General features: G+C 44.8%; 83 protein-coding genes, 3 tRNA genes and 1 riboswitch (1 of these 87 running past the window's edge). Of the genes, 49 read left to right on the top strand and 37 right to left on the bottom strand.

From position 1 onward, the window contains the following. Window positions 1–169: 169 nt before the first annotated feature. Together F0231_RS06400 and rnt are read right to left on the bottom strand one after the other, a co-directional pair. Complete coding sequence (locus F0231_RS06400) at window positions 170–1,495, bottom strand: Na+/H+ antiporter family protein (protein ID WP_171758881.1); 1,326 nt, start codon at window positions 1,493–1,495, stop codon at window positions 170–172. Window positions 1,496–1,523: 28 nt separating this feature from the next. Then, complete coding sequence (rnt, locus tag F0231_RS06395; RefSeq protein ID WP_216612041.1) at window positions 1,524–2,183, bottom strand: ribonuclease T; 660 nt, start codon at window positions 2,181–2,183, stop codon at window positions 1,524–1,526. Between the two features lie 198 nt (window positions 2,184–2,381). Here rnt and F0231_RS06390 point away from each other — a divergent pair, with 198 nt between their 5' ends. Beyond that, window positions 2,382–3,263 (top strand): OmpA family protein, encoded by an 882-nt coding sequence (locus F0231_RS06390; protein ID WP_171758880.1) that lies wholly within the window; start codon window positions 2,382–2,384, stop codon window positions 3,261–3,263. A gap of 86 nt (window positions 3,264–3,349) precedes the next feature. Here F0231_RS06390 and F0231_RS06385 read toward each other — a convergent pair whose 3' ends face one another. From F0231_RS06385 to F0231_RS06340, 10 genes are all read right to left on the bottom strand, one after another. Then, window positions 3,350–3,787, bottom strand: coding sequence for a DUF2753 domain-containing protein (locus F0231_RS06385; protein WP_171758879.1), 438 nt, complete (start codon window positions 3,785–3,787; stop codon window positions 3,350–3,352). A gap of 115 nt (window positions 3,788–3,902) precedes the next feature. Further along, a complete protein-coding gene (gloA, locus tag F0231_RS06380; protein WP_171758878.1) occupies window positions 3,903–4,319 on the bottom strand; it encodes a lactoylglutathione lyase in 417 nt (138 codons plus the stop codon). Between the two features lie 12 nt (window positions 4,320–4,331). After that, window positions 4,332–4,973 carry an endonuclease III gene (gene nth / locus F0231_RS06375; protein ID WP_171758877.1) on the bottom strand — a complete coding sequence of 214 codons (642 nt, stop codon included), beginning with the start codon at window positions 4,971–4,973 and terminating at the stop codon, window positions 4,332–4,334. A 53-nt stretch (window positions 4,974–5,026) separates the two neighbouring features. Beyond that, entirely contained in the window at window positions 5,027–5,719 is a 693-nt protein-coding gene (locus tag F0231_RS06370; protein WP_171758876.1) for an electron transport complex subunit E, read from the bottom strand. After that, window positions 5,712–6,347 (bottom strand): electron transport complex subunit RsxG, encoded by a 636-nt coding sequence (gene rsxG, locus F0231_RS06365; protein WP_171758875.1) that lies wholly within the window; start codon window positions 6,345–6,347, stop codon window positions 5,712–5,714. The genes F0231_RS06370 and rsxG overlap by 8 nt, the downstream gene beginning before the upstream one ends. Window positions 6,348–6,356: 9 nt before the next feature. Further along, on the bottom strand, window positions 6,357–7,403 hold the full coding sequence (gene rsxD, locus F0231_RS06360; protein ID WP_171758874.1) for an electron transport complex subunit RsxD: 1,047 nt from the start codon (window positions 7,401–7,403) through the stop codon (window positions 6,357–6,359). Continuing rightward, window positions 7,403–10,204, bottom strand: coding sequence for an electron transport complex subunit RsxC (rsxC, locus tag F0231_RS06355; protein WP_171758873.1), 2,802 nt, complete (start codon window positions 10,202–10,204; stop codon window positions 7,403–7,405). Before rsxC ends, rsxD begins: the two co-directional genes overlap by 1 nt. A gap of 8 nt (window positions 10,205–10,212) precedes the next feature. Further along, window positions 10,213–10,797, bottom strand: coding sequence for an electron transport complex subunit RsxB (gene rsxB, locus F0231_RS06350; RefSeq protein WP_171758872.1), 585 nt, complete (start codon window positions 10,795–10,797; stop codon window positions 10,213–10,215). Next, window positions 10,797–11,378, bottom strand: coding sequence for an electron transport complex subunit RsxA (rsxA, locus tag F0231_RS06345; protein ID WP_171758871.1), 582 nt, complete (start codon window positions 11,376–11,378; stop codon window positions 10,797–10,799). Before rsxA ends, rsxB begins: the two co-directional genes overlap by 1 nt. A gap of 256 nt (window positions 11,379–11,634) precedes the next feature. Next, a tRNA-Asn gene (locus F0231_RS06340) sits at window positions 11,635–11,710 on the bottom strand. A gap of 549 nt (window positions 11,711–12,259) precedes the next feature. Between F0231_RS06340 and uvrB the strand changes: the two genes are divergently transcribed. The 3 genes from uvrB (at window position 12,260) to luxU (ending at window position 16,287) form a co-directional block, all read left to right on the top strand. Further along, on the top strand, window positions 12,260–14,290 hold the full coding sequence (gene uvrB / locus F0231_RS06335; protein WP_171758870.1) for an excinuclease ABC subunit UvrB: 2,031 nt from the start codon (window positions 12,260–12,262) through the stop codon (window positions 14,288–14,290). A 264-nt stretch (window positions 14,291–14,554) separates the two neighbouring features. After that, entirely contained in the window at window positions 14,555–15,949 is a 1,395-nt protein-coding gene (luxO, locus tag F0231_RS06330; protein WP_171758869.1) for a quorum-sensing sigma-54 dependent transcriptional regulator LuxO, read from the top strand. Then, window positions 15,949–16,287 (top strand): quorum-sensing phosphorelay protein LuxU, encoded by a 339-nt coding sequence (gene luxU / locus F0231_RS06325; protein ID WP_171758868.1) that lies wholly within the window; start codon window positions 15,949–15,951, stop codon window positions 16,285–16,287. The genes luxO and luxU overlap by 1 nt, the downstream gene beginning before the upstream one ends. Window positions 16,288–16,290: 3 nt before the next feature. Here luxU and yvcK read toward each other — a convergent pair whose 3' ends face one another. Further along, window positions 16,291–17,181, bottom strand: coding sequence for a uridine diphosphate-N-acetylglucosamine-binding protein YvcK (gene yvcK / locus F0231_RS06320; protein ID WP_171758867.1), 891 nt, complete (start codon window positions 17,179–17,181; stop codon window positions 16,291–16,293). A 169-nt stretch (window positions 17,182–17,350) separates the two neighbouring features. Continuing rightward, window positions 17,351–17,486, top strand: a riboswitch (molybdenum cofactor riboswitch). On the opposite strand from yvcK, the gene moaA reads away from it, so the two are divergent. From moaA to moaE, 5 genes are all read left to right on the top strand, one after another. Beyond that, window positions 17,475–18,464, top strand: a complete 990-nt coding sequence (moaA, locus tag F0231_RS06315) for a GTP 3',8-cyclase MoaA (protein ID WP_171758866.1) — start codon at window positions 17,475–17,477, stop codon at window positions 18,462–18,464. Its footprint overlaps the riboswitch before it by 12 nt. Window positions 18,465–18,540: 76 nt before the next feature. Then, a complete protein-coding gene (moaB, locus tag F0231_RS06310) occupies window positions 18,541–19,053 on the top strand; it encodes a molybdenum cofactor biosynthesis protein B (protein WP_171758865.1) in 513 nt (170 codons plus the stop codon). Window positions 19,054–19,068: 15 nt separating this feature from the next. After that, window positions 19,069–19,548, top strand: coding sequence for a cyclic pyranopterin monophosphate synthase MoaC (gene moaC / locus F0231_RS06305; RefSeq protein ID WP_005473427.1), 480 nt, complete (start codon window positions 19,069–19,071; stop codon window positions 19,546–19,548). After that, complete coding sequence (gene moaD, locus F0231_RS06300; RefSeq protein ID WP_171758864.1) at window positions 19,545–19,790, top strand: molybdopterin synthase sulfur carrier subunit; 246 nt, start codon at window positions 19,545–19,547, stop codon at window positions 19,788–19,790. Before moaC ends, moaD begins: the two co-directional genes overlap by 4 nt. Before the next feature lie 2 nt (window positions 19,791–19,792). Further along, on the top strand, window positions 19,793–20,251 hold the full coding sequence (moaE, locus tag F0231_RS06295; protein ID WP_171758891.1) for a molybdopterin synthase catalytic subunit MoaE: 459 nt from the start codon (window positions 19,793–19,795) through the stop codon (window positions 20,249–20,251). Between the two features lie 12 nt (window positions 20,252–20,263). Here moaE and F0231_RS06290 read toward each other — a convergent pair whose 3' ends face one another. Continuing rightward, on the bottom strand, window positions 20,264–21,259 hold the full coding sequence (locus F0231_RS06290) for a sensor domain-containing diguanylate cyclase (RefSeq protein ID WP_171758863.1): 996 nt from the start codon (window positions 21,257–21,259) through the stop codon (window positions 20,264–20,266). A 277-nt stretch (window positions 21,260–21,536) separates the two neighbouring features. On the opposite strand from F0231_RS06290, the gene F0231_RS06285 reads away from it, so the two are divergent. From F0231_RS06285 to udp, 4 genes are all read left to right on the top strand, one after another. Next, window positions 21,537–21,953 (top strand): CBS domain-containing protein, encoded by a 417-nt coding sequence (locus F0231_RS06285; RefSeq protein WP_171758862.1) that lies wholly within the window; start codon window positions 21,537–21,539, stop codon window positions 21,951–21,953. A gap of 81 nt (window positions 21,954–22,034) precedes the next feature. Then, a complete protein-coding gene (locus tag F0231_RS06280) occupies window positions 22,035–23,501 on the top strand; it encodes an MATE family efflux transporter (RefSeq protein ID WP_171758861.1) in 1,467 nt (488 codons plus the stop codon). Between the two features lie 57 nt (window positions 23,502–23,558). Further along, window positions 23,559–25,859, top strand: coding sequence for a zinc/cadmium/mercury/lead-transporting ATPase (locus F0231_RS06275; RefSeq protein ID WP_171758860.1), 2,301 nt, complete (start codon window positions 23,559–23,561; stop codon window positions 25,857–25,859). A 259-nt stretch (window positions 25,860–26,118) separates the two neighbouring features. Continuing rightward, the gene (udp, locus tag F0231_RS06270) at window positions 26,119–26,877 is read left to right on the top strand and encodes a uridine phosphorylase (protein ID WP_126575671.1); all 759 of its coding nucleotides are present in this window, start codon (window positions 26,119–26,121) and stop codon (window positions 26,875–26,877) included. Window positions 26,878–26,972: 95 nt separating this feature from the next. Here the strand turns inward: udp and F0231_RS06265 are convergent, their stop codons facing one another. The 3 genes from F0231_RS06265 to metG all read right to left on the bottom strand — a co-directional run bounded on the left by F0231_RS06265 (window position 26,973) and on the right by metG (window position 30,682). After that, entirely contained in the window at window positions 26,973–27,452 is a 480-nt protein-coding gene (locus F0231_RS06265) for a DUF1456 family protein (RefSeq protein ID WP_171758859.1), read from the bottom strand. A 138-nt stretch (window positions 27,453–27,590) separates the two neighbouring features. Then, on the bottom strand, window positions 27,591–28,403 hold the full coding sequence (locus tag F0231_RS06260) for a hypothetical protein (RefSeq protein WP_171758858.1): 813 nt from the start codon (window positions 28,401–28,403) through the stop codon (window positions 27,591–27,593). A 203-nt stretch (window positions 28,404–28,606) separates the two neighbouring features. Further along, window positions 28,607–30,682 (bottom strand): methionine--tRNA ligase, encoded by a 2,076-nt coding sequence (gene metG / locus F0231_RS06255; RefSeq protein WP_171758857.1) that lies wholly within the window; start codon window positions 30,680–30,682, stop codon window positions 28,607–28,609. Between the two features lie 157 nt (window positions 30,683–30,839). On the opposite strand from metG, the gene apbC reads away from it, so the two are divergent. From apbC to F0231_RS06240, 3 genes are all read left to right on the top strand, one after another. Then, window positions 30,840–31,913, top strand: coding sequence for an iron-sulfur cluster carrier protein ApbC (apbC, locus tag F0231_RS06250; RefSeq protein WP_171758856.1), 1,074 nt, complete (start codon window positions 30,840–30,842; stop codon window positions 31,911–31,913). 250 nt (window positions 31,914–32,163) lie between these two features. Then, window positions 32,164–32,805, top strand: a complete 642-nt coding sequence (udk, locus tag F0231_RS06245; RefSeq protein WP_171758855.1) for a uridine kinase — start codon at window positions 32,164–32,166, stop codon at window positions 32,803–32,805. Between the two features lie 157 nt (window positions 32,806–32,962). After that, window positions 32,963–35,110 (top strand): AsmA family protein, encoded by a 2,148-nt coding sequence (locus tag F0231_RS06240; RefSeq protein WP_171758854.1) that lies wholly within the window; start codon window positions 32,963–32,965, stop codon window positions 35,108–35,110. A gap of 83 nt (window positions 35,111–35,193) precedes the next feature. Here F0231_RS06240 and cobO read toward each other — a convergent pair whose 3' ends face one another. After that, window positions 35,194–35,799 carry a cob(I)yrinic acid a,c-diamide adenosyltransferase gene (gene cobO / locus F0231_RS06235; RefSeq protein ID WP_171758853.1) on the bottom strand — a complete coding sequence of 202 codons (606 nt, stop codon included), beginning with the start codon at window positions 35,797–35,799 and terminating at the stop codon, window positions 35,194–35,196. 105 nt (window positions 35,800–35,904) lie between these two features. On the opposite strand from cobO, the gene F0231_RS06230 reads away from it, so the two are divergent. Continuing rightward, window positions 35,905–36,357, top strand: a complete 453-nt coding sequence (locus F0231_RS06230; protein WP_171758852.1) for a low molecular weight protein-tyrosine-phosphatase — start codon at window positions 35,905–35,907, stop codon at window positions 36,355–36,357. Window positions 36,358–36,363: 6 nt separating this feature from the next. On the opposite strand, the gene F0231_RS06225 is transcribed toward F0231_RS06230, so the two are convergent. The 3 genes from F0231_RS06225 to F0231_RS06215 form a co-directional block, all read right to left on the bottom strand. Then, window positions 36,364–37,026 carry an SDR family oxidoreductase gene (locus F0231_RS06225; protein WP_171758890.1) on the bottom strand — a complete coding sequence of 221 codons (663 nt, stop codon included), beginning with the start codon at window positions 37,024–37,026 and terminating at the stop codon, window positions 36,364–36,366. Between the two features lie 257 nt (window positions 37,027–37,283). Continuing rightward, window positions 37,284–38,414, bottom strand: coding sequence for a hypothetical protein (locus F0231_RS06220; protein ID WP_171758851.1), 1,131 nt, complete (start codon window positions 38,412–38,414; stop codon window positions 37,284–37,286). A 40-nt stretch (window positions 38,415–38,454) separates the two neighbouring features. Further along, entirely contained in the window at window positions 38,455–39,669 is a 1,215-nt protein-coding gene (locus F0231_RS06215) for a hypothetical protein (protein WP_171758850.1), read from the bottom strand. A gap of 387 nt (window positions 39,670–40,056) precedes the next feature. Between F0231_RS06215 and F0231_RS06210 the strand changes: the two genes are divergently transcribed. The 10 genes from F0231_RS06210 (at window position 40,057) to F0231_RS06165 (ending at window position 49,130) form a co-directional block, all read left to right on the top strand. After that, on the top strand, window positions 40,057–40,674 hold the full coding sequence (locus F0231_RS06210; RefSeq protein WP_171758849.1) for a type II secretion system protein: 618 nt from the start codon (window positions 40,057–40,059) through the stop codon (window positions 40,672–40,674). 255 nt (window positions 40,675–40,929) lie between these two features. Beyond that, window positions 40,930–42,282, top strand: a complete 1,353-nt coding sequence (locus tag F0231_RS06205; protein ID WP_171758848.1) for a hypothetical protein — start codon at window positions 40,930–40,932, stop codon at window positions 42,280–42,282. An 8-nt stretch (window positions 42,283–42,290) separates the two neighbouring features. After that, window positions 42,291–42,890, top strand: a complete 600-nt coding sequence (locus F0231_RS06200) for a TcpQ domain-containing protein (RefSeq protein WP_171758847.1) — start codon at window positions 42,291–42,293, stop codon at window positions 42,888–42,890. Beyond that, entirely contained in the window at window positions 42,868–43,197 is a 330-nt protein-coding gene (locus F0231_RS21230; RefSeq protein ID WP_171758846.1) for a prepilin peptidase, read from the top strand. The genes F0231_RS06200 and F0231_RS21230 overlap by 23 nt, the downstream gene beginning before the upstream one ends. Further along, on the top strand, window positions 43,158–43,694 hold the full coding sequence (locus F0231_RS06190) for a hypothetical protein (RefSeq protein ID WP_171758845.1): 537 nt from the start codon (window positions 43,158–43,160) through the stop codon (window positions 43,692–43,694). The genes F0231_RS21230 and F0231_RS06190 overlap by 40 nt, the downstream gene beginning before the upstream one ends. Further along, a complete protein-coding gene (locus F0231_RS06185; RefSeq protein ID WP_171758844.1) occupies window positions 43,684–44,316 on the top strand; it encodes a hypothetical protein in 633 nt (210 codons plus the stop codon). The genes F0231_RS06190 and F0231_RS06185 overlap by 11 nt, the downstream gene beginning before the upstream one ends. Further along, window positions 44,316–45,203, top strand: coding sequence for a hypothetical protein (locus F0231_RS06180; protein ID WP_171758843.1), 888 nt, complete (start codon window positions 44,316–44,318; stop codon window positions 45,201–45,203). Before F0231_RS06185 ends, F0231_RS06180 begins: the two co-directional genes overlap by 1 nt. 6 nt (window positions 45,204–45,209) lie before the next feature. Continuing rightward, window positions 45,210–46,463 carry a type II secretion system protein gene (locus F0231_RS06175; RefSeq protein WP_171758842.1) on the top strand — a complete coding sequence of 418 codons (1,254 nt, stop codon included), beginning with the start codon at window positions 45,210–45,212 and terminating at the stop codon, window positions 46,461–46,463. Window positions 46,464–46,477: 14 nt separating this feature from the next. Continuing rightward, a complete protein-coding gene (locus F0231_RS06170) occupies window positions 46,478–48,082 on the top strand; it encodes a GspE/PulE family protein (RefSeq protein WP_171758841.1) in 1,605 nt (534 codons plus the stop codon). A gap of 7 nt (window positions 48,083–48,089) precedes the next feature. Further along, complete coding sequence (locus tag F0231_RS06165) at window positions 48,090–49,130, top strand: type II secretion system F family protein (RefSeq protein ID WP_367613463.1); 1,041 nt, start codon at window positions 48,090–48,092, stop codon at window positions 49,128–49,130. Here the strand turns inward: F0231_RS06165 and F0231_RS06160 are convergent. Further along, window positions 49,127–49,630: a VC2046/SO_2500 family protein gene (locus tag F0231_RS06160; protein ID WP_171758839.1), complete on the bottom strand. Its 504-nt coding sequence runs from the start codon at window positions 49,628–49,630 to the stop codon at window positions 49,127–49,129. The genes F0231_RS06165 and F0231_RS06160 overlap by 4 nt on opposite strands. 132 nt (window positions 49,631–49,762) lie before the next feature. Next, complete coding sequence (gene sodB / locus F0231_RS06155; RefSeq protein WP_126575682.1) at window positions 49,763–50,347, bottom strand: superoxide dismutase [Fe]; 585 nt, start codon at window positions 50,345–50,347, stop codon at window positions 49,763–49,765. A 273-nt stretch (window positions 50,348–50,620) separates the two neighbouring features. Between sodB and F0231_RS06150 the strand changes: the two genes are divergently transcribed. From F0231_RS06150 to F0231_RS06130, 5 genes are all read left to right on the top strand, one after another. Next, entirely contained in the window at window positions 50,621–50,956 is a 336-nt protein-coding gene (locus F0231_RS06150; protein WP_171758838.1) for a Grx4 family monothiol glutaredoxin, read from the top strand. 100 nt (window positions 50,957–51,056) lie between these two features. Beyond that, window positions 51,057–52,997: a DNA topoisomerase III gene (locus F0231_RS06145; protein ID WP_171758889.1), complete on the top strand. Its 1,941-nt coding sequence runs from the start codon at window positions 51,057–51,059 to the stop codon at window positions 52,995–52,997. 114 nt (window positions 52,998–53,111) lie between these two features. Next, window positions 53,112–54,404, top strand: a complete 1,293-nt coding sequence (locus F0231_RS06140) for an arylsulfotransferase family protein (protein ID WP_171758837.1) — start codon at window positions 53,112–53,114, stop codon at window positions 54,402–54,404. Window positions 54,405–54,462: 58 nt separating this feature from the next. Beyond that, a complete protein-coding gene (locus tag F0231_RS06135; protein ID WP_216612035.1) occupies window positions 54,463–54,696 on the top strand; it encodes a hypothetical protein in 234 nt (77 codons plus the stop codon). After that, window positions 54,683–56,203: a sulfotransferase gene (locus F0231_RS06130; RefSeq protein ID WP_171758836.1), complete on the top strand. Its 1,521-nt coding sequence runs from the start codon at window positions 54,683–54,685 to the stop codon at window positions 56,201–56,203. Before F0231_RS06135 ends, F0231_RS06130 begins: the two co-directional genes overlap by 14 nt. Here F0231_RS06130 and F0231_RS06125 read toward each other — a convergent pair. Both F0231_RS06125 and F0231_RS06120 read right to left on the bottom strand, forming a co-directional pair. Next, window positions 56,169–57,152 (bottom strand): DUF3080 domain-containing protein, encoded by a 984-nt coding sequence (locus F0231_RS06125; RefSeq protein ID WP_171758835.1) that lies wholly within the window; start codon window positions 57,150–57,152, stop codon window positions 56,169–56,171. The genes F0231_RS06130 and F0231_RS06125 overlap by 35 nt on opposite strands. A gap of 46 nt (window positions 57,153–57,198) precedes the next feature. Beyond that, window positions 57,199–57,879: an SDR family oxidoreductase gene (locus F0231_RS06120; RefSeq protein WP_171758834.1), complete on the bottom strand. Its 681-nt coding sequence runs from the start codon at window positions 57,877–57,879 to the stop codon at window positions 57,199–57,201. Window positions 57,880–58,178: 299 nt separating this feature from the next. Here F0231_RS06120 and F0231_RS06115 point away from each other — a divergent pair, with 299 nt between their 5' ends. Both F0231_RS06115 and F0231_RS06110 read left to right on the top strand, forming a co-directional pair. Continuing rightward, window positions 58,179–59,102, top strand: a complete 924-nt coding sequence (locus tag F0231_RS06115; RefSeq protein ID WP_171758833.1) for a histone deacetylase — start codon at window positions 58,179–58,181, stop codon at window positions 59,100–59,102. A 9-nt stretch (window positions 59,103–59,111) separates the two neighbouring features. Further along, window positions 59,112–59,594, top strand: a complete 483-nt coding sequence (locus tag F0231_RS06110; RefSeq protein WP_171758832.1) for an NUDIX domain-containing protein — start codon at window positions 59,112–59,114, stop codon at window positions 59,592–59,594. 168 nt (window positions 59,595–59,762) lie between these two features. Here F0231_RS06110 and F0231_RS06105 read toward each other — a convergent pair. From F0231_RS06105 to F0231_RS06095, 3 genes are all read right to left on the bottom strand, one after another. Then, a tRNA-Ser gene (locus tag F0231_RS06105) sits at window positions 59,763–59,853 on the bottom strand. Between the two features lie 214 nt (window positions 59,854–60,067). Next, complete coding sequence (locus F0231_RS06100) at window positions 60,068–61,873, bottom strand: DUF3413 domain-containing protein (protein ID WP_171758831.1); 1,806 nt, start codon at window positions 61,871–61,873, stop codon at window positions 60,068–60,070. A 29-nt stretch (window positions 61,874–61,902) separates the two neighbouring features. Continuing rightward, complete coding sequence (locus F0231_RS06095; protein ID WP_171758830.1) at window positions 61,903–62,127, bottom strand: YejL family protein; 225 nt, start codon at window positions 62,125–62,127, stop codon at window positions 61,903–61,905. Window positions 62,128–62,211: 84 nt separating this feature from the next. On the opposite strand from F0231_RS06095, the gene yejK reads away from it, so the two are divergent. From yejK to F0231_RS06080, 3 genes are all read left to right on the top strand, one after another. Further along, entirely contained in the window at window positions 62,212–63,213 is a 1,002-nt protein-coding gene (yejK, locus tag F0231_RS06090) for a nucleoid-associated protein YejK (RefSeq protein ID WP_171758829.1), read from the top strand. Window positions 63,214–63,323: 110 nt separating this feature from the next. Then, complete coding sequence (locus F0231_RS06085) at window positions 63,324–64,565, top strand: Hpt domain-containing protein (RefSeq protein WP_171758828.1); 1,242 nt, start codon at window positions 63,324–63,326, stop codon at window positions 64,563–64,565. A gap of 60 nt (window positions 64,566–64,625) precedes the next feature. Further along, a complete protein-coding gene (locus F0231_RS06080; protein ID WP_171758827.1) occupies window positions 64,626–65,777 on the top strand; it encodes a chemotaxis protein in 1,152 nt (383 codons plus the stop codon). A gap of 50 nt (window positions 65,778–65,827) precedes the next feature. On the opposite strand, the gene nhaC is transcribed toward F0231_RS06080, so the two are convergent. Beyond that, window positions 65,828–67,264, bottom strand: a complete 1,437-nt coding sequence (gene nhaC / locus F0231_RS06075) for a Na+/H+ antiporter NhaC (RefSeq protein ID WP_171758826.1) — start codon at window positions 67,262–67,264, stop codon at window positions 65,828–65,830. A gap of 450 nt (window positions 67,265–67,714) precedes the next feature. Between nhaC and asd the strand changes: the two genes are divergently transcribed. The 3 genes from asd to F0231_RS06060 all read left to right on the top strand — a co-directional run bounded on the left by asd (window position 67,715) and on the right by F0231_RS06060 (window position 70,642). Then, the gene (asd, locus tag F0231_RS06070) at window positions 67,715–68,827 is read left to right on the top strand and encodes an aspartate-semialdehyde dehydrogenase (RefSeq protein ID WP_171758825.1); all 1,113 of its coding nucleotides are present in this window, start codon (window positions 67,715–67,717) and stop codon (window positions 68,825–68,827) included. A gap of 127 nt (window positions 68,828–68,954) precedes the next feature. Further along, complete coding sequence (locus F0231_RS06065; protein WP_171758824.1) at window positions 68,955–69,512, top strand: LemA family protein; 558 nt, start codon at window positions 68,955–68,957, stop codon at window positions 69,510–69,512. A 5-nt stretch (window positions 69,513–69,517) separates the two neighbouring features. Beyond that, entirely contained in the window at window positions 69,518–70,642 is a 1,125-nt protein-coding gene (locus F0231_RS06060) for a DUF3137 domain-containing protein (RefSeq protein WP_171758823.1), read from the top strand. A 25-nt stretch (window positions 70,643–70,667) separates the two neighbouring features. On the opposite strand, the gene F0231_RS06055 is transcribed toward F0231_RS06060, so the two are convergent. Then, window positions 70,668–71,510 (bottom strand): ion transporter, encoded by an 843-nt coding sequence (locus tag F0231_RS06055; protein ID WP_171758822.1) that lies wholly within the window; start codon window positions 71,508–71,510, stop codon window positions 70,668–70,670. A 50-nt stretch (window positions 71,511–71,560) separates the two neighbouring features. Beyond that, entirely contained in the window at window positions 71,561–72,199 is a 639-nt protein-coding gene (locus F0231_RS06050; protein WP_171758821.1) for a YchE family NAAT transporter, read from the bottom strand. 608 nt (window positions 72,200–72,807) lie between these two features. On the opposite strand from F0231_RS06050, the gene adhE reads away from it, so the two are divergent. After that, complete coding sequence (gene adhE, locus F0231_RS06045) at window positions 72,808–75,510, top strand: bifunctional acetaldehyde-CoA/alcohol dehydrogenase (protein ID WP_171758820.1); 2,703 nt, start codon at window positions 72,808–72,810, stop codon at window positions 75,508–75,510. A 267-nt stretch (window positions 75,511–75,777) separates the two neighbouring features. Here the strand turns inward: adhE and minE are convergent, their stop codons facing one another. The 3 genes from minE to minC are packed head-to-tail and all read right to left on the bottom strand — an operon-like array spanning window position 75,778 to window position 77,542. Further along, entirely contained in the window at window positions 75,778–76,041 is a 264-nt protein-coding gene (gene minE / locus F0231_RS06040) for a cell division topological specificity factor MinE (RefSeq protein WP_171758819.1), read from the bottom strand. Between the two features lie 6 nt (window positions 76,042–76,047). Beyond that, window positions 76,048–76,860 carry a septum site-determining protein MinD gene (gene minD, locus F0231_RS06035; protein WP_171758818.1) on the bottom strand — a complete coding sequence of 271 codons (813 nt, stop codon included), beginning with the start codon at window positions 76,858–76,860 and terminating at the stop codon, window positions 76,048–76,050. Window positions 76,861–76,879: 19 nt separating this feature from the next. Further along, window positions 76,880–77,542: a septum site-determining protein MinC gene (gene minC / locus F0231_RS06030; protein ID WP_171758817.1), complete on the bottom strand. Its 663-nt coding sequence runs from the start codon at window positions 77,540–77,542 to the stop codon at window positions 76,880–76,882. Window positions 77,543–77,703: 161 nt separating this feature from the next. Between minC and F0231_RS06025 the strand changes: the two genes are divergently transcribed. The 4 genes from F0231_RS06025 to F0231_RS06010 all read left to right on the top strand — a co-directional run bounded on the left by F0231_RS06025 (window position 77,704) and on the right by F0231_RS06010 (window position 81,454). Beyond that, on the top strand, window positions 77,704–78,000 hold the full coding sequence (locus F0231_RS06025; RefSeq protein ID WP_171758816.1) for a YcgL domain-containing protein: 297 nt from the start codon (window positions 77,704–77,706) through the stop codon (window positions 77,998–78,000). Window positions 78,001–78,054: 54 nt separating this feature from the next. Continuing rightward, a complete protein-coding gene (locus tag F0231_RS06020) occupies window positions 78,055–79,020 on the top strand; it encodes a lytic transglycosylase domain-containing protein (RefSeq protein ID WP_171758815.1) in 966 nt (321 codons plus the stop codon). 63 nt (window positions 79,021–79,083) lie between these two features. Beyond that, a complete protein-coding gene (locus F0231_RS06015) occupies window positions 79,084–80,025 on the top strand; it encodes a LysR family transcriptional regulator (protein WP_171758814.1) in 942 nt (313 codons plus the stop codon). A 229-nt stretch (window positions 80,026–80,254) separates the two neighbouring features. Further along, window positions 80,255–81,454, top strand: coding sequence for a NupC/NupG family nucleoside CNT transporter (locus F0231_RS06010; protein ID WP_171758813.1), 1,200 nt, complete (start codon window positions 80,255–80,257; stop codon window positions 81,452–81,454). 204 nt (window positions 81,455–81,658) lie between these two features. Here F0231_RS06010 and folD read toward each other — a convergent pair whose 3' ends face one another. Next, window positions 81,659–82,519: a bifunctional methylenetetrahydrofolate dehydrogenase/methenyltetrahydrofolate cyclohydrolase FolD gene (folD, locus tag F0231_RS06005; RefSeq protein WP_171758812.1), complete on the bottom strand. Its 861-nt coding sequence runs from the start codon at window positions 82,517–82,519 to the stop codon at window positions 81,659–81,661. A 200-nt stretch (window positions 82,520–82,719) separates the two neighbouring features. Between folD and F0231_RS06000 the strand changes: the two genes are divergently transcribed. Beyond that, window positions 82,720–82,796 (top strand) — tRNA-Arg (locus F0231_RS06000). 138 nt (window positions 82,797–82,934) lie between these two features. On the opposite strand, the gene F0231_RS05995 is transcribed toward F0231_RS06000, so the two are convergent. Beyond that, window positions 82,935–84,704, bottom strand: a complete 1,770-nt coding sequence (locus F0231_RS05995; protein WP_171758811.1) for a choice-of-anchor I family protein — start codon at window positions 84,702–84,704, stop codon at window positions 82,935–82,937. Window positions 84,705–84,974: 270 nt separating this feature from the next. On the opposite strand from F0231_RS05995, the gene F0231_RS05990 reads away from it, so the two are divergent. Beyond that, entirely contained in the window at window positions 84,975–85,586 is a 612-nt protein-coding gene (locus F0231_RS05990) for a DUF2913 family protein (RefSeq protein ID WP_171758810.1), read from the top strand. 215 nt (window positions 85,587–85,801) lie between these two features. Here F0231_RS05990 and F0231_RS05985 read toward each other — a convergent pair whose 3' ends face one another. After that, window positions 85,802–87,742: a methyl-accepting chemotaxis protein gene (locus F0231_RS05985; RefSeq protein WP_171758809.1), complete on the bottom strand. Its 1,941-nt coding sequence runs from the start codon at window positions 87,740–87,742 to the stop codon at window positions 85,802–85,804. 457 nt (window positions 87,743–88,199) lie between these two features. On the opposite strand from F0231_RS05985, the gene F0231_RS05980 reads away from it, so the two are divergent. Continuing rightward, window positions 88,200–89,660: a protein adenylyltransferase SelO gene (locus tag F0231_RS05980; RefSeq protein ID WP_171758808.1), complete on the top strand. Its 1,461-nt coding sequence runs from the start codon at window positions 88,200–88,202 to the stop codon at window positions 89,658–89,660. Window positions 89,661–89,810: 150 nt separating this feature from the next. Next, on the top strand, window positions 89,811–89,834 hold the 5' end (the start) of the coding sequence (locus F0231_RS05975) for a response regulator (RefSeq protein ID WP_171758807.1). Its footprint extends 699 nt past the window's final position; only the first 24 of its 723 coding nucleotides appear in the window; it begins with the start codon at window positions 89,811–89,813; its stop codon lies beyond the right edge, outside the window.

The raw sequence follows: 89,834 nt of genomic DNA, 5'->3' as shown, positions 1-89,834 counted from the left end.
AAGGCGGGATAGAAGTTATCCACGAGCGGTAAAAAGAAGGCCCAGTCGCTACGCGACTAGGCCTTCAAAAAGGTATTAAATGCTTCTTAACTTACAAGCATTAGACACTTGGGTGTCAGCTTTTTTTATGCTTGAAGCCAGCGAATGAAGCGCTGACTAACTTGGATAGTTACAGCACCATTGCCGCAACCCAACCAAAGGCGATCAGAGGGATGTTGTAGTGAATAAAGGTCGGTACGACAGTTTCCCAAATATGCTCATGTTGGCCATCGGCATTCAAGCCAGATGTTGGACCCAAAGTTGAATCCGACGCTGGTGAGCCTGCATCACCCAACGCAGCAGCTGTACCTACAAGGGCAATCGTTGCCATTGGTGAGAAGCCAAATGCCGCGGCTAGAGGAACGTAAATCGTTGCAAGGATAGGAATCGTCGAGAATGAAGAACCGATACCCATTGTCACAAGAAGACCAACAATCAGCATAAGTAGTGCTGCAAGCGGTTTGTTGTCACCAATACTGGTTGATAGCGCTTCAACCAGTGATTCAACACCGCCAGTCTGCTTCATTACCGCTGCAAAACCTGCCGCTGCAATCATGATGAAGCCAATCATTGCCATCATGTGAACGCCTTTAGTGAAGACATCATGTGTCTCTTTCCAAGCGATCACACCACCGAATGTGAACACCATAAAGCCTGCTAGACCACCAATGATCATGGAACCAGTCGCAAGCTGAACGCTCAGAGCTGCCACGATACCAACTGCCGCAACAAGAACGTTCTTCTTATTGATTTCAGTCGGGCCGTTATCAACGGACGTTAGAGCTGTCTCTTTGTATTGGCGAGGCTTACGGTAACTAAAGAAAATCGCGGTAAGTAGACCAAAAATCATACCCGCAGCAGGCAGTAGCATTGCCATTGGTACTTGGCTCGCAACCACATTCTCTAGACCGTTATCGTGCAGATTTTTCAGCAGGATATTGTTTAAGAAAATGCCACCAAAACCGATTGGTAAAACCATGTAAGGTGTCACTAGACCAAATGTTAGAACACAAGCGATCATGCGACGGTCTAAATTTAGTTTTGCGAATACGCCTAATAGAGGTGGAATAAGAATTGGAATAAAGGCGATGTGGACTGGAATGACGTTTTGTGAAGACATAGTCACTAAGACCAATGCAACAAGAACAGCGTATTTAAGGCCAGTCGATGCTGAAGCGTTCTCTTTACCATGAATGCGTTTGATTACGCTATTGGCTAGCAGGTCAGTAATACCTGAGCGAGAAATCGCTACGGCAAACGTACCTAACATGGCGTAACTTAGCGCGATAGTGGCGCCGCCGCCTAGTCCGCTTTCAAATGCGGAGATAGCTTCATTGAGTTCCATGCCGGAAACCAGACCACCAACGACCGCGCTGAATGTCAGTGCAACGACGACATTCACACGCATCAGTGCTAAGGCAAGCATGATACATACAGAAATGACAACAGGGTTCATAATTTACTCGTGTGTTGTGTTTACGTTTTTATTTTGATTGTTCGGAATCTTGCTCAACAACCGGCCAGCCACCTAGAGCTTTCCACTTGTTGACGATCCCGCAAAAGAGCTCTGCCGTTTTTTGAGTATCGTATAAGGCAGAGTGGGCCTCTTTATTGTCAAACTCCATCCCTGCGGTTCGACATGCTTTCGCTAGTACAGTTTGACCATAAGCCAAACCACTTAATGTAGCGGTATCAAAGGTTGCAAAAGGATGGAATGGGACTCGTTTAAGCTTGCTGCGTTCACTCGCTTCCATGACGAAGCTGTGATCGAATGTAGCATTGTGTGCGACCATAATGGCACGGCTACAATCAGCGGCTTTTTGTTCTTTTCTGACTAGCTTGTAGATCTCTTTAAGCGCTTCAGATTCTGGAATCGCGCCACGTAAAGGGCTAAACGGGTCACGGATGCCGTTAAACTCTAGAGCTTCTTTTTCTAGGTTTGCCCCTTCAAAAGGTTCCACATGAAAATGAATCGTTGACGCAGGAACAAGATCGCCGTTTTCATCCATTTTTAAGGTCACAGCGCAGATTTCAAGTAGGGCATCAGTCTTGGCATTAAAGCCTGCTGTTTCGACGTCAATAACGACAGGAAAGTAGCCACGAAATCGTTTTTTTAGCGTCAATGCTTCGTTTTCTATAGTCATGTGTACTTCATATAATGTGACAGGGGTGGCATTATTGCAGATTCTAGACGGAAGAAAAACCGTAAATGCTGATTGAAAAAGAAACAGTGGTGATTTGTACTATACAAATGTTCTGGCTAGCTTTTTGCATTAACAATATCGAGAGTTTTTAAGTGGCAAGTCGGTACGGATTTAGCCCAATAAAGAGAAGAAGTTTGTATGAAGAAGTTGTTTGCAACCAGCCTAGCTATGTCTTTGATAACCTTAGCACCGTCAGCGCTAGCGTTAGATAAGCACTATGTTGCAACGCCTCAACAGTCGACGTGGCAAATGGTTGCCAATACACCATTGGAGTGTCGTTTAGTCCACCCTATCCCTAACTTTGGCGATGCGGTTTTTTCGTCTTATGCGAGTAAGAAAATTAATCTTGATTTAGAGCTAAAGATGAAACGACCAATGGGCCAAACCCGAGATGTGAGTCTAACGTCGATGCCGCCAGTTTGGAGACCAGGCGAGGGGGCAGATCGTATTACCAACTTGCGTTTTTTCCAACAATTTGATGGCTATGTCGGTGGGCAAACCGCTTGGAGCATACTTAGCGAGTTAGAGAAAGGGCGTTACCCGACGTTTAGTTACCAAGAGTGGCAAAGCCGTGACCAGCGTGTTGAAGTGGCACTTTCGTCGGTTCTATTCCAACAATCTTATAATGTTTTCAGTGACTGTATCGCCAACCTTCTTCCGTACAGCTTTGAAGATATCGCCTTTACCATCCTGCATTACGATCGCACCAGTGTTGAGCTTAACAAGCAATCACAAAAGCGTTTGGCGCAGATTGCTGAGTACATTAGACATAACCAAGATATTGACCTTGTTTTAGTTTCGACCTACACCGATGCCGAAGATAGTAAGAGTGCGAGTCAAAGTTTGTCTGAACGAAGAGCCGAAGTGTTGCAAGAGTACTTTAAATCGTTAGGGTTACCGAGTGATCGTATTCGGGTACAAGGTTACGGTAAGCGCCGTCCGGTTGATGATAATGCTTCGCCAATCGGTAAAGACAGAAACCGTCGTGTGGTGATTTCGCTAGGACGTACCCAAGTTTAGTTGAACTTGAAGTAATAGAAATAGAGAAAGGCCAGTTTGACTGGCCTTTTTAGTTTCCGTTTGGTGCGTGCTGAAGATTTTAGTCTCTAGTTTAAACGGAATTTAGCAATCAGATTACAGTTAGTGGCTGTGTCGATGTCTTGCACTAACTGAGCAATTTTGGGGTTAGGGTGTCTTTTCATAAACTCAATCAGTGCTTTTTTACAACACCCCATCGAATCAATAAAGGCATCACACTCACTGTTAGGGCACTGAGGGACAAGAGTCAGGACTTTTTCTGAGGCAAGCTGAAGGTATTTTAGTTCGTATTTTATGTCGCCAATATTACGCCAGAACATGGCCATGTTGTGGCAGGAGATAACGGAAATCATCAGTCGGTCTTCAACGTCGACTTCGTTTTCATCCCCAATTCTTTCACTCAGCGTTAAGGCTTGTTGGTAATGTAAGATACCACGTAGATGATCGTCATCTTTCATTGCCATATCAGCGAGTAGAGTATGTTTCTCCCATTCAGCGATTCCCATTGTTCCGTTCTCCTAACTGCGAATAGTTGAAGATTAAATGATAATTATTATCAAGTAAAGTCAAAAAAATAGGACAACGTGATGTTGTCCTATTTTTGCAATGAATCAAGAAGGTTTAGCCTTCTAAACCTGCAGAAGCTTGTTTATTTTGAATTAGTTCAACCATATAGCCGTCAGGGTCTTTAACGAATGCAATATGAGTTGAGCCACCTTTTACTGGGCCTGGCTCGCGAGTCACATTGCCACCAGCAGCTTTGATCGCATCACAGGTAGAGTAAATATCGTCAACGCCAATGGCAATATGACCAAAGGCCGTACCCATATCGTACTCAGATTTGCCCCAGTTGTAGGTCAGTTCGATAACGGCACCTTGAGACTCGTCACCATAACCAAGAAAGGCAAGCGTGTACTCATACTCTTTGTTTTCGTTGGTACGCAGTAGCTGCATGCCCATTACATCAGTATAGAATTTGATAGATTTGTCTAAGTCACCTACGCGCAGCATAGTGTGAAGAATACGTCCGTTTGACATTGTCTCTTTCCCCTAATCTTCTGGATAAACTTTTTCTTTAAATTCGCAAAGGTCTTCGATGATGCAGCTACCACAACGAGGCTTACGGGCAACACAGGTGTAACGACCGTGGAGAATCAACCAGTGGTGGACATCAAGCTTAAACTCTTTTGGAACGACTTTAAGCAACTTTTCTTCGACCTGATCAACGTTCTTACCCATCGCAAATTTGGTGCGATTAGATACACGATAAATGTGCGTATCGACGGCAATCGTCGGCCAACCAAAAGCCGTATTGAGCACGACATTCGCTGTTTTTCGCCCAACACCAGGTAAGGCTTCTAGCGCTTCGCGATTTTCTGGCACTTCACCGTTGTGTTGTTCTAATAAAATCTTACAGGTCTTAATGACGTTTTCGGCTTTAGAGTTAAAAAGACCAATTGTCTTGATATACTCTTTGACGCCATCAACGCCCAAGTCAAACAAGCCTTGAGGTGTGTTAGCGACAGGGTAAAGTTTATCGGTGGCCTTGTTCACGCTAACGTCGGTCGCTTGAGCGGAAAGAAGTACAGCAATCAAGAGTTCGAAAGGTGTATTCCAGTTAAGCTCAGTTTGAGGGTTTGGATTGTCATCCCTCAAGCGTTCCAATATTAATTTTCGCTTATCTTTGTTCATTTGATGCTGCTTTCCAGTGTTTTACAACCAGTGCATCGAGTGCCTGATCTTTATTATTGATTTGTTACGCGTGCACGCTCAATGGCCTGCTTTTCTTGTTTTGGCTGGCGTGCTTCAAGCTGCTTATCGATGACGTTCTTAAACGCAATCAGCAGTCCTACGCCGATAAATGCCCCTGGTGGTAGCAAGGCGAGTAAGAAACTGTTATCGAATTGGAATACCTCGATTCGTAATGACGTCGCCCATTCACCAAGCAGTAGATCAGCACCATCAAACAGGGTGCCATTGCCGATTAACTCACGCATTGCACCGAGTACAACGAGCACGCTTGTCATACCGAGTCCCATCCAAAAGCCATCTTGAGCTGAAGGAAGGAGATCATTCTTTGAAGCAAACGCCTCAGCGCGACCGATGATGATACAGTTGGTCACGATAAGAGGAATAAAGATACCTAGTGACAGGTAAAGACCATAAGCGTAGGCATTCATTAGCAACTGAACACAGGTTACCAATGCCGCAATGATCATAACGAAGACAGGGATACGAACTTCTTTAGGCACGTAATCACGAACTAAAGATACCGTCACATTAGAACCGACAAGCACCAGCAATGTTGCAATACCTAAGCCTAACGCATTCGTTACCGTCGATGAGACAGCGAGAAGAGGGCACAGACCTAATAGTTGCACTAACGCTGGGTTGTTATCCCATAGGCCATTTTTAATTAGTGTTTTATGATCACTCATGATTGCCTCCACAGTTTAGTGGTTGAGCCAAGATCTGGTCGCGGTTTTCGTTAACAAATGTCACGGTGTTCTTAACTGCTTTTACTACCGCCCTTGGAGTAATGGTTGCACCAGTAAACTGATCAAATTGACCACCATCTTTGCGTACTCGCCAATCACCTTGGTTAGTCTCGGTAAGCGATTTTCCATTGAAGCTTAGGATCCAATCGGTGATTCGCAAATCAATCTTGTCGCCTAACCCAGGGGTTTCCTGATGGCTGAGAATACGTGTACCAGAAACAGTGCCATCTTGCTCGATACCCACAATAATCTTAATCGCGCCGTTATAGCCGTCCGGTGCAATTGCCTCAATCGCCATTGCGGAAGGCTTGCCGTTGATCGTTGCCATATAGACTGGCATGGTCTGATCGGCACCTAGTCGTGGGTCCGACACTAAAGTACACGCTTGGTACAGGTCATTATCATGCAGCTCATGAGGAATGACTTGGTTTAGTACGGACAATAGCTGTTTCTGTTCTTGTTGCTGAATACGGTCTTGGGTTAGGTAGTTAGTCAGGGCAACGACACCGGTCGACGCACAGGCAAACAGAGCCAGCACAGCACCATTTTTTCGAATAGCGTTTAACATAGTTTTACCTTAGTGACCGTATGTTCTTGGTTTGGTGTAGTAATCAATGAGTGGCACGCACATATTGCCAAGCAGAACAGCGAATGCGACACCATCTGGGAAACCGCCCCAGCTACGAATGATAAACACCATGACACCTAAAAATGCACCAAAGATCACTCTTCCTTTAACGGTAGTCGACGCTGAAACAGGGTCTGTAGCGATAAAGAATGCACCAATCATCGTTGCCCCAGAGAGTAGGTGAACCAGTGGTGATGCCGTTGTACCAGGGGCAACAAGCATAAATAGGCTACTGATCACTGTCAGTGCGACAAGGAAACTTACTGGTATGTACCATTGAATCACACGCATTTTGATAAGGACGAGGCCGCCAGCTAGGTAAGCTAAGTTGACCCACTCCCAACCGATACCCGCTAAGCCGCCAAATTGTGGCTGTGCGAGAGCCTCGCTTGCGGTGCTTCCTGTTGTTAATGCGGTTTTAAAGGCATCGAGAGGGGTCGCCATGGTGATCCCATCGATACCCGTGCGAATTTGCTGTAGCGATAAGCCTTCAAGGTTAAACCCTGTAAAGATCAAAGAGAATGCATCGCCACTCGACACTGTTGTCGTTTGCAACTCTTGTGGAGAGATCCAACTTGTCATCTGCACAGGGAAAGAGATAAGCAAAACAACGTAAGCAACCATTGCTGGGTTAAATAAGTTTTGCCCGATGCCACCATATAAATGCTTAGCAATGACAATGGCAAAAATAAGACCAATAGTGATCACCCACCACGGAGAAAGTGGTGGAATGGCAACTGCAAGCAACCAAGCTGTAACGAGAGCACTGTTATCGCGCAGTGCTGACATTGGATGACGTTTTCTCGCAAGCATGACTAAAGCTTCAAGGCTAAGCCCGATAACAAGCGCCAATACGAGCTGGATGATTGTTCCCCAGCCAAAGAAGTAGGTTTGAGCTGCCAATCCTGGCAACGCACACAGCGCTACCCATTTCATTAGGTCAGGAGTGCTTTTGCGGCTATGCGCATGGGGTGAGCTGGCAATAAAGAAGGCCACTACTCTTTCTCCTCAAATTGTTTTTGTTGTTCTTGCTTTGCTTTTCTTGCTTTCGCACGTGCGATAGCAGCGGCAACAGCGGCTTTCTTCGGATCTTCAGCCGTTTGCTGGTCTACAGTCTTTTCGTCTGCCGATTTATCAACTGGATTCGCTTTGGCTTCTTGCTCAGCTTTGCGAGCTTTAGCGCGGGCAATAGCTGCTGCGACTGCGGCTTTCTTCGGATCTTCAGCCAGTTGCTGCTCCACAGGCTCTTGGTCTGTCGATTCGTCAACTGGATTCGCTTTGGCTTCTTGCTCAGCTTTGCGAGCTTTAGCGCGGGCGATAGCAGCGGCGACTGCGGCTTTCTTCGGATCTTCAGCCGGTTGCTGCTCTACAGGCTTTTCGTCTGTCGATTGATCAACTGGATTCGCTTTGGCTTCTTGCTCCGCTTTACGAGCTTTAGCGCGGGCGATAGCTGCTGCTACTGCAGCTTTCTTCGGATCTTCAACCGGCTGCTGCGCTACAGGTTCTTGGTCTGTCGATTCGTCAACTGGATTCGCTTTGGTTTCTTGTTCAGCTTTACGAGCTTTAGCGCGGGCGATAGCTGCTGCAACTGCAGCTTTCTTCGGATCTTCAGCCGGTTGCTGATCTACAGTCTCTTCGTCTATTGATTCATCAACTGGATTCGCTTTGCCTTCTTGTTTAGCTTTACGAGCTTTAGCGCGTGCAATAGCAGCGGCAACTGCAGCTTTCTTCGGATCTTCAGCCGGTTGCTGTTCTACAGTCTCTTCGTCTATCGATTCATCAACTTGATTCGCCTTGGCTTCTTGCGCAGCTTTGCGAGCTTTTGCACGTTCAATAGCAGCACTAACAGCGGCTTTTTTGGAATCTGATTCAGAAATTTGGGCGTCTAGCGTGCCTTCATTAGATTGCTCCGCTTTCTTGGCTTTTGCGCGAGCAATGGCAGCGGCAACTGCGGCTTTTTTGTCAGTCGCTGGAGAGCTCTCTTGCGCGTTTTCGGCTTGCTGAGCTTTTTTCGCTTTCGCACGAGCAATCGCTGCAGCAACGGCATCTTTCTTACTGCCAGTTGATGAGTCTTGTTCAACGCTTTGTGTTTTCTCAGCCTTACGCTCACGAGCTTGGCGTTTACGCTCTTCGCGTAGCTTCGCCATTTCGGTGTTGTCTGGCTCAGATTGCCCACTTTGCATCGCAGCAGCTTGCTTAGCTTTTGCTTTAGCAATGGCTGCAGCAACCGCAGGTTTCACAGTAGGCTCTTCAGATTTCTCTTGTGCTTTTTGTGCTTTTACTCGAGCAATAGCAGCGGCAATCGCATCATCGCCACCAGACTTCTTCATATCTTTACGACGATCGTCTGCGGCTTTTTTGAAGCGATTTTCTCGAGCTGCTTTATCTCTTTCGAGACGGGCCTTTTTCTCTTCAAAACGAAGCTTCGCGCGTTCTGCGGCTTCCGCTTCTTCTTTGCGAGTTCGAATTTCGGCCTTAGCTTGGCGATAATACTGAACCAGAGGGATTTCACTCGGGCAGACATACGCACAAGCGCCACACTCTATACAATCTTTGATATTGAGCTCTTCACATTTATCCAACTCTTCAGCTTTAGAGTGCCAAAAAAGCTGTTGAGGTAGTAAAGATGCAGGGCAGGCTTCGGCACATTGGCCACATCGAATACATGCCATTTCGTATTTATTTGGTGAAATCTCTTTACGAGTCGGAGCCAAAATACAGTTAGAGGTCTTAGTGATCGGCACTGCAGAGTGGGGAAGGGTGAACCCCATCATCGGGCCACCCATAATTAGGCGCGGCACTTTTTTATCTGCTTTGTAGCCAAACTCATCCAATAAGGCTTGAACGGGCGTACCTAATAACGCCCACACATTACGCGGCTGCTTAAATGTGTCACCTGTTAAAGTGACCACTCGATCGACTAAGGCTTCGCCGTCAACCACTGCACGTTTGATGGCGTGTAGTGAACCAACGTTCTGTACCAGAATGCCAATGTCGGCCGGAATACCACCGTTAGGGACTTCTTTATTGGTTAGAATCTTGATGAGCTGCTTTTCGCCGCCCGACGGATATTTAGTCGGAATCACGCGAATGACAATGTCTTTATGTTCAGCGGCTTGCTGAAGTGCTTTGACTGCTTCAGGTTTGTTATCTTCAATACCAATAACGGTCAGCTTGGGTTTGAGGATGTGTTCAACAATCTCGATCCCTTTGATGATCTCATTTGCATGCTCACGCATTAACGTATCATCAGCGGTAATATACGGTTCGCATTCGGCTGCGTTGATAATAAGGATCTCTGTACGAGCCAAACCGGATTGAATCTTTTTAGCTGTTGGGAATCCCGCACCACCCATACCTGACACGCCCGCTTGGCGGATTTTTTCGATCAATTCATCAGGAGTACGTAGGGTAAAATCAGCCCAAGCGTCACGCTCAATCCAAGTATCGGCATGGTCTGGTTCAATTACGATGCAGAGTTCGCTTAATCCAGACGGGTGTGCGGTGGTTCTTGGTTCAATAGCGGTAATACGGCCAGATGTTGGTGCATGTACCGGCAGCATAAAACTTGTGTCGTACTTAGTTAATGCCTGTCCTTTTAAGACATGGTCACCGATCTCGACAGTAAGCATTCCTGGCTTACCAATGTGTTGTTTTACTGGCAGGATGATTTCAGCGGGTATTTGGGCACGGCTCAATGTATTTTTGACAGACTGAGTTTTGTTCTCCGCAGGGTGAACGCCCCCTGGGAAAGTCCAAAGTGAACCAGATTTAATTTGTTCGATTAATGACAACATACCAGTCCTTAACTCCCGCTTTTCTGCGCAACAGCAGCGTCGGTAACATCAACAACAGGAATGGCGTCCATTTTCCATTTCCAACTCGCTGTAGTCGTTTCTACAGGGATCATTTCAATACAATCCGTCGGGCAAGGAGCGACACATAAGTCGCAACCAGTACATTCGTCCTTAATGACGGTGTGGAGAGCTTTCGTTCCGCCAACAATGGCATCAACAGGGCATGCTTGAATACACTTTGTACAGCCGATACACATATCTTCATGGATAAACGCGACCGTTTTAACTGCATTATCAAGGTCGTGTGCCGAGTCTGTTGCTTCGACTCCCATCAGGTCAGCTAACTTCTCGATTGTCGCTTGGCCACCAGGAGGACACTTGTTGATTTCATCTCCGTTGGCAATCGCTTCAGCGTAAGGGCGACAACCAGGGTAACCACATTGGCCACATTGAGTCTGCGGAAGAATGCTATCGATTTGCTCAACGATCGGGTCACCTTCGACTTTAAAACGAATCGAAGCGAAGCCAAGAACGGCACCAAAAATCGCAGCAAGTACGGCGATAGCGATAATTGCGATTACTATTGAACTCATTACAACTTCACCAAACCAGTAAAGCCCATAAAGGCAAGAGACATTAGTCCTGCGGTGATCATGGCAATAGACGCCCCTTTAAAAGGCGAAGGAACATCAGCAGCCGCAATTCGTTCACGCATTGATGCGAACAGAATAAGCACCAATGAGAAACCGACAGCAGCCCCGAAACCATAGATGATGGATTCGATGAAATTGTGGTTTTCATTAATGTTCAGTAAGGCGACACCGAGTACCGCACAGTTGGTAGTGATAAGCGGCAGGAAAATACCAAGCAGTCGGTAGAGTGTCGGGCTCGTTTTGTGAACGACCATCTCAGTAAACTGAACCACCACAGCGATCACCAAAATAAAGCTCATGGTACGCAGATATTGGAGATTAAGTGGGTCAAGAATATAGCTTTCAACGAGGTACGCGCACACGGAAGCTAGAGTCAAAACGAACGTCGTCGCTAACCCCATTCCAATTGCAGTTTCTAGTTTCTTAGAAACCCCCATAAATGGACATAAGCCCAAGAACTTCACCAGTACAAAGTTGTTGACCAGCACAGTGCCGACCAACAACAAAAAATATTCGGTCATAGTTATTTATTTAAGAAATTCCGATCCCGCCATTATCCTGCTTTGCTTGTTCAATAACAACCAAGGAAAGATAAGGTTTTATATTGTTGAATAAAAATTATACGAGATTGTCTCAAAAAAGTTGAATAAATACGGTGAGATGAAGGAATTCGATGAGCTATCGTTCGCGAGCTGAATAGTTGGCCATTGGTTTGGTGTAAACCAGAAACAGCAGATACGAAAAAGCCGCGTCTGATGACACGGCTTTTTCTGAATTTGGCTCCTCCTGCTGGGCTCGAACCAGCGACCTGCGGATTAACAGTCCGTCGCTCTACCAACTGAGCTAAGGAGGAATTGCATGAAAGCGAGTCGGATATTATCGACGGCCTACAATTCTGTCAACAGCCAACAAGCGAAAATAGCTAAGTTTTTTCTAGAATTTTGTCTTTACTTTTCTGTATCCCTTGTCTGGTAAGGGCTATATTTACTTATCCACCAAAATTGTGGATAACTGTGTGTGTTAAATTTGAGTAAGTCAGAATTATGTAAACTTAGCTTAAAAAATAAGCGTGGTCTATTGAGCGGAAATGATGATGTTTTACTTATATATCAAGGAACAAAAGAGGTTTTACTGCATTCTTAAATGGTTGGCGATTTTAGTCTAGGCTGTGGATTAATAACTTTATTTACAAAGAAATGTGAATAAGTTGTGTGTGGAATTTTTGATTTTTTGGTGAGGTACACCGACGGGGCGAAGAATAATATCAGGTTCGTTTGCAATGATCCAGAGACTAAACAAGTGTTTCTGAAAAACAGCGATTAATTTCTCAGCTTACTCTTGTGTCTGTATATATATACAGACACAATAGCATTCATTCTTCACCATCAAATAGAGATGACACATGAGCAAAGTCTTCGATTTGGTCTCTGACTATAAGCCATCAGGCGATCAACCTACCGCGATTAATCAATTACTGGAAGGCTTGGATTCAGGCCTCGCTCATCAAACTCTACTTGGTGTGACTGGATCGGGTAAAACCTTCACCTTAGCCAACGTCATTGCCAGTGCTCAACGTCCAGCGATTTTATTAGCGCCGAACAAAACGCTAGCGGCTCAGCTGTATGGTGAGATGAAATCATTCTTCCCGAACAATGCTGTCGAGTACTTCGTTTCCTACTATGACTATTACCAACCTGAAGCGTATGTACCGACAACCGATACATTCATCGAGAAAGATGCATCGGTCAATGCCCACATTGAACAGATGCGCCTGTCAGCAACCAAGGCACTACTAGAACGTAAAGATGCCATTATCGTTGCCTCTGTGTCTGCTATTTATGGTCTGGGTGACCCAGAGTCTTATTTGCAAATGATGCTGCACATTCGTCGTGGTGATGTTATGGATCAGCGCGATATTCTGCGTCGCCTTGCTGAGCTGCAGTATAGCCGTAATGACGTCGCGTTCGAACGTGGTCAGTTCCGTGTTCGAGGTGAAGTGATTGATATCTTCCCTGCGGAATCTGAGCAAGATGCGGTTCGTATCGAGATGTTTGATGATGAGATTGACTGCATTAGCATATTCGATCCTCTCACAGGTGTGGTGAAGCAGCGTGATTTAGCCCGTTACACTGTTTACCCAAAAACGCACTATGTCACGCCTCGCGATCGAATTCTTGATGCGATTGAAAAGATCAAAGTCGAGCTAGAGGGGCGCAAGAAGTACCTTCTCGATAATAATAAGTTGCTTGAAGAGCAGCGAATTTCTCAACGGACCCAATTTGATATTGAGATGATGACCGAACTTGGTTTTTGTTCGGGGATCGAAAACTACTCGCGTTACCTCAGTGGGCGCAGCGAGGGTGAGCCGCCTCCAACTCTGTTTGATTACCTTCCTCGCGATGGTCTGCTGATCATAGATGAGTCCCACGTTACTGTGCCGCAAATTGGCGCGATGTATAAAGGTGACCGTTCACGTAAAGAGACTCTAGTGGAATTTGGCTTTCGCTTGCCATCAGCTCTAGACAACCGTCCGATGAAGTTTGAGGAATTTGAGTCGATCGCCCCTCAAACCATTTTCGTTTCGGCGACACCGGGCAATTACGAGATAGAAAAATCCGATGGGGAGATCGCAGACCAAGTCGTTCGCCCAACAGGTTTGCTTGATCCAGAACTCGAAGTACGTCCTGTTGCGACTCAAGTTGATGACCTGTTATCTGAAATTCGCATTCGCTCGGTGAAGGATGAACGTGTGCTTGTGACAACATTGACCAAACGCATGGCTGAAGATCTAACTGAATATTTGACCGAGCATGATGTCAAAGTACGTTATTTACACTCGGATATTGATACGGTTGAGCGTGTCGAAATTATCCGTGACTTACGACTAGGTGAGTTTGATGTGCTAGTCGGCATCAACTTGTTGCGAGAAGGCTTAGACATGCCAGAAGTCTCGTTGGTGGCGATTCTTGATGCGGACAAAGAGGGTTTCTTACGTTCAGAGCGTTCACTGATTCAGACTATTGGTCGTGCAGCGCGTAATATCCAAGGTAAGGCTATTCTTTACGCAGATCGAATCACCAAATCGATGGAAAAAGCGATGGGAGAAACCAACCGTCGCCGCGAAAAGCAGCAAGAGTATAATGCCAAGATGGGGATCGAGCCTCAGGCGCTGAAACGTAATATTAAAGATATTATGGAGCTTGGTGATATTACTAAGAGCAAGAAACAGCGTACTAGCAAAGCAGTACCATTATCTAAGGTTGCTGAACCATCTCAAGAGTATGATGTAATGACGCCTCAACAGCTTGAGAAAGAGATCAGTAAGTTGGAAGCTCAAATGTATCAGCATGCTCAAGATCTTGAGTTTGAACTGGCGGCGGAAAAACGCGATCAAATTGACAAGTTACGTCAGCGGTTTATCGCCAACAGTTAGATAGGTGATTTTTAGGCAAAAAAATAGCCAATAGAAAGAGTGTTCTATTGGCTGTTATTTGTGAATACTAAGTTCACTAACAACGTCAGTTGGCTAGGTGACCCATGAGGGTCATAAAGGATATAGCAGATAGCGTGCCAAATTATTGATGGTGAAAATGAGTCTATGATCACCATATTGACGGTCTTATGCGCTTTTAATTTGCATAATGCAAAGCGCAATGCAATCATTTATACAAAATGCAAAGAAGACCTTGGCTAGGCTATGCAACAAAATACGCAAACACAAAACTCAAAATACCTTCTGATGGTAGAAGACACAGCATCGGTTGCGGCGCTGTATCGTTCTTACCTGACGCCTCTGCAAATCGACATCAATATCGTCGGAACCGGGCGAGATGCGATTGACAGTCTTAACTTTCGAACCCCTGATCTCATCCTGCTCGATTTACGTCTACCCGATATGACGGGCATGGATGTGCTTTATGCGGTTAAAGAGAAAAATCCTGATGTCCCTGTAATCTTTATGACTGCGCATGGTTCGATTGATACCGCCGTCGAAGCGATGCGTCATGGAGCTCAAGACTTTTTAATCAAACCTTGTGAAGCGGATCGACTGCGTGTCACGGTGAATAATGCGCTGCGCAAAGCCACTAAGCTCAAGAATGATGGCGGTAGTTCAGGCAGTCATGGTTACCAAGGGTTTATTGGCAGTAGTCAGACGATGCAAGCCGTCTATCGAACCATTGACTCAGCAGCAGCCAGTAAAGCGAGTATCTTCATTACCGGAGAGAGTGGTACCGGTAAAGAAGTGTGTGCGGAAGCGATTCACGCCACCAGCAAACGAGGTGATAAACCTTTCATTGCGATTAACTGTGCCGCTATTCCAAAAGATTTGATTGAAAGTGAACTGTTTGGGCATGTAAAAGGCGCATTTACTGGCGCAGCAACCGATCGACAAGGTGCTGCAGAGTTGGCCGATGGCGGAACACTATTTCTCGATGAACTGTGCGAAATGGATCTAGAATTGCAAACGAAGTTATTGCGATTCATTCAAACAGGTACGTTCCAGAAGGTTGGTTCGTCAAAAATGAAGAACGTTGACGTGCGTTTTGTGTGTGCAACCAACCGAGATCCTTGGAAAGAGGTTGAGGAAGGACGCTTTAGGGAAGACCTATACTATCGTCTGTACGTGATCCCATTGCATCTTCCGCCACTGAGAGAACGCGGTGACGACATTATAGAGATTGCATACTCCTTGCTTGGTTACATGTCGAAAGAAGAAGGCAAAGATTTTGTCCGCTTGGCTCCAGAAGTCGTTGAGCGCTTCTCTCGTTATGAGTGGCCAGGTAATGTTCGCCAATTGCAAAACGTGCTCAGAAATGTGGTGGTGTTGAATAACGGGCGTGAGATTGATTTACCTATGCTACCTCCGCCACTCAACCAGCCAACGAAGAATGAGATTCGCGTCGTTTTACCACAAACCGATTCTGTCTCCGTTCAGGATATTTTCCCGTTGTGGCTGACAGAAAAAAATGCCATCGAGCAGGCAATTAAGGCGTGTGACGGAAACATACCAAAAGCGGCGGGCTATCTAGATGTCAGTCCATCGACAATTTATCGCAAACTACAAGCATGGAACGCAAAGGAAGCGCAATAGTGGACATTTTAAACCAGAATAAAATCGACAGGCTTTCTCAAGAGATTGGTGCTGAAAACGTACCGGTCTTACTGGGGATTTTTTTAGGTGAACTGGACACGTACATTGGGCAACTTAATCACTTGCAGGGTGACGAGCTAGACAGTTATTTACGAGAGATTTGTCATGCTCTGAAAAGCAGTGCGGCGAGCTTTGGCGCCGAGGCTCTGTGTGCACACTCTATTGACGTCGACTCAATGGCCAAGTTAGGCACACAGTTCGTGGTAGCGGAAGAAGTCGCCAAGATGGTATCTCTACTCGAACAAACTCATCAGAGATACCAAGCATTAGTCGGGTAGTGTTTAAGCGTCTTTAAGTAACGACTCTACCGCTTGTTGAAGTTTAGAACGGTCGTGACGCCAGTCGCGATTGGGCGATGCAAGCGGTACCGTGACGCAATTCCAATCTGAAAGCTCTGGGTGAGGCTCTTCCCCAAGCACCACATCTATTTTTCTTCCACGACAAGAACGTTCACACCACTCAAGCTTTTCTTTCAGTGTCATCTTGCCTGCAGGCCCATACTCAGGCGACAAGTTCTCAACAAAGATCAATTTTGCTTTTATGTTGCTTGCAATGGCGCGCCCCACTTCTGGTAACAACAATGGCGGCATAATACTGGTCAAGAAACTGCCTGGACCAAGAATAATGACGTCTGCTTGTTCTAGCGCCATAACGCCTTCTTTGGTTGCTGGTACTTCTGGTTCAAGATCTAACCTAAGTAAGGTATCGGGCATTTCATCGACACTGGTTTCTCCGGTTACCCAGCGACCATCAGAGGCAAGTGCTTTTAAATCTGAAGGGTGTTCAGACATCGGGATGATGTTTACTTCAACCTTGAGCATATTGCGGATTAGGTTGGTCGCCTCCAGAGGGCGGACTGAGAGGTTGTCTAATGCGGTTAGCATCAAATTGCCTAGGTTATGCCCATCCAGTTCGCCAGCGCCTTTAAAACGATATTCAAACATCATTGAGCTGATAGAAGGGTCGGTAATTAACTGATTGATACAGTTACGGGTATCCCCCCATGCGATACCGCCTTGGCAGTGTCTAATGCGTCCCGTTGAACCACCGTTGTCTGTTGTGGCAACAATGCCTGTTGCATTGGATCCAAAATCTTTTAGGGCAGCAAGCATTCGGCCAAGGCCATGACCACCACCAACCGCGACGATCTTATTGTTAGCGTAAATTGTCATGCTAATTTTCTATTCTATTTATAACCAACTACAATTTAGAGTATTGCATTAATATTCCATACTCAAGAATAGGTAAAGTGAGCTCTAAGCAGGATTTTTTCGTTCTTAGGGTAGAAACACACACAAATATTAAGTATTTTATAGGCTAGCTACTACCGCATAAATTTGGTAGTTGCCATAACTCCGAGCTCTGCAAGCTAAGTTCAAATGAATAGGCGTGTAGAGCCAGTGACATGTTGTCACAAGGGCTTAATTGGAAATGATTATGCCTCCCGTGTTTGGAAAGGTGTTCCGTGGCGCAACAATTCGAAGATAGATTCCATCGCAAGTTTTATTACTTGCGTCTCTCTGTTACAGATGTCTGTAACTTCAAGTGTACATATTGTCTGCCTGATGGCTATAAGCCTTCGGGGCATAAAAACTCGTCTTTTTTATCTCTGCCAGAGATCAAGCGTGTGGTTCGCGCGTTTGCAGATTGTGGTACTTCCAAAGTTCGCATCACTGGTGGTGAGCCGAGTTTACGTAAAGACTTCAATGATATTATCCATACTGTGGCTGAAACCGACGGTATTCGTAAAGTGGCGACGACCACCAACGGCTACCGAATGGAGAAGCAAGTGGCGGATTGGAAAGAGGCTGGTCTGACGCATATCAATGTGAGTGTCGATAGTCTTGACCCAAGAATGTTCCACCAGATCACGGGTGAAAATAAATTCACTCAAGTGATGGGGGGCATTGATCGTGCATTTGAAGTTGGTTATGAGCAAGTTAAGGTTAACGTCGTACTGATGAAAGACCTCAATGCTCATGAGTTACCTGCCTTTCTAAATTGGATTAAAGACCGTCCTATTCAGTTACGTTTCATTGAATTGATGCAAACGGGCGAAATGGATGAGCTGTTTAAACGTCATCATGTTTCAGGCGTTGCGATTCGTAACCAGCTAATTGCTAACGGTTGGCTACTAAAAGTTCGTGATAAGAATGATGGTCCAGCGCAAGTCTTTGTCCACCCTGATTACCAAGGCGAAATCGGTCTTATCATGCCTTATGAGAAAGACTTTTGTGAGAGCTGCAACCGACTTCGTGTGTCTGCGAAGGGTAAGTTGCACCTTTGCTTGTTTGGTGATCACGGCGTTGAGTTACGCGATTTGCTTCAAGAAGATTCGCAAGAGACCGCGCTAATAGAACGTATTCAAGAACAGCTGCAAACTAAATCGGTCAGCCATTTCCTCCATGATGGGAATTCAGGTATGACGCCGCATTTAGCATCGATCGGCGGCTAGTCTTTTCAACCAATCAATTTTCGGCAGCTAAGCGATTGTCTTAGCACCATACTACTTTGAGAAAATAGGTGAACAAATGGGTCACGCAGAAAGCAAATTCCAACCAGCTAACATTGCAGTTCTAACCGTTTCAGATACTCGTACAGAAGAAAACGATACATCAGGTGGCTACCTAGCAGAGCATGCTAAAGAAGCGGGTCACAACGTAGTTGATAAACAGATCGTTATTGATGATATGTACAAAATTCGTGCGATTGTTTCACAGTGGATTGCGGATGAAAATGTTCAAGCAATCATGATCACGGGTGGTACAGGTTTCACGTCTCGTGACAGTACGCCAGAAGCACTAAAACCGCTATTCGACAAAGAAGTGGAAGGTTTTGGTGAGCTGTTCCGCATGGTTTCTTACGAAGAGATTGGTACATCAACCATTCAATCTCGAGCGATTGCAGGCTTTGCAAACCACACAGTTATCTTTGCAATGCCAGGCTCTACGGGCGCTTGTCGCACGGGTTGGACTAAGATCATCAAGCAGCAGCTAGATGCAAGTCACCGCCCATGTAACTTTATGCCTCACCTTTCAGTCTAATCTCGGGAGTTTTCGATGAGCGAATTCACTCATATTAACGCTTCCGGTGAAGCAAACATGGTTGATGTGTCTGCAAAAGCAGAGACGGTACGTGAAGCGCGTGCGGAAGCATTTGTTCACATGGCGCCAGAAACTTTGCAATTGATCGTTTCAGGTTCTCACCACAAAGGTGATGTCTTCGCAACAGCACGTATTGCAGGTATTCAAGCAGCTAAGAAAACTTGGGATTTAATCCCGCTGTGTCATCCATTATTGCTATCAAAAGTGGAAGTTCAGCTAGAAGCGATTGAAGCGGAAAACATGGTTCGTATCGAATCTGTGTGCAAACTAGCGGGCAAGACGGGCGTCGAGATGGAAGCGCTCACGGCGGCGTCTGTCGCTGCACTTACGATTTACGATATGTGTAAAGCGGTACAAAAAGATATGGTCATTGGCCAAGTGCGTCTTCTTGAAAAAACAGGTGGCAAATCCGGTCACTTTAAGGTGGATGCATGATTAAAGTTCTCTTTTTTGCTCAAACTCGTGAGCTAGTCGGTGTGGACGAACTTCAGCTAGATGGCGAATTTGACACGGTTGAAGCGGTTCGTTGCCATCTTGTCGCTCAAGAAGGTAAGTGGGATTTGGCTCTTGAAGAAGGGAAGTTATTGGCTGCAGTGAATCAGTCTATCGTTCCTCTTGAACATCCGATTCAATCTGGTGATGAGGTAGCCTTTTTCCCACCAGTTACGGGAGGCTAATGATGGACTCTCGTGTAGCTGTTCAGTTTGAAGATTTCTCTGTTGGCGCTGAGTATGACGCTCTTGCTGAAGGGACCTCGGCAGGCGCTGTGGTAACGTTTGTTGGTAAAGTTCGTGATATGAACTTAGGCGATAACGTAACAGGCTTGTCACTTGAGCATTACCCAGGCATGACAGAAAAAGCGCTAGGTGAGATTTGCGATGAAGCAGAGCAGCGTTGGCCTTTGCTGAAAATTCGCGTGATTCACCGAGTGGGTGACCTTGATATTGGCGATCAAATCGTATTCGTTGGCGTTTCAAGCGCACATCGTGGTGCTGCATTTGAAGCGTGTGAATTTGTGATGGATTACCTCAAAACCAAGGCTCCATTCTGGAAAAAAGAGCGAACAACCGATTCAACTCGCTGGGTTGATTCAAGGGACTCTGACGCTAAAGCAGCGCAGCGCTGGCAGCAGAAGTAACCCAGTCAATATTTAATCTAAACGCCCAAATGACAGGGCGTTTTTTTCGCCTTCAGTAAGCTGGTGGATTGAGCCTCTTTGTTGGCTTTTGGCGTAGAACAACGCTTTATCTGCAATGGATATAAACCTCTCTGCATTCAGTGAGTCAGGTACGAGTTCATAGTGTTGAAGTCCAATTGTTATTGAAAAATGCGCTCCTACCGTCGATGAAGCATGAGGAATAGAGAGCGCTCTGACATCCTTCTGTAGCTGCATTGCGCGGCGGATACTCTCTTCTCGGTTCACATCGGGAACATAGATTAAGAACTCGTCCCCGCCGTATCGAAAGCAGAGATCTTTCGTCCTTGCCCATTCACGAATGGTCATCCCTAGTGCCTTTAAAACGTGATCACCTTGAATGTGACCGTAGGTATCGTTGTACTGTTTAAAGCAATCAATATCGATCATCATAATGGCAGAACCAATCAACTTTAGCTTCGACAGTTCAATAGCATCAGGAAGCAGTGCATCCAAAGCAAAGCGGTTATAAACTTGAGTCAAATGATCCATATAAGTCAGCTTTTCAAGTTTGAGTTGCTGCTTTGCTAAGGTATCTAAATTGCGTTTGTATTCGGTGATGTTTCTCACTGTCCAAAGCACCATTGAAGTGTCAGGCAGTGGAATGACTAAAGCACTGAAATACTGCTCTTCTGTTGGCCCCTCTATGCCGTCAAAACATGATAGCTCTTTAGGATCTAGGCTATATTCTATTTCGGTTGCGTTGCCACTCTCGATCACATCGACAATCAACTGGCTAAACCAAATGGCCTTGTCGGCAGGCAGCACTTGGTATTGATTGAGTCCAACTAAACTCGCAGGGTTATGGTGACGTTTAGTATCGCGCCCACCCCAAGCCTCCACATAGGTACCGGTTCTATCAATGAGGAATGTGGGCTCAGGCAACGCCTCAAATACGACATGCATCATATCTGGATTATTCGCAATCTGTGCTGAAAGCGTTGATTTCACGTCATGGATCTCCTGAGAAAGTGATGCGTTTAATATTAGTTTAGTCAGTGCTTTTAGATTATAGCTGCCGTCAGATCTCAAAATGTGGCTATTCATGCGAAAAAGCGGTGTATTTGCGTTTAAAAGTTGAGAATTTCAATCGATCGATTTGCCTTAGTGGCAACGTGTTTGAACAGTGATAGGGCGCACCTATTGCAAAAATTGTTGATTTCCATTTAGTAAAATCAAGAAATTAGACAACAATTACTATATAGGTAGCGTGGCTAAGGAGACGCCAATGGAATCATTAAAAGTAAAAGACTACATGACACTGCAGGCAGTAACCTTCACTCCAGATATGTCGCTGAGTGCGGCGCTCGATAAAGTGATGAACTCAAAGTATCTCGGCGGTCCGGTAATCAATGAGCAAAAGCAGGTCATTGGATTTTTGTCTGGTCAGGATCTGCTCGATAAGCTGATTAAGGTGAGTTATTACTGTCAAGACACTCACATTGTTTCAGATTGTATGCATCCAGAGGTGCTCTCAGTGACATCCGAAACCTCTATCATTGAGCTGGCAGAGATGATGCAAGTAGGAAAGCCCAAGGTCTATCCTGTGATTGATGCCGGTAAGTTGGTTGGTATCATTACCCGTCGTGATGTTTTACGTGCGATTGGTAAAAATATCGAAGACTGCTTTAAACATCCGGTGTAAAGTAAACAATAATTATTCAATAAGAGGTGCATAGGCACCTCTTATTTTTTGTCTCTATTTATCTTCCGGATGGAGTGAATTATGTCCGACCAAAGTGCTAAGTTCGTTCAAGGTTCGACGATGCGCCATATTTTGGTGATGTCTGGAGCGGGCTCGGTTGGCCTAATGGCTCTGTTCGTCGTTGACCTTATCGACATGCTCTTTATCAGTATGCTTGGACAGGTTGAGCTTGCGGCAGCGGTCGGTTTTGCTGGAACTTTGGTCTTCTTCTCTACGTCTATATCAATCGGCACATCCATTGCTATGGGCGCTTTGGTATCGAAAGCCATAGGAGCTCAGCAGGAGGATTACGCGAGGCAGCTGAGTACCAGCATTATGGTTACTGCGGTCGCCATCAGTATTGTGGTCTCCGGGGTTATGTTTGCGTACATTCCAGAGTTACTACAGGCTATAGGTGCACAAGGCGTTGCCGCTGAAAGAGCAGAGGCGTATTTAAGGATCATTTTACCGAGTGCTCCTGTGATTGCTGTGGCAATGGCCGCAGGGGCAGGGCTTAGGGCTGCAGGCGATGCGAAGCGTTCAATGTGGGCAACGTTAGCGGGTGGTATCGTTAACGCCATTTTAGATCCCATCTTTATATTCGGTTTCGGTTGGAATGTGGAAGGGGCGGCCCTTGCATCTGTATTCGCACGATTTACCGTGCTGTTCTTTTCTCTTTACCCTTTGATTACAGTTCATAACTTGGCTGCGCGTTTTAACTATGCCGTGTGGCGCACTAACCTTAAAATTATTCTCGCGATTGCGATTCCAGCGATCATTACTAACATCGCTACGCCCATCGGGAATGCGATTGTCACCTCTTCGATTGCACAATTTGGTGAAAACTACGTTGCGGGCTTTGCGGTCATCGGGCGACTTACCCCGGTCTGTTTTGCCGTGATTTTTGCATTGTCTGGCGCAGTGGGTCCTATCATTGGCCAAAACTATGGTGCAGAAAGGCTCGACCGCGTGAAAGAGACGTTGAACAACTCGCTGATTGTGACCACCGTCTACACTTTAGTCGTCTGCTTAATTCTCTACTTCGCTCAAGATTTGATCATCAATATGTTTAGTCTAGAAGGCGATGCGCAAATTATTGTCGCGGCATTTTGTACCTACGTGGCGATAAGCTTTATCTTTAACGGCGCTCAGTTTGTCGCGAATACCTCGTTTAATAACCTTGGTAAACCTCTTTATTCCACAGCGCTTAATTTAGGTAAAGCGACATTAGGTACGCTACCTTTTGTTCACTTCGGTGCGTTATGGTTTGGCGCTTTGGGCGTGTTGTATGGTCAAGCTGTTGGTACGGTGGTGTTTGGCTTGATAGCGACTTTCGTGCTGCGCAAACACATCACGGACTTGATGAAAGGCACCTGCCGAGAAGAGCTTGAGTCAGACCCGTCGATCACTAGTGTTAATAGTCAGCCATTTTGTAGCCACGATGCGGTTTTAATTGATGATGTGTCATCGACAACGAAAATATCACGGGAAAGGGCAGAAAAAGTTTGACCTTGGAGTAGACTCTAAGGTTTAGACTTGTAGTGTACAGTGAATGGAGATAAACATATGTGCACTAAACATAAAGCATGTCGCTCTGACAAAGTAGCGGTAAACCCTTCTCAAACAGGCTCATGCTCTAGCCCAAAGATTTCGACCATCAAAATGGCGAGTGTGGCGTCTACCGATTCTGACTGCTGTAGCTCTAACAGTTGCAGTAGTGGCGCTGATCCCGCCGATGAGGAAGGTGACTCCGGGCTCTCAACGGCTCGTTTTACTCAAAGTTGGAAAATTCATGGGATGGATTGCCCATCTTGTGCAAAAAAAATCGAAACTGCTGTCAATCGCGTTGATGGCGTTGTTGAAGCGAAAGTCCTATTTGCGACTGAAAAGCTGGTTGTAAAAACAGATGGCTCAGGTGCAGCAGTGCTGGTTGAGCAAACCATTCTTGATACTGGCTTTACCTTTGCGAGTCCTAACTCATCTCAAAAACCTGCTCAGAAAGGCTGGAAGTCTGTTCTAAAACAGAATGCTCAAGTGATCGCGATTGCGTCTGCGATGGCCGTAGCCGCCGTAATCAAACCGACGTTGCCAGTCGTTAGTGAGTGGATGTTTATCATTACTTGTCTTGCAGGCCTTTATCCTATTGGCAAAAAAGCCATCAGTTTAGCGCGTTCTGGTACCCCATTTGCGATTGAGACGTTGATGAGCGTTGCTGCGTTAGGGGCGCTCTATTTGGGCGAAACGGTTGAAGCTGCGATGGTACTGCTTCTGTTCCTTATTGGTGAACAGTTGGAAGCGTTTGCGGCCTCACGTGCGCGCAGTGGTGTACAAGCATTGATGGAATTGGTGCCTGAAACCGCGACGAAGATTGTCAACGGGGAACGTGTCGAGGTCTCGGCAAATGAATTGCAACCTGGTGATGTGATTGAGGTGTCTCCTGGGGCTCGTCTACCTTCCGATGGTAAATTAACCGATGCACTTGCGAGCTTTGATGAAAGCGCGTTATCGGGCGAATCTATTCCCGTTGAGCGCTACGAGGGTGAGTCTGTGATGGCGGGGGCCGTCGCGGTGGATAAAGTGGTTCGCTTTACCATTACTTCAAAACAGGGTGAGAATGCGATTGATAGGATTCTCCATCTGATTGAAGAGGCTGAATCCCGTAAAGCGCCTTTAGAACGATTCTTGGATAAGTTTAGTCGTTGGTATACGCCTCTAATGATGCTGGTTTCTCTGCTGGTTATCATTACGCCTCCACTCTTGTTCGCTCAACCTTGGGAAACCTGGGTTTACCGTGGCTTGGCTCTACTGCTCATCGCGTGTCCTTGTGCGTTGGTGATCTCCACACCGGCGGCAATTACTTCTGGGCTGGCGGCAGCTGCGAGGCGAGGCGCATTGATTAAAGGCGGTGCTGCACTTGAACAGCTCGGTAAAGTCGAAACGATCGCCTTCGATAAAACCGGCACTTTGACCAAAGGCAAGCCAGAAGTAACTGATTTATTGCCAATCGATGATTGGGACGAACAGTCTTTACTAGAGAAAGTGGCTGCTATCGAGGTAGGTTCAAGTCACCCGTTAGCGGTTTCCGTTGTTAACAAAGCAAAGCAAGTTGGCTTAACGATTGTTGAAGCTCAAGACAAACAGGCTTTGGTCGGAAGTGGCGTGCGCGGTGTCATTAATGATGTCGAATATCGTGTGTGTGCACCAAGTAAAGCACCTATTGATCTAGACGTTAATCTTGCTAAACAGATTGAAGATCTAGAAGAGCAAGGCAAAACAGTCGTGGTGGTGATTGAAGCTCTGCGCAACGTGATTGGCATCATTGCTTGGCAAGATACCTTGCGTGCAGACTCTGCTCAAGCGGTAGAGGCGTTGAAAGCATTAGGTATTCACTCAATCATGCTAACGGGAGATAACCTTCGCAGTGCCAAAGCGATCAGTGAAGAGATTGGTATAGATTACAAAGCGCAGCTACTACCGCAAGATAAAGTGACTTACGTTGAGCAGCTGTCAGCAAATGGCAATGTTGCGATGGTCGGTGATGGCATCAATGACGCCCCTGCGATGAAAGCGTCTAGTATTGGTATTGCAATGGGAGGGGGCACAGACGTAGCGCTTGAAACAGCGGATGCTGCCATTACTCACAACCGTCTGTTAGAGCTAGCGGGAATGATTGAACTATCACGTGCGACGCTCAATAACATTCGTCAAAACATTGCGTTGGCACTCGGACTTAAAGGTGTGTTCCTCGTAACGAGTCTATTGGGTATCACCGGCCTTTGGGTCGCGGTACTAGCGGATAGTGGTGCAACAGCGATAGTGACACTAAACGCTCTAAGGTTACTTAAATTTAAGCCGAAACAAAATTAGGTTTAATTAACAAAGTAAACAGCTCTCCATCTATGATGTGAGAGCTGTTTTTTTATGCAACCACGTATCTCTTTTGCTTAAAAAATGTGATGTAAACCGATTTTATGTGCAATGTAAGAACTTGTTGCGATCTTTATTGTGATCATGATCGCTACATTTAATGGGTGGGTTAGTTAGAGTATCTCCTGTACCCGATAAATTTTATAGAGCGAGCAGAACGCCCCGATAGATTCTGACTCTGCCAACCAAGGAGCTCACTATGTCTCAAGCTGTTTTCCATTTAGGTGTTACTCAAGAAGATCTTGCAGGTGCAACTCTAGCGATCATTCCAGGTGATCCTGCGCGTGTTCAAAAGATTGCCGAAGAGATGGAGAATCCAGTTTTTCTAGCAAGTCACCGCGAGTACACGCTTTACCGCGCAGAACTTGATGGTAAACCTGTTGTTGTTTGTTCTACTGGTATTGGCGGTCCTTCTACGTCTATCGCAGTTGAAGAGCTAGCTCAGTTAGGTGTACGTACTTTCCTACGCGTTGGTACGACTGGTGCAATCCAGCCTCACGTTAATGTGGGTGATATGATCGTATCAACTGGCTCTGTTCGCCTAGATGGTGCGAGTCTGCACTTCGCTCCAATGGAATTCCCTGCGGTTGCTGACTTTGAAGTAGCAACAGCGATGAAAGCTGCGGTAGAAGAGTCTGGCGCAACTGTTCACATGGGTGTAACGGCTTCAAGTGATACCTTCTACCCAGGTCAAGAGCGTTACGATACGTTCTCTGGTCGCGTTGTTAAGCGTTTCCAAGGTTCTATGCAAGAGTGGCAAGACATGGGCGTGCTTAACTTTGAGATGGAATCAGCAACGCTACTTACTATGTGTGCAAGCTCTGGCCTAAAAGCGGGTTGTGTTGCGGGCGTTATCATCAACCGTACACAGAAAGAGATCCCAGATCACTCAACACTAAAAGAGACAGAAGCGCGCTCTATCAAAGTGGTTGTAGAAGCAGCACGTAAAATGCTTTAAGGGTTAGTGCTCTAGTTAGCGCAACTTAAATAGAAAAAACCTCAATCTTGGCTGACCAGATTGAGGTTTTTGTATTTTAAGGGGTGAAAATAACGTTAAGCCACAAACTCTTCTGAATCTGGGCGGTTAGTGAACTGAACGCCATTTAAGAAGTCACATAGCAACTGATCTTCACACTCTTTGTAGTTCTTGTTGTTTGGTTTACGAAAGTAAGCACCAAGCTCATACTTGCTTAGGCTGATGCCCATGAGTTCAAGCACATCGAGTACATCTTCTGCTTTCATGTTTAGTGCGATACGCAGCTTCATGAAAATCATGTTGTTGGTCAGTGTTGTTTCAGGTTTAGGCTGTTCACCTTCTTTCTTACCACGTTTGAGGTTGATAAAACCATTTAGGAAGGTAGCTAACTCTTTGTCTTTCATTTTGGAAAACGATTTTTCGTTCTCACCTTTTAGCCAGTTGCCAACCTGATCGTGTGTAACGGAGACATCGGCTTGCTCAAAAGCTTTCATGATTTGAGCGTTTTTAAGGTTGAGTGCGTGCTGAATACGACGCAAGATTTCATTGTTAGTCACAGGTTGTGCTCTTTAGTGGAGAGTAGGTGATGATGCACGCGACTTTAGCAGAGATAGGGGCGATGGGATAGGACTATTCATTCCGTCCATAATGAAGAGAGCACGCTAAGGTGCCCTCTAATGCAGTTGCAAGTACGCCTAAGCATAAGCCACTTTGGGTAGAGGAAGATATAAGCTTTCCGCCATATCCGACAACATCTGATCATAGACCTGAGCAATCACCGCTGAGATGTCGCTAGTAATTCGATATAACTCCTCGTCACTGATGCTCAGTGTGTCTGAAGACGATAATTCTGCCAATTCATGAATGGCATCGATACTCGCGGGTGACGCAACAGAAAGCGGGCTGATAATAGACAGCTGGTTGAGTTTGCGTCTGGTTTTATCGCAATAGTATTTTAAGCGTAGAAACCCCTCTTCGGAATGACTTTCAGGAATGCAGACTCTCAATTGAGTGAGCACTTCCATGCTGTCGAGCACTTGTTGCCAATTAAGGTGGTACTCATCATTCAAGTCTTCTCTTTCGGACTCAATTAACCATGCTATCGCCACTTCATCCATTAAGAACATACAGTGTCGAATTGTTTTGCCATGAACGATTTGGTTGCGACTGACATTTCTTTCGTGCCAATCATTGTGCATCGCTTTGAGTTTAAGCTGAAAGATCCGATACATTGGTCGATTATCAAAAGGTGCAATGGCAACCAATTGATCGGAACAGTGCATGATTTCATCATAGAGCGCATTCATTTCGCTCAGTTGGTCTTGGTTAATCGAGTTGCTTAGAGAGTAGTGTGTCAGCTTTCTATGCTCCCTACATAAGCGCAGTAGCTGTCTAAGCATGACTAACGTGTTGAATTTACGCTGTAAGATCGTTTGGCGCTTTTTAGAGTAATGAAATAGTGCGGCCAAAATAGCGCATGAAAAAATGATTGAGATTAAAACAAACATAGCCAACTCCTTTGTGCTTGTTACCTATAAAGGAGTAGGCGAATAGTGTGCCAAAATATAAGTCGTTTAAAATCAGTGTCTTATGGTCTTTTGGGTGATTAGTATGCTTTACCTTGGTGCAGAAGGTGTCCAAAGTAGTGATAAAAAAAGCCCCTAACGCATTGCTGCGGTAGGGGCTTAAATCTATTTTGACTAGGCAGTCATTACATTACACGCATACCAGGCTGAGCACCTTCGTGCGGCTCAAGGATCCATAGGTCACTGCCACCAGGGCCCGCTGCTAGGATCATGCCTTCAGACATACCAAACTTCATCTTACGAGGTTTAAGGTTTGCCACCATTACAGTTAGCTTGCCTTCTAGCTCTTCAGGTTTGTATGCTGACTTAATGCCAGAGAATACCTGACGAGTTTCACCACCGATGTCCAGTTGGAACTTAAGCAGTTTGTTTGCTTTTGGCACTTCTTCACAAGAGATGATGCGAGCGATACGCATGTCTACTGCTGCAAAAGCGTCAAATTCAATCTCATCTGCGATTGGATCTTTATCTAGCTCAGTTTGGCTCGCTTTGTTCTTTTCTGCTTCAGCTTTCTCTTTTGCTGCAACTTCAGCTGCTGCGTCTTCTTTAGAAGCTTCAATCATCGCTTCAACTTTCTTAGGATCAATACGGTTGAATAGCGCTTTGAACTTAGTGATCTCGTGATCAGTTAGCGGTGCTGTAATACCTTCCCAAGTTAGCTCTTCGTTTAGGAACGCTTCAGTACGTGCAGCAAGCTCTGGCATTACCGGTTTCAGGTAAGTCATCAGAACGCGGAATAGGTTAATACCAACAGAACAGATGTCTTGTAGCTCTTGGTCTTTACCTTCTTCTTTCGCAACAACCCACGGTGCTTTCTCATCAACGTACTGGTTTGCTTTGTCTGCTAGTGCTGTGATTTCACGGATTGCACGGCCAAATTCGCGAGTCTCGTAAAGCTCTGCGATGCGGTCAGCCGCTTCAGCGAACTCTTTGTAAAGCTCAGGCTCTGCGAAGTTAGCTGATAGCTTGCCTTCAAAGCGCTTAGAGATGAAGCCAGCGTTACGAGATGCTAGGTTAACAATCTTGTTTACTACGTCAGCGTTAACGCGCTGAGTGAAGTCTTCAAGGTTAAGGTCTAGGTCATCGATACGGCTATTTAGCTTAGCTGCGTAGTAGTAACGCAGACATTCTGGATCTAGGTGATCTAGGTATGTCGCTGCTTTGATGAATGTGCCTTTCGACTTAGACATCTTCGCGCCGTTTACTGTTACGTAGCCGTGTACGAATACATTGTTTGGCTTACGGAAACCGCTACCTTCTAGCATTGCAGGCCAGAATAGAGAGTGGAAGTAGACAATGTCTTTACCGATAAAGTGGTAAAGCTCAGTTGTGCTGTCTTTTTTCCAGTACTCGTCGAAGTCTAGACCTTCAGTTTTGTTACATAGGTTCTTGAATGAAGCCATGTAACCAACAGGTGCGTCTAGCCATACGTAGAAGAACTTGTCTTTTTCGCCTGGGATTTCGAAGCCGAAGTAAGGTGCGTCGCGTGAGATATCCCACTGTTGCAGACCAGACTCAAACCACTCTTGCATCTTGTTTGCAGTTTCAGACTGAAGCGAGCCAGAGCGAGTCCACTCTTGAAGCATGCTTTCGAACTGAGGTAGGTCGAAGAAGAAGTGTTCAGAGTCTTTCATTACTGGCGTTGCGCCAGATACTGCTGATTTAGGGTCAATCAGTTCAGTTGGGCTGTACGTCTCACCACAGTTGTCACAGTTGTCACCGTATTGGTCTTCTGACTTACACTTCGGGCATGTACCTTTTACGAAACGGTCCGGTAGGAACATCTCTTTCTCAGGGTCAAATAGCTGAGAAATAGTACGGCTAGAGATAAAACCGTTCTTTTTAAGCTCAAGGTAGATGTGTGAAGCCAGCTCACGGTTCTCTTCTGAGTGTGTGCTGTGGTAGTTATCAAAGCTAATATCGAAGCCAGCGAAGTCTTTTTGGTGCTCTTCACTTACTGCAGCGATCATCTCTTCTGGCGTAATTCCCATCTGCTGTGCTTTTAGCATGATTGGCGTGCCGTGAGCATCGTCAGCACAGATGAAGTTTACAGTGTTGCCACGTAGGCGTTGGTAGCGAACCCAGATGTCAGCTTGGATGTGCTCAAGCATATGACCTAGGTGAATCGAACCGTTAGCGTACGGAAGGGCACAAGTTACCAGTAGTTTTCTCGAGTCAAGAGCGCGTGGATCGTTTGCCATACTTAATATTCGCTTTTTAAGGAGTATAGAAAAATAGAGCGTAATACTACCTCATCACACCAGTGACTCCAAGGTGTGAGCGACTGGATTACCTTAGTTTTTTCAGGGTTCAGTATCGGTTGATGGAGTGTTACGATTAGATGCATAAGGAGGACCTATGCGTCAGTTCACTTCAAAGCAAGATTTTTGTGATTGGTTAAACCAATTTGAACACCCAGCACTCGCAACCGAATGGGCAGCAACAGGGGCATTTGTTTCAGTAAAGCCTGAAGGGTTTACTATCGAAATCCCGTTTGCAGCCAATCGCTTAAAAGCGGACTTGGCCGAGTGGATCTCGAACCAACAAGCAAGCGGTGACGTTGGTCAGTTTGACTACGCAATTCACATCGCGCCTAAACCTTTAGAGACACATGTGGCTCATGATATCAAAGGCGTAAAGAACGTCATTGCTGTGACCTCTGCTAAAGGTGGAGTGGGCAAGTCAACAACGTCGGTTAACTTGGCGCTGGCGTTAGCAGAATCTGGCGCCAAAGTTGGGTTATTGGATGCAGATATTTACGGGCCTTCTGTGCCTCTTATGATTGGTCAGCCTGATGCAAGACCAGAAGTAAGAGACAACAAATGGATGCAACCAATCAGTGCTCATGGCATTCACACTCATTCGATTGGTTATTTGGTGTCTAAGGATGAAGCGGCGATATGGCGAGGTCCTATGGCGGCAAAAGCTCTGTCTCAATTACTGAATGAAACGGAATGGCCTGAACTGGACTACCTTGTGATTGATATGCCACCAGGTACGGGTGATATTCAGCTAACGCTTTCTCAGCAAGTGCCAGTGACTGGCGCTGTTATCGTCACTACGCCACAAGACTTGGCACTGGCGGATGCGCGTAAAGGGGCAGCGATGTTCAATAAGGTCGATGTACCAGTCGTCGGAGTGGTTGAGAACATGAGTTACCACATTTGCAGTCATTGTGGTGAGAAAGAACACATCTTCGGCGCTGGTGGTGCTGAACAGATGGCGGCTGAGTATGGGTTAGACCTGCTTGCCCAAGTTCCGCTTCATATTCAAATGCGTGAAGATATTGACAACGGTAAACCAACGGTTGCTGCTCGTCCAGAGTCTGAACATGCACAGCAATATATGGCGTTGGCAGAAGCGGTCAGTTCACGTTTGTACTGGAGAGGGAAGACCAAACCAGAAAACATCATGTTTACCATGGTCGAATAGCCTCACTTGACTGGATAAAAAGGGCGTTTTTTCGACGCTCTTTTTTATTGATATGCCGTGTAATCGATTGCGTGATGGCCTTTTATTCTATTTGTTTATTTCTTCTAAATCCTCACTGGCAACAGCGCCTTGAACTCCTTATAATCAGGCGGTTTATCTAAATTTGTCCTAATACCTCAGAGTCACTCCAAGCTGGCACTGCTAGTATTAGCATATATGACACCAATCAAAAACATCGGGTGCAAGAATAATGTCTGATAATAATCAATGCGTCATCGTCGGTATTGCTGGCGCGTCTGCTTCTGGAAAAAGTTTAATCGCAAGCACTATCTACAATGAGTTACGTGAGAAAGTGGGCGATCATCAAATTGGTGTGATTACGGAAGATTGCTACTACAACGATCAAAGTGATCTAAGCATGGAAGAGCGTGTAAAGACTAACTACGACCACCCGAGCGCGTTAGACCACGACTTGTTGTGTGAACACCTAGAGCAACTGGTTAAAGGTGAAGCGGTCGAAGTGCCAGAGTACAGCTATTCAGAGCATACTCGTACAGAGACAACAACAACGATGACACCTAAAAAAGTGATCATCCTTGAAGGTATCCTTCTACTTACCGACCCACGCCTACGTGACCTAATGCATGCAACGGTATTTATGGACACGCCACTAGATATCTGTCTATTGCGTCGTGTTAAGCGTGATGTAGAAGAGCGCGGCCGTACAATGGAATCGGTATTGAAGCAGTACCAAGAGACGGTTCGCCCGATGTTCATGCAATTTATCGAACCTTCTAAGCAGTACGCAGACATCATTGTCCCTCGCGGCGGTAAAAACCGTATTGCAATCGACGTGTTGAAGGCACACATTGCAAAACTTCTGAAAGCTTAGCGCTAATTTGCACGTATAAGACTTTATTTTTTATGAGATAAGTGGCACTTTTAGTGCCACTTTCTTTTTATGGTCTGAAAAGTCGAAAACGACCATTTATACTTGGGGTTGGTCAAGTAAGAACAACTTACCGATTCGCAAAGCAAGGATAATGCTAATGAAGAAACTGTTCCTGTTTATCGCAATTCCTCTGGTTGCGATTCTTGGTGTGCTCATCGCACTCGTCGTATTGGTTAATCCTAACCAATTTAAGCCTCTGATTATCGAACAAGCGAAAACACATACGGGTTTAGAGCTTGTGATTGATGGTGATATCAGCTGGCAATTTTTCCCATCGATTGGCTTTGAACTTGGCCAAACTGAATTACGTAACCCGCAAGGTTTTGAACAACTGAATATGTTCAAGGTGGACACGGTTGGTATCGATGTTTCAGTCATGCCACTGTTTAGCCAACAACTTGAAATCGGTAACATCACGTTAGATGGCGCGGCCTTTTCATTAGAAACTTTGAAAGATGGCGCAAAGAACATTGATGCGTTAACTCAGGCGCAAACTGCTCCAGCAAACGCGACTGAATCGGTGCCAGCAACCACTGCATCAGACACAGCGCCTGCGGATACAACTTCAACTGAACAAAGTGCAGCCTCTGCATGGACAATCAACCTTGCAGGTGTAACGGTGTCTAATGCATCCGTTGAAATTCAAGATAAACAGGCGGGCTCTTTTACTAAGTTATACGACGTGTCACTGAACCTTTCTGAATTCGCTGTCGATACGTGGACGAAAGTAGATTTCGCTGCCAAAGGGGAAGCGAATCAACAGAAGTTTGCAGCGCAAGGTGATGCTGAATTTAAGCTAGCGAAAGGCTTCAAAGAGTACGCGCTACGCAACATTAATTTAGATGCGAGCTTTAGCGATCCAGCGACTCAAATCGAAAGCGCTAAGATCGGGCTAGAGACGTTTGAATTTGATAAAGCGAATGCACTGACATACTCAGTTGTCGGTAATGCTGCTGGCCTAGACATCGATATGAAGGGTGCTGCATCACTGAACGTCGATAAGGCAATCACTAAAGTGATGATGAATCAGCTGACGCTCGACGCGACTTTTAAAGGTGATACGTTGCCTCAGTCTCCTATGAAAGTGGACATGGCGTCGGATCTCTCTTTCGACCTTACAAAGAGTCACCTAAGCTTTGTTTTAGAGAAGCTTACCGCTAACGCATTGGCTTTCGATGGCAAAGCAGACATTACACTAGCAGACATTCCGAAAGTTCGATTCTCTCTTCATAGCCCAAACATCGATTTGGATGAGTTCTTGGGACTAGGCCAACCAGCAGCAAATGAAAAGCCTGCACAAACGGCAAGTACTAAAGAGCAATCAACGAAGACGGCGAATTCATCAGCGGCGAAGCCTGCCAAAGAAGTTGAACCAGATCTTTCTGCGCTGAAAACACTCGATGTGAAAGGCGATATCACGATTGATAAGTTCAAAGCCAACAATGCCAAAATGCAGAATGTGAAAACGGTATTCACGGTTAACAGAGGTGTTGCTGAGCTAAACTCATTTACATCAAACCTATACCAGGGCTCAATCAGTGCGACGGCGCGTTTAGATGCTCGCAAGTCACCAGCAACCTATACCGCTAAGAAACGTATTAAGGGTGTAAAGGTTCAGCCGATGCTGGTGGATGTTGCTAATAACGACATGCTTGAAGGTACAGGTAACATCGATGTCGACGTGAAAGGCAAAAGCTTAACGCCGACAGGTATCCAAAAGAACTTAGTCGGTACGGTAGTGGTTAACTTCGAAGATGGTGCCGTGAATGGAATTAACGTTGCAAACTTAATTCGTGAAAACTACGCCAAAATCAAAGGCGAAAAGTTTGATGAAAAAGAAGGCGTTCAAAAGACGGACTTCAGTGCAATGAAAGCAACGCTTAAGTTGAATAAAGGCAACGTTTCGACCAATGATTTGACCATGCAATCGCCGCTGCTGCGTATTCGTGGTAACGGTAGCGCAAACTACCTGAACGAGACAGTTGATTTTACCGTAAGCACTTCGATTGTAGGTACATTGGAAGGTCAAGGTGGTAAAGACATTGATGAACTTAAAGATGTCACCATTCCAATCAACGTATCGGGTTCTTGGGCACAGCCGCAGTTCAAGCTGGTATTTGATGATGTACTCAAACAGAAAGCGAAGAAAGAAATCGATCGTGGTGTAGAAAAGCTAACCGACAAGATTAAAGACGAAGAGACCAAGAAAGCGGTTGATGGTCTACTGAAAGGTTTGTTTAACTAATCTTAAGATACATTGAAATACAAAAAGCCCCTAGCGTGTCACTCGCGCTAGGGGCTTTATTCATTCTGGTGAGGTAGTAGTGATTACCAGTCAACGCCTTGCAGCGCTTTTACGCCTGACTCAAAAGCATGTTTCACATTCTTCACTTCAGAAACGGTATCAGCCATTTCGATTAGAGTGCGGTGAGCGCCACGGCCTGTGATGATGACTGATTGCATCTTAGGGCGATTGTTCAATGCTTCAACCACTTCATCAAGCTCGATATAACCGTAGCTCACCATGTAAGTCAGCTCATCAAACAGCACCACATCAATCGACTCATCAGTAAGTAGGCGCTTACATTCTTGCCATACTTTTTGTGCAGCTTCTGTATCGGCGTTCTTATTTTGTGTTTCCCAGGTAAAACCCGTCGCCATGACATGGAACTCTACGCCGAGCTTTTCGAGTAGGTTGCGTTCACCATTTGCCCAAGTACCTTTAATAAACTGAGCAACTGCCGCTTTTTTATCATGGCCAACAGCGCGAGCCACTGTCCCGAACCCAGAAGTCGATTTACCTTTTCCGTTACCAGTGATGATAAGAAGTAACCCTTTCTCCTCTTGTGCAGCCGCGACTTTGGCATCGACTTGCTCTTTCACTTTTTGCTGTCTTGCTTTGTGACGTGCTTCTTTATTGGTCTCGGAGGTCATGGGAAATCCTTTTTTATTTAACAATTCTGTGCCTATGATAGCGCAATCGATTATGGGCAAACACCTATGATTTACATGGGAAAGTATTGTTGAGGCTAGCGTTGAATGAGTAAAAAAATTCTAGTGGTTTGTATGGGGAACATCTGCCGCTCACCAACAGGAGAGGCAGTGCTTCGAATGAAGTCAAAGCAGTTGAATATTGATGCTGAGATAGACTCTGCTGGAACCATAGGTTATCACCAAGGAAATCCACCAGATTCTAGAGCTAAAGCCGCTGGAGAAAACCGTGGCTATTCATTCAAAGGGATCCGTTCACGCAAAGTGATAAGTAGTGACTTTGAAGATTTTGACCTAATTTTAGCTGCGGATTTCGACAACTTAGCAGACTTACAGTCACAGTGCCCTGAACATTTACAACATAAACTCAAGTTGTTCTTAGAATATAGCGACTCTGAATATCAAGAGATCCCTGATCCATATTATGGTGGCGACCAAGGGTTTGAGTTGGTACTGAATTTGATCGAAGAAGCTTCAGAGCGAGTATTACGCTCGCTCTAAATGAGGTTAGGCTGCCATAACGCGACCACTGAAATAGTCGTTGGAGACAATGTATTCAGTGTTGCGGATTAATTCATCTTGCACTTCAGCCCAGTGTGTATTGTCATGCTCCAGCGTTGGTACAACACCACCGACACGGATGTTAAATGGTGTAAGCTCTTTCGCCCAGCTTTGTGTGAAGCCAGCGACCATTGACGTTGCATTATCAAACCCAGAGAGATCCTGATAATCAGGGTGAGATATCACATTCACAATCACACCATTTTTCTGCTCATTACGCATTCTTTCTGCAGTCGCTTGACCGAAACTAAACATTGTGGCGGCCATCAAAGACAACCTCTGAGTAAACAGGTCACTACCTTGCTGGTCAAAGATGGTCGGCATAGCTTGCGCAGTCAATGTATTGATCAGCACGTCAGGGGAGCGTTTGACTGTGTGATCCATGAATGCAAAAAGATCTTGGATTGATTGCAAAGAGTGGTCTTGTATTGGGAACTGGTAAACACGGCTAGAGATTTCAGTACACAGCTGAAAGGCCTGTTGAAGTTGTGGACTCTTTTGATCGCAAAGAACTACCGTCGCACCTAGTGATGCAAAGTGATACGCAAGCGTACTGCCTACCTGTGAACCCGCAGAAGTGACTAATATTACAGCACTCTTTATATCCATCTGCTTACCCCCCATAAGCACAAAAGTTGTCCACATAGCATGGTCGATTAACTGTTATTCAGTTGTGAATAAGGTCAAATTCTATCGTCGAACAGGATGCTAAATTGTGAATCTTTGCTGTCTTTCACATTATGTGCGGAGATTGCTGAGTAAGTCTGAAAATTGAGACGTTGGAAATGTGATCTGAAAAGTATCGGTAAACAACAGCACTAGGGATAAAGCCTTCCCAAATCGGAAGGCTTAAAGCGTATTTTAGTTTATTGATTATTGTTTGTTTCCCACCATTTACTCGGGTGGTTCGGGTCTGATGCGCTTAGGGAGTTCGAGATAAGCCAAAAATCTGTCCAACTTGAGATCCCATCACTTGAGCCATCACAAATAGAGCCAGTATTGATAGGGTTGTTTCGATAAAACTGTTCAGTATCGGGTTTAGTCGTCGAGTCGAATGTGAATGCTTCGAAACAAAAGGACTTCCCTTTTTTGAATCTACCCGTTGTAATTGCCCAAACATGTTGGTTCTGTTCATCTATTTTGTAGCCTGAATCTGTATTGAATCTTGCTTCAGTGCCGTAATACCACTTAAATGTAACACTTGTTGGCTTGCCGGCGTCTTCCCATTCTGAGCGAGACATTTTTACGTAAAGTTTGGCTTCGCGTTTTGTCATTGCCTCGTAAATGCCTACGCTTGCGTAGATCCTTTCTGGTGTAGGGTCGATTGGCTCAGGTTCCGGCTCAGGTTCCGGATCGGGATCTGGTTTAGGAGTTGGGTCTGGTGTTGGATCCAATATAATCACTTTTCCATTGTCACTGTTTATCTCTCCAGGAGTGCCCGCGATGATGCGTCCATTTGAGTCAAAAGAGTAGGCAGCCATGAGTCCTACGATTTGTGTGTCGTCTGTGATTTCTTCTGGGACGGTAGCTCCGGCACGATAGGTTAGTTGAATTTCATCTTCGCTCACAAAACTATCGCCGGCTCCATTGTCAATAAACACTGGATAGAGGTTATTGCCTTCTAGCATACCTTTTGACTCTGCGTATCGCAGATTCTCTATATTCGGCAGCATCCACTGAGCATTATCAGGAATGTTGTAGTTATCTGAGACCATATCAGCTCGGTATTGTTCAGCACTGGTGTTCATCACCAACTTTACAAAGTCACCAAATGGTAGAGCTTCTTTACCATAAACATAACCAAACTGTTTGCAGTCTTCTGCTGGTACGTTTTCTTCCGAACAGCGAGAATATGGGTAGTTGTTTACATAGCCTTTATCCATTTCTCCACCACCTTGCCCACCAGACTGAAATTCACCTTGTACAGCGGAAAAGGACAAGGGAGCAACAGATAATGTGGCGCATAATAAGGCGAGTTGTGTTTTTCTAGTTTTCATGGTCGTTCGTTTTTTCATGTGGGGTACCTAAATGCGTTTATTACTTTTCTGAAAAGCACGTCACAGGCCAAGGGATCTTATTGGCATCTGGTGTGTTCAGTCCGTCACTGATTTTTCCGTAAGGGAAAGCATACATAGCAGGTTTACCGGCAAGTGTTTTCTTCGCGCCGGCATAGTAAATGGCCCCACTTTCTCTTCGTGGTGTGTGGTCAAAGCCTTCTCGTCTATATCGCCAGTGGTACTTATCGGGTAATTCGTAATCGACGTAGCTTGCTTTAATCGAACTGTTGACCTGACCTTGAGTGGGTAACTGCCAGTTTGTTCTTTCTAAGAAATTCATTTCGTTGAGCGTGTCACACACACGTTCGAGATCATTCCAAGCAAACAGCGCCGTTTCGCCATAGCCGGGATCGGTGATATAAGGAATTGAGTTGAGCCAGCGGTCTGCCCAATAAGAAGTTATGCCTTCGGTATGTAAACTGCCATCCAGTACTTGATTGACCTTTAAACATCCAGAAGCAGGGTTGCGTGGAGATTGATCATTCAATATTTCACCACACACTTGTCCGACAACTGCGCCTGGGGGGGGCTCTGGAGTTGGTGGTTCGGTCGGTGGGTGTGGGTCGAGAATGATGATCTCCCCGTTATCTGGGATGATTTCTCCAGGTGTTCCTGGCTCTCCAGGTATGCCCGGTTGTATGACGCCATTAGAATCGACTTGAAATGCTGCCATCAATCCAATGATGTCAGTATCGTTGTTGATGGTGTCAGGCAAATTTGCACCAGGTAAATGAGCGAGTTTTATTTCATGCTCATAGAGATGCTCATCGCGGTTTCCATCATCAATATAGACAGGGTACAAACTGTCTATCTTTAATATTCCTTGAACAGCGGCATAACGTAGGTTTTCAATACTGGGTAGCAGCCACTCAAAGTTATCAGGAATAAAATAGTTATCAGATACCATGCTTGCTCGATACTCTTCTAAGCTTGTATTCATCGCGAGCTGGGTAAACTGCTCAAACTTTATATACGTGTCGCCAAAAACGTATCCGAACTCTTTACAGTCCTCTGAGGGTATCCCTTCTTCAGAGCATCGAGAGTATGGGTAGTTGTTGACATACTCCTTGTCCATTATGTTGCCATTGGAACCGCCTGATTGAAATTCACCTTGTACTGCTGCTTGAACTATATTTACGCTGACAAGACTGCCAATAATCGATAGCTTCAAACTACTAACGATATAATTATTCATAAATAAAAAACTCAATTAATTGGAATGTTATTTTATATGCTACACGCGCTGCTCAAATAATATTCCATATCGATCACACAATTAATAAAAATAAACTTTTTATATGAAACTACCACTTTAGGGTTGATCGATTAATTTAAAAGGAATAGAGTACCTCCCGTTCAACAACGACGTCAGTTGCCTATATTTTATCTTACCATTTGCTTAGTTTGAGGACACTTTTACTGTATTTGTCTTATTTTTGACCTTTCAGTATAAATTGTCACCTTTTTAGGTCTTTGGATATTTGTTATTTATTTTAATAAAATAACAATAGGTAATGATATAAGCATATAAAAACAAAACTATTATTTCGCTAAAATAAATAAGCCTGAAAAGGAGAGCTTCATGCACCCTAACAAAAATAAAATTCGCAGCAATAAGAAAAAGAATCAAGGTATTGCTTTGATAGAAATGCTAATTGTAATTGGTATTATCGGCCTTGTTACTGCTGGTATTGTTGCATTATCAACATCTGTATTCCGTGGTATGGATGAGTCAGATGTAATGTCAAACTTGAGTACCGTTAAGGCGAAACTACAGAAAGGCTACAAAACTCAAGGCGACTACAATGGCGTAGATAACGATAGCCCGCTGTTAGACCGTACCGATGTACTTAACCCATTCGGTGCTGATTTTGTGGTTCAACCGGTATTAACCAGTGGCCAAGCTGACGGTGGTGTTGGTATTCGCGTTGGTGGTATTGGCCAAGAGTCTTGCCGTAACTTATTGACAACTATCGACAGCGCTGCATTTGACTTTCTAGCGATAGAGACGGGGGATGCGGGCGCAGCACCTGCTGCTTTCGAGGCAACTGATGATATAGCCAACGCAGTAGCTGGTACCGCGGTTGTCTATGTTCAAGGTGGTCAGGAAGTGACGGCACGCACAGTTGATGAAGTTGTCGATGACTGTGCAACATCTGCAGCGAATGACAACGCAATGTTAATTGTTGGCTTCTACTAATAATTATATTGGGTCAATACATTTGCGCTCCTTATAATTAAGGAGCGCAAACATTAATCATTAGAATGATAATTAATCATCGGGATAAAGATGAAAAGACTTTGTGCCTTGCTACTCCCCCTATTTTTTCTAGGGTGCTCTACTACAGAGTATGTCGACCTTCCTCAAAATTCAGAACAACAAAAAAGAATAGAATCTGAACTAACGAAAAGTAAAAAGAGAAGAACCCAATATCTTGAAGTCGTCGATCATTCAATGCTATTTGAATCTGGCGATGAATATCAAGTAAATAGTTATTATAAAGATGAAGAAATAAGCTTTAGCTTTACGGATAAAGCGACCGTTAAAATGATCATCGAAGAGATGAATGCGCTACTTCTTTATCAGGGTAACTACATCAATAACTGTTTAGTTGAAGATGAGAGTGTCGATAGTTCTGAAAGCCCAGATCTTACAAGTTCTATTGCAGGGCTACCGACAAGCCAAACAGCAGCACCAATGCCTAGCCAGTCAGAAGCTCTTAACGACGATTACAAAAAGTTTATTTATGACGGTAAGTTATCGGGATTATTCAAATCACTTGAAAATATCTATGACGTGTCAATTACATTCTATGATGATCAGTACGTGGTCTCACGTTGCAATATCGAGAATATTCCGCTGTCTGGTCTACTTTCTTCAATGGATGCGAGCTTAGAGACGGCTTCTAATGCATCGGGTGGTAGCAGTGGTTCGTTTAGCGGCTCGATGGATCTTTCTTATGACCTGAAAGCTTCTTTAGTCGAAGAGGTGGAAATGCTGCTGTCTGAAGAGGGCACAGTAAAGATTAATAACACCACAGGGTCTTTGTTGGTTGTGGAGCGTCCATCCTATTTACGCCAAGTAAAGCAGTTGGTCGATGACTACAACCAGGTGTTAGAAAAACAGATTCTATTGCTTGTGACAGTGCTACGTTATGGTGATCAGGACGTCAATCAACTTGGCTTGGACTGGGACTCGGTGATTACCGCAGGATCGACATCGATTATCCCAGGTTCATCTTTTAGTGACACTATCTCTGGTCTAGATATAGGAGTGAAAAAAGAGGATTCCTCGACAACGGATTTGATTCTACGCTCTTACTTTAAAAACAGTCACTCACTTCTTTCAACTAAGGCTGATCTACTGACTCAAAATGGTGTACCAACGCCTTTAAGTATCGCCAAAGCTCAGACTTACATTTCAACGGTGAGTACTGAGTATGATAAAGACTTAGACAGAGAGATACGAGAAGTCGGTACTGATGTAATCAATGAGGGCTTCAACATGATGTTTAAAGCGCTTGCGGTTGAAGACAAGATATCGGTGACTACACACATTACGCAAAATGAGTTAGTTGGGCTCACTGCCGATCAAGGCATTACGTTACCAACGATATTTAACCGTCAGTTTTTGCAGTCTTTTCGTGTAAATAGCGGCGACGTCATTCTTCTTGCTGGCTACGAGGAGACTGGGGGACGCACAAACGACAGTTCATCAGTACCAGGTACCATTATTATGGGTGGGGCGAACAGTCGCGATATGCAAAAAAGCAAAATCATCATCCTTATCGAACCAAGAGTGTTATAGGGAAAATCATGAAGCTATCAAATTTATGTCTTTTAATGTCAATGACATCTATGGCTTGTTACGCGCAGAGCAATCATGACTACCACACCGTAGTCGAAGGAGACACCGCTTCGGAATTGGCAATTGAGCATGATGTTACCTTAACGCAGTTGGTTGACGATAACCCTGACTGGGTGGAAAAAGTTGGTGGAGACATCAATCTTCTGCCTACGGGAACCAAATTAAAGGTTAAAGCTCAACCTGCCCCGATTGTTCCAGAAAAAAATCAATCACCAAATTTTAGGGATGTTCCTATTGTCCCGAGTAAAAAGGTCAATCCAAAGCCAACCAAAACAGCGGACGATCAGGACTCAAAGGGAAGCGTTGCGCCCCTGACTTTTATTCATAAAAAATCTTTCAAGGCTCAATTCCTGACTTGGTGTCGTAGTGAAGGAGTCACCTGTATTTGGGAATCGGAAACGGACTTTAAACTTGCGGCAAGTTTGACTTATCGCGGGAGCAATGTTCAGCAAATAGTTGAGCAAGTTGCCGAGGACCTTTACCTCAACCAGTCAAAGACACGAATACGTTATTACAGCAGAAACAATGTTTATCGAATTTATGATTGATGCCTATCGCTATGTCGTTTTGTTTTTATTGGGGGCGACATTATTTAGCTTTATACAATGTGTTGGAACAAGAGTACTCGTGGAAAAGTGGCCACTTAGACTAGCCTTACTAGGTCGCTCTCGATGTGACTACTGTGGGCAAGAGTTAACATTAAAAGAGTACTTTCCTCTTTTGTCTTCGATGTTCTTAAAAGGCAAAACCCGCTGCTGTCGAAAAAATCTGCACATTAAGTATTTCACCGGTGAATTCGTATCAGGAGTCACACTATGTACATTAGGATATTTATTACATTTTTCACTCTATTGATGGCACAAAACTCAATTGCAGGTGAAGCAAAAGAAGTCGTTGATAAGAAAGACACCATGCAAGTTCACGCGAATAAGATGGAGTCGAAAATTGATCAATATATTAAATACAACGAAGAGATTGAGAAAATCAGGAGTGAGAAAGCCAAGCTTCAGGAGTACTTATCTCTGGTTAAGTTGAAGATATCGGTCGCGGATGAAGAGCGTAAATTGAAAGAGAAAACGCAGCCCAAGCCTAAGCCCTTGCCTGTGAGTGAAGAACGCTCAAATACGCCAACAAGGCCTCTTGCTCCAAGACGCAAAGATACGGTACCTGAAGTCAATATTATGAGTTTTGCAGAAGTCGGTAATCGTATCAACGGCGTGGTAATGATGGATGGAGTGAAGTATTCGCTTAATAAGAAAATCACTCGAGCAGGCAAATACACATTTAAGTATGGCTCTGGGAAGTTAGTGGTATCAACAAAAGATGACACACGAGAAATCTATGTTGAGTAGCAAAATAAGCCTATTTAGAAAAACCAATAAGTCGAGTGTACAGTCGTATGAAACGTTTGATGATTGTCAAATAGAGTTCAACGCAAGAGTCTACACACTAAAAGAGAGCGAAGTCGTGAGCTTTTGTGAAGAGAACCAAATCAATCGTAAATTTCTTTATTATTTCAATCTCGACTCACATAAAGATTGGGAATATAACCAATATTTTACCTCGACAAAAGAGAGCCCATTACTAGCAGCTGTTGTGCCTCTTCTTACGGATGGTTCATTGTTTCAAGGGACGTATTTCTTTATTTGTCAGAACCCAGAAGATTCAAATTATTACATTTGGGGGGCATTTGATGGTGTGATTCTGACGATAGGGGAGGAGTTCCCTCTATCGTACAAAACATACTCTTTAGCCGTAGATAGTATCGAAGTCATCGCATCACTAAAAGGCATTAGTAAATACGAGATTATTGATGTTGAATCCAATCTTCTGGATGACCAGCAGCTCAGGCATTACCAATTTAAGCCTGTCACCAAAAGCTTTAAAGAGAAGGTTTTATTTACCTTGATTATCACTGGCTGCTTCTCTCTTTCAGTTTATCTCGGTTGGAATACTAGCTTCGGTTTGTACTAATGAATATTGAACTACCAGATAAGAAATTTTTAAAAATGGCGGGGATTATCCTGCTCACTTCTGTTGTACTCATAGGCATATCGAGCGCAGCGCGTTACTTCATTTATGAACGACCAAAGGTTATCGCCAAAGAGAAAGAAATCAAACGACAAGAGTTAATAAAAAGTTCGTTAAAGCATGAGGCCGATTTAAGTGTGGAGGAAGAAATTGAAGAGTTTTGCCATATTACGGATATGTCTAAAGCTGAATCACTAGTGACCTATTGGATCTACGGTCACTATGAGCAGTTTCCAGGCTGGAACGTGACAAATGTAAGCTGCTTCGAAGACAAATGTAGGGCTCAACTCAAAGTTTCATCGAATGTTCAAGATCACCGCTCTGCTGTTAACGCGATTAAGTTTCTTCTGGATAAGCTCAATGAAGTGAATACTGACGATAGTAAGTTTAGCTACTCATTTGAAAACAAATTTTCGACGTTGAATATCCGTGATTTCACGGTCGACTCGATAGTGGAAGAATTGGAAGACAAATCATGCAGCACTAGCCAACCTCAGAGTGAAGAAGTGCTTGATCTGGTTAACGAAATGAACGGCATCGTTAAGCTTTATAAAGACCAAGATGTTTATTTGGATATTAAACCGAAACGACCGATCTCATACCGTCATGAAAATATGGTTAAGTTTTCCGAATTGTCACATATTCGTTATGTCCAAGATGTGGATATTTACGCCTCTTCTAACTCAGAACTGTACAAGTTTGTGAACGCATTTGAGACGGTTTCCCCTTGGCACTGGAAAGTGAAAAGTTTTGAATATCCGCAGAAGAGTTCACATTTGCGCTCAAGCCTTGGATACAAACTTTCGCTGATGTTAATCGTAAAAGAGTAGAGCGGGATGAAGATAAGACAAGAAGGTTTTACCTTGCTCGAGCTACTGATAGTGATGGCGGTATTTGGTTTGGTTGCGGCCACTCAAATGACTGCCTATACCACAAAATATAACGACGCAATTAGCCGAGACTCAGGTGTTCGAATTGCTAATCTCGTTCTCGGTGTGCGAGCAAGAGCTCAAGATGTTGTTGTTCCGCTCGATGCTGGAGGATACAACAATTATACCGATTTCAAGTTTGATGAGTGTGAAGGCACAGGTATCAATGGTATTCCTATTGGAGATGAAGGCAGTCTTGATCCTGATCTGTATCCGGAAGGCACCTCATTCTTGCCCTGTCCATTTCGTCAGCGTTTCCAAACCGATGGGATTGAAGTGGTTGGAAATACTGATGATATACCAGCCGTCGTCGTAGATGGAGAGACTGTTCTTCCAGCCTTGCCAGAAGATGATGCTATGAGGCTTGATGGCGGACAATTTAGTATTCGATTGGACATTAGTAACTTCCTCCACGGAGGAAATGATAACCGAGTTCGTCAGATGACCAGCTTCATCGAAGGATTCGAAAGTACATTGTTATTGAATGGCATAGCGGTCCCTGACCAAGTTCAAATCGTGCCTTATAACCTACCTGAAATTGAAGCTTTTATTGATAATGATGATGACCGAGAAGATTTCTTAGCGATTACCATTGGCGTCCGTCGGGGGGAATTCTTGCGAACCGATGGTAGTGTCAATATTGATGCGAGAGCACCACTTTGTTGGACTGTGCTTAACGGAACTGATGCAGAAGAAGTGTGTATTACCGCAGCGATTGAGGGTGAACAAGTGACGTTGAACCTAGTTACCGATGGGGCGGGTGGAACGAGAGCGATCAACATCGCCAGCAACAGCCAAGGTCAATTTGTTAGCCAAGATGCACAAGGAATTGAGCGCACTTCAGCTACCGTGTTTTCTGTTAACAGTAACGATAGAGTGCCTGTCCCGATATGCCCACAAGGCTTAACCCCGAATATCGCAGCCAGCATATCAGGCTTTACCGAAGCTCAACTTGCGGATTTCCCTGACGATAACTGGGGGACGCCAAACGAATCTTCGCCTAGCTATGGAGCATCAAGTGAAGTTGGCTCCGTGGGTGTAGGTTGGACTCGAGAAGATGATGAGTGGGTTATTGAGTCCAATGTGGCTTCCATGAGGGTTACGGATGGGTCAGATACCACAGCCTCCCGTTTTAATGTGATTACCTGGTGTAGTGAGTAGGCGAAGGCAGACAAATGATTAAATATGAAACTATAAAGTCGGTGGACCAGCTCGGTTTCTATGAACGGATTGTTACTGAAGAGATATTCGGTGAGTTTAAGAACGTGATCCTAGTTATTGATCCAGAAGATTTGGTGTATGCCTTTGTGCGTAAGTCTAAGTTCGATCGACGTGAGTTGTTGGTTATTAATGACAGGTTAAGTTCCGCAGATTTACCCATAGTGACGACGGTTTATGAATGTGCCAACGAGTTCTTTAGCCTTGTTCAGGAAAATATTACTCAGTACCTGCGCAAGGACTTTAGCAACCAAGACAATGTACTGTTGATGAGCCAAGCGGAACTGAGAGTACGAGAGCTACTCTCAGGTGCGGTGCTTGAAGGTGCCTCCGATGTCCATATCATTCGTGAAAAAAACATCACCACAGTAAGTATGCGTAAGCTAGGAAGCGTAGTGCCTTACAGTCAGATTCACCCAAGTGACTGCGACATGATGATGAGTGTGCTTTATAACGTTAACGCCTCCGGTAAAGGGATTGCGTGGAACCGTCGTGAGCCACAAGACGCGGTGATCGCAATGGAGATCTCTGGCGTCAATTACACTTTCCGTTATGCACATATGCCCATTCACTCCCTCGATGGTGAGTCATACCACGTGGTTTTGCGTGTGCTTGGTGGCAAGAAGAAGCAAGCTGATCTCGATAAAGTAGGTAAGAGCTACTCTGACTCCATTCGGTCGTTAGGTTTTGATAAATACCAAATGGCGGCACTAAAGAAAATGTTCAGTAGGCCCAATGGATTGATTGTCGTGTGTGGTACGACAGGATCGGGTAAGTCAACCACAATCAAAGCCATGCTTGAGTGGCTGTACTACGAATTCCATGACAAAAAAATCTCTATGATCACAGTAGAGGACCCAGTGGAATATGATATTGGCGGTGCGATTCAAACCTCGGTTGTTCGAGCACTCAATGCCGATAAAAATGCCTTTATGCCAGCGATATATTCGGCAATGCGCCGCGACCCTGATGTGCTGCTGATAGGTGAAACACGCGACCCTCATACCGCAACGGCACTGGTCGACATTGTTGAAGGTGGTCACATTGCTGTCTCCACACTGCATGCGTCATCCGTTGTTGGTGCAGCTCAGCGTTTATCGAGCTTAGGTGTGAGTCTCAAAAAACAAGCCTCGGTCGACTTTTGGTCTGGTGTGATATGCCAAAAGTTAGTCAAAGTGTTGTGTTCAGAGTGTAGCCATACAATCGAGACGGCAAGAAATAAAGGGCTAGCTAACGAGACTCTTAATCGAATAGATGAATCAGCGACGCTCACTGATGAGGAGCGTTCGAACATCCGTTTTACCAACCCATCTGGGTGCAGCCAATGTGGCTCTACGGGAAACGTTGGACGACGAGTTGTGGCAGAAATGTTGGCAGTAGATGAACAAATTTTGGCTGCACTTGCGAAAGAGGACTCGTTAGATCTCTTCAATGCTTGGTCTAAATCTCATCAAGTTGATCCTGCTCTTGGTAAGTCGCTAAGGGACAAGGCCGGAGAGTTAGTGAGTAAGGGACTGCTGTGCCCGATAGAGTTTGAATCTAAATTCGGTTTTATAGAGTAAGCGTAGTATGTTCTCCACAATTAAAATAAAAAGCTCTCGCGCGATGTCTGTCGGAGAGCGAATAGCCTTTTATGAGAAGTGTTCGGCGATGCTTGAAGAAGGCATTTCTCTTTTCCTCGCTATTCAGCAGATGAAAAATATCGCCGACAAGCTGAAAAGCAAAAAGAAAGCTCAGCTCTACGGGCAATGGCTGCAAGAGTTTAAGAAAGGGAGCAAGTTGGAAAAAATATTTAAAGGCTATGTACCAGAGAGTGAATTGGTTGTATTGGCTGTTGCCGAGAAAACGGGTGAACTTGTCGTAGCGTTTAAAGCCCTGAGTGAGATGGCTACCTTGAAGCAGAAAATTAAAAATGAGGTGCTTTCAGCTACGGTCAAGCCGATGATAACAGTTTGTGTCGCTATCGGCGTTATCGTCTTTTTCGCAATAAGGGTATTTCCAGTTTTTGAACGAGCGATCCCTCTCGAGACTTGGCCTCAATTGTCAAAGACAGTCTACCAAGTGGGACAGTTTTTTGGCTCGTTTGAAAGTATTTTTGCGGCTGTAGCTGGCTTTTGCTTTGTGATGTTTTTACGTTTTTATTGTGTTCACTCTAAGTCTAAGTTTCGTATGCGATTGGATCCATTACCGCCATTTTGCACTCATAAAAGTATTTCATCGACTTACTTTCTTCAGTCTCTGGCTGTGTTGCTGTCATCTGGAGTCTCTTTAATTGATTCGATTAAAATTATTGAGAAAAACAGTAAAGGCTGGATTGAAGACAAAACAGAGAGGATGGCGAAAAATATTCGTCGAGGTCAAGCAGCCCATGACGTAGTGAATGTTGGTCTCTTTGATATAGAAACAATGGCTGACGTAGCTATTTTTTTAGAACGCGGCAATATGGGTAAAAACATTGCAAAAATCGCCCGCCGCAGTGAAGCAAGGTTAGATAAGCACTTCAAGCGACTTGCCAGTAATATTAACACTATGATCCTAGCGGTACTTGCTTTGTTAACTGGCTGTATTTATTACTCTATTTTTATGCTAACTCAGCTGATTGGCCATTAAGCCTGAGCTTGGATCTGGAATGTACGCTGAGCTTTTATGAGTTGATTGTAAAGATCGACAGGCATCAGCTCTTTTGGCTCTTTCTCACCCATTGCTCGGCGCTGGTGGCCAGATAGGTTGTGATAGACTTCTTCGGGAAGATCGTGAGTGTCTTCTGGTAAGTAGGTCAGAGCGTCTGGTTGCAGATAGTGACTGAGCTTGGCGCTCGGTAGGCCCGATGTGTGAAAGAGAGAGGCTTGTTGAGCTGAAATTTCATACGAACTTTGGTCTGAACGTAAAGGTTGAGGTAGCTGCAATTCAAACTTCTTACGTAGTGCTTGCTCGGTGGTATCGACTTCATCGATTTTTTCAATCGGTGTATTGTCACGCACATCATCAGAGAACATCGACAATATAAAGGCAAAGTCAGCACGACGCCCTTCGTGAACAGCATGGTTAATCCCCTTGCCGAACTGAAGTTCGTTGATAATGCTCGCTTTGTCTAAAGTATGAATTTGCATGATGTTCCTCGTTTGATGCTTTTATAGCGACATTGCAACGAGAAACTTTAGAAAAATCAGGGCAAGAAATGAAAAAAGCCAGCGAGTTGCTGGCTTTTTAATCGACTAAATTTTTAATCCCTAGGGGTAGGATTATTTAGCTAGGTTTTCTGCAACGAAGTCCCAGTTAACTAGAGCCCAGAAAGCATTCATGTAGTCTGGACGAACGTTACGGAAATCGATGTAGTAAGCGTGTTCCCATAGGTCAACTGTTAGAAGTGGAGTAGTACCTTCTTCAGTTAGAGGAGTTGCTGCGTTAGAAGTGTTAACGATCTCTAGAGAGCCGTCAGCCTTCTTAACAAGCCAAGTCCAAGAAGAACCGAAGTTGTTGATTGCTGAATCAGTGAACTTCGCTTTGAACTCTTCGAAAGAACCGAAAGCAGCGTTGATTGCGTCAGCAACTGCACCTGTTGGCTCACCGCCAGCGTTTGGCGCTAGACAGTGCCAGTAGAAAGTGTGGTTCCAGATTTGAGCTGCGTTGTTGAATACGCCACCAGTAGAAGTCTTGATGATCTCTTCTAGAGTTTTGCCTTCGAACTCAGTACCAGGAATAAGACCGTTTAGCTTAACAACGTAAGTGTTGTGGTGCTTACCGTGGTGGAAATCTAGAGTCTCTGCAGAGATGTGTGGTTCTAGTGCGTCTTTTGCGTAAGGAAGAGCTGGTAGTTCAAATGCCATTGCTCGATTCTCCGTATAATATGAAAGAGAGAAGACTCTTTCGATTGCTTCCAATGTATTTGTTATTCATGATCTAGACAAAAATAGATCACGGTCATTGTGCTGACTTGCGCTCTAGTTTAGCAATTTTTCGTCTTATTAAAAGCTTAGCTAGGTAATTTATATATGAAATTTCATTATGGCCTAAAACCCCATGTAGATTAGGCTTTTTATTCTCTACCAATGGTTTAGAATGGCGAGATAACTTGCAGTAACTCCATTAAAGAGGAAGCAATGGAAACTATCGACAAAATCAAACAGCAAATCGCAGAAAACTCAATCCTTCTTTACATGAAGGGTTCTCCAAAACTACCAAGCTGCGGTTTCTCATCTCAAGCATCTCAAGCACTTATGTCGTGTGGTGAGAAGTTTGCTTACGTAGATATCCTACAAAATCCAGATATCCGTGCAGAGCTACCAGCTTACGCACAGTGGCCGACTTTCCCACAACTATGGGTTGAAGGCGAGCTTATCGGTGGTTGTGACATCATCATCGAAATGTTCCAGAAAGGTGAACTTCAGCCTCTAATCAAAGAAGCTGCTGCTCGCGCTGGAACAAGCGAAGAGTAATCTACAGCAAGTAACTACTGTTTAAATTTACAGTTTTTCTTGATTTATAAGGGCCACATTCGATAATGTGGCCCTTATTGTATCTGTCTTCTTAATCTCTATGTCACGTCTCTTTATTGCCGAAAAGCCCAGCTTAGGTCGAGCCATTGCTGCTGCGTTACCTGGCCCGAAAAAAAATGATCAAGGTTTTATCCGCTGTGGAAATGGCGATGTTGTGACCTGGTGTATTGGTCACCTGTTAGAACAAGTTGAACCTGATGCCTACGACGACCGATATAAAAAATGGAATCTTTTGGATCTGCCTATCGTCCCTGAGCAGTGGCAGTTACGTCCTCGTAAGTCAGCGAGCAAACAGCTCACGGTAGTGCGAAAGCTACTCAAAGAGTCTAGCCATATCGTGCACGCAGGAGACCCAGATAGAGAAGGGCAACTTCTGGTTGATGAGGTACTTGATTACTGCAAAGTGAGCAAGACCAAAAAAGAGTCTACTCAGCGCCTTTTGATTAGTGATCTTAACTTGCCTGCAGTGAAGCGTGCGCTGAACCAACTGCGCAGCAACCGTGATTTTATCCCATTGTCTGTTTCCGCATTAGCTCGCTCGCGCGCGGACTGGCTTTACGGTATGAATATGTCTCGCGCCTATACGCTTCTTGGGCAAAAAGCCGGTTATCAGGGCGTGTTATCTGTCGGGCGAGTGCAAACTCCAGTTCTTGGGCTGGTGGTGCGTCGTGACGAAGAGATCGAAAACTTCGTACCTAAAGATTACTTCACCTTGCATGCACTGATTCCATATCAAGCGGAAGGGGGGCAGTTTGACATTCGTGCGCGTTGGAAGCCAAGTGATGCTTGTAAACCTTATCAAGATGAGGAAGGGCGAGTCCTCAATCGTAAACTGGTTGAGAATGTGGCCAGTCGCATCACAAATCAACCTGCGAAAGTCGTCGAGTCTGAACAGAAGCAAACTAAACATGCCGCACCTTTACCATACTCTTTATCGGCATTACAGATTGATGCTGCAAAGCGTTTTGGGATGAGTGCGCAACAAGTACTAGACACTTGTCAGGCTCTGTACGAAAAGCACAAGCTCATCACTTATCCTCGCTCTGATTGTCGTTATTTGCCAATGGAACACTACTCACAAGCAAGCAGTGTGGTTGATGCGATCAGCGGAAATGCCAAAGAGCTGTCGAGTGCGGTGTCAGGAGCAAATCTTAGCCTGAAATCTAAGGCGTGGAATGATAAAAAAGTGGATGCTCACCATGCCATTATTCCAACGCCCAAGAAAGCCTCGGTGAACGCTTTATCTGGTAATGAAATGAAGGTCTATCAGCAGATCGCGAGGCAATACTTGATGCAGTTCTATCCTGCGGCAGTTTATGCGGAAGCGAAGCTAGTGTTTGATATAGCTGGCGGCACTTTTATCGCTAAAGGTCGTCAACTTGTCTCTGCTGGTTGGAAAGAGCTGATGGGCAAAGTGGATGATGAAGATGCGAGTGTCGATACTGTTCCACCATTGGCTGAAGGCACCGTACTAACTTGCCGTGAAGGTGAGATTAAGGATCGCAAAACAGAACCACCAAAACACTTCACAGAAGCAACACTGCTGCAAGCGATGACAGGTATTGCACGCTTTGTTGCCGATAAAGAGCTGAAAAAAATACTAAAAGAGACCGATGGTTTGGGGACGGAAGCTACCCGTGCGGGTATTCTCGATACCCTGTTCAAGCGCCAGTTGTTAACTCGTCAAGGCAAGTCAATTTTGAGTAGCCCTGCTGGACGTGGTTTAGTCCATGCCTTGCCATCAGAATCAACGTATCCCGACATGACGGCTCATTGGGAGCACCAGCTTCAAGGTATGGCGGAGCGAAACCAAGCGTATCAACCTTTTATGCAAGCGTTAGAGCAGCGTATTGATGGCTTAATGTCTCAAGTTAAGTCAGGAGAAGTACCTGAGTCTTTGCGTCATTTACCAAAAGTGGAAAGGCCTGCGTTTAAGCGAAAGCGTGCCCGTCGCACGACTAAGTCTTCCAAGAAATCATAATCTACCGAGCGGCTATTTAGGTCAATTTAACCGCTGAATCATCCATGTTCGACTAAGCTAGATTATTAAGGCGTCACGTTTGTGTCGCCTAATCAACTGGTTAGGGAGAGCAGAGTGAAGACAAACCTAAGGATGTTATTGATAGCGCTCCAAGGTTTCTTGATTGGGGCGATCTTGATGGAGTTAAAACTCTTTCCCTATAACCTCATCCAAAATGCCAAACCCGCAGTGCTTGAAATCAAACGGATACTCACTGGCGAACTGCCTTGGTACTACCGACACAGTACGCGCTCAGAGCAAGTCGATGTCATTGACCGACAAGCGATCCAGCCGGGATTATCACTGATTACCGGTATTGGGCCAAACAATCATTCGCAAGCCTCGGTCATTGATGTGGATGGCAATGTTATCCACAACTGGCAGATCAATTGGTTTGAGCTTTGGCCTGATGCGACCCACATTCCTGAGAGTAAAGCGCCAACCAGAGAGCCTGAGGTTTTCACGCATGGTGTGGTATTGATGGACAACGGAGATTTGGTATTTAGCCTATCTGAGTCGGGTCTATTTCGTATGGATCTATGTGGCAACCTAGTTTGGAAGTTCCCACGTATGACTCATCACGCACTGGTTAAAGATGAGCAAGGCTATTTATGGACATTAGGGCAAGATTATCAGTTTGAGCCATTGGCCGACTTGCCTGGCTATATTCCTGATTTTGAAGATTTTAAGATCTTTAAAATGACGTCTGAGGGCAAGCTAGTTAGCGAGTGGCGCTTGTTTGATATTCTTAAAGACAACCATCTCGAAAGCTTGCTCTATATGTCGAATAACCGCCCCTTCTACGTTGATGTCACCGGCGACACATTACATATCAATGATATCGATATTTTTCCATCCACAATGGAGCCGGGAGCGTTTGAGACTGGTGACATAATGATCTCACTGCGAAACATCCACACAGTATTGGTTCTCGACCAAGACATGCAAGTGAAACATCAGTTTACCGGCAGTTTTATTAGACAACATGACCCTGACTTCATTGATGGGAATCGAATTCTGGTGTTTGATAATTACACCCACACTGCCTACTCGCCAATGCCGTATAGTCGAATTTTGGAATTAGAAGCGGGAGTCAATGAACCTATAATCCGTTATCAGGGCACTCAAGATGAACCATTCTTTACCGCCATTATGGGCAAACATCAAATCCTAGATAATGGCAACATATTGGTCACCGAAGCGGTAGAAGGACGGGCATTTGAGCTGCATGAAGGACGTATTGTGTGGCAATACTTCAATCTATTACCGAACGACTTAACGGGCTTTATTGATGAAGCCCAGCGTCTGCCAGCAAAGTTTGATCGCGCCTTTTTTGAGGAAAACCGTCAGAAGTGTATTAGGCTTTGAGTAAGGTTTGTATTGTTACTGACGAATAATCAAAGCCTTGAGTAAAAGGAGACTAGAGATGAAAAAATTCCAGTCTAGTTGGATAAGTTACTTAGCGTGTTTTTTGCTGTGCTTCCCACTGAGTGCTTCTGCCTATATAGGGCCGGGTGTTGGGCTCAGTGCGATTGGCTCATTGCTGGCGATTGTGCTGATTTTTGTCTTGGTATTTATTGGCTTTATCTGGTTCCCACTAAAACGTGTAATGAAAAAGCGCAAAGCAGCCAATCAGGTGAGTCAGGATGACAGCCAGTGATGTTTTTCACTGGCTTGCTGCATGTGCAGTAACCCTAGGTTCAATCGGTCTCTTTTTCCAATTTAAGTTATTGAACCGCATAATCAACTTAGCCAGCCATTTTCAGTTGGTGTTAATCACTCTCGCGGATGTTTCTCTTAGTGAGGATGAACAAGAGCACCAGATACAGTCAGCGGCGATACAATCGATTATCAAGTTCCTGATCATACTTGGCCTTATGGTTTCAGTGGTGCTGTTACCTTTGCTTATTCTGGGTATTCTCGACAGTCTGAACGTTGTCGATGCACAAGAGGTGGTATCGACAACCTTATCTCTGCCTTTCATTGCTGTGATGACAGTGGTTGGCCTTATCGTATGGCGACTATCTTCGAGTAAATCAAATAAAGACACCCTAGTTGGTCACGGCTTTAAAGTGCATTACAGCCGCTTAGAGAAAACGCTTCATTTACTGGCGTTTGCAAGCCGAGATATTCAGATCTTCTTGTCTAGGCTCGAAGATAAGTTTCTGTTTAAAGGGAAAAAGAGCGACGCTCACAATGCTGTCTTCATTGCCTCTTTGCCTCGCAGTGGAACAACATTGCTTATGGAGCTGTGTTTAGAGAGTGAGCGCTTTGTTACTCATACCTATCGAGATATGCCGTTCATCCACACGCCACTATTTTGGTCAAAGTTTTCTAGATTGTTCCGAAAGGAGAGCGTGCAAATGGAACGCGCGCACGGTGATGGCATGTCAGTCAGCGTGGATAGCCCCGAAGCGTTTGAAGAAGTTATTTGGCTTTCGTTTTGGCGTAGCCATTACCAGAAAACGTTTATTCGCTCGTGGGCCGCTAATGAGAAGAATAAAGAGTTCAATGAGTTCTTTTTACGTCATCAAGCCAAGTTGATTTCTCGGTGTTCAAGCCCCGAAGGTTTGAGTTATCTGTCGAAGAATAACCTTAATATTGCACGCACCGAGCTGATTTTAAATCAGTTTCCTATTAGCAAAATCTTGATTCCGTTTCGGCACCCTCACTCACATTGTCGATCAATGCATCATCAACATCTCAACTTCTTGGATATTCATCAACAAGAAGAGTTCGCTAAGCTGTATATGGCGGGCATCGGCCACTTTGATTTTGGTGAAAACCTCAAACCAGTCCAGTTCACCGCAGTTGATTGTCAAAGAGAGGCGTCTTTTGTCGAGCAAGCGAAAGAGAGAGAGTTCTGGTATCGATATTGGGCTGATTGCTTCTCCCACTTGTTAACGATTGAGTCTGACAGGGTGATGTTTGTGGATTACGATGCACTCTGCTCTGAGCCACAAGAGCATCTAACAAAGGTCGCCGAGTTTCTTTCCCTCGATGACATCGCGACGGCGAAACTGATCGCGCAAAGTGAACGCCTTAAACAGAGTGAAGCTCCTCAAGACGTCGAGCTACCAGAGGAGTTACGCCTGCGTGTAAGCGAGACTTATGAACGGCTGCGGACTCGGTCTAAGAGCGGCCAACTTGACGCCCACAGCGCTTAAATAGAGACTGCCAGTAGCTGACGTGCGCCCTTATTGCTTGGCGAAATTCATCGTGATGTTGCTTGATTGGAAAATGGTAATCGAGGCGATCTGGAGCCGGTTCAAAAAGGGTGAAATGTGGGCTGAGCTGTTGGTAGTAACTGTCGAGAGTCGCCATGTATGGTTGAATTTTGGCGACATATTGCTGCTCAAATACATTGTTGAGATGTCGAAACTTCGTATCGTCTCTCTGAGGCCCACAAATGATTCTTTCATCGTATTCCTTGAGCTGCGCAGTCACTGTTTCGAGCTGTTGGGCCGCATGGACTAAGGAATAGTCGAGATTGCCGACGATGGCGTTTTTCTCCAATACCTCTTGTACTTTGGTGACCTTTCCCTTTTCCAGTGGCTCAATGAAAGACATCGATAGAGTCGATAAAGCGTGGTCGATTTGCGTAACAGGTTCCGAGAGTCCTTTCCCTAGCCATCGACTACCACTGAGTTGCTGCTGCATAGCATCGCTGGCGTAAAGTAGATTCGATTGATGTAGAGTCAGTTGCTGATGCTTCTGGCTCTGTATTTCTAGTAACGTCTGCTTCAGGCTGGGATCAAGCTGATTGTTTTCAACACAAGTAGCCAGACCTTTGAGCAAGTCTCTTTGATAGTCATAATTGCGAAATTCGTCAGCGACCTTACCTAACACTGAATTCCGCTGCGCTATTAATTCAAAAAGACCACACTGCCTTAGTTGATAGCTATCGAGTAACCCTAAAGTAAGCGGAGGAATATCTACTCGTAACTCTCTTTTGCGAGGTAGTGCAGAATAGCTCACTGAGACTTCAGGGGAGTCACTTGCTTGCACATTCGAGACTCTATCCAAATAGGTTTCGAATAGAGTTGTCGGGTTGTCATCACTGCAACCAGTCAGCAAAGTCACAATGAGGCTTATTCTAAAGAGGTGTCGTGGCATACCTATAAGCGAATCCTTTCAGGGTCATCTGACTAAGTACGTTCGATTACCACGGGAGTTCACTGCCATCATAGTTGATGAACTTGCCGCTTTGGTTTTGGTCTGCGTTATTAATGACTTGAACTAACCCTGCGGCGGAGGTGTCGGTATCGATTAGGGCATTTGGTCCGCCCATCTCCGTTTGTACCCAGCCTGGGTGGAGTGCGAGAACCGTAAAGCCATCTTTGGTTAAGTCGTTGCTAAGGCTTTTCACTACTGAGTTTAGTGCAGCCTTAGAAGAGCGATAGATGTATCCGCCGCCCGATGTGTTCTCGGTCATGCTACCGACTTTAGATGACAGGCACGCAATTTTCTTTAGGCCACCCTCTTGTAAGTTAGGGTAGAGGGCTTCGACGAGTTTCAGCGGCGCGATGGTGTTGATTTCAAAGACCTTACGCCACTCTTCTACATCGGTGTTGCCAAACCCATACCCTTTAGGGCCATAGTAACCTGCGTTGTTGATGAGTAAGTCTATGGCCGGTAACTGAGCGGAGAGTTGCTTAACGGCCTCGTAGTCCGTTACATCCAACTGGTACAGCGAAAGCGTCTTCCCTTTGAGGTGGATAAGTTCTTTCGAATCGTTTTCAGAGCGGTAGGTTGCGTGAACCTTAAAGCCTATTTTTAAGTAGTGTTTGACTAAACTCAGTCCTATACCTCGATTCGCCCCTGTAATAAGAACGGTATTCATAGCAGGTTTCCTCACCATAATTTGATGAGTTCAAGCGTAACAAAAAATCATGACATGCGAGAAGTTAGTTAAGGATCAGTGTAGAGATAAATAGCCATGAGCCGAGAAGCATGCCGAGGAAGAGTAATAGGGCAGAAAAGGTACCAGCGGCAATACCGAGGATAAAATAGAATGTTGAGGTCATTGTGTGAGTTTTTTGATTGATAATTATTATCATTTAACTCAATTCAAAACGATAGGTCAAGCTGATAACATAGCAGGCTAAATGTTCAGCTATCACAAGGCCGCTTGCTTCACCTATGATTCCGCTAATCTATCACTCTATCTATTCAGATCTGCCCCTTCCTGATGGGCATCGCTACCCGATCAATAAATATCGATTGTTGTTTGAAGCGATAGAACGTAAGCGGGTGGAAAGTGATCATTGGATGCAAGCTTTTCACTATGTTGAGCCGAAAGCGCTCTCAGTCGATGAAGTGACTCAAGTGCATTGTTCGGATTATATTGAGCAGCTTTTTTCAGGACAATTACCAGCGCCTAAAATGCGTCGGATTGGGTTTCCATGGAGTAAAACACTGATTACTCGAACGCTTACCTCAGCGGCAGGTACTTGCGAAACCGTCAATCAAGCGATTGGAAAAGGTATCGCCATTCACCTGAGCGGCGGTTACCACCATGCTCATCATGATTATGGTAGTGGATTTTGCTTAATCAATGATTTGGTGTTAGCGGCAAAGCGAGCGTTAAGCCTAGAAGGCATAGATAAGGTGGTAATCGTTGATAGTGACGTACACCATGGCGATGGTACAGCCACACTGTGCGCCAGTATCGATGATATCGTGACGCTCTCGTTTCACTGTGATAAGAACTTTCCAGCTCGTAAGCCCAATTCTGATCTTGATGTTCCACTCTCACGAGAAACAGGGGACGAAGAGTTTCTGGAAACATTTACCTCCGTTGTGGAAATGGCGATCAATCTGCATCAGCCTGATCTTATTCTTTATGATGCAGGCGTCGATATCCATAAAGATGATGAGCTCGGTTACCTGAACGTCTCTAGTGAAGCAATTTACACCCGTGATGCGTTTATGTTCGAGCTGGCAAAAAAGCGAGACCTTCCAATCGCCTGTGTAGTTGGAGGAGGGTACCGAAGCGAGCATCAAGCACTGGTTCCCATTCATATGCAGCTTATTCAGGCTGCGTTATCAGTTTATGGAAAGTAAGGAAAGTTAATGGAACATCGAATCCGCTCTGCGGGAATACTCATTGATGGCGGCGCGGTATTGTTGCTGCGTGTGAATAACTTTACGGGAGAGTACTGGATCCCACCTGGTGGTGGTATGGAGGCCGAAGATCAAAGCACTAAAGCTGCAGTGGTAAGAGAGCTAAAAGAAGAAGCTGGGATTGATGTGGAAGTTGGAGAACTTCTTTGTGTGAGAGAGTTTTTAGAGGCTCATGTAAACCGATATAACGCCGAGTTTTTCTATTTGATCGATAGCTTCACCGGAACGCCACATCTCGATAATTTAAAAGGGCTCAATGACGAAAGTTACATAAAGAGCGTTGAGTGGATTCCTATTGCGGATTTAGCCAGTAAGCGCATCTATCCTGTGGAGCTGAAAGATAAGCTAATAGAACTTATTGAAACGAAGACATTCTCCACGCACTTGGGAAGCTATGTGCAGGGGGATAACGAAGACCTAAATAGGCTGTGATGGAATACTGATTCTTGAAATGAAAAAGGCCGCTAATTGCTTAGCGGCCTTTTTCTAAATGTGGCGGAGTGCTGGGCTTGCATTCAAGGATGGATTTGTGCAAATCCCTACAAAAATGTCTTACCCAAAAACGAGAAAACCCCAGTCTTTCGACTAGGGTTTTGAATGTGGCGGAGAGATAGGGATTTGAACCCTAGATACGCTATTAACGTATGCCGGTTTTCAAGACCGGTGCTTTCAACCACTCAGCCATCTCTCCGTTGTTGAGGCGAATGATATAGGGGTAGTGAAATCTTGTAAACCCCTAATTTTACTGTTTGCTTTAATTATGAGCGCTTAGGCTTAAAAAAGTGTTTAAGCGCGTATTTGTTGTACTCTTTGGGGAGGATGGAAACAAAAAAGAGAGCCGAAGCTCTCTTTCTGTACATCATTTTATTCTGAAGTATAGGAGCCAAGACTCCATTCAACTGAACTTAATTCCCTTTAACGTAAAAACGCTGAAGCTCTGTTAAGCCTTGCATTAATACTGGTAGAGTAGGGTTATCATCTTTCAGACGCTGGTAGTTCGCGTCATACAGTTTGTAGTTACCAAACTTATCGATAACCGTAGTGTTCTTAGTCGTGATTAACGCAAGTTCGCGAGAGTCACCTGCCAGAATCCAACGGCGCTTTCGCTCATCAAACAGGTTACGTCCACTGCTAAAGTCCGTTGGGTTTGATGACACACCCAGTAAGTCTTGCAGCAGGGTTACCGACATATCTAGGTGACTAGTGCGATGGTTGTATTCACCAGCAAGCGTACCAGGCCAATGAATCACCATAGGCACTTGAAGCTGATAACTACTGTAATTGGTGTTTGAGCCCCAGCTGTTGGTTTTACTTTCATTAAACTCAGTTGCGTGATTCGATGTAATCACAACAACGGTTGATTCAGAAAGTTCGTGCTCTTGAATTTTTTCTAAAAGATCAGCGAGTTCTGCGTCCGCTGTTTCAACGGATTTAATGTAACCCGCTTTGATTTTTTCACCGGCAGACATGCCTTTATCGCTGCTGTTGTAAGCACTGAAGTTATCTACGGTTGTCAGCTCAATGTAGCTGAACCAAGGTTTTTTACCTTGCTGAGTCACCCAGTTTGACCATGCATCGATAGCTTGCGAATCAGGTGACTTGGTGTCATTGAATGCAATACCCGTAAAACTCATACCACGGAAAACGGTTTCACCGTAGAGCGGCTCATCGAAGTTATCGCCACTAAAGAGTCCGAAGGCATACTCTTTTTCTAGCAAGGTATCGATAAGGATAGGTTTAGAACCCTGTGCCTTGATGCTTGACGAGTAACTGCTCGGTAAACCATAAAATAGACCAAACACACCAAAAGAGTCATTACTAGAGCTAAAGTGGTTTTTAAAGTTTTGGTTTTGTTGTGCAAATTGATAGGTTGCAGGCATGGATTCTGCGCTCAACATATCGGCACGTAAGTTGTTCACACTAACGACAAGAATATTAAGTGGGTTAGCACGACGATTAAATTCGATATCTTCAATCGGGTAGCGAACCAGATCGACACTATCCTTACTCTCTTGCAATCGCTTTAAGTACTCTTCGCGATCAAGTAAACCATGACGCTCCATAAAGGATTTCGCTGTCATAGGGTATGAGAGAGGGAAGTTTGCACGTTGCGACGTAATTGGGTTGTAGAAGTAAGCATCTGCCCAAACGTAGACAATGTGGCTAGTAATAAAACTCACGAAGAAAATGGCAGCAATTGGTCGTCCAATATGCTTGTGAGAGAGTTTACGTTGTTTGCGCCAAACCCACTCTGAAAGAGCAAGTTGCAGCAGAAAAATTAATGGCAAGACAACAAACAAATGTTGTAAGTCAGCACTTACGGTAGACGTATCATCATTAAACAAGACTTCCCAAACGACAGGCGTTAAGTGCAGATTAATAGTTTGGTAGGCTTGGGTATCAACCAACAGCAAGGTGAGGCCGATGGTCGCAAAACAAACCGCCACCAAGCGAAACAGCTTGCGTGACGGAATGAGAAACGTGAGCGGGAATAGAACCAAGAGATAGAGTGCAAATACGAGAAAGCCAAAGTGACCAACCCAAGACACGGCAAGGTAGAATTGCCCTAAAAGGGATTCTGGCCAAGGTGATTGAGTGATATAACGGGTCCCGATGAGCATCGCCGCAATGATGTTGAAAAAGGCAAACCAATGCCCCCAACCCACTAAACGCGACACGCGTTCGCCGTATGTATTTGCGTTATCGACCATGTAAGTGTTCTATTATCCGTTATTATTTTTTAGTGTTTTTTGTCTTCAACTGAAGATACAAGCGCTTCTGCAAATTTTTCCGCAATTGCTTTGCGTTGTGAAGCAGCAACATCCTGATTTAAGACATTGGTAGCGATATTGCCAGCAATCATTAATGCAAGTTCAGCACCTGCTGAATGTTTTTCAAGTACTGCGGCAATTTCAGTTAAGATTTGTTCAACTTGCTCGTCGCTGTATTTAGATGTAATCGGCATAAAGACTCTAATGATGATAGTAAAGCGGCTTATGATAACCTACAATGCCACGCAACTGAAACCTACGCAGCGATAAATTTCATCATGAGCCTTCACCTTTCTAATGTTATCTTACACCAACTGCAAAAAAACGATTCAGAAGAACTTATTGTTAAGTTTCGCCCAGAGTCTCTGACTAATGACTCTTCTACTGAAGACTTAGTGGCTGAACTCCACCGCGTTTTCAATTCTAAAGCGGGTAAAGGCTTTGGCTCTTTCAAGTCTGACAGTGAATTCCAGAACTGGTTGCAAGATTTACGTAAAGGAAATCAAAATTTTTACGATTTCTCACAATCGAGTGCAAATCGCCTAAAAGATGAATTGTCAAAGTACCCATTTGCTGATGAAGGCATCTTGGTGATTGCTGAATACCAATCTTTAGCTACAGATTACCTGTTCGTTGCAATCATCCCATCAAACCAAAGTTTGAAAGTAACTGAAGGTCTAGACATTAGTGCGACAGATTATCTCGATCTGAGCAAGATGGATATCGCAGCACGTATTGATTTAACGAGCTACGAAACGGATAAAGAATCGAACCGCTACCTTGCATACATCAAAGGTCGCGTAGGCCGTAAAGTAGCAGATTTCTTTTTAGACTTCCTACAGGCAGAAGTGGGTTTAGATACCAAGCAGCAGAACCAAGTGTTGATGCAAGCGGTAGAAGATTTCTGTACGGACTCGAAGTTAGAGAAAGACGAAGCGATCAGTTTCAAGAAGCAGGTTGCGGATTACTGTACCGAGCAGATTAAGTCGGGTGATGAAGTGCAAGTGCGCGAGCTTTCTGGTGAGCTACCTCCTTCACAAGATGGCACCAGCTTTGAGGCTTACACGCAAGAGCAAGGTTACCAACTTGAAGAAAGCTTCCCGGGCGATCGTACCGCTGTACGTAAACTGACGAAATATGTGGGCGCTGGTGGCGGTCTGAACGTGAGCTTTGACAGTTTGCTGCTGGGTGAACGTGTATTCTACGATCCAGAGACAGACACGCTGACGATTAAAGGTACCCCACCAAACTTGCGTGATCAGTTGACTCGCAACAAATAATCCCCTCTATGAAATCAGACTAACTGCAACATTTTTGCAGTTAGTCCTGTATATCTTAGCCATTGTGTATATGCTTGTATTCAAGGGAATTTATCAATACAGGCAGGACGATGGACCGCAAAACGCTCAAACTTGGGTGGTTGCTTTTAGTCCTATGGAGCGTTTGCATTGCGGTTATCGCAAGCAGCTACCGTTCGACAAGTGCGACCAAAGAACAGATTTACGAGCTCGGGAGTAGCATCCAAGAATTACGTGAATCTTTTAGTTTCGATGTGCCTTATCGTGTTCAAATGGCGGACTCCCAAGCGCTGAACTTGCAACTTATCTATGCACTTCGATTACAGCTTGATGCGCACTATCAGCGCAGCTGGTTCCTTCCTGATATAAACCAACTTTTGTTCACGACTGATCGCTTTATTGAGCAAACCCAACTCTATTTAGACAACACGCTTGATTTGGTGGCCCTAGCTGAGCAAATTCGTGTTATGCGTGAACGCAACGAGGAGAATACAGACGTTCATCAGCTCTATCTCCGACTTGGGGCCAACGTGCTTGACGCTATTTTTAGTAATAACGAGTCAAGCCCAGAAATCTATCGAGATTTGGACAGAATCTATGCCATATCGAACCAACTACCTGTTCGAGAACGTCAAGATTTGCAGCAAGTGCTTGCCACAGTTTCCTCCGTGTTAGGGGGCTACGCGCAAGGGACATACATCGTGGACAAATTAATTAGCCATAATGTTCACGCACAAATCAGTTTACAACGTAGCGAGTTCAATGGTCTGTTACTTAAACATATTTGGGTAGGAGCATTGATAAGTCTCTTGGTGGTACTGGGTTACCTTTGGTTGTTGAAAACGTCTAGCCCAGAAGTGCGAACCAAGCAGGATCCGTTGGTCGAGCAGGATATAAAGCCGCAGCCACCTCAGTCGAATGTCTCGCCTTTGCCGACACAAGATACAACCGAACTAGCACAAGAGAAACCAACTGACACCCGAGAGCCAGAAATCAATTTTGCTAAGATGCTCGACTCCCTTAATCAGGATAAAGAGTCGGTGTGTATGCTGCTTGAAGTCTTCATTGAAGATCATAGCCAGGATACTGAAAGCATCACAAGATTGCTCACAGATGCGCCTGAAGAGGCGCAGCGTAAAGCACATAGCCTCAAAGGTGTTGGTGGAAACTTGGGTGCAGACAAACTTAGAGAAGCGGCAAGCAAAGTTGAGCAGGCAATCAAAGATGATATTACCTTAGTGCCGGCATTGCTTGATGAGCTTAATTTACGCCTTGAACGTGCGATTGATGAAGCCAGATTATTCTTAAAAGAGAATACTGCCATCGAGAATTGACGATGCGCTGACTTTTGAGTTCTATACTCTCGCTCTTTCTTATTCTAAGAGGTCAAACTGGTGCGTCGCTTTCCTGCTTTTATTCTGCTTACACTCATATTCTCTTTAAGTGGTTGTTCGCTGCTTGAAGTGAAACTTGATAGTCAAACCACGCCATTAACGCAGCAAGAGCTCAACATGCGCTTGCTGACACGCGAGTACACCCAGCAGTTCTTTTCACAGGTTGAGCAAGCCGCGGACACCCTATCTGCAAGTTATGATAAGCAAGATAAGGTGCACCAGTCCTACTTGCTGCTGTGGAAAATCAATGCACAAGAAGGTGTACAGCAATCGGCTTATCAAGTGTCACCAACGGCTGCCCTGATCGATACTTGGGTCTTCACTGAACAGATGAATCAGTTTTTTAATCAGGGCGCGGGGCAAGGGTTGTTTACCAGTGATGAGGCAAAGTTCGTCGCTGCGACTCTCGCGAATGATATTGATGGATTGGCTAAGTCACTGTTAAAAAACAACAGTTACGCATCAACGAAAGTGTTCGTGTCAAAGTTTGCGCAACAACACCCATTTGATGACTTAAGTTTTATTCGCACGCCAGCTTATCGTTCATGGCTTGAAGCCAATCAAATCGGTGAAGATCAAGCCGTGTCAACGCTAGGAACTATGCCTGAAGCGTTAGGTGATGTTTCTGACCGTTTAAGTTTGGTGTCAGAACAGACGCCAAAATTGATGACTTGGAAAGCGCAGTTAATCGCGTTAAATAGTTCGATCAGTGGTGAGCAGTTAACCCAAACGCTTCAGAGCTTACAAGCGACATCGGAGTCATTCCAAGACTTTGTGGAGAACAATCCAGAGTATATGGAAGACTTAGCGCGCCAAATGGCGGTGCAGCTAGAGCCGTTAGTGCAAGAGATAGATGTTCGAACCTCCGAGCGTATTGAACAATTGAGCATGGAGCGACAAGCGCTCGAAGCGATGGTGGCAAGAGAGCGAGCTGAGATTGCTTTAATCATTAGTCATGAGAGAGAGAAGTTCACTCAAGATATCGATAAAGTATCTCAAGACGTGGTGGCCCTTGCTATTGATAAACTGGTTGAACTGATTAAGAGCACGATCATCTACTTTGTGCTGTTTATTATCGCGATCTTCTTTGCTCCACTAGGTTTGGGGTATATGTTGGGTAAGCGTTCCGCAGTAAGAAAAGTGGATAATTAGACAATAAAAAACGCCTCTACTGAGGCGTTTTTTTGTATTCAGATGCTAGGTTATGCAGTCTGTTTTTCTAGCTCAGTTTCTGTTTCGGTATCAGACGCTGGTGCGGTCGGTTCACACTTATCAACGAACCAACCCATGTATGACGTTACGATAGTCACGATAATACAGACAAAGCTCAACCACATGAAAGGTGCATAAGAAAGGGTTGCAACACCCAAGATGCTTGCCATATAGATACCATTATCACTCCACGGCACCATACCTGATGTCAATGTGCCGCCGAACTCAGCATTACGAGATAGGTTTTTACGCTTGTAGCCTAGGCGGTCGTAGTTTTTCGCACAGATTTTCGGTGTAAGAATCAAAGATACATACATTGCAGAGCCGAAAATATTACCCATAAAGGCCGTCGCGATAGTGCTTGTTGCCAACGAGCCTGAGCTTTGAACTCGACGCTCGAATAGCTTCGCAACGGTCTCTAGTACACCGACTTTATCTAGTAGACCACCAAAGCCTAGACCAAATACGATCACCGCAACTGAACCAAGCATTGATGACATACCACCACGGTTCAAGATTGAATCGATAAATGCCACGCCAGATTCAATTTCATACGGAGCCCAAGCGGTGTTGAACGCTTGTAGGAAGTTCACGTCTTGAATCATCACAGCCCAGATAATACCAAGCAAGGAGCCAAAGCTAATCACAGGGAAAGAGGGCATGCGCATCGCCAGTAGGCCAAGCACGATGATGACAGGAACAAATGAGTAAGGCGTAATGTAGAACTGCTCGTCCATCGCCAGAATCACAGATTGTACCTGAGACATATCAACGTTACCTGCATAGTGGAAACCAAATGCAGTAAACATGATGCCCGTAATAATGTAGCTAATCAGCGCAATCGGCAGCATGCCTTTGATGTGCTCCATTACTTCAACGTTCGACATTGAAGAGGCAAGAATCACAGAGTCAGACAGAGGCGACATTTTATCACCGAAGTAACAGCCTGAAAGTACAGCACCCGCTGTAATTGGCGCTGGTACACCAAGGCCCTGACCAATACCCATCATCGCGATACCTGCTGTACCTGCTGCACCCCATGATGTTCCTGTCGCTAGGGCAGTAAGAGAACAGATGATCATCGTCGCTAAAAGGAAAATAGAAGGGTGAATTGCTTTCAGACCATAGTAAATGATGGTTGGTACGATACCGCCAGAAATCCAAGTGCCAACTAAAGCACCCACAGCCAGAAGAATAAGGACGGCACCTAATCCATTGGAAATACCATTTAGAGCCGCTTTTTCTAAATCTTTATATTGATGGCCTAAACGGATACCAAGGAACATGATGATGAACCAGCCGATATACAAAGCTAGTTGAATGGGTAGATCGAGCTGCGCAGTGAACGAAAATGCGAGGAGCAAAAATAAACCAAGAGAAACAACAACCTGCATCAAGCTTGGCAGACGGGGGGTAAGTTGCGTCATACAGAGCCTCTTATTAGAGTTATTAGCGAGTGAATATGGAGTGTTTAGCACCACTAATGGGAGGAGTGCTAACTCCTATTAGGTACGAGGTGCACTTTACAGTAGCTAGAATTATATTTCGAGAAAATGTCCATAAGCTGTGAGTTATATCTGTTGATTGAAGTGTAAATAGTTAAATATATGGTAAATGGTTAATTTTAATGGTTCGAAATGTTTTGAAATGTAAAGTTTATGTGGCACATGTTTTTTGTGATTGTATTCGGGATGGGTTGTTTTGGTTGGGGAAATAACAAGTGGGCAAAAAGGCGTCAAAACAGAAGGTTGGTAAGTAATTATCAAAATAAGTAATAAAAGTTACAGATTTGATGCAATTTTCTCTTGAGATTTTGCTGTGAAAATTGAATATTGAAGGTATTCCCTATTTTGAATTGATTACACGGAGAGTGAAGGATGAGAGTTGGTTTAGTCGGTTGGCGTGGCATGGTGGGTTCGGTACTGATGCAGCGCATGGTAGAAGAGAAAGATTTCGATCTCATTGAACCTGTATTTTACAGCACATCACAAGTTGGAATCCCTGCGCCTAACCTAGGTAAAGATGCTGGTCTTCTGCAAGATGCGTTTGATTTAGAAAGTCTAAAACAGCTAGATGCTGTGATTACCTGTCAAGGCGGTAGCTACACAGAGAAAGTGTACCCAGCATTGCGTCAAGCAGGTTGGAAAGGCTACTGGATTGATGCTGCATCAACATTACGTATGGCTGAAGACTCAATCATCACTCTTGATCCTGTTAACTTGACACAGATTCAGCAAGGTATTCACGGTGGCACCAACACGTTTGTTGGCGGTAACTGTACAGTGAGCTTGATGCTAATGGGCCTTGGTGGCTTATTCGAGAAAGGCTTAGTTGAGTGGACGAGCGCGATGACTTATCAAGCGGCGTCTGGTGCGGGTGCTCAGAACATGCGTGAACTCATCTCTCAAATGGGTGTTATCAATGACTCAGTAAGTTCTGAACTGGCGAACCCTTCTAGCTCAATTCTGGATATTGATAAAAAAGTGGCAGATACGATGCGCAGCGGATCATTCCCTACGGATAAATTCGGTGTACCACTTGCAGGCTCACTGATCCCTTGGATCGATGTGAAGCGTGAAAATGGCCAAAGCAAAGAAGAGTGGAAAGCGGGCGTTGAAGCGAACAAGATTCTAGGCTTCCAAGACGCACCAGTACCGATTGACGGCACTTGTGTACGTATCGGTGCGATGCGTTGTCACTCTCAAGCATTGACTATCAAGCTGAAACAGAACGTACCAATGGATGAAATCGAAGAGATGATCGCGACTCATAACGATTGGGTTAAAGTGATTCCAAACGACCGTGATATTACAGCGCAAGAGTTAACGCCAGCGAAAGTAACGGGCACGCTATCTATCCCAGTTGGTCGTCTACGCAAGATGGCGATGGGTGACGACTTCCTAAATGCATTTACAGTTGGTGACCAACTTCTATGGGGCGCTGCTGAACCACTGCGTCGTACACTGCGTATTATCCTAGCTGAAAAGTAATCTTTTATTATCTCTAAATAAAAAGCGCCGATTGGCGCTTTTTTTGATTTTACCCTGTTTTAACAAAAGCCAACCCTTGTGGTATGTTGTGTTGTATGGATTGTTAGATAAACAGCAAGGTTAGAAAATGGACTATATTGGCTTTGCCATCATTATATTATTGGCAGTTTGGTTAGTCTCAACCTACAACACGTTAATTGCTAAGAAGAACCGAGTCCTGAATGCCGACTCCTCTATCGATGTCATGCTCAAACAGCGCTACGACTTGATTCCTCAGATAGTGGAAACAGTCAAAGTTCATATCGACCATGAGCAAAGTACATTGTTAGAACTCACGGAACTTCGCACTCAAGCCTTAAGTTGCAATACTAAAGACCAAGAGATGGTCGACATCGAAAGTAGAGTTTCTAAAGTACTTCCAACGATTAATATGCTCTCTGAGTCGTACCCTGATCTGAAGTCAAGTGATGCCTTTCTCGCCCTTCAACGTTCCCTTAATGAAACTGAAGCCCAATTATCAGCAGCCAGACGCACATACAATGCAGCTGTGACAGACTTGAATAACGCGATTGAAATGGTGCCATCTAACATCATGGCTAAGTTCATGGGATTGTCAGTTCGGGCTCTGTTTGATGTCCCTGTTCACGAGACTGAGAGACCAAACATCTCAGAAGGACTAAGGTGAAGAATATGATGACCAATCAACAACTAAAAGCTTTCTATGAATCAAACATAGCGGTCAAATTGGGTAACTTTGAACAACTTGATCAGACACAGGACGCTTTGCCAAAAACGAGACTGAAAATTCTGTCGATCATCTTGGCTTTAATTCCAACATTGGTAGTACTGCTTCCACTAATGTTTGTTACGGTTACATTTTCGGCCATTTATTTTCAGCATATTGCACTCAATCAAAGTGAACGCTTTATGGGGTTGGCAGTTACAGCCATCATACTTGGGGCTCTTGTTTGGTTTGCAATACGCAATATCCAACGAGCAATGCGTCGTAACACGATGATAGATAACGCGAGCCCTGTTAGAACGCTAGGGTCGCAAGAGCTACGGTTAGCGAATGATTACAAGCGTATCGTCATTGAAGAGACGCTTGCAGACTTGAATTGCTCACTGTCGTACACTGACAATCTCAGAGTCAGTGACCATCATGTATATAACAGCCGTTTGTTTGATGGGTTCGATCGCTCTTTTGGTAATGATCACTTTGAAGGCACTCTTGGTAAAACGGACGTTGAATTTTCTGATTTAACTCTCAGTGTCCTCGATCGAAAGCGCAATGCGTTCGATGCATTCAAAGGAGTACTCTTTATTGCTGATTGTAACAAAAACTTTAAAACTCCCGTTTTTGTTGAATCGAGTGGGCTCAAAGCCATGCTGGGTGGGTTGAATAATTCGTTTGTAGATAGCATCGTTGAAAAGGCCAGTTCTCAAGTATTGCAAGGTGCCTCAAATGGTAGAGAAAGGACATCTGAAACAGTAAAAATGGAGAACGACGAATTTGAGAGCGTGTTTAACGTATACAGTGAAGATGAAGTTGAAGCTCGATATCTTGTTACTCCCAAACTGATGGAAGAGTTGTTAGCATTTCGACGTGATTCAGGCGCATTCTCGATAATGCTTTCGTTCATTGATGGGAAGCTCTACATTGCGATTAACAATTTCCAAGACAACTTTGAAGCGAACATAAACTGGGCAGGCTTTGATTTTGAGTCATTTAAAAAGCTGTATCATGAGTTGATGCTTTTTATCGGCATTGTCGAAGATCTTGACCTAAATACACGTATTTGGACGAAAGAATAATTGGAATAGAGCACGTAAAAGTGCTCTATTTTTCTATGTCGACAATACGCCTATCAGGATCTGCCAGTTCACTGCCACAATGCTTGCAGAACATCGCATCCGACTCATGGCCTGATTTCGAGCAGTTAGGGCATTTCACTAGAGACTTATGCGAATTCATCTCTTGGCTTAACTCTGCGGTGATAATCCCCGTCGGTACTGCGAGTATTGAGTAGCCTAATAACATTGTGAGCGATGCCACTGCCTTACCCAAATCAGTTTGTGGCACCAAATCCCCATAGCCCACCGTAGTAATCGTCACGATAGCCCAATAGATGCTTTTTGGGATGCTAGTAAAGCCGTTGTCAGGCCCTTCAATGACAAATATCAATGCGCCAAAGATTGTGACCAATATGGCAACTGTACTAAAGAAGATAACAATCTTACGACGGGCCATAAGGAGTGAACGCAATAAGATGTTGGAATCTTGAAGGTAGCGCACCAACTTTAGCACTCGGAAAATGCGCATTACCCTCAGAGCGCGTACCACGCCCATAAATGACGCCGCTGGGAAGAAGATCGCTAAATAGGTTGGCAGTATGGCCAGTAAGTCCACGACGCCATAGAAACTTTTAGCGTAAGCCGTTGGCTTAGGTGAGCAATAGAGTCGAAGCAAATATTCTATGGTGAATAGAGCGGTAAAGGAGTATTCGATGTATCGCAGCTCAGTGGCCCATTTTGCATTAATGGCTGGAATGGACTCTAAAACTAATACGACGAGCGATGAAATAATGGCGACGATAAGCGCGATGTCGAATGCGCGGCCTGCTTTGGTATGTGTACCAAAGATAATGATGTAAAGGTGATGTCTAAGGGAGTTGCGTGGCATGATAGTGCGACCTATGAAACAGTCGCTCTATCATACCTATATTCGGAGGATCAGGCCAACCCAGGGAAGAGATTACGCAAGCCGTTTGCGATGAACTCAATACCAAGCGCACCTAGAATCAAACCCATGATACGTGTGATGACGTTGATTCCTGTTTGCCCCAAGAATCTCACAATCAAAGGCGCAGAACGGAAAAGAAGCCAAGTACATAGTGCGAACAGCGCAATCGTCACAATAATGCCGACCGTATCGAACGCACTTGGATAGCGCGAACCATAAACAATCGTCGAACTGATGGCACCAGGGCCAGCCATCAAGGGCATTGCCAATGGAACCACACCAATCTGCTCTCGACTCACGTATTCAGTTTTTTCCTGCTTATTCTGCTTATCTTCACCCAACTTACCGCTCATCATCGAGAACGCAATGCTCAGAAGAAGCAACCCGCCCGCTACTCGGAACGAGTCTAGCGAGATACTAAACATATCCAGCAGCATCTGACCTGCTAGTAACGAGACAACCAAAATAATCGCGACCGCTAAATTGGCGGTGACGGCGGTTTTGTTTTTTTCTTCCTGAGTCATATGCCCGGTTAGTGAGACAAACACAGGCATGATGCCTACTGGGTTCACCGCGGCGACTAAACCAAGGAAGAACTGTAAAAAGATAGCGATTTCGAACGTTTGCATTCGGTGTGCCTATACAGAGTAAAGAGGGAACAGGTTACATGCGGAATATAGTCCAATTTTTGCTCGTGAACGAATGAAAAAAACTAAAGTTAAAACTATTTCATAACTGAGAAAATCTAATTATTGAATAGTTCGTAAACAGTAATGACATACTTTGTTACGTAGAATGATGCTCACAAAGCGTTCGTTTTATACAAACGTTAACATTCGCACATTTTTGACAAAAATTAGGTCAGAAAATAGAGAGAAAATGCGAATTACATATACTCTCAGTAGCACAAGGATCATGGATTACATGTAAGTATGTGGTCAAAAAATGAAACTTTTTTACAGAATGTGGCTTTATTGCAATCTAATTGATTTGTTTGATGCTTTTTTGTTCGATTAAAAAGTGTGATTTAAATCTAGCAAAATCATTGGCTTATGGTGATTTTTGCGATTGCCTTACCACTAATTGGTTAATTCCTTTTGGGTAACTGATCTGGGTCAATTTTTTTCACAACCTGAAATAATATACTCAGCCCTGAAAGCAATTTACTAAGACGTCTGTTTTGAAGCAGTGAGCTTAATAAAAAGTTTTTAATATTGTTAATTTTAGGAGAATCCCTATGCCTGTAACTAACCTAGCTGAACTAGATGCAATGATTGCACGCGTTAAGAAAGCGCAAGAAGAGTTCGCTACTTTCTCTCAAGAGCAAGTAGACAAGATCTTCCGTGCTGCTTCTCTAGCAGCTAACCAAGCTCGTATCCCGCTAGCTCAACAAGCGGTAGCAGAGTCTGGTATGGGTATTGTTGAAGATAAGGTAATCAAGAACCACTTCGCTTCTGAGTTCATCTACAACAAATACAAAGATGAGAAGACGTGTGGCGTTCTAGAAGAGGACGACAACCTGGGCACTATGACTATCGCAGAGCCTGTAGGTATCATCTGTGGTATCGTCCCAACAACTAACCCGACTTCTACAGCAATCTTCAAGTCTCTAATCTCACTTAAAACTCGTAACGGCATCATCTTTTCGCCACACCCACGTGCGAAAAACTCAACGAATGATGCAGCGAAACTGGTTCTTGACGCAGCAGTAGCAGCGGGTGCGCCAAAAGACATCATCGGTTGGATTGACCAGCCATCTGTAGAGCTTTCTAACGCTCTAATGAAGCACGATGGTATCGCACTTATCCTTGCAACTGGTGGTCCAGGCATGGTTAAAGCGGCTTACTCTTCTGGTAAACCAGCTATCGGTGTAGGTGCAGGTAACGTTCCTGTTGTTATCGATGAAACGGCTGACGTTAAGCGTGCTGTAGCATCTATCCTAATGTCTAAAACATTCGATAACGGCGTAGTATGTGCTTCTGAGCAGGCTGCAATCGTAGTTGACGAAGTATACGACGAAGTGAAAGAGCGTTTCGCATCTCATAAAGCTCACGTTCTATCTAAAGCTGACGCTGACAAAGTACGTAAAGTTCTTCTAATCGACGGCGCACTAAACGCGAAAATCGTTGGCCAACCAGCTCCAGCAATCGCTGAACTAGCAGGCGTTAAAGTACCAGCTGACACGAAAGTTCTTGTTGGTGAAGGTCTAGGTAAAGTTTGTTACGAAGATGAATTTGCTCACGAGAAATTGTCTCCAACTCTAGGTCTATTCCGCGCTGATGACTTCGAAGACGCAGTTGCTCAAGCGGTAACTATGGTAGAGATCGGCGGTATCGGTCACACATCTGGCCTATACACGAACCAAGATACAAACGCAGACCGTATCCGTTACTTCGGTGACAAGATGAAGACTGCACGTATCCTAATCAACATCCCGACGACTCACGGTGGTATCGGTGACCTGTACAACTTCAACGTTGCACCTTCTCTAACTCTAGGTTGTGGTTCATGGGGTGGTAACTCTATCTCTGAGAACGTAGGTCCTAAGCACCTAATCAACAAGAAAACTGTAGCGAAGCGAGCTGAAAACATGTTGTGGCACAAACTACCTAAGTCTATCTACTTCCGTCGTGGTAGCCTTCCAATCGCAATGAGCGACCTAGAAGGTAAGAAGCGTGCATTCCTAGTAACTGACCGTTTCCTATTCAACAACGGTTACGCGGATGACGTAGTACAACTTCTTAAAGCTCAAGGCATTGAAGTTCAAACTTTCTTCGACGTAGAAGCGGATCCAACGCTATCTGTTGTTAAGAAAGGTGCAGAAGCAATGCAAAGCTTCCAGCCAGACGTAATCATCGCTCTAGGTGGTGGTTCTCCGATGGATGCAGCGAAAATCATGTGGGTAATGTACGAGCACCCAGAAACAGCATTCGAAGAACTAGCAATGCGCTTTATGGACATCCGTAAACGTATCTACAAGTTCCCTAAAATGGGTAAGAAAGCTGAGCTTGTATGTATCACTACAACTTCAGGTACGGGTTCAGAAGTTACTCCATTCGCTGTTGTTACAGACGACGAGACTGGTGCTAAGTACCCACTAGCTGATTACGAAATCACGCCAAACATGGCTATCGTTGATGCGAACCTAGTAATGAACATGCCTAAGTCTCTAACAGCATTCGGTGGTTACGATGCAGTAACTCACGCTCTAGAAGCTTACGTATCTGTTCTTGCGAACGAATACTCTGACGGTCAGGCTCTACAAGCACTTAAGATGCTGAAAGAGTACCTACCATCAAGCTACGCGAACGGTGCAAACGACCCAATCGCTCGTGAGAAAGTACACAACGCAGCAACTATCGCTGGTGTGGCATTCGCGAACGCATTCCTAGGTGTTTGTCACTCAATGGCGCACAAGATTGGTGCTGAGTTCCACCTACCACACGGTCTGGCAAACGCACTACTAATCTCTAACGTTGTACGTTACAACGCGAACGACAACCCAACTAAGCAAACTGCGTTCTCTCAGTACGACCGTCCACAAGCACGTCGTCGTTACGCTGAAGTAGCTGACCACCTAGGCCTAAGCCAAGAAGGTGACCGTACTGCTCAGAAGATTGAACGTCTACTAGCATGGTTAGAAGAGCTGAAACTGAACCTAGATATCCCAACGTCTATCCAAGCGGCAGGTGTATCTGAAGCAGACTTCATCGCTAAGCTAGAAGAGCTAGCAGTAGAAGCGTTCGATGACCAGTGTACAGGTGCTAACCCACGTTACCCTCTAATCACTGAGCTAAAAGAAGTTCTACTAGCGTCTTACTACGGTAAAGCATTTGTTGAAGGTGAAACTTTCGAAGGTACTACAGTTATCAAGAAGAAAGCAGACCAAGAAGCAGCAAAAGCAGCGCCTAAAGCTAAGAAAGCAAAAGCTGAAGCATAAGTAAGCGTCAGTTTGAGGTAGATTTTCGCTAGCACTTAAATCTACACATCGGGAAAAGATAAAGCCCCAGTCGAAAGACTGGGGCTTTTTTTTGATCAGAACTTTGTCTTTCCGCAGAGCGCCGAAGGAGTGAGTAGGGAATCTCTTTGGATTGACGATGAACGTTAAGAGCTCCCCAACTCGTTCAATCCTCACCCTTGAGGATAACGGGCACAAAAAAAGGTTGATGCCTTCACATCAACCTTTAATCATTTAGCTCGTAGCTGTTTATTTCTCGTCTTCAGGAAGCTTAACGTTAAGTTCCAGCACTGAAATATCATCATCTTTGTGCTCGAAAGACAAATCAACCATAGAAGGATCAACGGCCACATACTTACCGATTACTTTAAGAATATCTTCTTTAAGTTGTGGCAAGTAAGAGGGCGCAGGGTCATTGTGGCTACGACGCTCTGCGACGATGATCTGTAAACGCTCTTTGGCTAAGTTCGCGGATGTTTTCTTCTGTGGGCGGAAAAACTCAAGTAGTGACATGCCGATCTAGCCTCCGAATAGTCGTTTAAAGATTCCTTTCTTCTGTTCAGTCAGGAAGCGGAAGTCCACTTGCTGGCCAAGCAGGCGCTCAACTGTGTCATCGTAAGCCATACCTGCGTCTGATTGATCATCAAAAATCACAGGTACACCTTTGTTAGAAGCGTTTAGTACCGCCTGGCTCTCTGGAATCACGCCCAGTAGAGAAATGTGCAGAATCTCTTCAACATCTTCTACGCTCAGCATTTCACCTTGTGTTACACGCGCTGGGTTGTAACGAGTCAAAAGCAGGTGCTGCTTAACTGGCTCTAAACCTTCTTCGGCACGGCGAGACTTAGAATCTAAGATACCTAGAATTCGGTCAGAGTCGCGAACAGAAGAGACTTCTGGGTTAGTTGTTACAATCGCTTCATCTGCAAAGTATAGCGCCATTAGCGCACCCTGCTCGATACCCGCAGGTGAGTCACAGATAACGAAATCAAAGCCCATCTCGTCGAGTTCATCTAATACTCGGCGAACGCCCTCTTTTGTAAGAGCATCTTTGTCACGCGTTTGAGAGGCTGGAAGAATGAAAAGATTCTCGGTGCGCTTATCTTTAATCATCGCTTGGTTCAGTGTTGCTTCACCATTGATAACGTTGACAAAATCGTAAACGACGCGGCGTTCGCAGCCCATGATTAGATCTAAGTTACGCAGACCGATATCGAAGTCGATTACAGCGGTTTTTTTGCCTTTCAGTGCAAGACCTGAGGCGATTGCTGCGCTAGACGTGGTTTTACCAACACCGCCTTTACCTGACGTAACAACAATAACGCGTGCCATTATGTGTTCCTTAATTGTTTTAAATTGATAGCAACTCAAATTTTAAAGAGTCATCGTTCAAGCTGAACATGACTTTTTGTTGCCAGTACTCTTCAGCAAATTGTTCAGTCAGCCAATAGTGACCAGCGATAGACATTAGCTCTGCGTGTAATTTATTACAGATGATTACTGCACCTGTATTACCGCTGGCGCCTGCAATAGCGCGGCCTCGCAGTGTTCCATGAACATGGATAGAGCCATCTGCAATTACTTCTGCGCCTTCGCTTACGTGGCTTAACACGATAAGGTCGCTGTCTTTCGCATAGATTTGTTGACCAGAACGTACTGGCGTTCGAATAATTTTTGTGGGCAGCATTTTTGCTGGAGCTTGAGTCGGTGACTTACTTGCCGACATAATCGCAAACTCGGCTTCTGAGGCTAAGTTTTCTGTGCGTTTGTCTTTGCAGCCGGTCACACCAACGGGAATCATTCCCGCAACAGAGATACCGTCCTTTAGTCTCATGAAGTCAATATCACCATCGACTTTAGATATATTTATGACAACAGGGGCATGAGCAAAAAATGCTGGAGCCTGAGTAACCTTTTCTTGTAGGAAGTGAATTGTTTTATCAACATCGTTGTCAGAAAGGTGTAAAACTGACAAAGTAAAGCTACTGCCTTTTAGGTCTGGGGTCTGTGACATCTTTTACTTACAACCTCTTAAGGGCGTTGCCTGAGACTAGGGGTATCATGTTATATTCCAATAATAGGCACAGCAAGCTATCTTGTGCTCAATTGACTGTTTTGCTCTCAAATTTAGCCAAACAGTAACGTTCTCTGACTATTTACGGACAAAGGTTTCCAATGCTTTGTGCAATTTACAAAAGTTCTAAAAAAGAAGGCGCTTACCTCTACATCCCAAAAAAGGATGATTTTTCACAAGTTCCTGACACATTAATGCAGATGTTTGGCAAACCTACCATGGTTATGGTGGTCAAATTAGATGGGCGCACATTGGCTCAAGTTGACGTTGAGAAAGTGAAGCAATCTATGCAGGATGAAGGTTTCTTCCTCCAGTTGCCACCACCGCCAAAAAACCTATTAGATGAATACAAAGAGCAGAAAAAAGCTCGTCAACAATCCCAAGATAACGAAGGTTAATCGCCTCAAGAACAGAAAACGGATTGTTGTATTTGACTGCTCAAGGAGGGCAAGTTGAAAAAATTATTGTCAGTCGCTCTAGGTCTCGCTTTAACCTCATCTGTGTATGCGAATGAAGCAAGCTTTGATGAGTATGTTAAAGGCCTAAAACAAGAGGCCCGTGATCAAGGGATCTCAGAACAGGTTATTGAACAAGCTTTTACCGATGTCACTCACAAACCGCGCGCGGTGAAAGCTGACAACAACCAGCCAGAAAAAAGATTGACGTTGGATGAGTACATCCCGCGTGCAGTGCCTGATTGGAAAGTAAAGCAAGCGAAAGAACTCTACCAAAAACACTACGACGAACTAAGCCGTATTGGTGAAAAGTATGGGGTTCAACCGCGCTTTATTGTCGCGCTTTGGGGTGTGGAGAGTAATTTTGGTCGTTTTACAGGGAATTACCGCGTAATCGATGCTCTTTCTACTCTTGCCTATGATGGACGTCGTGAAGCCTTTTTCCGCAGCGAGACCATGGCCGCGCTTCAGATCCTCGATGAGGGGCATATAGAGTTTGAAGACTTTAAAGGCTCTTGGGCAGGCGCGATGGGGCAGTGTCAATTTATGCCAAGCTCGTTCCTTGCGTATGCTGCAGATGGCAACGGTGATGGTAAGAAAGACATTTGGAACACAGAAGCTGATGTCTTTGCGTCGGCGGCAAACTACCTAAGTGAGTTTGGCTGGAACGACACTTATACTTGGGGTCGCCAAGTTAAATTGCCAGCTGGCTTCGATATGGCTCTTGAGGGGCGCATCGAGGGCAAAGAGAAAAAGCTAGCCGAGTGGAACCAATTGGGTATTACCCGTTTCGACGGAAGTGCACTGCCACAAGTCGATGTCGATGCTTGGTTAACAGCACCAGACAACGCGAACGGACGAGTCTATCTGGTTTACAACAACTACAATGTATTGATGAAGTGGAACCGCTCTTACTACTTTGCACTCGCGGTAAGTCACCTTGCCGATAGAATCACCTTGTAGAAGATTCAATACAGACAATGAAAAGAGCTCAATGGAGCTCTTTTTTCTTTTTCGGAGTTTATTTTGCTGCAAGAACGTGCGTCACAAATGGTGGTCTTTTCTGCCCTTCTAAAACATCAAAACTTTACCCAAGCGGCGAAAAGCTTGGGGGTGTCTGTGTCGTATGTGAGTAAACAACTGGCGCAATTAGAGGACTCGTTAGGGGTAAAATTAGTCCAACGTACCACGCGCAGTTTTACCCCAACTGAAGCTGGTCAGCATTTCTATGAACATTGCGCACGGTTAGTTGATGTTGTAGGGGAGGCAAGCAGAGAAATAGAGTGTCAGCGTGACGAAGTGGCGGGTTTGGTGAAACTTGGCTTGTCGCAATCTTTTGGTACGCTGCATATCATCCCAGCGATCAATGAACTGCGCCAGCAATACCCAAACTTACAAGTCGAAGTCCACTTGTTCGATTATCGTGTCGATATGTTGGAAGAAGGGCTAGATTTGTGGATCACCAATAATGAGCATCTACCAGAAGGCTATGTTGCTCAGCGACTAGCAGACTCTCAGTTTGTGGTAGCCGCCTCAGCAGATTACTTAGTTAAGAATACAACGCCGCTACACCCCAATGACCTTTCCGATCATAACTGCCTTATTTATCGAAGTTGGGAGAGGGATTACATCCGATGGGCCTTTTCTAATCAAGAGGGGGAGGTTAACGTCAAAGTGTCAGGTAATTACTCGGTCGATTTAGCGGAAGCGGTGCGAGATGCAGCAGTAGCAGGCTGGGGGATTGCTTATTTGGCGACGTATCTTATAAGAGATGAGTTTAAGAATGGCGAATTGATTCAGCTATTTCCTGACTGGAAAGCTTCTCAAAGCATGCCTTTTTATGCGGTTTATCCAAGTCGTCGTTACTTGCCTAAGAAAACGCTCGCGGTGATCGATTTTATTAAGCAAAAGATTGGTAATCCTTGTCATTGGGATAAGAAGCTCGCTCCCTACATACAGCGCCCGTAATATTGGTAAAGGCAAGATATATTTTTTCTGACTTTATAAACATCTTTTCCAAAAGGAAATAATAATCAGAGGCAAACGTTTAAATTCAATTAAATCAAAGGATTAAGTTGATGATTAATCTTTGCTCAGCAGTTTAATTCATCCTGTTAACAAATGTGATTTGCATCTCACTTTTGACACTATACACTCCGGCGCCACTCCTGTTTCCCCTTTTTGTCGGATTCATTTTATGAACTCTATTCTTGGCATTATTGCCATCTTATTTGTGGCGTGGTTACTGTCGACCAACCGAAAAAGCATTAACTTCAAAACTGTTTCACTGGCGTTTGTTTTGCAAATCACATTTGCACTGCTAGTGCTCTACGTGCCTGCGGGTAAAGAAGCACTTAACAGTGTCACTGGCGCGGTATCTAACCTGATCAACTATGGTCAAGAGGGGATTGCCTTCCTATTTGGTGGCTTAGCAACCGGTGGATTTACGTTTGCCATCAACGTGCTTGGCATCATCATCTTCTTCTCTGCATTGATTTCTGGCTTGTACCATATTGGTTTAATGCCAAAGGTGATTAACGTCATCGGTGGTGGTTTGCAGAAATTGTTGGGGATTGGCCGCGCAGAGTCACTGTCGGCAACGGCAAACATCTTCGTTGGCATGATCGAAGCGCCATTAGTGGTTAAGCCTTACCTAAAGCAGATGACTGACTCACAGTTCTTTGCTGTTATGACGGGCGGTTTGGCTTCTGTCGCTGGTGGCACCCTAGTCGGCTATGCTTCTTTGGGTGTTGACCTAAACTACCTCATTGCTGCCGCTTTCATGTCTGCTCCTGCAGGTTTGTTGATGGCTAAAATCATGGTGCCAGAAACTCAGACTATCAATGCAGAAACTGAACTCGACAATGTCGAAATGCCGAAAGCAACCAACGTAGTCGAAGCGATGGCTGATGGCGCTATGTCGGGTTTGCGTATCGCGGTTGCGGTAGGCGCAACGTTATTGGCATTCATTAGTGTGATCGCAATGCTAAACGGCATGTTAGGCTGGATTGGTGATCAGTTCGGTATGACATTAAGCTTTGAACTGATTCTAGGTTACTTGTTTGCCCCTGTTGCGTGGCTATTGGGCATCCCTTGGTCTGAAGCGGTCACTGCGGGCTCGTTGATTGGTAATAAAGTGGTAGTAAATGAGTTTGTTGCCTTCATCCAGTTGATGGACGTTAAAGCTCAGCTCAGTGAACACTCTCAAGCGATCGTGACTTTCGCTCTATGTGGTTTTGCTAACATCTCAACCATGGCAATGCTGATTGGCGGTTTAGGCAGTGTTGTTCCTGAAAAGCGTCCGTTTATTTCTAAGTTCGGCTTCAGAGCAATTGCTGCGGGTGTTATGGCTAACTTAATGAGCGCTTCAATCGCGGGTGTGATTCTTAGCCTTTAATTACAGCTGTTAGTGACCAGCGTGTCATTCCTTAGAACGAAGGATGAGTGAGTAAGGAATCTCTAAAAGTGACTCCATGGCTTTAAGAGATTCCCAATTCATTCGTGCCTCACTCTTGAGGATGACAGCATGAGTATTAATACTAAAAAGGGTTGATGTCGTTAAACATCAACCCTTTTCTCATTCAATCAAGCGTTTATAGCGTTACTTCTTAGTATGGTATTGCTCACACGCCAGCATCGTGTTTTCGATTAGGCTTGCTACTGTCATTGGGCCTACACCACCAGGAACTGGAGTAATGAAGCTCGCGTTCTCTTTTGCGTTCTCGTAGTCCACGTCACCAACCAGCTTGCCTGATTCTAAGCGGTTAATACCAACATCAACCACAACCGCACCTTTCTTAATCCAGTTACCTGGGATGAAGTTTGGTTTACCTACCGCAACTACAACCAGATCAGCTTGGCGAACGTGGCCTTCTAGATCTTTAGTAAAGCGGTGACATGTCGTTGTTGTACAGCCTGCTAGTAATAGCTCAAGTGTCATTGGGCGACCAACAATGTTTGAAGCGCCAACCACAACAGCGTGTTTACCACGAAGCTCGATGTTGTAACGGTCTAGAAGTGTGATGATCCCTTTCGGTGTACAAGAACGTAGCTTAGGCATACGCTGAGCAAGGCGACCTACATTGTATGGGTGGAAACCATCCACGTCTTTTTCCGGGTGGATACGCTCAAGTACGTGCGTTGCATCGATGCCAGCAGGAAGAGGCAGCTGAACAAGGATACCGTCAATCTCGTCGTCACCATTTAGCTCATCAATAAGAGTCAATAGCTCTTCTTCTGTTGATGTAGCTGGAAGGTCAAAAGACTTAGAAACAAAGCCAACTTCTTCACAAGCGCGACGCTTACTGCCCACGTACACTTGCGATGCTGGATCTTCACCGACTAATACTACAGCCAGACCAGGAGCACGAAGACCTGCTTCTTTACGAGCTTTAACACGTGCTGCGACTTCTGAACGAACGGTTTGCGAAATCAGAGTTCCGTCGATATTTTGAGCTGTCATGATTTACCTTAAGAAATTATGGCGACTTATTTGCAGCGCATTGTCGCAAATTATTTGACGAACATCTATAAGCAAACGTTTGCTTTGTGGTGTTTTTAATCAAAATATAATTCTGTGACCTTTTTTTAGTCATTCAGATCAGAATGTTATCAAAAGGCCTTGTTTTAAGAGTTCTAACTCGTATAATCCTTTCCTGTAGCGCGCCCTTAGCTCAGCTGGATAGAGCACGTCCCTTCTAAGGATGTGGTCATAGGTTCGAATCCTATAGGGCGTGCCATTTATCTAGAAACCCTGAAAGCTCTTTGAGTTTTCAGGGTTTTGTCGTTTTGGGGCTCCTAAAATCAAGACTTGTAACGTGTCGCTCTTATAGACACAAAAACGCCCGAGATATTCGTCGGGCGTTTTTAACAACAAGCTATAGTTCGATTTTGAATACCGATGTCGTGCCAGATACTTCGTTACCGACAGCGATAAAGTGTTGCCCGTTGCGAGCGAAGTAGTTGATCGACTCTGGACCTAAATCCCCAGCGTCAGGGTTGTAGGTACCATTGGCGCAATCGCCATCTTCGACTTCAGTGCAAACGGGTTGGCTGTAATCACGGCGATTAGTGTAGTGGATGAACAGAGCTTGCTTAGGGGCGGTGATGTCATAAATCATGATGCCACCTTGGCGCTCTAAACCAACAAATGCGTAGTGCTTACCATTAATCGTTGCAACTTCGATCGCTTCAGGCTCTATGCCCTTATCATCACTGCGATCATCTCCGCTGTTGTTGTTATCATTGGTGCTATTGAAATGTTCCCCTTGCTTGAATGAAGCAATAGAAGCTAGGTCGTCCCCACTATCGAACACGAGTTCACCATGTTCGTCCCAAATAGAGAACGAACGAGCTCCAAACGCTTGAACATTGTCCTTTGCACCAACCTCTTTGTCCGATTTAACCACTTTAAGACGAGCCAATTGATTGTTGTCTTTTAGCGCTTCGGCTAAAGGGTGGTCGGAAGAGACTTTAAGTTTTTTACCACGCACTTCATCGATGTGACTCAAGCAAGTGCCTTGTTTGGAGGTGTATTCCCCAGTGCCTTGGTAATCATCTTCGTCCCATGTGAAGCCTGCTTGATCACACTGTTGCTGCGTAGTTTTGAAACCATACTCACGACCGTCTCCCTCATTTGCAGAGACAATGTAGGTTTTGCCATCAACCGAATAGCTGTCTAGTGTGTCAGGCATATATAGACCTACGAGCTGCGGGTAATGGTTGAAGTTACCTGTTTTCTTGTCTTTGTTGGAAGCATCTAGTGTCGCCTCGCTCCAAGACTTCTCTCCGAGACTAACAATCTTTTCGACCGATTTACTTTCAGGATTAACAATCGCCATCGCATTGTTTTCTTGCAGGGCAACATAGATCTTTCCGTTGTCTGCAAAGGTTAAGTATTCAGGTTCAAGATCTTGCGCGACAGTCGCATTGGGACCTGTGATTCGAACATCTTGAGGGAGTTCTGACTTACGCTCTCCATCAAATTCATTGAAGCCGATTTGAGTTACTTCGGCATCAGCGACCCCTTGGGTTAAATCAATCAGGGTAATGCTGCCTTCAGGATCAACGGAATAATCTTTGTTTGGTTCACCTTCATTCGCCGTTGCGATGTATTGGCCGTCTTTCGAAAAACCGACCATATCCGGCAGTGCGCCAGTAGGGTAGGTCGTGATAAGAGATAGATCATCAGAGCGGTAGAGGCCGACGATGCCGTTTTCCTGTTTGTTGCTATTCTCAATGGCGACTGCGACTAAACCACTAAATACTGCAACGCTATTTGCCGCACCAATGCTGATTCCAGCATGTTCTCCAGCGCTGTTTAAATCGATAAATGCGGTTTGTTTAGGTGCACTCATCTCATCGAAGGACAACACATCAACACGCTTTGCTTGGGCGTTCACAACATACAGCTTGTCAGTACATGCATCGTATTGGACGATTTCGGCAGCAGATGTATCAAATGGTGCGTTTGCCACTGAAGTGCCGATAAAGGTTAAACCTCGAACCGATGACTCACCATTTGTCGGAGCAATCGACGTTTTGCACTGGGCAGCAAAAGAGGAAACAGGTTTCTCAGGTTGTGATGAACAAGCAACAGCGAGTGAGGATAGTGCCAGAACGCCAAGCGCCTTAAATGGGGTGGTCATGATATCTCCTTGTTTAATCATGGTAGGCCGTGAGCACTATTTCGGTGATCAACGACGAAAACGACTGGCTAAGAAGGTATGTATGTTTTGTGAATTATAGATTCGATTTTTATGACAGAAATGTGTTGTTTAAATGAAAGGAATGGAACAAGGATACTTTTATCGCTTTTCGATGCATTACTGTACATAAGCAATCCTTTTCGGTAGCATGTCGTTCCCTTATCGATAGTGATTCACTCAAGCCTTTACCGAGTAACCATTTTCAGCAACATGCGCAGTATCCATACCAAAATAAAACCTGAGTTTGAACCGCTTTTGGCTGAACTCGCTCTTCATGCTTTACTTCATTTGCGCACTAACCATTCTGGCAAAGTTCTAGCGAGAAAGTCTCGCTCTGATGTGAATGACATATTGTCTGCGTGGTTGAATAAAGCGGCGAACAGTAAAAAATACAAACCGTTTAAGAAAAAGGTACGTTCGCTGGTAAGTCATGGCCGAGCTCAGCGTCTTGATATGGAATCGATGCTGGGTAATTTACTTCCACCCACTCAAGGGGATGAGTTACCACACTTGGATAGCTTTCTGCTGCTGGTGAATACGCTCGAGAAAGAGCTTAATACTACGGTGCTCGTCTCAAGCCCTGAATCGGTTGATTTAAAACATAACAGCAAAGGTTGTTTGCTCTGTGTATTGTCGCAAGACTTGAACGCGCATTTTAATAACCGTAATAAGCTTGTTGCTGACATTTCGATGCTATTTCGCGGCACTCATGGTGAGCGCCACGCCTTTTTAAGAACCATTTACTCTTCGTCTTTGTTTGACCACAATGTTGAGTTCGAAGACGGAGATTTTGTTCGGATCTCGTTAGGGCTCAGAAAGTAATACCAACCTAAATAAATATCTGGTCATTCTTGCTGGCTAAAATCACTAATAGCTTCGTTATAGATTTTGTAGGTAGGTCAACTAGCTAGCTGCAATCTATGCCTTGCTCTAAGCGATTTTTTCTGCGCAATTATCTGAACAGCTACTTATCCAGATTGATATACGTTGAAATGAAAAAAGTGGCACTTGGCCACTTTTTTACTTTTCGATTTGCACTAGTTAAGCTTGAACTCTTGTAGCTGACCATTTACCTCACTGACGTCTTGACGATAGCTTGAGACAATTCGCTTCATGGTGTCGGCAAGTTGCCCTGTAGTTTGGGCAATATCAGACAACACATCCACATCTTTGTCGACCGCTTCACTGGCTTTTGACTGTTCGATGGTCGAGTTAGCAATGCTAGTGATGTGTTCGTTAACTACCTCAATCAAAGACTCTAGCTGAGTGATACTGTCGTTAACGTCTGAAACGGAACTGAATGTTTCATCCGTGGCAGCGCGGCTCTTATTCATGTTGCTGACTGCCATTTGAGTATTGTTGGTAATGTTTGCCAGCAACTGTGAGATATCTTCTGTTGCAGTCTTACTGCGCTGAGCCAGATCTCTTACCTCTGAGGAGACCACAGCAAAGCCTCTACCATGTTCGCCTGCTCGGGCAGCTTCAATTGCAGCATTTAAGGCCAGTAAGTTTGTTTGCTCAGATATACCATTGATCGTTTCGACGATTTTACTGACACTTTGCGCGTCATTTTCCAGCTGAAGCATGCAAGATTGGGTTTGTTCGATTTGATTCACTAACGCTTCGACGGCCTGATAAGAAGTGCGGCTCTGTTCTTGGCACTGATTCACTTTCATGGTCATTTGTTCTGTCTCATGCAGAGAGCGTTCAGACGATGAAGCGATTTCCAAGCTCGACTGAGAAAGTTCGGTCATGGCGGCGGCAATGTTGCCACACTTATCCGCAGTAGCACGGCTGCTAGTACCGAGATCGGTCGCACCTTGAACCATTTGCTCCAACCGTTCATTACTGTGCTCGTTACTTTCGGTCACGCTGACAAGCAGGTGCTTAATGCTCGCAATGAGTCCATTAACGCTGCGAGAGATTTGCGACAGTTCATTCTTACCCTCGGCGTTTAAAACCACACTAAGGTTGTTGCTGTCTGACATCGATGAAAGATTCGTAGTCAGGCTGCGAACACGCTGCTTCAAACTGCGCAATGAGATGGTCAGTGATGCGATTAAGATGATAGAAAGCACCAGACCTGTCGAAATTAATGCACTCATTTGCCAAGTTGCAGTTTGGGCTTGGTTCTCGACGGTGGCGATCATGTCACTTTGCAGGTGGTTTCGAATCTGGTTGACGAGTTTTATTCGCTCAGTGGCAGCCGAGAACCATGTAAGAGGAGAAGGCCCTTGTAGGTCATTGAGGGTGTTTTTAGCTGCTTCAAGCTGAGAAGCGTACTCTGTTGGCATGGTAAGAAGCGCTGCACGTTCGCTGTAGGCCCCTGAGTTAAGGTATTGTTCAATCGCAGAATATTGGCTCAGTGTCGAGTTCTTTCTCGCAAAGGCACCGTTTAAGGCACCACGCACCTGACCGGCTCGCTCTTTAATAGTCATGATTGCAGTCAATGAATTGCCAAGTTGAGTAACTTCAATATTGTTGACCGCGGAAATCAGAATATGCGTATTATCGATGGCTAGCTGATTTAAGTTTGAGTAGTAGCCAAAAGGGGATGTTTTCGGTGCTAATTGATCAACTTGGGAACGCACGGACTGGAGTTTATTTAGCTCTATCTCAAGGTCACTTCTGAGGCTTTCCACTAAGGGTAATGGGAGAAATTCTGGCGAAAAGCTTTTAAAAGATCGAATATGTTGATCTGCTTTACTGCGCTGTTCTTGCAGCTTCTTTACTTGTTCCGCAGCCCCCTTACTGCCTAAAACTCCCGCGGTAAGCCCACGTTCAACCGCGAGATTGTGGGCTAAGTTGTCGTAAAGTAAGGTAAGTTGAATGACTTCCTGATCTTGATTTGCCTGGTTGACGATACTCTTTTGATGTAAAAAAAGCTCGATAGACATTAACGCTGCAAGTAGTAAGGGTATCCCGGCTAGGGCAGTAACGATGTGATGTAGCGAAAATCGTTGCAATAACGAACGCATAGCTAGACTCCTGACGATATAGTTTTGTTTTTATAGATCAATCATAGTTGATACTTCTCGATTTTTTATAGATGGAACGCTATTTATAAAGTGTTCGATGTGACAACAGGCACAGACTCTGAAATACCATAGTTGGCTGTAATAAAAATTTAATCTTCTTATGTATTGTGGATTAAGTGAATATTCATCATATTGTAATGACTGTGTAACAAAAGGAGTTTCTATCTATGCAGCATCAAGAGATGATTCAACATTCAAACTTTGGCGTAATTAGCCGCACTTGCCTTTTTTCTCTTCTGGGTGTGATTACCGTTTTTACCCTTTTATAAACGGGCAAATATAGAGGCAAGCCTTGTTGTCATTTGTGTTTCTCATACGTGACTTTGAGGCGCCCTCTGGATCTTAGCAACTGGCATGTGCTAGCTTCGGTATGTTAAATACTGTTAATGGTTTGTATATGCTTCCTTCTCTCTCTCATCGATTTCTTTCTCTTCCCGCATCCTTTTATACCGTGGTGATGCCACAGCCTTTAGATAATTCAGAATGGGTGATTTGGAATAGTGACTTTGCCCGCCAATATGATTTACCCATGACAGCGCCTGATGGTGATCTTAAGGCACTACTAGCAGGGGAAGCGATCATTGAGGACGCTCCACCTATCGCGATGAAGTATGCTGGACATCAATTTGGCGCATACAATCCAGATCTCGGTGATGGCCGCGGACTCTTGCTTGGTGAATTGACCAATGATTCAGGCCAAGTCTATGACCTTCACATTAAAGGTGCAGGTTTGACGCCGTACTCTCGAATGGGTGATGGCAGAGCGGTGCTTCGCTCAACCATACGCGAATATCTGTGCAGTGAAGCGATGGCGGGACTTGGAATTCCAACCACTCGTGCTCTTGGGATGCTTGTCAGTGATACTCCGGTGTATCGCGAAAAGTGTGAACAAGGGGCACTGCTGTTGAGAGTCGCGAAAACACACATTCGCTTTGGCCACTTTGAACATTTTTTCTATACCAATCAGCTCGGAGAGCTCAAGTTACTCGCAGACAAGGTTATCGAATGGTATTGGCCTGATTGCTCTCAATACGACAATCCTTATTTGGCGATGTTTGAACATATTGCCGCCAATACTGCAAACATGATTGCACAATGGCAAGCGTATGGGTTTGCCCATGGTGTGATGAATACCGACAACATGTCGATTGTTGGTGAAACTTTCGACTATGGTCCATTTGGCTTCTTGGACGATTATGAACCTGGCTATATCTGTAACCACTCTGATTACCAAGGTCGTTATGCGTTTGATCAGCAACCTCGAATCGGGCTTTGGAATTTATCGGCATTGGCACACAGTTTATCGCCGCTTATTGAACGAGCGGATCTGGAGCGAGTTCTTGCGAGTTATGAAACGCAACTGGGTGAGCAGTTTAGTTTGTTGATGCGTTCAAAGTTGGGTTTAACCAATAAACATGAAGGCGATAAGCAGCTATTTGCATCGATGTTCGAGGTACTACAACAGAGTCGGGTTGATTACACACGATTCATGCGAACGCTTTCTTCATTAGATACACAACAGGAATTAGATGTGATTGATCTCTTTATCGATCGTGAAGCGGCATCTCATTGGTTAAGCCTATACACTCAGCGTTGTCTTCAAGAGGTGGATGAGAACGGCAATTCTATTTCAGCAGAGCAGCGTTGTGAGCAGATGCGTCGTGTGAACCCTAAGTATATTTTGCGTAATTACCTTGCCCAGATAGCCATAGAAAAGGCAGAACAAGGCGACTTTTCAGAAGTTCATGCTTTAGCGCAATTACTGAAACATCCGTTTGATGAACAGCCAGATATGGACGCTTACGCCAATTTGCCACCAGATTGGGGCAAAAAGATGGAAATCAGTTGTTCATCATAGCTTCTCTACCTGTTGGGCTAGGATAAGTCTTGTTAATAAGATGTGACATAAATCCGTCAGGAACTCAAAGAATCACGACTCCCTAATGAGCGTCTAGTTAAGAAACGATTACACTCGCTTTATAAATCGGACGCAGTAGAGAGTAGGGATATGTCGGCGAAAATTCTCGTAGTC

The sequence above is a fragment of the Vibrio sp. RE86 genome (assembly GCF_013114545.1).
Classification (GTDB): Bacteria; Pseudomonadota; Gammaproteobacteria; order Enterobacterales; family Vibrionaceae; genus Vibrio.
The sequence above is the reverse complement of the archived record's forward strand: the minus strand, read 5'-3'. Positions and strand labels throughout refer to the sequence as shown.

Excerpts from the sequence above, each read along its gene's own strand:
- F0231_RS06115 (WP_171758833.1), top strand. The coding sequence starts at position 58,179 with ATGATTCCGCTAATCTATCACTCTATCTATTCAGATCTGCCCCTTCCT.
- F0231_RS06400 (WP_171758881.1), bottom strand. The coding sequence starts at position 1,495 with ATGAACCCTGTTGTCATTTCTGTATGTATCATGCTTGCCTTAGCACTG.
- F0231_RS06025 (WP_171758816.1), top strand. The coding sequence starts at position 77,704 with ATGCTTTGTGCAATTTACAAAAGTTCTAAAAAAGAAGGCGCTTACCTC.
- F0231_RS06175 (WP_171758842.1), top strand. The coding sequence starts at position 45,210 with ATGAAGATAAGACAAGAAGGTTTTACCTTGCTCGAGCTACTGATAGTG.
- F0231_RS06100 (WP_171758831.1), bottom strand. The coding sequence starts at position 61,873 with ATGGTCGATAACGCAAATACATACGGCGAACGCGTGTCGCGTTTAGTG.
- F0231_RS06220 (WP_171758851.1), bottom strand. The coding sequence starts at position 38,414 with ATGAAAACTAGAAAAACACAACTCGCCTTATTATGCGCCACATTATCT.
- luxO (WP_171758869.1), top strand. The coding sequence starts at position 14,555 with ATGCAACAAAATACGCAAACACAAAACTCAAAATACCTTCTGATGGTA.
- rnt (WP_216612041.1), bottom strand. The coding sequence starts at position 2,183 with ATGACTATAGAAAACGAAGCATTGACGCTAAAAAAACGATTTCGTGGC.
- F0231_RS06215 (WP_171758850.1), bottom strand. The coding sequence starts at position 39,669 with ATGAATAATTATATCGTTAGTAGTTTGAAGCTATCGATTATTGGCAGT.
- F0231_RS05985 (WP_171758809.1), bottom strand. The coding sequence starts at position 87,742 with ATGCGTTCGTTATTGCAACGATTTTCGCTACATCACATCGTTACTGCC.
- F0231_RS06225 (WP_171758890.1), bottom strand. The coding sequence starts at position 37,026 with ATGGATATAAAGAGTGCTGTAATATTAGTCACTTCTGCGGGTTCACAG.
- moaB (WP_171758865.1), top strand. The coding sequence starts at position 18,541 with ATGGGTCACGCAGAAAGCAAATTCCAACCAGCTAACATTGCAGTTCTA.
- F0231_RS06145 (WP_171758889.1), top strand. The coding sequence starts at position 51,057 with ATGTCACGTCTCTTTATTGCCGAAAAGCCCAGCTTAGGTCGAGCCATT.
- udp (WP_126575671.1), top strand. The coding sequence starts at position 26,119 with ATGTCTCAAGCTGTTTTCCATTTAGGTGTTACTCAAGAAGATCTTGCA.
- F0231_RS06190 (WP_171758845.1), top strand. The coding sequence starts at position 43,158 with ATGTACATTAGGATATTTATTACATTTTTCACTCTATTGATGGCACAA.
- F0231_RS21230 (WP_171758846.1), top strand. The coding sequence starts at position 42,868 with ATGTTTATCGAATTTATGATTGATGCCTATCGCTATGTCGTTTTGTTT.
- F0231_RS06085 (WP_171758828.1), top strand. The coding sequence starts at position 63,324 with ATGGACCGCAAAACGCTCAAACTTGGGTGGTTGCTTTTAGTCCTATGG.
- F0231_RS06285 (WP_171758862.1), top strand. The coding sequence starts at position 21,537 with ATGGAATCATTAAAAGTAAAAGACTACATGACACTGCAGGCAGTAACC.
- F0231_RS06230 (WP_171758852.1), top strand. The coding sequence starts at position 35,905 with ATGAGTAAAAAAATTCTAGTGGTTTGTATGGGGAACATCTGCCGCTCA.
- nth (WP_171758877.1), bottom strand. The coding sequence starts at position 4,973 with ATGAACAAAGATAAGCGAAAATTAATATTGGAACGCTTGAGGGATGAC.
- F0231_RS06160 (WP_171758839.1), bottom strand. The coding sequence starts at position 49,630 with ATGCAAATTCATACTTTAGACAAAGCGAGCATTATCAACGAACTTCAG.
- nhaC (WP_171758826.1), bottom strand. The coding sequence starts at position 67,264 with ATGACGCAACTTACCCCCCGTCTGCCAAGCTTGATGCAGGTTGTTGTT.
- F0231_RS06240 (WP_171758854.1), top strand. The coding sequence starts at position 32,963 with ATGAAGAAACTGTTCCTGTTTATCGCAATTCCTCTGGTTGCGATTCTT.
- cobO (WP_171758853.1), bottom strand. The coding sequence starts at position 35,799 with ATGACCTCCGAGACCAATAAAGAAGCACGTCACAAAGCAAGACAGCAA.
- udk (WP_171758855.1), top strand. The coding sequence starts at position 32,164 with ATGTCTGATAATAATCAATGCGTCATCGTCGGTATTGCTGGCGCGTCT.
- F0231_RS06050 (WP_171758821.1), bottom strand. The coding sequence starts at position 72,199 with ATGCAAACGTTCGAAATCGCTATCTTTTTACAGTTCTTCCTTGGTTTA.
- adhE (WP_171758820.1), top strand. The coding sequence starts at position 72,808 with ATGCCTGTAACTAACCTAGCTGAACTAGATGCAATGATTGCACGCGTT.
- F0231_RS06135 (WP_216612035.1), top strand. The coding sequence starts at position 54,463 with ATGAAAAAATTCCAGTCTAGTTGGATAAGTTACTTAGCGTGTTTTTTG.
- F0231_RS06370 (WP_171758876.1), bottom strand. The coding sequence starts at position 5,719 with ATGAGTGATCATAAAACACTAATTAAAAATGGCCTATGGGATAACAAC.
- moaC (WP_005473427.1), top strand. The coding sequence starts at position 19,069 with ATGAGCGAATTCACTCATATTAACGCTTCCGGTGAAGCAAACATGGTT.
- F0231_RS06110 (WP_171758832.1), top strand. The coding sequence starts at position 59,112 with ATGGAACATCGAATCCGCTCTGCGGGAATACTCATTGATGGCGGCGCG.
- F0231_RS06280 (WP_171758861.1), top strand. The coding sequence starts at position 22,035 with ATGTCCGACCAAAGTGCTAAGTTCGTTCAAGGTTCGACGATGCGCCAT.
- F0231_RS06055 (WP_171758822.1), bottom strand. The coding sequence starts at position 71,510 with ATGCCACGCAACTCCCTTAGACATCACCTTTACATCATTATCTTTGGT.
- F0231_RS06200 (WP_171758847.1), top strand. The coding sequence starts at position 42,291 with ATGAAGCTATCAAATTTATGTCTTTTAATGTCAATGACATCTATGGCT.
- F0231_RS06180 (WP_171758843.1), top strand. The coding sequence starts at position 44,316 with ATGAATATTGAACTACCAGATAAGAAATTTTTAAAAATGGCGGGGATT.
- rsxB (WP_171758872.1), bottom strand. The coding sequence starts at position 10,797 with ATGAGTTCAATAGTAATCGCAATTATCGCTATCGCCGTACTTGCTGCG.
- minD (WP_171758818.1), bottom strand. The coding sequence starts at position 76,860 with ATGGCACGCGTTATTGTTGTTACGTCAGGTAAAGGCGGTGTTGGTAAA.
- F0231_RS06095 (WP_171758830.1), bottom strand. The coding sequence starts at position 62,127 with ATGCCGATTACATCTAAATACAGCGACGAGCAAGTTGAACAAATCTTA.
- F0231_RS06065 (WP_171758824.1), top strand. The coding sequence starts at position 68,955 with ATGGACTATATTGGCTTTGCCATCATTATATTATTGGCAGTTTGGTTA.
- folD (WP_171758812.1), bottom strand. The coding sequence starts at position 82,519 with ATGACAGCTCAAAATATCGACGGAACTCTGATTTCGCAAACCGTTCGT.
- F0231_RS06130 (WP_171758836.1), top strand. The coding sequence starts at position 54,683 with ATGACAGCCAGTGATGTTTTTCACTGGCTTGCTGCATGTGCAGTAACC.
- F0231_RS06385 (WP_171758879.1), bottom strand. The coding sequence starts at position 3,787 with ATGGGAATCGCTGAATGGGAGAAACATACTCTACTCGCTGATATGGCA.
- gloA (WP_171758878.1), bottom strand. The coding sequence starts at position 4,319 with ATGTCAAACGGACGTATTCTTCACACTATGCTGCGCGTAGGTGACTTA.
- F0231_RS05980 (WP_171758808.1), top strand. The coding sequence starts at position 88,200 with ATGCTTCCTTCTCTCTCTCATCGATTTCTTTCTCTTCCCGCATCCTTT.
- yejK (WP_171758829.1), top strand. The coding sequence starts at position 62,212 with ATGAGCCTTCACCTTTCTAATGTTATCTTACACCAACTGCAAAAAAAC.
- rsxG (WP_171758875.1), bottom strand. The coding sequence starts at position 6,347 with ATGTTAAACGCTATTCGAAAAAATGGTGCTGTGCTGGCTCTGTTTGCC.
- F0231_RS06205 (WP_171758848.1), top strand. The coding sequence starts at position 40,930 with ATGCTATTTGAATCTGGCGATGAATATCAAGTAAATAGTTATTATAAA.
- moaE (WP_171758891.1), top strand. The coding sequence starts at position 19,793 with ATGGACTCTCGTGTAGCTGTTCAGTTTGAAGATTTCTCTGTTGGCGCT.
- F0231_RS06165 (WP_367613463.1), top strand. The coding sequence starts at position 48,090 with ATGTTCTCCACAATTAAAATAAAAAGCTCTCGCGCGATGTCTGTCGGA.
- apbC (WP_171758856.1), top strand. The coding sequence starts at position 30,840 with ATGCGTCAGTTCACTTCAAAGCAAGATTTTTGTGATTGGTTAAACCAA.
- F0231_RS06390 (WP_171758880.1), top strand. The coding sequence starts at position 2,382 with ATGAAGAAGTTGTTTGCAACCAGCCTAGCTATGTCTTTGATAACCTTA.
- F0231_RS06260 (WP_171758858.1), bottom strand. The coding sequence starts at position 28,403 with ATGTTTGTTTTAATCTCAATCATTTTTTCATGCGCTATTTTGGCCGCA.
- F0231_RS06210 (WP_171758849.1), top strand. The coding sequence starts at position 40,057 with ATGCACCCTAACAAAAATAAAATTCGCAGCAATAAGAAAAAGAATCAA.
- moaD (WP_171758864.1), top strand. The coding sequence starts at position 19,545 with ATGATTAAAGTTCTCTTTTTTGCTCAAACTCGTGAGCTAGTCGGTGTG.
- F0231_RS06185 (WP_171758844.1), top strand. The coding sequence starts at position 43,684 with ATGTTGAGTAGCAAAATAAGCCTATTTAGAAAAACCAATAAGTCGAGT.
- F0231_RS06275 (WP_171758860.1), top strand. The coding sequence starts at position 23,559 with ATGTGCACTAAACATAAAGCATGTCGCTCTGACAAAGTAGCGGTAAAC.
- F0231_RS06170 (WP_171758841.1), top strand. The coding sequence starts at position 46,478 with ATGATTAAATATGAAACTATAAAGTCGGTGGACCAGCTCGGTTTCTAT.
- yvcK (WP_171758867.1), bottom strand. The coding sequence starts at position 17,181 with ATGACAATTTACGCTAACAATAAGATCGTCGCGGTTGGTGGTGGTCAT.
- F0231_RS05990 (WP_171758810.1), top strand. The coding sequence starts at position 84,975 with ATGCGCAGTATCCATACCAAAATAAAACCTGAGTTTGAACCGCTTTTG.
- F0231_RS06060 (WP_171758823.1), top strand. The coding sequence starts at position 69,518 with ATGATGACCAATCAACAACTAAAAGCTTTCTATGAATCAAACATAGCG.
- rsxA (WP_171758871.1), bottom strand. The coding sequence starts at position 11,378 with ATGACCGAATATTTTTTGTTGTTGGTCGGCACTGTGCTGGTCAACAAC.
- F0231_RS06120 (WP_171758834.1), bottom strand. The coding sequence starts at position 57,879 with ATGAATACCGTTCTTATTACAGGGGCGAATCGAGGTATAGGACTGAGT.
- metG (WP_171758857.1), bottom strand. The coding sequence starts at position 30,682 with ATGGCAAACGATCCACGCGCTCTTGACTCGAGAAAACTACTGGTAACT.
- F0231_RS06125 (WP_171758835.1), bottom strand. The coding sequence starts at position 57,152 with ATGCCACGACACCTCTTTAGAATAAGCCTCATTGTGACTTTGCTGACT.
- F0231_RS05995 (WP_171758811.1), bottom strand. The coding sequence starts at position 84,704 with ATGACCACCCCATTTAAGGCGCTTGGCGTTCTGGCACTATCCTCACTC.
- rsxC (WP_171758873.1), bottom strand. The coding sequence starts at position 10,204 with ATGTTGTCATTAATCGAACAAATTAAATCTGGTTCACTTTGGACTTTC.
- uvrB (WP_171758870.1), top strand. The coding sequence starts at position 12,260 with ATGAGCAAAGTCTTCGATTTGGTCTCTGACTATAAGCCATCAGGCGAT.
- F0231_RS06010 (WP_171758813.1), top strand. The coding sequence starts at position 80,255 with ATGAACTCTATTCTTGGCATTATTGCCATCTTATTTGTGGCGTGGTTA.
- sodB (WP_126575682.1), bottom strand. The coding sequence starts at position 50,347 with ATGGCATTTGAACTACCAGCTCTTCCTTACGCAAAAGACGCACTAGAA.
- asd (WP_171758825.1), top strand. The coding sequence starts at position 67,715 with ATGAGAGTTGGTTTAGTCGGTTGGCGTGGCATGGTGGGTTCGGTACTG.
- minE (WP_171758819.1), bottom strand. The coding sequence starts at position 76,041 with ATGTCACTACTTGAGTTTTTCCGCCCACAGAAGAAAACATCCGCGAAC.
- F0231_RS06150 (WP_171758838.1), top strand. The coding sequence starts at position 50,621 with ATGGAAACTATCGACAAAATCAAACAGCAAATCGCAGAAAACTCAATC.
- minC (WP_171758817.1), bottom strand. The coding sequence starts at position 77,542 with ATGTCACAGACCCCAGACCTAAAAGGCAGTAGCTTTACTTTGTCAGTT.